The sequence below is a fragment of the Streptococcus sp. oral taxon 061 genome (assembly GCF_964211575.1).
Classification (GTDB): Bacteria; Bacillota; Bacilli; order Lactobacillales; family Streptococcaceae; genus Streptococcus.
The window spans coordinates 1-115,343 of record NZ_CAXOQQ010000004.1; the positions used below are offsets into that span (position 1 = coordinate 1).

118 protein-coding genes, 3 tRNA genes, 2 pseudogenes and 1 other annotated feature (1 of these 124 running past the window's edge) are annotated in these 115,343 nt (G+C 38.9%); of the genes and pseudogenes, 100 read left to right on the forward strand and 23 right to left on the reverse strand.

All coding sequences use genetic code 11. The features are described 5' to 3' along the window. Nucleotides 1–1,373: Cna B-type domain-containing protein (locus AB8E63_RS03830; protein WP_368910022.1), on the reverse strand; the 1,373-nt coding region annotated here is incomplete at its 3' end. Nucleotides 1,374–2,021: 648 nt separating this feature from the next. Between AB8E63_RS03830 and AB8E63_RS03835 the strand changes: the two genes are divergently transcribed. The 3 genes from AB8E63_RS03835 (at nucleotide 2,022) to AB8E63_RS03845 (ending at nucleotide 6,682) form a co-directional block, all read left to right on the forward strand. Further along, complete coding sequence (locus AB8E63_RS03835; protein WP_368910023.1) at nucleotides 2,022–4,568, forward strand: M1 family metallopeptidase; 2,547 nt, start codon at nucleotides 2,022–2,024, stop codon at nucleotides 4,566–4,568. Between the two features lie 115 nt (nucleotides 4,569–4,683). Continuing rightward, nucleotides 4,684–5,355, forward strand: coding sequence for a response regulator transcription factor (locus tag AB8E63_RS03840; protein WP_006153276.1), 672 nt, complete (start codon nucleotides 4,684–4,686; stop codon nucleotides 5,353–5,355). Continuing rightward, entirely contained in the window at nucleotides 5,348–6,682 is a 1,335-nt protein-coding gene (locus tag AB8E63_RS03845) for a cell wall metabolism sensor histidine kinase WalK (RefSeq protein ID WP_006153196.1), read from the forward strand. Before AB8E63_RS03840 ends, AB8E63_RS03845 begins: the two co-directional genes overlap by 8 nt. Before the next feature lie 27 nt (nucleotides 6,683–6,709). Here AB8E63_RS03845 and AB8E63_RS03850 read toward each other — a convergent pair whose 3' ends face one another. After that, nucleotides 6,710–6,985 (reverse strand): DUF3270 family protein, encoded by a 276-nt coding sequence (locus tag AB8E63_RS03850; protein WP_006153244.1) that lies wholly within the window; start codon nucleotides 6,983–6,985, stop codon nucleotides 6,710–6,712. A gap of 368 nt (nucleotides 6,986–7,353) precedes the next feature. On the opposite strand from AB8E63_RS03850, the gene AB8E63_RS03855 reads away from it, so the two are divergent. The 9 genes from AB8E63_RS03855 (at nucleotide 7,354) to deoD (ending at nucleotide 15,856) form a co-directional block, all read left to right on the forward strand. After that, nucleotides 7,354–8,409, forward strand: a complete 1,056-nt coding sequence (locus AB8E63_RS03855; protein ID WP_368910025.1) for an ABC transporter permease — start codon at nucleotides 7,354–7,356, stop codon at nucleotides 8,407–8,409. A gap of 13 nt (nucleotides 8,410–8,422) precedes the next feature. Continuing rightward, nucleotides 8,423–9,103, forward strand: coding sequence for an ABC transporter ATP-binding protein (locus AB8E63_RS03860; protein WP_368910026.1), 681 nt, complete (start codon nucleotides 8,423–8,425; stop codon nucleotides 9,101–9,103). Nucleotides 9,104–9,216: 113 nt separating this feature from the next. Next, nucleotides 9,217–10,146, forward strand: coding sequence for a peptidase U32 family protein (locus tag AB8E63_RS03865; protein ID WP_223332849.1), 930 nt, complete (start codon nucleotides 9,217–9,219; stop codon nucleotides 10,144–10,146). A 104-nt stretch (nucleotides 10,147–10,250) separates the two neighbouring features. Further along, entirely contained in the window at nucleotides 10,251–10,934 is a 684-nt protein-coding gene (gene rpiA / locus AB8E63_RS03870) for a ribose-5-phosphate isomerase RpiA (RefSeq protein WP_368910028.1), read from the forward strand. A 23-nt stretch (nucleotides 10,935–10,957) separates the two neighbouring features. Next, complete coding sequence (locus AB8E63_RS03875) at nucleotides 10,958–12,169, forward strand: phosphopentomutase (RefSeq protein WP_368910029.1); 1,212 nt, start codon at nucleotides 10,958–10,960, stop codon at nucleotides 12,167–12,169. Nucleotide 12,170: 1 nt separating this feature from the next. Beyond that, a complete protein-coding gene (locus tag AB8E63_RS03880) occupies nucleotides 12,171–12,728 on the forward strand; it encodes a DUF1697 domain-containing protein (RefSeq protein ID WP_368910030.1) in 558 nt (185 codons plus the stop codon). Continuing rightward, nucleotides 12,728–13,537: a purine-nucleoside phosphorylase gene (locus AB8E63_RS03885; protein ID WP_368910032.1), complete on the forward strand. Its 810-nt coding sequence runs from the start codon at nucleotides 12,728–12,730 to the stop codon at nucleotides 13,535–13,537. The genes AB8E63_RS03880 and AB8E63_RS03885 overlap by 1 nt, the downstream gene beginning before the upstream one ends. A gap of 2 nt (nucleotides 13,538–13,539) precedes the next feature. Next, nucleotides 13,540–14,820, forward strand: a complete 1,281-nt coding sequence (locus tag AB8E63_RS03890) for a chloride channel protein (protein ID WP_368910034.1) — start codon at nucleotides 13,540–13,542, stop codon at nucleotides 14,818–14,820. A 325-nt stretch (nucleotides 14,821–15,145) separates the two neighbouring features. Beyond that, nucleotides 15,146–15,856, forward strand: coding sequence for a purine-nucleoside phosphorylase (deoD, locus tag AB8E63_RS03895; RefSeq protein WP_368910036.1), 711 nt, complete (start codon nucleotides 15,146–15,148; stop codon nucleotides 15,854–15,856). 14 nt (nucleotides 15,857–15,870) lie between these two features. Here the strand turns inward: deoD and AB8E63_RS03900 are convergent, their stop codons facing one another. The 3 genes from AB8E63_RS03900 to coaA all read right to left on the reverse strand — a co-directional run bounded on the left by AB8E63_RS03900 (nucleotide 15,871) and on the right by coaA (nucleotide 17,676). Beyond that, entirely contained in the window at nucleotides 15,871–16,389 is a 519-nt protein-coding gene (locus tag AB8E63_RS03900) for a DNA topology modulation protein (protein ID WP_368910038.1), read from the reverse strand. A gap of 65 nt (nucleotides 16,390–16,454) precedes the next feature. Next, nucleotides 16,455–16,703, reverse strand: a complete 249-nt coding sequence (rpsT, locus tag AB8E63_RS03905; RefSeq protein WP_029689886.1) for a 30S ribosomal protein S20 — start codon at nucleotides 16,701–16,703, stop codon at nucleotides 16,455–16,457. A 52-nt stretch (nucleotides 16,704–16,755) separates the two neighbouring features. Beyond that, complete coding sequence (coaA, locus tag AB8E63_RS03910) at nucleotides 16,756–17,676, reverse strand: type I pantothenate kinase (protein WP_368910039.1); 921 nt, start codon at nucleotides 17,674–17,676, stop codon at nucleotides 16,756–16,758. Between the two features lie 123 nt (nucleotides 17,677–17,799). On the opposite strand from coaA, the gene AB8E63_RS03915 reads away from it, so the two are divergent. From AB8E63_RS03915 to AB8E63_RS03955, 9 genes are all read left to right on the forward strand, one after another. Beyond that, nucleotides 17,800–18,078, forward strand: a complete 279-nt coding sequence (locus AB8E63_RS03915) for a 1,4-dihydroxy-2-naphthoate prenyltransferase (RefSeq protein WP_368910040.1) — start codon at nucleotides 17,800–17,802, stop codon at nucleotides 18,076–18,078. Nucleotides 18,079–18,135: 57 nt separating this feature from the next. Continuing rightward, the gene (locus tag AB8E63_RS03920) at nucleotides 18,136–18,726 is read left to right on the forward strand and encodes a class I SAM-dependent methyltransferase (protein WP_368910041.1); all 591 of its coding nucleotides are present in this window, start codon (nucleotides 18,136–18,138) and stop codon (nucleotides 18,724–18,726) included. Then, nucleotides 18,723–20,006, forward strand: a complete 1,284-nt coding sequence (locus AB8E63_RS03925) for a pyrimidine-nucleoside phosphorylase (RefSeq protein ID WP_368910042.1) — start codon at nucleotides 18,723–18,725, stop codon at nucleotides 20,004–20,006. The genes AB8E63_RS03920 and AB8E63_RS03925 overlap by 4 nt, the downstream gene beginning before the upstream one ends. 17 nt (nucleotides 20,007–20,023) lie before the next feature. Beyond that, complete coding sequence (gene deoC, locus AB8E63_RS03930) at nucleotides 20,024–20,686, forward strand: deoxyribose-phosphate aldolase (RefSeq protein WP_368910043.1); 663 nt, start codon at nucleotides 20,024–20,026, stop codon at nucleotides 20,684–20,686. Next, nucleotides 20,673–21,062 carry a cytidine deaminase gene (locus AB8E63_RS03935; protein WP_320693384.1) on the forward strand — a complete coding sequence of 130 codons (390 nt, stop codon included), beginning with the start codon at nucleotides 20,673–20,675 and terminating at the stop codon, nucleotides 21,060–21,062. Before deoC ends, AB8E63_RS03935 begins: the two co-directional genes overlap by 14 nt. Before the next feature lie 90 nt (nucleotides 21,063–21,152). Next, entirely contained in the window at nucleotides 21,153–22,208 is a 1,056-nt protein-coding gene (locus AB8E63_RS03940) for a BMP family protein (RefSeq protein ID WP_281137327.1), read from the forward strand. A gap of 140 nt (nucleotides 22,209–22,348) precedes the next feature. After that, on the forward strand, nucleotides 22,349–23,884 hold the full coding sequence (locus AB8E63_RS03945; RefSeq protein ID WP_368910046.1) for an ABC transporter ATP-binding protein: 1,536 nt from the start codon (nucleotides 22,349–22,351) through the stop codon (nucleotides 23,882–23,884). Next, nucleotides 23,877–24,935, forward strand: a complete 1,059-nt coding sequence (locus tag AB8E63_RS03950; RefSeq protein WP_368910047.1) for an ABC transporter permease — start codon at nucleotides 23,877–23,879, stop codon at nucleotides 24,933–24,935. Before AB8E63_RS03945 ends, AB8E63_RS03950 begins: the two co-directional genes overlap by 8 nt. A 2-nt stretch (nucleotides 24,936–24,937) precedes the next feature. Continuing rightward, nucleotides 24,938–25,894 (forward strand): ABC transporter permease, encoded by a 957-nt coding sequence (locus AB8E63_RS03955; RefSeq protein WP_045615115.1) that lies wholly within the window; start codon nucleotides 24,938–24,940, stop codon nucleotides 25,892–25,894. Nucleotides 25,895–25,924: 30 nt separating this feature from the next. Here AB8E63_RS03955 and plsY read toward each other — a convergent pair whose 3' ends face one another. Then, a complete protein-coding gene (gene plsY, locus AB8E63_RS03960) occupies nucleotides 25,925–26,566 on the reverse strand; it encodes a glycerol-3-phosphate 1-O-acyltransferase PlsY (RefSeq protein WP_368910048.1) in 642 nt (213 codons plus the stop codon). 180 nt (nucleotides 26,567–26,746) lie between these two features. On the opposite strand from plsY, the gene parE reads away from it, so the two are divergent. From parE to AB8E63_RS04075, 23 genes and pseudogenes are all read left to right on the forward strand, one after another. After that, entirely contained in the window at nucleotides 26,747–28,690 is a 1,944-nt protein-coding gene (gene parE / locus AB8E63_RS03965) for a DNA topoisomerase IV subunit B (RefSeq protein ID WP_368910049.1), read from the forward strand. 264 nt (nucleotides 28,691–28,954) lie between these two features. Next, nucleotides 28,955–29,056: pseudogene (locus AB8E63_RS03970) on the forward strand (YkvA family protein); the annotation flags it as partial. Nucleotides 29,057–29,246: 190 nt separating this feature from the next. After that, on the forward strand, nucleotides 29,247–29,723 hold the full coding sequence (locus tag AB8E63_RS03975; protein WP_368910050.1) for a hypothetical protein: 477 nt from the start codon (nucleotides 29,247–29,249) through the stop codon (nucleotides 29,721–29,723). After that, nucleotides 29,713–30,528, forward strand: a complete 816-nt coding sequence (locus AB8E63_RS03980) for an aminoglycoside 6-adenylyltransferase (RefSeq protein ID WP_368910051.1) — start codon at nucleotides 29,713–29,715, stop codon at nucleotides 30,526–30,528. Before AB8E63_RS03975 ends, AB8E63_RS03980 begins: the two co-directional genes overlap by 11 nt. 35 nt (nucleotides 30,529–30,563) lie before the next feature. Continuing rightward, nucleotides 30,564–33,041 carry a DNA topoisomerase IV subunit A gene (parC, locus tag AB8E63_RS03985; RefSeq protein ID WP_368910052.1) on the forward strand — a complete coding sequence of 826 codons (2,478 nt, stop codon included), beginning with the start codon at nucleotides 30,564–30,566 and terminating at the stop codon, nucleotides 33,039–33,041. Between the two features lie 130 nt (nucleotides 33,042–33,171). Continuing rightward, complete coding sequence (locus AB8E63_RS03990; RefSeq protein ID WP_368910053.1) at nucleotides 33,172–34,194, forward strand: branched-chain amino acid aminotransferase; 1,023 nt, start codon at nucleotides 33,172–33,174, stop codon at nucleotides 34,192–34,194. A 21-nt stretch (nucleotides 34,195–34,215) separates the two neighbouring features. Next, nucleotides 34,216–36,183, forward strand: coding sequence for a peptide ABC transporter substrate-binding protein (locus AB8E63_RS03995; RefSeq protein WP_368910054.1), 1,968 nt, complete (start codon nucleotides 34,216–34,218; stop codon nucleotides 36,181–36,183). 31 nt (nucleotides 36,184–36,214) lie between these two features. Then, on the forward strand, nucleotides 36,215–36,904 hold the full coding sequence (locus tag AB8E63_RS04000) for a 5-oxoproline transporter, DUF969 family subunit (RefSeq protein WP_368910055.1): 690 nt from the start codon (nucleotides 36,215–36,217) through the stop codon (nucleotides 36,902–36,904). After that, a complete protein-coding gene (locus AB8E63_RS04005) occupies nucleotides 36,901–37,824 on the forward strand; it encodes a DUF979 domain-containing protein (protein WP_368910056.1) in 924 nt (307 codons plus the stop codon). The genes AB8E63_RS04000 and AB8E63_RS04005 overlap by 4 nt, the downstream gene beginning before the upstream one ends. A gap of 13 nt (nucleotides 37,825–37,837) precedes the next feature. After that, nucleotides 37,838–38,482 carry a pyroglutamyl-peptidase I gene (pcp, locus tag AB8E63_RS04010; RefSeq protein ID WP_368910057.1) on the forward strand — a complete coding sequence of 215 codons (645 nt, stop codon included), beginning with the start codon at nucleotides 37,838–37,840 and terminating at the stop codon, nucleotides 38,480–38,482. A 134-nt stretch (nucleotides 38,483–38,616) separates the two neighbouring features. After that, nucleotides 38,617–38,847, forward strand: a complete 231-nt coding sequence (locus AB8E63_RS04015) for a DUF2969 domain-containing protein (protein ID WP_368910059.1) — start codon at nucleotides 38,617–38,619, stop codon at nucleotides 38,845–38,847. A gap of 49 nt (nucleotides 38,848–38,896) precedes the next feature. Beyond that, nucleotides 38,897–38,977, forward strand: a tRNA-Tyr gene (locus AB8E63_RS04020). Nucleotides 38,978–38,986: 9 nt separating this feature from the next. Next, nucleotides 38,987–39,058: transfer RNA gene (locus tag AB8E63_RS04025), tRNA-Gln, on the forward strand. Between the two features lie 158 nt (nucleotides 39,059–39,216). Beyond that, entirely contained in the window at nucleotides 39,217–40,419 is a 1,203-nt protein-coding gene (gene rpsA, locus AB8E63_RS04030) for a 30S ribosomal protein S1 (protein ID WP_004253232.1), read from the forward strand. An 85-nt stretch (nucleotides 40,420–40,504) separates the two neighbouring features. Beyond that, nucleotides 40,505–41,002 carry a GAF domain-containing protein gene (locus AB8E63_RS04035; RefSeq protein WP_368910060.1) on the forward strand — a complete coding sequence of 166 codons (498 nt, stop codon included), beginning with the start codon at nucleotides 40,505–40,507 and terminating at the stop codon, nucleotides 41,000–41,002. Beyond that, entirely contained in the window at nucleotides 41,002–42,666 is a 1,665-nt protein-coding gene (gene dnaX / locus AB8E63_RS04040) for a DNA polymerase III subunit gamma/tau (protein ID WP_368910061.1), read from the forward strand. Before AB8E63_RS04035 ends, dnaX begins: the two co-directional genes overlap by 1 nt. Nucleotides 42,667–42,688: 22 nt before the next feature. Next, a complete protein-coding gene (locus AB8E63_RS04045; RefSeq protein WP_006153320.1) occupies nucleotides 42,689–42,883 on the forward strand; it encodes a DUF3272 family protein in 195 nt (64 codons plus the stop codon). Nucleotides 42,884–43,037: 154 nt separating this feature from the next. Further along, nucleotides 43,038–43,808 carry a Fe-S cluster assembly ATPase SufC gene (gene sufC / locus AB8E63_RS04050; protein ID WP_000114489.1) on the forward strand — a complete coding sequence of 257 codons (771 nt, stop codon included), beginning with the start codon at nucleotides 43,038–43,040 and terminating at the stop codon, nucleotides 43,806–43,808. A 27-nt stretch (nucleotides 43,809–43,835) separates the two neighbouring features. After that, on the forward strand, nucleotides 43,836–45,098 hold the full coding sequence (gene sufD / locus AB8E63_RS04055) for a Fe-S cluster assembly protein SufD (RefSeq protein WP_368910063.1): 1,263 nt from the start codon (nucleotides 43,836–43,838) through the stop codon (nucleotides 45,096–45,098). A gap of 10 nt (nucleotides 45,099–45,108) precedes the next feature. Beyond that, complete coding sequence (locus tag AB8E63_RS04060) at nucleotides 45,109–46,335, forward strand: cysteine desulfurase (RefSeq protein ID WP_006153247.1); 1,227 nt, start codon at nucleotides 45,109–45,111, stop codon at nucleotides 46,333–46,335. Next, entirely contained in the window at nucleotides 46,322–46,762 is a 441-nt protein-coding gene (sufU, locus tag AB8E63_RS04065) for a Fe-S cluster assembly sulfur transfer protein SufU (RefSeq protein WP_006153239.1), read from the forward strand. Before AB8E63_RS04060 ends, sufU begins: the two co-directional genes overlap by 14 nt. A 57-nt stretch (nucleotides 46,763–46,819) precedes the next feature. After that, nucleotides 46,820–48,232, forward strand: coding sequence for a Fe-S cluster assembly protein SufB (gene sufB / locus AB8E63_RS04070; RefSeq protein WP_004253255.1), 1,413 nt, complete (start codon nucleotides 46,820–46,822; stop codon nucleotides 48,230–48,232). Between the two features lie 124 nt (nucleotides 48,233–48,356). Then, nucleotides 48,357–48,554 (forward strand): annotated as a pseudogene (locus AB8E63_RS04075) (amino acid permease); the annotation flags it as partial. Between the two features lie 146 nt (nucleotides 48,555–48,700). Here AB8E63_RS04075 and pbp3 read toward each other — a convergent pair. Then, a complete protein-coding gene (gene pbp3, locus AB8E63_RS04080; protein ID WP_368910064.1) occupies nucleotides 48,701–49,942 on the reverse strand; it encodes a D-alanyl-D-alanine carboxypeptidase PBP3 in 1,242 nt (413 codons plus the stop codon). 105 nt (nucleotides 49,943–50,047) lie between these two features. Here pbp3 and AB8E63_RS04085 point away from each other — a divergent pair, with 105 nt between their 5' ends. The 12 genes from AB8E63_RS04085 to AB8E63_RS04140 all read left to right on the forward strand — a co-directional run bounded on the left by AB8E63_RS04085 (nucleotide 50,048) and on the right by AB8E63_RS04140 (nucleotide 60,632). Next, nucleotides 50,048–51,148, forward strand: a complete 1,101-nt coding sequence (locus AB8E63_RS04085) for an AI-2E family transporter (protein ID WP_060955865.1) — start codon at nucleotides 50,048–50,050, stop codon at nucleotides 51,146–51,148. 199 nt (nucleotides 51,149–51,347) lie between these two features. Continuing rightward, the gene (tuf, locus tag AB8E63_RS04090) at nucleotides 51,348–52,544 is read left to right on the forward strand and encodes an elongation factor Tu (protein ID WP_004253262.1); all 1,197 of its coding nucleotides are present in this window, start codon (nucleotides 51,348–51,350) and stop codon (nucleotides 52,542–52,544) included. Nucleotides 52,545–52,814: 270 nt separating this feature from the next. Further along, nucleotides 52,815–53,453 carry a dTMP kinase gene (gene tmk, locus AB8E63_RS04095; protein ID WP_223332876.1) on the forward strand — a complete coding sequence of 213 codons (639 nt, stop codon included), beginning with the start codon at nucleotides 52,815–52,817 and terminating at the stop codon, nucleotides 53,451–53,453. Continuing rightward, a complete protein-coding gene (locus tag AB8E63_RS04100) occupies nucleotides 53,450–54,334 on the forward strand; it encodes a DNA polymerase III subunit delta' (protein WP_368910066.1) in 885 nt (294 codons plus the stop codon). The genes tmk and AB8E63_RS04100 overlap by 4 nt, the downstream gene beginning before the upstream one ends. A 35-nt stretch (nucleotides 54,335–54,369) precedes the next feature. Beyond that, the gene (yabA, locus tag AB8E63_RS04105; RefSeq protein WP_004253267.1) at nucleotides 54,370–54,687 is read left to right on the forward strand and encodes a DNA replication initiation control protein YabA; all 318 of its coding nucleotides are present in this window, start codon (nucleotides 54,370–54,372) and stop codon (nucleotides 54,685–54,687) included. A gap of 2 nt (nucleotides 54,688–54,689) precedes the next feature. After that, nucleotides 54,690–55,568, forward strand: a complete 879-nt coding sequence (gene rsmI / locus AB8E63_RS04110) for a 16S rRNA (cytidine(1402)-2'-O)-methyltransferase (protein WP_368910067.1) — start codon at nucleotides 54,690–54,692, stop codon at nucleotides 55,566–55,568. Between the two features lie 133 nt (nucleotides 55,569–55,701). Then, complete coding sequence (gene trmFO, locus AB8E63_RS04115; protein ID WP_368910068.1) at nucleotides 55,702–57,036, forward strand: methylenetetrahydrofolate--tRNA-(uracil(54)-C(5))-methyltransferase (FADH(2)-oxidizing) TrmFO; 1,335 nt, start codon at nucleotides 55,702–55,704, stop codon at nucleotides 57,034–57,036. A gap of 83 nt (nucleotides 57,037–57,119) precedes the next feature. Then, nucleotides 57,120–57,857, forward strand: coding sequence for a UMP kinase (gene pyrH / locus AB8E63_RS04120; RefSeq protein WP_004253279.1), 738 nt, complete (start codon nucleotides 57,120–57,122; stop codon nucleotides 57,855–57,857). 7 nt (nucleotides 57,858–57,864) lie between these two features. Then, nucleotides 57,865–58,422: a ribosome recycling factor gene (frr, locus tag AB8E63_RS04125; RefSeq protein ID WP_006152642.1), complete on the forward strand. Its 558-nt coding sequence runs from the start codon at nucleotides 57,865–57,867 to the stop codon at nucleotides 58,420–58,422. Between the two features lie 60 nt (nucleotides 58,423–58,482). Next, entirely contained in the window at nucleotides 58,483–59,337 is an 855-nt protein-coding gene (cvfB, locus tag AB8E63_RS04130) for an RNA-binding virulence regulatory protein CvfB (protein ID WP_368910069.1), read from the forward strand. 8 nt (nucleotides 59,338–59,345) lie between these two features. Then, nucleotides 59,346–59,561 (forward strand): YozE family protein, encoded by a 216-nt coding sequence (locus AB8E63_RS04135; protein ID WP_001232087.1) that lies wholly within the window; start codon nucleotides 59,346–59,348, stop codon nucleotides 59,559–59,561. Between the two features lie 84 nt (nucleotides 59,562–59,645). Continuing rightward, a complete protein-coding gene (locus AB8E63_RS04140; RefSeq protein ID WP_036752940.1) occupies nucleotides 59,646–60,632 on the forward strand; it encodes a PhoH family protein in 987 nt (328 codons plus the stop codon). 47 nt (nucleotides 60,633–60,679) lie between these two features. On the opposite strand, the gene ald is transcribed toward AB8E63_RS04140, so the two are convergent. Further along, nucleotides 60,680–61,792 carry an alanine dehydrogenase gene (gene ald, locus AB8E63_RS04145; protein WP_036757336.1) on the reverse strand — a complete coding sequence of 371 codons (1,113 nt, stop codon included), beginning with the start codon at nucleotides 61,790–61,792 and terminating at the stop codon, nucleotides 60,680–60,682. A 179-nt stretch (nucleotides 61,793–61,971) separates the two neighbouring features. Between ald and AB8E63_RS04150 the strand changes: the two genes are divergently transcribed. The 14 genes from AB8E63_RS04150 to AB8E63_RS04215 all read left to right on the forward strand — a co-directional run bounded on the left by AB8E63_RS04150 (nucleotide 61,972) and on the right by AB8E63_RS04215 (nucleotide 74,593). After that, a complete protein-coding gene (locus tag AB8E63_RS04150; RefSeq protein ID WP_368910070.1) occupies nucleotides 61,972–62,586 on the forward strand; it encodes a hypothetical protein in 615 nt (204 codons plus the stop codon). Between the two features lie 86 nt (nucleotides 62,587–62,672). After that, nucleotides 62,673–63,242, forward strand: a complete 570-nt coding sequence (locus AB8E63_RS04155; protein ID WP_368910072.1) for a GNAT family N-acetyltransferase — start codon at nucleotides 62,673–62,675, stop codon at nucleotides 63,240–63,242. Between the two features lie 65 nt (nucleotides 63,243–63,307). Beyond that, nucleotides 63,308–63,949, forward strand: coding sequence for a helix-hairpin-helix domain-containing protein (locus AB8E63_RS04160; RefSeq protein WP_368910074.1), 642 nt, complete (start codon nucleotides 63,308–63,310; stop codon nucleotides 63,947–63,949). Next, complete coding sequence (locus AB8E63_RS04165) at nucleotides 63,933–66,143, forward strand: ComEC/Rec2 family competence protein (protein ID WP_368910075.1); 2,211 nt, start codon at nucleotides 63,933–63,935, stop codon at nucleotides 66,141–66,143. Before AB8E63_RS04160 ends, AB8E63_RS04165 begins: the two co-directional genes overlap by 17 nt. Before the next feature lie 122 nt (nucleotides 66,144–66,265). Then, on the forward strand, nucleotides 66,266–67,552 hold the full coding sequence (locus tag AB8E63_RS04170; protein ID WP_074324171.1) for a U32 family peptidase: 1,287 nt from the start codon (nucleotides 66,266–66,268) through the stop codon (nucleotides 67,550–67,552). 13 nt (nucleotides 67,553–67,565) lie between these two features. Continuing rightward, on the forward strand, nucleotides 67,566–67,877 hold the full coding sequence (locus AB8E63_RS04175) for a CHY zinc finger protein (RefSeq protein WP_368910078.1): 312 nt from the start codon (nucleotides 67,566–67,568) through the stop codon (nucleotides 67,875–67,877). 229 nt (nucleotides 67,878–68,106) lie between these two features. Beyond that, nucleotides 68,107–68,307, forward strand: a complete 201-nt coding sequence (locus AB8E63_RS04180; RefSeq protein ID WP_004253309.1) for a F0F1 ATP synthase subunit C — start codon at nucleotides 68,107–68,109, stop codon at nucleotides 68,305–68,307. 32 nt (nucleotides 68,308–68,339) lie between these two features. Further along, the gene (gene atpB / locus AB8E63_RS04185) at nucleotides 68,340–69,056 is read left to right on the forward strand and encodes a F0F1 ATP synthase subunit A (protein WP_368910080.1); all 717 of its coding nucleotides are present in this window, start codon (nucleotides 68,340–68,342) and stop codon (nucleotides 69,054–69,056) included. A gap of 18 nt (nucleotides 69,057–69,074) precedes the next feature. Continuing rightward, the gene (atpF, locus tag AB8E63_RS04190) at nucleotides 69,075–69,569 is read left to right on the forward strand and encodes a F0F1 ATP synthase subunit B (protein ID WP_006148662.1); all 495 of its coding nucleotides are present in this window, start codon (nucleotides 69,075–69,077) and stop codon (nucleotides 69,567–69,569) included. After that, nucleotides 69,569–70,105 (forward strand): F0F1 ATP synthase subunit delta, encoded by a 537-nt coding sequence (locus AB8E63_RS04195; protein ID WP_281137293.1) that lies wholly within the window; start codon nucleotides 69,569–69,571, stop codon nucleotides 70,103–70,105. The genes atpF and AB8E63_RS04195 overlap by 1 nt, the downstream gene beginning before the upstream one ends. A gap of 14 nt (nucleotides 70,106–70,119) precedes the next feature. Continuing rightward, nucleotides 70,120–71,625, forward strand: coding sequence for a F0F1 ATP synthase subunit alpha (atpA, locus tag AB8E63_RS04200; protein WP_006152674.1), 1,506 nt, complete (start codon nucleotides 70,120–70,122; stop codon nucleotides 71,623–71,625). 15 nt (nucleotides 71,626–71,640) lie between these two features. After that, a complete protein-coding gene (locus tag AB8E63_RS04205; protein WP_004253324.1) occupies nucleotides 71,641–72,519 on the forward strand; it encodes a F0F1 ATP synthase subunit gamma in 879 nt (292 codons plus the stop codon). A 237-nt stretch (nucleotides 72,520–72,756) separates the two neighbouring features. Continuing rightward, complete coding sequence (gene atpD / locus AB8E63_RS04210) at nucleotides 72,757–74,163, forward strand: F0F1 ATP synthase subunit beta (protein WP_036757320.1); 1,407 nt, start codon at nucleotides 72,757–72,759, stop codon at nucleotides 74,161–74,163. Between the two features lie 10 nt (nucleotides 74,164–74,173). Next, complete coding sequence (locus tag AB8E63_RS04215; protein ID WP_006148659.1) at nucleotides 74,174–74,593, forward strand: F0F1 ATP synthase subunit epsilon; 420 nt, start codon at nucleotides 74,174–74,176, stop codon at nucleotides 74,591–74,593. 43 nt (nucleotides 74,594–74,636) lie between these two features. Here the strand turns inward: AB8E63_RS04215 and AB8E63_RS04220 are convergent, their stop codons facing one another. Then, nucleotides 74,637–75,650 (reverse strand): lactonase family protein, encoded by a 1,014-nt coding sequence (locus tag AB8E63_RS04220; protein ID WP_368910083.1) that lies wholly within the window; start codon nucleotides 75,648–75,650, stop codon nucleotides 74,637–74,639. Nucleotides 75,651–75,838: 188 nt separating this feature from the next. Here AB8E63_RS04220 and AB8E63_RS04225 point away from each other — a divergent pair, with 188 nt between their 5' ends. From AB8E63_RS04225 to AB8E63_RS04240, 4 genes are all read left to right on the forward strand, one after another. After that, nucleotides 75,839–77,002 (forward strand): AI-2E family transporter, encoded by a 1,164-nt coding sequence (locus AB8E63_RS04225; RefSeq protein WP_368910085.1) that lies wholly within the window; start codon nucleotides 75,839–75,841, stop codon nucleotides 77,000–77,002. Beyond that, entirely contained in the window at nucleotides 76,992–78,224 is a 1,233-nt protein-coding gene (locus AB8E63_RS04230) for a tetratricopeptide repeat protein (protein WP_368910086.1), read from the forward strand. Before AB8E63_RS04225 ends, AB8E63_RS04230 begins: the two co-directional genes overlap by 11 nt. Nucleotides 78,225–78,394: 170 nt before the next feature. Next, the gene (locus AB8E63_RS04235) at nucleotides 78,395–79,231 is read left to right on the forward strand and encodes a DegV family protein (protein ID WP_049495720.1); all 837 of its coding nucleotides are present in this window, start codon (nucleotides 78,395–78,397) and stop codon (nucleotides 79,229–79,231) included. A 108-nt stretch (nucleotides 79,232–79,339) separates the two neighbouring features. Then, the gene (locus AB8E63_RS04240) at nucleotides 79,340–79,615 is read left to right on the forward strand and encodes an HU family DNA-binding protein (protein WP_004253345.1); all 276 of its coding nucleotides are present in this window, start codon (nucleotides 79,340–79,342) and stop codon (nucleotides 79,613–79,615) included. A gap of 765 nt (nucleotides 79,616–80,380) precedes the next feature. Here the strand turns inward: AB8E63_RS04240 and AB8E63_RS04245 are convergent. The 7 genes from AB8E63_RS04245 to AB8E63_RS04275 form a co-directional block, all read right to left on the reverse strand. Next, entirely contained in the window at nucleotides 80,381–80,839 is a 459-nt protein-coding gene (locus tag AB8E63_RS04245; RefSeq protein WP_368910088.1) for a hypothetical protein, read from the reverse strand. 164 nt (nucleotides 80,840–81,003) lie between these two features. Further along, complete coding sequence (mobV, locus tag AB8E63_RS04250) at nucleotides 81,004–82,245, reverse strand: MobV family relaxase (protein ID WP_368910089.1); 1,242 nt, start codon at nucleotides 82,243–82,245, stop codon at nucleotides 81,004–81,006. Nucleotides 82,246–82,562: 317 nt separating this feature from the next. Further along, nucleotides 82,563–82,964 carry a hypothetical protein gene (locus AB8E63_RS04255; protein WP_368910091.1) on the reverse strand — a complete coding sequence of 134 codons (402 nt, stop codon included), beginning with the start codon at nucleotides 82,962–82,964 and terminating at the stop codon, nucleotides 82,563–82,565. Nucleotides 82,965–82,999: 35 nt separating this feature from the next. Then, on the reverse strand, nucleotides 83,000–83,875 hold the full coding sequence (locus AB8E63_RS04260) for a replication initiation protein (protein WP_061409370.1): 876 nt from the start codon (nucleotides 83,873–83,875) through the stop codon (nucleotides 83,000–83,002). Nucleotides 83,876–84,167: 292 nt separating this feature from the next. Then, nucleotides 84,168–84,809 carry a hypothetical protein gene (locus AB8E63_RS04265; protein ID WP_368910093.1) on the reverse strand — a complete coding sequence of 214 codons (642 nt, stop codon included), beginning with the start codon at nucleotides 84,807–84,809 and terminating at the stop codon, nucleotides 84,168–84,170. A gap of 3 nt (nucleotides 84,810–84,812) precedes the next feature. Further along, nucleotides 84,813–85,145, reverse strand: a complete 333-nt coding sequence (locus AB8E63_RS04270; protein WP_368910240.1) for a replication initiator protein A — start codon at nucleotides 85,143–85,145, stop codon at nucleotides 84,813–84,815. Between the two features lie 8 nt (nucleotides 85,146–85,153). After that, the gene (locus AB8E63_RS04275; RefSeq protein ID WP_117644319.1) at nucleotides 85,154–85,432 is read right to left on the reverse strand and encodes a DNA-binding protein; all 279 of its coding nucleotides are present in this window, start codon (nucleotides 85,430–85,432) and stop codon (nucleotides 85,154–85,156) included. 156 nt (nucleotides 85,433–85,588) lie between these two features. On the opposite strand from AB8E63_RS04275, the gene AB8E63_RS04280 reads away from it, so the two are divergent. Both AB8E63_RS04280 and AB8E63_RS04285 read left to right on the forward strand, forming a co-directional pair. Then, the gene (locus AB8E63_RS04280) at nucleotides 85,589–86,185 is read left to right on the forward strand and encodes a helix-turn-helix domain-containing protein (RefSeq protein ID WP_368910094.1); all 597 of its coding nucleotides are present in this window, start codon (nucleotides 85,589–85,591) and stop codon (nucleotides 86,183–86,185) included. Nucleotides 86,186–86,249: 64 nt separating this feature from the next. Next, on the forward strand, nucleotides 86,250–87,407 hold the full coding sequence (locus AB8E63_RS04285) for a tyrosine-type recombinase/integrase (RefSeq protein ID WP_368910096.1): 1,158 nt from the start codon (nucleotides 86,250–86,252) through the stop codon (nucleotides 87,405–87,407). A gap of 104 nt (nucleotides 87,408–87,511) precedes the next feature. Here the strand turns inward: AB8E63_RS04285 and AB8E63_RS04290 are convergent, their stop codons facing one another. Continuing rightward, nucleotides 87,512–87,754, reverse strand: coding sequence for a type B 50S ribosomal protein L31 (locus AB8E63_RS04290; protein ID WP_004253349.1), 243 nt, complete (start codon nucleotides 87,752–87,754; stop codon nucleotides 87,512–87,514). A 92-nt stretch (nucleotides 87,755–87,846) separates the two neighbouring features. Next, nucleotides 87,847–88,785, reverse strand: a complete 939-nt coding sequence (locus tag AB8E63_RS04295; RefSeq protein WP_368910097.1) for a bifunctional oligoribonuclease/PAP phosphatase NrnA — start codon at nucleotides 88,783–88,785, stop codon at nucleotides 87,847–87,849. Between the two features lie 103 nt (nucleotides 88,786–88,888). On the opposite strand from AB8E63_RS04295, the gene AB8E63_RS04300 reads away from it, so the two are divergent. From AB8E63_RS04300 to AB8E63_RS04355, 12 genes are all read left to right on the forward strand, one after another. Further along, nucleotides 88,889–89,332 (forward strand): flavodoxin, encoded by a 444-nt coding sequence (locus AB8E63_RS04300; RefSeq protein WP_004253355.1) that lies wholly within the window; start codon nucleotides 88,889–88,891, stop codon nucleotides 89,330–89,332. Between the two features lie 114 nt (nucleotides 89,333–89,446). Next, nucleotides 89,447–89,713: a chorismate mutase gene (locus AB8E63_RS04305; protein ID WP_006148651.1), complete on the forward strand. Its 267-nt coding sequence runs from the start codon at nucleotides 89,447–89,449 to the stop codon at nucleotides 89,711–89,713. Further along, nucleotides 89,710–90,084: a fluoride efflux transporter CrcB gene (gene crcB, locus AB8E63_RS04310; RefSeq protein ID WP_368910098.1), complete on the forward strand. Its 375-nt coding sequence runs from the start codon at nucleotides 89,710–89,712 to the stop codon at nucleotides 90,082–90,084. The genes AB8E63_RS04305 and crcB (AB8E63_RS04310) overlap by 4 nt, the downstream gene beginning before the upstream one ends. Next, entirely contained in the window at nucleotides 90,078–90,407 is a 330-nt protein-coding gene (crcB, locus tag AB8E63_RS04315; protein ID WP_368910100.1) for a fluoride efflux transporter CrcB, read from the forward strand. Before crcB (AB8E63_RS04310) ends, crcB (AB8E63_RS04315) begins: the two co-directional genes overlap by 7 nt. A 118-nt stretch (nucleotides 90,408–90,525) precedes the next feature. Beyond that, complete coding sequence (rplS, locus tag AB8E63_RS04320) at nucleotides 90,526–90,873, forward strand: 50S ribosomal protein L19 (RefSeq protein ID WP_001068669.1); 348 nt, start codon at nucleotides 90,526–90,528, stop codon at nucleotides 90,871–90,873. A gap of 41 nt (nucleotides 90,874–90,914) precedes the next feature. Then, nucleotides 90,915–90,986, forward strand: a tRNA-Arg gene (locus AB8E63_RS04325). 568 nt (nucleotides 90,987–91,554) lie between these two features. Continuing rightward, nucleotides 91,555–91,689: a helix-turn-helix transcriptional regulator gene (locus tag AB8E63_RS04330; RefSeq protein ID WP_204373575.1), complete on the forward strand. Its 135-nt coding sequence runs from the start codon at nucleotides 91,555–91,557 to the stop codon at nucleotides 91,687–91,689. A 42-nt stretch (nucleotides 91,690–91,731) separates the two neighbouring features. Continuing rightward, complete coding sequence (locus tag AB8E63_RS04335) at nucleotides 91,732–94,599, forward strand: ATP-dependent DNA helicase (RefSeq protein WP_368910110.1); 2,868 nt, start codon at nucleotides 91,732–91,734, stop codon at nucleotides 94,597–94,599. Nucleotides 94,600–94,632: 33 nt separating this feature from the next. Then, complete coding sequence (locus AB8E63_RS04340) at nucleotides 94,633–96,345, forward strand: site-specific DNA-methyltransferase (protein WP_368910112.1); 1,713 nt, start codon at nucleotides 94,633–94,635, stop codon at nucleotides 96,343–96,345. A 3-nt stretch (nucleotides 96,346–96,348) separates the two neighbouring features. Continuing rightward, complete coding sequence (locus tag AB8E63_RS04345; protein ID WP_368910114.1) at nucleotides 96,349–98,982, forward strand: TnsA endonuclease N-terminal domain-containing protein; 2,634 nt, start codon at nucleotides 96,349–96,351, stop codon at nucleotides 98,980–98,982. A 304-nt stretch (nucleotides 98,983–99,286) separates the two neighbouring features. Next, a complete protein-coding gene (locus tag AB8E63_RS04350) occupies nucleotides 99,287–100,159 on the forward strand; it encodes a hypothetical protein (protein ID WP_368910116.1) in 873 nt (290 codons plus the stop codon). Nucleotides 100,160–100,220: 61 nt separating this feature from the next. Next, the gene (locus tag AB8E63_RS04355; RefSeq protein WP_223332914.1) at nucleotides 100,221–100,694 is read left to right on the forward strand and encodes a hypothetical protein; all 474 of its coding nucleotides are present in this window, start codon (nucleotides 100,221–100,223) and stop codon (nucleotides 100,692–100,694) included. Nucleotides 100,695–100,769: 75 nt separating this feature from the next. Here the strand turns inward: AB8E63_RS04355 and yidA are convergent, their stop codons facing one another. After that, on the reverse strand, nucleotides 100,770–101,576 hold the full coding sequence (gene yidA, locus AB8E63_RS04360; RefSeq protein ID WP_223332915.1) for a sugar-phosphatase: 807 nt from the start codon (nucleotides 101,574–101,576) through the stop codon (nucleotides 100,770–100,772). A 12-nt stretch (nucleotides 101,577–101,588) separates the two neighbouring features. Continuing rightward, on the reverse strand, nucleotides 101,589–102,893 hold the full coding sequence (locus AB8E63_RS04365; RefSeq protein WP_368910118.1) for an HD domain-containing protein: 1,305 nt from the start codon (nucleotides 102,891–102,893) through the stop codon (nucleotides 101,589–101,591). 72 nt (nucleotides 102,894–102,965) lie between these two features. Here AB8E63_RS04365 and AB8E63_RS04370 point away from each other — a divergent pair, with 72 nt between their 5' ends. After that, on the forward strand, nucleotides 102,966–103,343 hold the full coding sequence (locus AB8E63_RS04370) for a DUF1934 domain-containing protein (RefSeq protein ID WP_254725771.1): 378 nt from the start codon (nucleotides 102,966–102,968) through the stop codon (nucleotides 103,341–103,343). Between the two features lie 179 nt (nucleotides 103,344–103,522). Here the strand turns inward: AB8E63_RS04370 and AB8E63_RS04375 are convergent, their stop codons facing one another. Both AB8E63_RS04375 and AB8E63_RS04380 read right to left on the reverse strand, forming a co-directional pair. Continuing rightward, complete coding sequence (locus tag AB8E63_RS04375; RefSeq protein WP_368910121.1) at nucleotides 103,523–104,605, reverse strand: DEAD/DEAH box helicase; 1,083 nt, start codon at nucleotides 104,603–104,605, stop codon at nucleotides 103,523–103,525. Further along, the gene (locus AB8E63_RS04380; protein WP_368910122.1) at nucleotides 104,602–105,579 is read right to left on the reverse strand and encodes a Gfo/Idh/MocA family protein; all 978 of its coding nucleotides are present in this window, start codon (nucleotides 105,577–105,579) and stop codon (nucleotides 104,602–104,604) included. Before AB8E63_RS04380 ends, AB8E63_RS04375 begins: the two co-directional genes overlap by 4 nt. A gap of 146 nt (nucleotides 105,580–105,725) precedes the next feature. Here AB8E63_RS04380 and AB8E63_RS04385 point away from each other — a divergent pair, with 146 nt between their 5' ends. The 10 genes from AB8E63_RS04385 (at nucleotide 105,726) to sdbB (ending at nucleotide 113,176) form a co-directional block, all read left to right on the forward strand. After that, nucleotides 105,726–106,409, forward strand: coding sequence for a YoaK family protein (locus AB8E63_RS04385; protein WP_368910124.1), 684 nt, complete (start codon nucleotides 105,726–105,728; stop codon nucleotides 106,407–106,409). A gap of 65 nt (nucleotides 106,410–106,474) precedes the next feature. Continuing rightward, nucleotides 106,475–106,562, forward strand: a sequence feature (ribosomal protein L21 leader region). 35 nt (nucleotides 106,563–106,597) lie between these two features. Beyond that, complete coding sequence (rplU, locus tag AB8E63_RS04390) at nucleotides 106,598–106,912, forward strand: 50S ribosomal protein L21 (protein WP_000109141.1); 315 nt, start codon at nucleotides 106,598–106,600, stop codon at nucleotides 106,910–106,912. Nucleotides 106,913–106,927: 15 nt separating this feature from the next. Then, nucleotides 106,928–107,272 (forward strand): ribosomal-processing cysteine protease Prp, encoded by a 345-nt coding sequence (locus AB8E63_RS04395; RefSeq protein ID WP_000613696.1) that lies wholly within the window; start codon nucleotides 106,928–106,930, stop codon nucleotides 107,270–107,272. Between the two features lie 16 nt (nucleotides 107,273–107,288). Beyond that, entirely contained in the window at nucleotides 107,289–107,582 is a 294-nt protein-coding gene (rpmA, locus tag AB8E63_RS04400; RefSeq protein WP_006154204.1) for a 50S ribosomal protein L27, read from the forward strand. A 212-nt stretch (nucleotides 107,583–107,794) separates the two neighbouring features. Continuing rightward, complete coding sequence (locus tag AB8E63_RS04405; protein ID WP_368910133.1) at nucleotides 107,795–109,054, forward strand: UDP-N-acetylglucosamine 1-carboxyvinyltransferase; 1,260 nt, start codon at nucleotides 107,795–107,797, stop codon at nucleotides 109,052–109,054. 16 nt (nucleotides 109,055–109,070) lie between these two features. After that, nucleotides 109,071–109,622: a GNAT family N-acetyltransferase gene (locus AB8E63_RS04410; RefSeq protein ID WP_368910134.1), complete on the forward strand. Its 552-nt coding sequence runs from the start codon at nucleotides 109,071–109,073 to the stop codon at nucleotides 109,620–109,622. Continuing rightward, the gene (spxR, locus tag AB8E63_RS04415) at nucleotides 109,615–110,892 is read left to right on the forward strand and encodes a CBS-HotDog domain-containing transcription factor SpxR (RefSeq protein WP_368910136.1); all 1,278 of its coding nucleotides are present in this window, start codon (nucleotides 109,615–109,617) and stop codon (nucleotides 110,890–110,892) included. Before AB8E63_RS04410 ends, spxR begins: the two co-directional genes overlap by 8 nt. A 15-nt stretch (nucleotides 110,893–110,907) precedes the next feature. Further along, nucleotides 110,908–111,768 carry a methionyl aminopeptidase gene (locus AB8E63_RS04420; RefSeq protein WP_368910137.1) on the forward strand — a complete coding sequence of 287 codons (861 nt, stop codon included), beginning with the start codon at nucleotides 110,908–110,910 and terminating at the stop codon, nucleotides 111,766–111,768. A 124-nt stretch (nucleotides 111,769–111,892) separates the two neighbouring features. Then, nucleotides 111,893–112,600, forward strand: coding sequence for a thiol-disulfide oxidoreductase-associated membrane protein CcdA2 (ccdA2, locus tag AB8E63_RS04425; protein WP_004253406.1), 708 nt, complete (start codon nucleotides 111,893–111,895; stop codon nucleotides 112,598–112,600). 12 nt (nucleotides 112,601–112,612) lie between these two features. Beyond that, a complete protein-coding gene (gene sdbB / locus AB8E63_RS04430) occupies nucleotides 112,613–113,176 on the forward strand; it encodes a thiol-disulfide oxidoreductase-associated lipoprotein SdbB (protein WP_368910139.1) in 564 nt (187 codons plus the stop codon). A 55-nt stretch (nucleotides 113,177–113,231) separates the two neighbouring features. On the opposite strand, the gene AB8E63_RS04435 is transcribed toward sdbB, so the two are convergent. Continuing rightward, nucleotides 113,232–114,218, reverse strand: coding sequence for an L-lactate dehydrogenase (locus AB8E63_RS04435; RefSeq protein ID WP_004253416.1), 987 nt, complete (start codon nucleotides 114,216–114,218; stop codon nucleotides 113,232–113,234). Between the two features lie 195 nt (nucleotides 114,219–114,413). On the opposite strand from AB8E63_RS04435, the gene gyrA reads away from it, so the two are divergent. After that, nucleotides 114,414–115,343 carry the beginning of a DNA gyrase subunit A gene (gene gyrA / locus AB8E63_RS04440; RefSeq protein ID WP_368910141.1) on the forward strand. 1,539 nt of this gene lie beyond the right edge of the window, so the window shows 930 of its 2,469 coding nt (coding positions 1–930); its start codon is at nucleotides 114,414–114,416; the stop codon falls past the right edge of the window.

Here is a 115,343-nt window from a genome sequence, read left to right on the forward strand (position 1 = left end):
GTTGGGGCTTCAGTAGTTGTTGTAGTTGGTTTGTTTGATGTGTTGACGACCTTAATTACGTTTGCATCATCAATTTTTTCAACCTTAGAAGTGTAACCTTCAGGTGTATTTGTTTCCACTACTGAGTACTCAATCTTCTTACCGTCTTTGATACCTGGTAATTTAGTAAATTCTGCTTTCCAACCAGAAGCTTTTGTAAGAGCTTGTGTCATCCCTTCCAAGGCTTGGCCGTCAGCATACAATTGAACAGTAATATCTTTACGGTCAGATTCTTCGTCACCAACCCACTCTTTCTGAACTGTCACAGTTGTATCACCAGATACCCAGAATTTCAACTCATTATTGTTCCAGAAAGCTGGATCAGTTTGAGGTGTTGTGATTTCATCAGCTGTCAAGGTTGCATTGTTGTCAACACGGATGGTTGTCTTAGGAATGATTGTTTGGTATTCAACGATTAATTCTTCGTCCGTAGCTGTTTTGAAAACATCACTTACGTCTGATAAATTAACGGTAAATCCATTTCCGTCTGCATCGAATTTCACATGTTTCCAGAAATCCCAACCTGAAGCAACCACTTGTCCACCTTTTCTCAATGTGAATGATGGTTTCAAGTAAGTTCCAACGAAGAATTCACTTGCAGCGTGGTTTGCAGCAGGAGCAAAAGTGATTTTTGAGTAATCGACGGCTGGAGCTTGGATTTTATCTGATACAACAGGGTTTGTGATGGCTTGTTTTTTACCATCTCCATTGATACGGATAAACCATTTTGTTAGATAGTAGTCATCTCCAACATTCATCCAAGCATAGTTTTCAGAAACATCCAATTTGAATGTCTTAGATACATAGTCACCTGTAAGGTTGTATTTATTCAATACTGATTCAAATACGCCAGGTCCATCAGGGCGTGTAATGATGACAGATTCTGAACCGACTTTAGAAGTGGCGGTCTTGTTTCCAGGATTTCCTGGAGTGCTATCCCACACTGCTCGGTATTGGAACCCACCCTTAACATTTTGGTTCATGGATTCGATTGCTTTTTTAAAAGTAAAAGTAATCTTCTTGTTTGTCATTGACAAGGTAGCTACTTCAGCACCGTTGGCTTGAAGTGATTGAGTAGCGAGTTCTGTGATATTTAAACCTTCGGGAGCATCGATGGTAAAAGTATCTCCTTCTTTAACAGATTTACCTGTTAAGTCCCATTCAAAAGAAAATGTGACCTTTTGACCAGATGTATCTGCTTTAAGGTTTGTAATAGTGGGAGTGACAGTTGCTGCAGAAACTGGCTTGATGATTGACAAACCAAGAGCAACTACACTGAACATTGCTACAAACGCGAATAATTTTTTATAGAAAGTTTTCACTTGTTCCTCCATTCCTTTCTTCCAGAAAATCTTCTTGTTTGGTAATAACAACCAAAATGTTGATTTATATCTTTTAATAAAATTGACAGTCCTACTCTGACGAATAATCCTTTCTTTATTGCAGTTTACTCCAGCTCCAGTGAAGATAAATTAATGCAATAGTTTTGAGACTCCGTATGTTATCAACTACTTTATATTTAGAGTAACTATTAGACGTAAAAGGGATTTTATGCTAGTTTATTTCATGGACGTGAATCCAATATTTAAAAAATAACTAATGAATGTTTTAAATATTGGATTCGCTTTTGAAGAAAACTAAAAATAGAAGTGCAATACATTAAAAAAGACATAATGATTATCATAGATTAAGTATTAATATACCAAACACACTTATTTTAGCACTAACGTATGCATTAGTCAAAGAAATTGATGCGAATTTCCTATAAATTTTGGTGTTTTTTGCTCGTTTTGACAAAATACCAAAACAGGCTTAAAATATAGAAATTCTAGGCGTTCACAAAACCATTTTCTTATTATTTGAGTTCAAAAAGACAAAAATGTGTAAATGAACTTTCAAAGCTTTTTTCTGACTTAAAATATGATAAAATAGGTATGTTTGAACTAGAGCATATGCTCATGAATTTAGAATAGGAGAATATGATGCAAGCAGTAGAACATTATATCGAAACATTTGTTCCTGAACATTATGATTTGTTTTTAGACTTGAGTCGTGAGACCAAGACTTTTTCAGGAAAAGTAACTATTACCGGTCTAGCTAAAAGTGACCGTATTTCCCTTCACCAAAAGGACTTGGAAATTGCTTCAGTTGAAGTAGCAGGTCAAGCTCGTCCATTTACAGTTGATAACGAAAACGAAGCCCTTCATATCGAACTTACAGAAGCAGGTTCATTTGAATTGGTTATTGCTTTTTCAGGTAAAATCACAGACAACATGACAGGAATCTATCCATCATACTACACAGTTGATGGAGTTAAGAAGGAAGTCTTGTCGACTCAGTTTGAGAGCCACTTTGCCCGTGAAGCCTTCCCATGTGTGGATGAACCAGAAGCGAAAGCAACCTTTGATCTAGCTCTTCGTTTTGACCAAGCAGAAGGCGAACTTGCCTTGTCAAACATGCCTGAGATTGACGTTGAAAATCGCAAAGAAACTGGCATCTGGAAGTTTGAAACTACACCTCGAATGTCTTCTTACTTGCTAGCTTTCGTAGCTGGTGATTTGCAGGGGGTAACTGCTACAACTAAAAATGGTACCTTGGTAGGTGTATACTCAACCAAGGCCCATCCACTTTCAAACCTTGATTTCTCACTAGACATCGCTGTTCGTTCTATCGAATTTTACGAAGACTACTACGGAGTCAAGTATCCAATCCCTCAATCTCTTCACATCGCCCTTCCTGACTTCTCAGCAGGTGCTATGGAAAACTGGGGTCTCGTAACCTACCGTGAAGTCTACTTGGTTGTGGATGAGAACTCCACCTTTGCTAGCCGTCAACAAGTAGCCCTTGTCATTGCCCACGAGCTTGCTCACCAATGGTTCGGTAACCTTGTGACTATGAAGTGGTGGGATGACCTTTGGCTCAACGAAAGCTTCGCCAACATGATGGAATACGTCTGTGTAGATGCGATTGAGCCAAGCTGGAATATTTTTGAAGATTTCCAAACAAGTGGAGTGCCAGCTGCTCTTAAACGTGATGCAACTGATGGTGTTCAGTCTGTTCACGTCGAAGTCAAACACCCAGATGAAATCAATACACTCTTTGACTCTGCTATCGTTTATGCTAAAGGAAGTCGTCTCATGCACATGCTTCGTCGTTGGCTAGGAGATGCTGATTTTGCTAAAGGTTTGCATGCTTACTTTGAAAAACACCAATACGGAAACACTATTGGTCGTGACCTTTGGAATGCCCTTGGTCAAGCATCAGGCCGTGATGTAGCAGCCTTTATGGATTCTTGGTTGGAGCAACCTGGTTATCCAGTTTTGACTGCTACAGTTGAAAATGATGTTTTGAAGATCTCACAAAAACAATTCTTCATCGGTGAGCATGAAGACAAGAATCGTCTTTGGGTAGTACCCCTTAACAGTAACTGGAAAGGTTTGCCAGATACACTCGAAACTGAAAGCATCGAAATTCCTGGTTATGCAGCTCTTCTTGCTGAAAACAAAACAGCTCTTCGTCTCAACACTGAAAATACTGCCCACTACATTACTGACTATCAAGGTGAATTACTGGATGCTATCCTTTCAGAATTAGTTGAACTTGATAACACAAGTAAGCTTCAAATCGTCCAAGAACGTCGCTTGCTTGCTGAAGCAGGACATGTATCATATGCAGACTTGTTGCCAGTACTTGATAAACTTGCTAAGGAAGAGTCTTACCTGGTTGTTGCTGCAGTTTCTCAAGTTATTTCTGCCCTTGAGCGCTTTATCGATGAAGGAACAGAAGCTGAGAAAGCCTTTAACACTCTAGTTGCTAAATTGGCCCGTCACAACTATGAACGACTTGGTTTTGAAGCGAAAGACGGAGAATCAGATGAGGATGAGTTGGTTCGTCAATTGACCATTTCTATGATGATTCGTTCAAATGATGAAGAAGCTAGTCAGGTAGCAAGTCAAATCTTTGCAGCCCATAAAGAAAAACTTGCAGGACTTCCAGCAGCCATTCGTGCTCAAGTCCTCATCAATGAGATTAAACACAATGAGACTAAGGACTTGGTTGCAACTTACCTAGACCTATACACTCATGCAACAGATGCAGTTTTCAAACGTCAATTAGCAGCTGCGCTTGCATACAGTACAGATGCAGAAAACATCCAAACTCTTCTTGCAACTTGGAAGGACAAATTTGTCGTGAAACCACAAGACCTTTCAGCATGGTACCTCCAATTCCTTGGACACCAAGCTACCCAAGAAACTGTTTGGGTTTGGGCTCGTGAAAACTGGGATTGGATCAAGGCAGCCCTTGGTGGAGATATGAGCTTTGATAGCTTTGTTATCTTCCCATCACACATCTTTAAAACAGAACAACGTTTGGCAGAGTATAAGGCCTTCTTTGAACCACAACTTTCTGATCTTGCCCTTAGCCGTAATATCAGCATGGGTATCAAGGATATCGCGGCTCGCGTTGAATTGATTAAACGTGAAAAAGCAGCGGTTGAAGCAGTTGTTGCACAATATGGTAAGGCTTAAAAACTTCTTGACTAAATAGTATATAAAAACTCAACTTTCTCTAAGAAAAACAAGGAAAGTTGAGTTTTTTTTAAGATATTTTTGCTATAATGGATATAATAAGGAGGAATTTTTGATGATTAAAATTCTATTAGTGGAAGATGACCTAGGCCTGTCAAATTCAGTCTTTGATTTTTTGGATGATTTTGCAGATGTTATGCAGGTATTTGATGGCGAAGAAGGTCTCTACGAGGCTGAAAGTGGTGTCTATGACCTGATTCTATTGGACTTGATGTTACCAGAAAAAAATGGTTTCCAAGTCTTAAAAGAACTACGTGAAAAAGGTGTTTCGACTCCTGTTCTCATCATGACAGCCAAGGAAAGTCTTGATGACAAAGGACATGGCTTTGAGCTGGGAGCAGATGATTATCTAACCAAACCATTTTATCTAGAAGAACTCAAGATGCGTATTCAGGCCCTTCTCAAACGCTCAGGTAAATTTAACGAAAATACCTTAACGTACGGTGATTTGACAGTCAATCTATCTACGAATGAAGTTAAGGTTCAAGATGCCTCTGTTGAGCTTCTTGGTAAAGAATTTGAACTCTTGGTCTATTTCCTCCAAAACCAAAATGTCATCTTACCAAAAACCCAAATCTTTGACCGTTTATGGGGATTTGACAGTGACACAACCATTTCCGTTGTAGAAGTTTATGTATCAAAAGTTCGTAAGAAATTGAAAGGTTCAACCTTTGCTGAAAATCTCCAAACTTTGCGTAGTGTTGGGTATATTTTAAAACATGTTTAAGAAATTAAAAAAGAATTGGTACGCAGAAGATTTTAGCTACTTTATTCGTAATTTTGGTGTGTTCACCCTAATTTTCTCTGCCATGACCTTGATTATCTTGCAGGTTATGCACTCCAGTCTCTACACATCAGTGGATGAGAAACTGCTATCTCTCAGCAACAATCCTCAGGACATCATTCAATTGGCCGTCAATCGTGCAACTGAAGACGTTAAGGATTTAGGTAGTGGCAGTGTCGCTTCAGCATCTGATAAAAAACCAAATGTGAGTTCCAATACTGAAGTGATTTTGCTAGATTCAAATTTGAATCAATTAGTGACTGGTAATCGCTTTTTAGGATTAGACAGAATCACCTTCAATAAAAAGGATTTAAACCATATCCGACAACTTCATGTTGTGAATAGCTACGGCCAGGATGAGATTTATCGGGTGGTCTTAACGGAAATGAATATTGATTCTGTTTCGACTAATATTAAGTATGCTGCTATCCTGATTAACACAAGCCAACTAGAGCAAATTAGTCAAAACCACGAGCAGTTAATCGTGGTGGTAATGGCAAGTTTTTGGATTCTATCTATCTTAGCCAGTCTTTATCTTGCACGTGTCAGTGTTAAACCCTTACTTGAAAGTATGCAAAAGCAAAAAAGCTTTGTGGAAAATGCCAGTCATGAATTACGGACTCCGTTGGCAGTTCTTCAGAACCGTCTGGAAACTCTTTTTAGAAAACCAGAGGCGACTATTATGGAGTCAAGTGAGAGTATCGCTTCTAGTTTGGAAGAAGTTCGAAATATGAAGTTTCTAACAACTAACCTTCTCAATCTGGCACGTAGAGATGATGGAATCAAGCCTGAGTTTGGAGAGGTAGAGCCAGACTTCTTTAATACAACCTTTACTAACTATGAGATGATTGCGTCCGAGAATAATCGTGTTTTTCGTTTCCAAAATCGTGTTCATCGCACCATTATCACAGATAAACTCCTCCTCAAGCAATTGATGACCATTCTGTTTGACAATGCGGTCAAGTATACAGAAGAAGAAGGAGATATATATTTTGAGATTTCAACGAAAGAACGAAGCCTCTATTTAACGGTAGCTGATAATGGGATCGGTATTTCTGTAGCCGATAAAAAGAAAATCTTTGATCGTTTTTATCGTGTTGATAAGGCACGTACACGGCAAAAGGGTGGTTTCGGTTTAGGCTTGTCTTTAGCTAAGCAGATCGTCGATGCCTTAAAAGGCTCTATCAGTGTGAAAGATAACAAACCTAACGGAACAATTTTTGAAGTCAAGATAGCTATCACAACACCATCAAAACGAAAGAATAAATAAAAAAAACCTTCGATTTATCGAAGGTTTTTATTTGAATTTTTTCTTGATAAAAGTGCGCTGAAATTGTAAAGCTACAAGACTGAGGCCGATAGCCAAAGCAAATGATAAAACAGTGTTCAATTTAAGCGATAAGAACATAAAACTAAAGATAGCTAAAAAGACACAGAAGCAAGCAATGTTTACAAAAAATAGGACTTCCTTTACACTAGCAACAGAAGTATTTTCTGGGACATAATCTTGAAACTGAGCAGCTTTTATACTTTCTTGTTCTAACTCATACGGGTGTAGTTTTCTTGCGGGCATATTTCTCTCCTTAACAGTACATTACTATTTTATCATTTTTTAAAGAGAGAATTATTACAGGATTGTTACAAATTGCATAAAATCTGTTATCAAGGCCAATTTCGGAATTCTTGACATGCTAATGGGAAAATGATAGGATGAGTAAACCGTTTAAACTTTATCATTTTCTCATATTATATACAAGGAAAATTTGATGGTTGAAACGAATAAAAATCATACACAGATGCAAATAAATTCAATTTTGAAGTAAGGACAGGATTCTTTTAAATTGATTCTAGTTGTTCATGACGAGATAGTTTTCTGTCTTTAGTGCTATGGTAAATAGGAGATTTGTTTCCTCAACAACAGAATACTTAAAGGAGATTGGCATGTATCTTGCTTTCAAAGAAATTTTACAAAATAAACTGCGTTACAGTTTAATTCTAACAACCATTTTTCTCATTGCTTTTATGGTCTTTTTTATGACCAGTTTGGCTCTCGGGCTTGTTCGAAATAACAGGGCTGCTATTGATAATTGGCAAGCAACAGGTGTTGTGCTATCCGATTATGCAAATGATAATTTAACTGCATCCTTTATACCAGAAAAAGACTACAAAGATAAAGTGTCTGGGGATGCTGTTCCTCTAAGCTACATGTTTGCGGTGACAAACCTTGTTAATAGTAGTGACAAGATGAATGTCTCTATTTTTGGTCAAGAGTGGGACAGTTTTATTTCGCCAACCCTGATTGAAGGGCGTTACCCAGAAAATGACCAAGAAGTGGTAGTGGATCAGTCTTTTGAAAATTACGGCATCAAACTCGGGGACGCTATTCAACTCAACGGAAGTGAGACAAGTTTTAAGATTGTAGGTTTGACCAGAGAAAATAAATTTTTCACGGAACCTGTTGTCTTTACAAGTTTAACAACGTATTGGGATTTACAAGGAACAACAAAAGGTAATCGTTCGATCTCTGCATTGGTATTGCAAAATGATGTGGAAGTGACTGGTGATGGTTTGAAGCAGATTTCTATTCAAAAAATGATTTCGAAAATTCCTGGCTATACTCCTCAGGTCAATGTATTCTCAGGAATGATTCTAGCTATGATTGTCATTACAGGTCTGATTGTAGGGATTTTTATCTATATCATTACTATTCAAAAATTAGGTCTCTATGGAATTATGCGAGCACAAGGGATTCAGATAAAATCCATCGTATGGTCTCTTTTCTGCCAAATCTTTCTCTTATCTGGTTTGGGTATCGGATTAGCCTTATTTGCTATTGGGGCTGTCATTTTAGTCTTACCTGCAACCTTCTTTTTCTACCCTAGTTGGTTGGCATACTTTGTGTTAAGCCTGGTCATTTGCTTGATGGCACTACTAGGTGGCGTCATTTCACTTCCGCGTCTACTTAAAGTGGATCCAATTACAGCGATTGCAGAATGATAAGGAGAATGATATGACGACATTAATTGAGATGATTCAAGTGACAAAAACTTATGGCGAAGGCAATATGAAAGTTACAGCTCTCCATGAGACCAATTTTCAGCTAAACGCTGGGGAGTTTGTAGCGATTGTGGGGCCTTCTGGATCAGGTAAAACAACCTTTTTAACGACTCTAGGCCAACTTCAAGAAGCTTCAAGTGGAAAGATTCTAGTAAAGGGAAAAGAGACTGGGCATTTATCTGAAAAAGAAAAAACGGATTTACGCTTCAGTGAATTTGGTTTTATCCTCCAGGCTTCAAATCTGATTCCCTTTTTAACGGTTAAGGAGCAATTAGATTTAATTGACCGTTTGGATAAAAAGAAATCTATAAAAAGTAACCGACAAGAGTTATTCAGTTTGTTGGACTTGGAAAAGGTTCAAAATCACTATCCCAAAGCTCTCTCTGGTGGAGAACGCCAACGAGCTGCAATTGCTAGAGCCTTATACAATAACCCGAGTATCGTACTTGCAGATGAGCCGACAGCTAGCTTGGATACACAACGTGCTTATCAAGTGACGGATATGCTGGCTTCAATTGCCCATGAGCAAGGCAGGGGAGTTGTCATGATTACACATGATACTCGCTTACTAGATAAGGTTGACCGTATTTATGTGATGAATGACGGACGACTTGTTGAAAAGACACAAGCATAAATCTAAAAAGTGAACTGTTAGTGATACGGTTCACTTTTTTTTTCAAAATTTGGACTAACAAGACCCACTTTTCTATATAGCTGATTTTTTGGAAATGTGGTATAATTTTCTCTATGGAAAAGATTATCATTACAGCAACTGCTGAAAGTATTGAACAAGTAAAACAGCTACTTGAAGCTGGTGTCGACCGCATTTATGCCGGTGAGAAAGATTTTGGTCTTCGTTTGCCAACTACCTTTAGTCATGAAGAATTGCGTGAAATCGCAAAAATCGTTCATGATGCCGGTAAGGAATTAATCGTTGCGGTCAATGCTCTTATGCACCAAGACATGATGGACCGTATCAAGCCATTCTTGGACTTTTTAGAAGAAATCAAAACGGACTATATCACAGTTGGGGACGCAGGTGTCTTTTATGTAGTCAACCGTGATGGCTATTCTTTCAAAACCATCTACGATGCCTCAACCATGGTCACAAGCAGTCGTCAGATTAATTTCTGGGGACAAAAAGCAGGAGCATCAGAAGCTGTTTTGGCGCGTGAAATCCCATCTGCAGAACTTTTCAAAATGCCTGAAATTTTAGAAATTCCTGCTGAGGTCTTGGTATACGGTGCTAGTGTCATCCACCATTCGAAGCGTCCACTCTTGCAAAACTACTATAATTTCACACAGATTGATGATGAAAAATCTCGTCAACGTGACTTGTTCTTGGCTGAGCCAAGTGACCCAGAGAGCCATTATTCTATTTTTGAAGACAATCATGGGACTCATATCTTTGCTAATAATGATCTTGATTTGATGACCAAGTTGACTGAGTTGGTAGAACATGGTTTCACTCATTGGAAGCTTGAAGGTCTCTACACTCCAGGCCAAAACTTTGTAGAAATTGCAAAACTCTTTATCCAAGCGCGCAATTTAATTCAAGAAGGTAACTTTACTCATGACCAGGCCTTCTTGCTCGATGAAGAAGTTCGCAAGCTCCATCCTAAAAATCGTTTCTTGGATACTGGATTTTACGACTATGACCCTGATATGGTTAAGTAAACATCACAAAACCCGACATAAAATGTTCGGGTTTTTCTAGTGCAAGGATGAATTTGAAGCGTATTCATGATATAATAGAAGTAGCTCTATTTGGAGGTGTATAAGTGGAAAATCTGAAAAAAATGGCAGGGATTAAAGCTGCCGAGTTCGTCAAAGATGGTATGGTTGTCGGGCTTGGAACAGGCTCAACTGCCTACTATTTCGTAGAAGAAATAGGTCGTCGTATCAAGGAAGAGGGCTTACAGATTACAGCTGTAACGACTTCTAGTGTGACCAGCAAGCAGGCAGAAGGACTCAATATTCCTCTTAAGTCAATTGATCAAGTGGACTTTGTAGACCTGACAGTTGATGGTGCAGATGAAGTAGACAGTCAGTTTAACGGCATCAAAGGCGGTGGTGGGGCCCTTCTCATGGAAAAGGTTGTTGCAACTCCATCTAAAGAATATATCTGGGTAGTTGATGAAAGTAAGTTAGTAGAGAAACTCGGTACCTTTAAATTACCAGTAGAGGTTGTTCAATATGGTGCCGAACAGGTATTTCGTCGATTTGAACGAGCTGGCTATAAACCGAGCTTTCGTGAAAAAAATGGTCAACGTTTTGTGACGGACATGCAGAACTTTATCATCGACCTCGCCTTGGAAGTGATTGAAGACCCAATTGCTCTTGGACAAGAATTGGATCATGTCGTTGGTGTCGTTGAGCACGGCTTGTTTAACCAAATGGTGGATAAGGTCATCGTTGCTGGACAAGAGGGCGTTCAGATTTTAACTTCAACAAAAGCAAAATAATCAAAATAAAAAGGAGACACACTATGCCAAAATTTAATCGTATTCACTTGGTGGTACTAGATTCTGTAGGAATCGGTGCAGCACCAGATGCTCATAACTTTGTCAACGCTGGTGTTCCTGATGGTGCATCAGACACGCTTGGACACATTTCAAAATCAGTAGGTTTGAATGTTCCAAATATGGCAAAACTTGGTCTTGGGAACATTCCTCGTGAAACACCATTGAAGACAGTTCCAGCTGAGAGCAATCCAACAGGTTATGCAACTAAGCTTGAAGAGGTATCTCTAGGTAAAGATACCATGACTGGTCACTGGGAAATCATGGGTCTTAATATTACAGAACCGTTTGATACTTTCTGGAATGGATTCCCAGAGGAAATCCTTACTAAAATCGAAGAATTTTCAGGACGTAAGGTTATTCGTGAAGCCAACAAACCATACTCAGGAACAGCAGTAATCGATGACTTTGGACCACGCCAAATGGAAACTGGCGAGTTGATTATCTATACATCAGCTGACCCAGTTCTTCAAATCGCAGCTCACGAAGAGATCATTCCTTTGGATGAACTCTACCGTATCTGTGAATACGCTCGTTCAATTACCCTTGAGCGCCCAGCTCTTCTAGGACGTATCATTGCTCGTCCTTATGTTGGTGAGCCTGGAAACTTCACTCGTACGGCTAACCGTCGTGACTTGGCTGTATCTCCATTTGCCCCAACTGTTTTGGACAAATTGAATGAAGCAGGTATTGATACCTATGCAGTTGGTAAGATTAACGATATCTTCAACGGTGCTGGTATCAACCACGATATGGGCCATAACAAATCAAATAGCCACGGTATAGATACCTTGATTAAGACCATGGGACTTCCTGAATTCCAAGAAGGCTTCTCATTTACCAACTTGGTAGACTTTGATGCTCTTTACGGACACCGTCGCAATGCGCACGGCTACCGTGATTGTTTGCATGAGTTTGATGAGCGCTTGCCAGAAATCATGGCAGCAATGAGAGAAGACGATCTTCTTTTGATTACTGCTGACCACGGAAATGACCCAACCTATGCTGGTACAGATCATACTCGTGAATATATTCCACTTTTGGCATACAGTCCATCCTTCAAAGGTAGCGGCTTGATTCCAGTCGGACATTTTGCCGACATCTCAGCAACAATTGCGGATAACTTTGGCGTTGAAAAAGCCATGATCGGTGAAAGTTTCTTAGATAAATTGGTATAAGATGACGCGATATGTTTTACTTGTTCGGGGCATTAATGTCGGTGGGAAAAATAAGGTTGTCATGGCGCAACTTCGTCAAGAACTGACAGAGTTGGGACTGGAAAAGGTTGAAACCTACATCAACAGTGGCAATATTTTCTTTAATAGCATTGTGCCTAGAACTAAATTAATAGAGAATTTACAGGCTTTCTTTGAAAGACGTTATCCATTTATTCAGAGTTTTTCCTTGTTGTCTTACGAAGACTATGAAGAGGACCTTAGAAATCTTCCTGATTGGTGGAATCATGAGATGGCTCGAAAGGATGTGCTCTTTTACACTGAGAGCTTGGATGTGGATCAAGTCATCGAGAAAGTGAACAGTTTGGAACTGGTCGATGAAGTGCTTCATTTTGGGGAATTAGGGATCTTTTGGGGTAAATTGTCAGAAGCTAGCTACTCTAAAACAGCTTATCACAAGCACTTGCTTAAGATGCCTTTCTATCGTAATATTACCATTCGTAACGCTAATACCTTTGACAAAATTGGTCAATTTTTAAAACATAAAGAAGGAGATACCTAATGACATTATTAAATAAAATCAATGAAACATCAGCATTTTTGAAGGGCAAAGGAATCGAAGCTCCTGAGTTCGGTTTGATCCTTGGTTCAGGTCTTGGAGAATTGGCTGAAGAAATCGAAAATGCAGTCGTAGTAGACTACTCTGACATTCCAAACTGGGGTCAATCCACAGTAGTCGGACATGCTGGGAAATTGGTTTATGGTGATCTTGCTGGACGTAAAGTCTTGGCTCTTCAAGGTCGTTTCCACTTCTACGAAGGAAATCCTCTTGAAGTTGTGACTTTCCCTGTCCGTGTCATGAAAGTTTTGGGATGCGAAGGTGTAATTGTAACCAACGCTGCTGGCGGTATCGGCTTCGGTCCTGGTACCTTGATGGCTATTACTGACCACATCAACATGACTGGTCAAAACCCATTGATCGGTGAAAACTTGGATGACTTTGGTCCACGTTTCCCTGATATGTCGAAAGCTTACACTCCAGAATACCGTGAGACTGCTCATCAAGTAGCAGACAAATTGGGCATTAAACTGGATGATGGGGTTTATATCGGTGTGACAGGTCCAACTTATGAAACTCCAGCTGAAATCCGTGCATATAAGACATTGGGAGCAGATGCAGTTGGTATGTCAACTGTTCCTGAAGTTATTGTGGCAGCCCACTCAGGCTTGAAAGTTCTAGGAATTTCATGTATCACTAACCATGCTGCTGGTTTCCAAGAAGAACTCAACCACGAAGAAGTAGTGGAAGTGACAGAACGCGTCAAAGGCGACTTCAAAGGATTGCTGAAAGCGATTCTTACTGAATTATAATCATGATACATGAGTTGAGGAGGAGTCTTCAGAAGATCCCATATAACCTCAAATTAGTCCTAGCGGTCATCATGCTTGGGCTAGTTACAGGTATATTCGGAATTTTGCTCCATTATCTTTTAGAGCTGGTTGAAGGGATTGCTTTTGGTCAGACAGAACATAACACTGGATTCTTGACAGATGGGGTTGCCACATCACGAATAGGCTTCAGTTTAATCATCGTGGGTGTCAGTTCTGCCTTGGTCTGGTATTTCTTGCAAAGAAAAGCAAAGATTTTTTCCATCAAAGCGCAGATGAAAGATGAAACATTACAATACAAACTTCATTTTTTAAAACAGTTAGTTCATTCAATTTGGCAGATTGTTGCAGTTGGAGGAGGAGCGCCTATCGGTAAGGAAGCTGCGCCACGGGAGATTGGAGCTTTATTTGCAAGACCTATTGCCAATATTTTTTCTCTCTCCGTGAAGGACCAAATCTTTCTCATTGCCTGTGGAGCTGGTGCGGGTTTAGCAGCTGTCTATCAGGTTCCGTTAACGAGTGTGTTTTTCGTTTTTGAAACCTTGGGAATTGCTTTATCTGTCAAACGTTTTTTCTTGGTCGGTCTGACTACATATGTATCAGCCTTTACAGCAGGCTTTGTTGTTTCAGATCATGCTCTCTACCAGATTCCAGCTCTGACTTGGCCACTAGGTGATGTGTGGCTTGTTCCCTTATTAGTTCTTTTCCTGACTCCACTCGCTTGGCTTTTTAGTCGCTTCAACAAACAAGTTTCTTCAAAGAGAATAAAGGACAAGCGGATACTCTATACTCTGCCTGTAACATTCCTTTTCCTTGTTGGATTGGCTAGCCATTTGCCTCATCTACTTGGTAATGGGCGTATGATGGCTCAGGAAATTTTAAACGGCAGTAATGCCAAGACGGTAATCCTCTTATTTATCTTGAAAGCCGTGGTCGTTTTAGTCACCCTTTGGGCAGGTGCCTATGGCGGTACCTTGACCCCATCTTTTGCCTTGGGGATGGCAGGAGCTGCACTCCTGACTATGATTCTTGGAGGTGGCAACCAGCCAGCAGTCATGCTATTAGGTTCGGTTTGCTTTTTAGCAGTGACCTTGAAGGCTCCCTTGTCTGCAACTGGATTGGTAATGGGCTTCACTGGTCAATCATTAGAGGCTATACCTTTTCTTTTGGTGAATGCTTACTTGGCATTTGGTTTTGCTAAAGTGCTGGACCGAATCCCTTGGGAGAAATACTTACGACCAAAGACAAGGATAAAAGAAACTTAATAAGAATACTCTATTTTTTCTAATCCAAAATATATTTTAAATTTATAATCAATATCATTTAATAAAGAAAGGTAGAGCATGTGTTCAGATTTGAACACATGCGGAAAACTTTTCTAAACAAAAAATACACACAGAAAGGAAGGGTTAACCGTATTCGCAGAACTGAATACGAGTTACTCTCCTCTAAATCATCAAAATTAAAAAAGAAAGGAATTGAACCCACCCTAAAAGCAGTGGGAAAAAGATAGTTGGTCTAGCGAGCATCGCTCACTGCGCCCAACTCCTATTTTCCCTTCGCTTTTTGACGGGTTTGGTATCTTATATTATGTCTATCCATATTGCTGCTAAGCAGGGTGAAATTGCTGATAAAATTCTCCTTCCTGGGGACCCTCTTCGTGCGAAATTTATCGCTGATAATTTTCTTGAAGATGCTGTTTGCTTTAACGAAGTTCGTAACATGTTTGGTTACACTGGTACCTACAAGGGTCACCGTGTTTCTGTCATGGGAACTGGGATGGGAATGCCATCGATCTCTATCTATGCGCGTGAGTTGATTGTCGACTACGGAGTAAAGGAATTGATCCGTGTGGGAACGGCTGGATCTTTGAATGAGGATGTTCACGTCCGTGAATTGGTCTTGGCTCAAGCAGCTGCAACCAACTCAAACATCATCCGCAACGATTGGCCTCAATACGATTTCCCACAAATCGCAAGTTTTGACTTGCTAGACAAGGCTTACCATATTGCCAAAAACCTTGGTATGACGACACACGTCGGGAATGTCTTGTCATCAGATGTTTTCTATTCAAACTATGGTGAAAAGAACATCGAGCTTGGTAAATGGGGTGTGAAGGCTGTCGAAATGGAAGCAGCAGCTCTGTACTATCTTGCTGCCCAACACCATGTTGATGCCCTTGCCATCATGACTATTTCAGACAGTTTGGTTAATCCAGATGAGGATACAACCGCTGAAGAACGCCAAAATACCTTTACTGATATGATGAAGGTTGGTCTAGAGACTTTAATTGCAGAATAAGAAAAAAGGTTTCCTTAACAGGAAACCTCTTTTTTATGAAGAAAGCCATCTAGTTCTTTTTGATTAGTGATTATGGTTACCTTGTCAGCATAGTCTGAACAGATTTGTTTATAATGGTCTTTATGAGAAGAGTTACGTCCATCCCAAAGAATCCAGCGGATAAACTCCCAGTCAAAACGTTCAGGACAACCGTCTGCCATACTTTCTCTAACTTTTCCTCTGTATCTTAGATAGCGTTTAAAGGCTCTTGCTAAACAATTCCATGCTGAGAAGTTTAAAAAGATAATCTGATCGGCTTGCTCCATTCTTTCCTCGTAGCTACACCATGTATAGTTGCCGTCGATAACCCAATCCTCATGTTTAGAAAGGAAAGTCTTCATCTCCTTTAACATCCAATCGCGATCGCTATCTTGCCACCCAGGCTGAAATTGCAATCGGTCTATATGGAGTTTAGGAATGGAGTAGTAGCTGGAAAGTTTTTCAGCCAGAGTAGATTTACCTGAGCCAGAATATCCTATAATAGCAATTTTCATGATAACCTCCAGAAAAATGTGTACAAAAAAAGCTCCGAAGAGCTCATTTTGTATCCAGTTAAATATTAACCAAGTTTAGCTGCAAGACGTGCTTTATCACGGTTAGCTTTATTCTTGTGGATCAAACCTTTAGTTTCTGCTTTATCGATGGCTGAGCTAGCAGCACGGTAAAGTTCTTCAGATGGGTTTGCTTCAAAAGCTTTGATAGCAGTACGCATAGCTGATTTTTGAGCTGAGTTCTTTTCGTTTTGTTTAACGTTCAATTCAGCGCGTTTGATAGCTGATTTAATGTTTGCCAATGTTCTTACCTCCATATTTACTAACTATACCATTATATCTGAAAACTATTATTTTGACAAGGGGAAATCACTTTTTTAAATAAATTTCATCAATTTCATGATTTTTAGATTTGTGAAGAATAACTTCAGCCCGATTTCTGGTTGGTTCAATGTAGTTTTGTAGATTGGTCAAATTAATACTTGTCCAAACCTGATGGGCAAAATCTTTGACTTCACTGATTGGTTGCTGGGTGAAACGATAGTAATAGTTGTTTGGATCATCTTGTGCAAAGCTAAGAAGTTTCAAGAAACGGTCCAAATACCAGCTCTCGATATCCTCGACTGCAGCATCTACATAGATTGAAAAATCGAAGAAGTCTGTAATATAAAGACGGCTGTTATGTGGTGTTTGAAAGACGTTGATACCTTCTACGATGACAAAATCCGCTGCTTGGACTCTTTGTGTTTTATCAGGTACGATATCGTAGATTTCGTGAGAATAAACGGGGATATCTACATCCTGACCGTTTTTAAGTTGATCAAGGAAATCGAGCAAGCTTTCCATATCATAACTCTCAGGGAAACCTTTTCGGTTTAGGATATTTCGCTCATTTAAGATACTGTTAGGATACAGAAATCCATCAGTTGTCACTAATTCAACACTTGCTTCTGGAAAAATACGGGAAAGCAAAATTTGTAAGAGTCGGCTAGTAGTTGATTTGCCAACAGCGACACTACCTGAAATTCCGATAATAAAAGGCTGATTTTTACTCTCTCTTTGGAGAAAAATCCCTTTTGAAAAGGCTAGGTCTTCTTTGGAGCGTTTGTAGATTTGAATCAGATGAGCTAGCGGCAGGTAAATATCAGTTACGTCTTGTAAACTAATCTGGTCATTGAAACTCTTAATTGAATCTAATTCCTCCTCAGTTAAAGGTGGGGTTGTTTTACGGTGCAAAGATTGCCAGGTTCTTCGGCTGATTTTTTCATAATGCAAAAATTCGTTCGTCATAAAATATCCTCGTTTGATAACTCAGTATACCATAATTTACAGAGAAAGACATCTGGATCATTTGAGAAAAAGCGTTTTCTTTGTTAAAATATAAGTAGTATAGCCATCAAAAGAGGTGATGTTATGAGACTAGTAGTGAGTGATAAAATTCTAAAACTGACTAGCTTACTGGTTGTGATTCTGTGGTTATCTCCGACTTTGATTGAGTTTACTGTGAGTTTAGGAAGTCAAACCTATAGTTGGTCTGCCTTTGTCTTGTTATTTTTGCTACCAATTATTGGTTTTATTTACTTGATTCTCGCCATTTTAACAAGAAAATGGTGGATGATATTGATTGGTCTAGCTTGTCTATTTTCATTTTTTATTAGTATGTTCCTAGGTTATCTCTTCTTAGGGCCTTAGATGGTATAGACCGTGTAAACGATTTAAAATATCTAAATTTTATGGTAAAATGAAACTATGAGTAAAATGTATTATGCAGAAAATCCAGATGCAGCCCATGATGTTCATGAACTTAGAGTTGAGCTACTTGGGCAAAAGATGACCTTTTTGACAGATGCTGGTGTCTTTAGCAAAAAAATGATTGATTTCGGAAGTCAGCTGTTGTTAAGATGTCTGGATGTTGAGAAAGATGAAAAAATCCTTGATGTTGGTTGTGGCTACGGTCCAATAGGCTTGTCTTTGGTTAAAGCTTATGGTGCCCAAGCGACCATGGTGGATATCAATAATCGTGCCCTGGATTTAGCCCAGCAAAATGCAGTAAAAAACAAGGTTCAAGCGACTATCTTCCAGTCCAATATTTATGAGCAGGTAGAAGGTCAATTCGATCATGTCATTTCGAATCCGCCCATTCGTGCAGGCAAGCAGGTCGTTCATGAAATCATCGAGAACAGTATTGATTATCTTATGGATGGTGGAGATTTGACCATTGTCATCCAGAAAAAACAAGGAGCTCCTAGTGCCAAAAACAAGATGGAAGAAGTCTTTGGTAATTGTGAGGTCGTGAAGAAAGACAAGGGATATTATATCCTTAGAAGTGTGAAAGAATGAGAGCAGTAGATCTAATCCAGAAAAAAAGAGATGGACAAGAACTCAGTTCCAATGAAATCCAATGGTTGGTTGAAGGCTATGTGGCAGGAACTGTTCCTGATTACCAGATGTCAGCCTTTGCTATGGCTGTATATTTTAAAGGTATGACCACTAGAGAGATTTCCGATTTGACTATGAACATGGTCAAGACAGGTCAGGAATTTGATTTATCTGCTATTGAAGGTATCAAGGTTGATAAACACTCTACGGGTGGTGTTGGTGACAAGGTAACTTTAATCCTAGCACCCTTGGTAGCTAGTTTTGACGTACCAGTTGCCAAGATGAGTGGTAGAGGTCTAGGACATACTGGTGGAACAATCGATAAATTAGAATCTATCAAAGGTTTTCAAGTCGAACGCAGTCAGGATGACTTTATCAAACAAGTCCAAGATATTGGTGTTTCAGTTATTGGTCAATCTGACCAATTAGTCAAAGCGGATAAGTTGCTCTATGCACTACGTGATGTGACAGCAACAGTTGATACCATCCCCTTGATTGCTAGTTCTGTCATGAGTAAAAAGATTGCAGCTGGAGCGGATGCTATTTTGCTGGATGTTACTGTCGGTGAAGGTGCCTTTATGAAGACAGTCGACGAAGCGCGTGAACTGGCTCAAACCATGGTGAATCTCGGGAAAGCTGTTGGTCGCAAGACAGTAGCAGTCATTACGGATATGAGTCAACCTTTGGGACGTGCCATTGGGAATCGCTTGGAAATTCTAGAAGCGCTAGAAATTCTTCAGGGTAAAGGACGCGAGGATATTAGTCACTTTATCTGTGAGTTAGCCCAGATTATGCTTTCTCTGGCAAATGTTGAAAAAACAGTCGAGGAAGTAAGGCAACATCTTGAAAATGGGCAGGCCCTCAAGAAATTCGAAGCGATGGTCCTCGCTCAAGGTGGAGATTTAGAAGATCTTTATCGACCTGTAACAGTTGATCATGTGGTAGAAATTCCTGCTCAGGAAGATGGTGTTATTGAGGCACTGCCAGCCATGGAGTTCGGTCTTTTCGCTATGAAATTAGGTGCTGGTCGTGCAGTCAAAACAGATGCTCTTGATTATGAGACAGGAATTGTTTTTGAGAAGAAAGTTGGAGAATCAGTCAAAAAAGGTGAAATTGTCGCAAAAGTATATGCAAATGGCAAAATTTCTCCGGAACTAGTTACAGATTTCCAAAAATATGTTAAAATTAAAATAAGTGATGAAACGCTTAAAACGCGTGAAATCATCGAAATTATCTCCTAATTTAAGGAAAATCCGAAATGAAATTAAATAAATACATTGACCATACGCTTTTAAAGCAAGATGCAACTGAACAACAAATCGATCGTTTGCTATCTGAAGCAAGTGAGTACGATTTTGCCAGTGTTTGTGTGAATCCTTGCTGGGTTTCGCATGCAAAAGCTGGTCTAACAGATACTGATGTCAAGGTTTGTACAGTTGTAGGTTTTCCTCTTGGAGCTACAACTTCAGCTGTCAAAGCCTATGAAACCAAAGAAGCTATCCAAAATGGTGCTGACGAAATTGATATGGTTATCAACGTTGGTGCACTAAAATCAGGAAATCTTTCATTAGTTGAGACAGACATTAAAGCTGTTGTTGAAGCAAGTGGAGACAAACTTGTTAAGGTTATTATTGAAGCTTGTTTGTTAACGGATGAAGAAAAAGTTCTGGCTTGCCAACTTGCTCAAAAAGCTGGTGCAGACTTTGTCAAGACTTCTACAGGTTTCTCAACAGGTGGAGCAACTTTGCCAGATGTTCAATTAATGCGTCAGACAGTTGGTCCTGATATGGGGGTCAAAGCAGCTGGTGGAGCTCGTTCTTATGCAGATGCAGTTGCCTTTGTTGAAGCAGGAGCTACTCGAATTGGAACATCTTCTGGTGTTGCAATCTTAAAAGGAGAATTAGCTGATGGCGACTACTGAGTTGATTGAATTAGCGATTGAAACTAGTAAAAAAGCTTACGTTCCATACTCACATTTTCCGATTGGCGCTGTTTTGGTAGCCGAGGACGGAAGTATCTATACAGGGGTTAACATTGAAAATGCTAGCTACCCCTTGACCAACTGTGGCGAAAGGACTGCGATCTTTAAGGCGGTCTCTGAAGGACAACGAGACTTTTCAGAATTGATTGTCTATGGTCAAACTGAAAAACCAATTTCGCCTTGCGGTGCTTGTCGCCAAGTTATGGTCGAATTTTTTAAACCAGATCTAAAGGTGACTCTAGTTGCCAAAGATAAAACGACGGTCGAGATGACGGTCGGGGAATTACTTCCATATTCTTTTACAGACTTGCAATAGTCTGTGTCACTCTCTGAGTGGCAAGGGTCCTTGTGACCAATCAATCCATACTTGCAACTTAGTTGCGCATCTTATTTAGGAGGTTCAGAAATGAACAAGAAACAATGGCTAGGCCTTGGTCTAGTTGCAGTAGCAGCATTTGGACTTGCTGCATGTGGTAATCGCTCTTCTCGTAACGCAGCTTCATCTTCTTCTGATGTGAAGACTAAAGCAGCTATCGTTACAGATACTGGTGGTGTTGATGATAAATCATTTAACCAATCAGCTTGGGAAGGTCTTCAAGCTTGGGGTAAAGAACACAACCTTTCAAAAGACAATGGTTACACTTACTTCCAATCAACAAGTGAAGCTGACTACGCTAACAACTTGAACCAAGCAGCTGGAAGCTACAACTTGATTTTTGGTGTTGGTTTTGCCCTTCACAACGCTGTTGAAGAAGCAGCAAAAGAACATTCAGATAAAAACTATGTTTTGATTGACGATGTGATTAAAGATCAAAAGAACGTTGCTAGCGTTACTTTCGCAGACAACGAAGCAGCTTACCTTGCAGGTGTTGCAGCTGCTAAAACTACAAAAACTAAACAAGTTGGTTTTGTAGGTGGTATGGAATCTGAAGTTATTTCTCGTTTCGCAGCTGGTTTTAAAGCTGGTGTTGAGTCAGTTGACCCATCTATCAAGGTTCAAGTAGACTATGCTGGATCATTTGGTGATGCGGCTAAAGGTAAAACAATCGCTGCAGCCCAATACGCTGCAGGTGCAGACGTTATCTACCAAGCAGCTGGTGGTACTGGAGCTGGTGTCTTCTCTGAAGCTAAATCATTGAACGAAAGTAAAAATGAAGACGAAAAAGTTTGGGTTATCGGTGTAGACCGTGACCAAGTTGATGAAGGTAAATACACTTCTAAAGACGGTAAAGAAGCTAACTTCGTGCTTGCTTCTACATTGAAACAAGTTGGAACAACAGTTAAAGACATCTCAAACAAGGCTGAAAAAGGTGAATTCCCTGGTGGTCAAGTTATCGTTTACTCATTGAAGGATAAAGGTGTTGACTTGGCAGTGACAAACCTTTCTGAAGAAGGTAAAAAAGCTGTTGAAGATGCAAAAGCTAAAATCCTTGATGGTAGCATCAAAGTTCCTGAAAAATAATTGAAGGAAGTCATTTCTTAGGAAGCGGCCAGTGGCCGCTTCTTTAAGAATTGAGACAAATGGTTTTGTCTCAATAGAGCTTGCTAAGTTTCTTTAGCAGGTTTTATTGAAATAAAATATAATTCTGAAAGGAAGAGCACATGGCACACGAAAATGTCATTGAGATGCGTGAAATTACCAAAGTTTTTGGTGAATTTGTCGCTAACGACAAGATTAACCTTGAACTTCGTAAAGGTGAAATTCATGCACTTTTAGGAGAAAATGGAGCTGGTAAGTCCACTCTTATGAACATGCTAGCGGGGCTTCTAGAACCAACTAGTGGTGAAATTGTGGTCAACGGTCAAGTTGTAAAGCTAGATTCGCCATCAAAAGCGGCTAGCTTAGGAATTGGGATGGTCCACCAACACTTTATGTTGGTAGAAGCTTTCACTGTTGCTGAAAATATCATTTTGGGGAGTGAATTGACCAAAAATGGTGTGCTAGATATTGCTCGTGCAACTCGAGAAATCAATGAGTTGTCTGAACGTTATGGTCTTGCTGTGGATCCTTCTGCCAAAGTTGCAGACATCTCTGTCGGCGCTCAACAACGTGTTGAAATCCTAAAGACACTTTATCGTGGAGCTGATATTCTTATCTTTGACGAACCTACTGCTGTTTTGACGCCATCAGAAATTGATGAGTTGATGGCTATCATGAAGAACTTGGTTAAAGAAGGTAAATCAATTATCTTGATTACCCATAAGTTGGATGAGATTCGTGCTGTATCAGATCGTGTTACAGTTATCCGTCGTGGTAAATCTATTGAAACAGTTGAGATTGCTGGTGCGACTAATGCTGACTTAGCTGAGATGATGGTAGGACGTTCTGTTTCCTTTAAAACTGAGAAACAGGAAGCTCAACCTAAAGAAGTTATTCTGTCTATTAAAGACCTAGTAGTAAACGAAAACCGTGGTGTTCCTGCTGTTAAAAATCTCTCAATCGATGTTCGAGCTGGTGAGATTGTCGGAATTGCCGGTATTGATGGAAATGGTCAATCTGAATTAATCCAAGCTATCACTGGTCTTCGTAAGATTGAGTCTGGTAGCGTGGAGTTGAAAGGCCAGTCTATCGTAGGTTTACACCCTCGTCAAATTACAGAAATGAGTGTAGGCCACGTTCCAGAAGATCGCCACCGTGATGGTTTAGTTTTAGAAATGATGATTTCTGAAAATATCGCTCTTCAAACCTACTATAAGGAACCTCTTAGCAAGAAGGGAATCTTAAATTACACCAATATCATCGGGTACGCTAAACAGTTAATGCAAGAATTCGATGTGCGGGCTGCTAGTGAGATTGTTCCAGCATCAGCTCTTTCTGGAGGAAATCAACAAAAAGCAATTATCGCTCGAGAAGTCGACCGAAATCCTGATCTCCTAATCGTCAGTCAACCTACTCGTGGTTTGGACGTCGGTGCCATTGAGTATATTCACAAACGCTTGATTCAAGAACGTGATAATGGGAAAGCTGTCCTTGTAGTCAGCTTTGAACTAGATGAGATTCTAAATGTCTCTGATAGAATTGCTGTTATCCATGATGGTAAGATTCAAGGGATTGTAACACCAGAAACAACCAACAAGCAAGAGCTTGGTGTCTTGATGGCTGGTGGTGAATTGGAAAAGGAGAAGAGTGATGTCTAAAAAATTACAACAAATTTCGGTTCCTTTGATTTCTGTTATTTTAGGAATTCTACTCGGAGCCATCGTCATGTGGATTTTCGGCTACGATGCTATCTGGGGCTATGAAGAACTGTTCTACACAGCATTTGGTAGTGTTCGTGGAATCGGTGAAATCTTCCGTGCTATGGGACCTTTAATTCTGATTGCCCTTGGATTTGCAGTTGCAAGTCGTGCTGGTTTCTTTAACGTTGGTCTTCCAGGACAAGCTCTCGCAGGTTGGATTATGAGTGGCTGGTTCGCTCTCTCTTTCCCAGATTTGCCACGACCATTGATGATTCTTGCGACGATTGTAATTGCCTTAGTTGCAGGAGGGATCGTTGGTGCTATTCCTGGTATCTTAAGAGCCTACCTTGGGACATCTGAAGTTATTGTAACCATCATGATGAACTACATTGTTCTTTATGTAGGAAATGCCTTTATTCATCACTTCCCTAAAGAAATCATGCAAAGTACTGACTCATCCATTCGAGTAAGTGCAAATGCAACCTATCAGACACCATGGCTTGCTGAGTTAACTGGAAACTCTCGTATGAACATTGGAATTTTCTTTGCTATCATAGCAGTTGCAGTTATCTGGTTCTTGCTCAAGAAAACAACTCTTGGTTTTGAAATCCGTGCAGTTGGTCTCAATCCAAATGCTTCTGAATACGCAGGTATTTCAGCGAAACGCACCATTATTCTATCAATGATTATTTCTGGTGCCCTTGCAGGACTTGGTGGCGCAGTAGAAGGACTTGGTACCTTCCAAAACGTTTATGTTCAAGGTTCATCATTGGCAATCGGATTTAACGGTATGGCAGTAAGCCTACTTGCTTCAAACTCACCAGTTGGAATTCTATTTGCAGCCTTCCTTTTCAGTGTTCTTCAAGTTGGAGCCCCTGGTATGAATGCTGCACAAGTACCATCTGAGCTTGTAAGTATCGTTACAGCCTCAATTATCTTCTTTGTCAGCGTTCACTACATCATCGAACGCTTTGTCAAACCAAGAAAGCAACTTAAAGGAGGTAAATAAGGATGTCGATTACAACAATGTTAACCCTTATGGTTTCTTCGATGTTGATTTACGCAGCACCACTTATTTTCACAAGTATCGGAGGAGTTTTCTCAGAACGTGGTGGAGTTGTTAACGTTGGTCTTGAAGGAATCATGGTCATGGGTGCCTTTTCTGGAGTTGTTTTTAACCTTGAATTTGCTCAAGATTTGGGAGCATTAACTCCTTGGTTAGCTCTTCTAGTTGGTGGATTAGTAGGAGCTATCTTCTCGCTCATTCACGCAGTAGCTACAGTTCATTTCCGTGCAGACCATGTTGTCAGTGGTACTGTGCTGAACTTGATGGCGCCAGCCTTGGCGGTTTTCTTGGTGAAGGTGCTTTATAATAAGGGACAAACGGATAACTTAACGCAAACTTTTGGTCGTTTTGACTTCCCGGTATTGGCTAATATCCCTGTTATCGGAGATATCTTCTTCAAGTCAACTAGTCTACTAGGTTACCTAGCAATTGCTTTCTCATTCCTAGCTTGGTTTATCCTCTTTAAGACTCGCTTTGGACTTCGCCTTCGTTCAGTTGGTGAACACCCACAAGCAGCAGATACTTTGGGTATCAATGTCTACAAGATGAGATATCTTGGAGTAGTGATTTCAGGCTTCCTTGGAGGAATTGGTGGAGCTATTTACGCTCAGTCAATCTCCGTCAACTTCTCAGTTACAACTATCGTAGGACCTGGATTTATCGCTCTTGCAGCCATGATCTTTGGTAAATGGAATCCTGTTGGTGCTATGCTTTCAAGTCTTTTCTTTGGGCTATCACAAAGTTTGGCAGTTATCGGTTCTCAGCTTCCATTCTTGCAAGGAGTACCAGCCGTTTACTTGCAAATCGCACCATATCTCTTGACTATTGTCGTCCTAGCAGCCTTCTTTGGTAAAGCTGTTGCGCCGAAGGCAGATGGTATCAACTATATCAAGTCTAAATAACATAAAAAAACGTCAGTTGAAACTGACGTTTTATTTTTTTGGTTCTTGGTGTGTGAGGTTTAAGCCCCAGGGAACAAGATTTTCTGTTTTATTACGAATACGATTGATATTATCTTTGTGGCGGATAATAATTAAACCTGCGAGAGCTAGGATAATCGCTACGAATAATAAATCGTAACTTGGCAGTAGGAAACCGATAAGCGGAAAGAGGATCACCCCAAGTACAGCAGCGAGAGCAGCAGTAACACTAGAGAGAGAAATCATGCTTCCTAGATATAGAGTTCCAAAGAAGACAACTGCTAGATAGAGGCAAAATAGAGGAGCAAATCCGAAAATGACTCCAGCACTAGTTGCGACAGCCTTTCCTCCCTTAAATCCTGCAAAAATTGGAAAAGTATGCCCAATCACAGCTAAAAGGCCAAAGACTAGAGGTGAAACTCCCTGCACATGGAAGATTAGTGGAAGTAAAGTGGCCAAAGTACCTTTAAAGAAGTCAATTACAAAGGTTGCCATTCCAGCTTTTTTGCCTAAGATTCGGAAGGTATTGGTCGTTCCAGTATTACCAGATCCATGTTCTCTTAGATTGATGTTAAAGAATATTTGTCCAATCCACAAGCCTGAAGGAATTGAACCCAATAAATAAGCTAAAATTAATAATACTATTGTCATCATGTTTCTATTATACCATGAATTAGGAGAGAAACGTAAGGAATCTTGTCTGGAATTGTGACATCTGAAATCTTAAATCTTGTTATTGAAAGATTAGACAATAGGAATCTACAATTAGAAAAACTTTGCAAAATCCCTAGAAAACCTGTAAAATAGTAAAGATGAACAAATAGGAGGTTCCTTGTGTCAAAAAAGGAAATCAATATTAACAATTATAATGATGATGCCATTCAGGTGCTAGAAGGGTTGGATGCGGTCCGTAAACGTCCAGGGATGTATATCGGATCGACCGACGGTGCTGGTCTCCACCACCTTGTCTGGGAAATCGTCGATAATGCTGTCGATGAGGCCTTGTCTGGATTTGGTGACCGGATCGATGTGACTATTAATAAAGACGGAAGTTTAATGGTTCAAGACCACGGACGTGGAATGCCGACTGGAATGCACGCTATGGGAATTCCAACGGTTGAGGTTATCTTTACCATCCTTCACGCCGGAGGAAAATTCGGTCAGGGTGGTTATAAGACATCAGGAGGTCTCCACGGGGTTGGATCTTCTGTCGTCAATGCCCTCTCTAGTTGGTTAGAGGTAGAAATTACTCGTGATGGAGCAGTTTATAGACAACGTTTTGAAAATGGAGGCAAGCCAGTTACCACTTTAGAAAAGGTTGGAACTGCACCTAAGTCTAAGACAGGTACCAAAGTGACCTTCATGCCAGATGCCAGTATCTTTTCTACGATAGACTTTAAGTACAATACCATTTCAGAACGACTCAATGAGTCAGCCTTCCTCTTGAAAAATGTGACCTTGTCATTGACAGACAAACGAACAGATGAAGCGATAGAGTTCCATTATGAGAACGGGGTACAAGACTTTGTTTCTTACCTCAATGAAGACAAGGAAACCTTGACGCCAGTCCTATACTTTGAAGGGGAAGACAATGGTTTCCAAGTAGAAGTAGCCCTCCAGTACAATGATGGATTTTCAGATAATATCTTGTCCTTTGTCAATAACGTTCGTACTAAGGACGGTGGAACGCACGAGACAGGACTCAAGTCTGCCATTACCAAGGTCATGAATGACTACGCTCGTAAGACAGGTCTTCTCAAGGAAAAAGATAAAAACCTTGAAGGTTCAGACTATCGTGAGGGATTAGCGGCCGTTCTTTCTATCTTAGTTCCGGAAGAACACCTCCAGTTTGAGGGACAGACCAAGGACAAACTTGGAAGTCCACTAGCTCGCCCGATTGTTGATAGCATTGTTGCTGAAAAACTGACCTTCTTCCTTATGGAAAATGGGGAATTAGCTTCAAATCTGATTCGTAAAGCTATCAAGGCGCGTGATGCTCGTGAAGCAGCTCGTAAGGCACGTGATGAGAGCCGTAATGGCAAAAAGAATAAGAAAGACAAGGGATTGCTTTCAGGTAAATTAACGCCAGCCCAGTCTAAAAATCCAGCTAAGAACGAGCTCTACCTAGTCGAGGGTGATTCTGCCGGTGGATCTGCCAAACAAGGCCGTGATCGTAAGTTCCAGGCTATTTTGCCTCTTCGTGGTAAGGTCATCAATACAGCCAAGGCCAAGATGGCAGATATCCTCAAAAATGAAGAAATCAATACCATGATTTATACTATCGGTGCGGGTGTGGGAGCAGACTTCTCTATTGAAGATGCTAACTATGACAAGATCATTATCATGACCGATGCCGACACCGACGGTGCCCACATCCAGACTCTTCTCTTGACCTTCTTTTACCGTTACATGCGTCCGCTAGTCGAGGCAGGACATGTCTATATCGCCCTTCCGCCTCTTTACAAGATGTCCAAAGGAAAAGGCAAGAAAGAAGAAGTGGCCTATGCTTGGACGGACGGTGAGCTAGAAGAACTCCGCAAGCAGTTTGGCAAAGGAGCTACCCTCCAACGATATAAAGGTCTTGGTGAGATGAATGCGGACCAACTCTGGGAGACAACTATGAACCCAGAAACTCGTACCCTAATCCGTGTCACGATTGAAGACTTGGCACGTGCAGAACGTCGTGTCAATGTCTTAATGGGTGATAAGGTTGAACCACGTCGTAAGTGGATTGAAGATAATGTCAAATTTACGCTAGAAGAAGCGACTGTGTTTTAAAATTAGGATATAAATACAAATGGAGGACCAAATATGTCTGAAAATCTAAGTGAAGAGCAAGTTAAAGAAGCTCTTGAAAGTGGCTATGCGCAATCTGAGGCCTTATTAAACGATAAAGATGAATTAGATGATTTTTTGTATCATTTAGAGCAAAAAATTAAGGAAATACCAAATGTTGGTGAACAATTATCGATGGTTCCAGTTATGATTTCCTTAGTGAAGAATTATGTTCAAGGCAAATATACGACTGTTCCTTATGGAACTATTTTGGCTATTTTAAGTGCATTAATTTATCTTTTATCTCAGATAGATTTGATTCCAGATTTCTTACCAGGTATAGGCTACTTGGATGATATGGCTGTTGTAGGATTTTGTATAACAATGGTTAAAACGGATATCGAGTCTTATGATGTATGGCGTCAAGCTCAAGGGTTAATTTAATTAAATCATTCTTCTAAATAATTTTTGCTCTCTAAAAGAGGTATACATCATGATAAGTGTTTTGTTCGATACTCCTTTTCTTGTGATAGTCCTGGTTCTAGGAGCAGTTACGTATATGATTGCTAAACCAGGAAAACCTGAAAAAATTCGCTTTCTTGAATTCTTACTACTAACTATAGTAACAACAGGTGTCTTTTTATTTGATAACCCTTTAAGGTCTAATCCTTATGCAGGTTTGCTCTTCTATGTTTTTGACTTTTATATTTTTACACCAGTGAGCCTTGCTTTTGGATTCACAGCTATTTATAAGAGCAATAAACATCTCAAACATTATCCTAGTGGTTACTCAAAATTTCTTAAGATAAATGCCTGGTTTTTAGCAATATTTTCGATTATTAACTTCCTCTTTTTAATGCTGACTGAAGAAATGGGAATTCTATTTCTATTACCACTTTTTGGGATCAGTTCAATTATCCAATTTATAGTCGGAGAGTTAGAAAGAAAAAGAGTTCAAAAGCTTCTTCAGCAAAGAAAAGAAGATGCTGTTATTCAGAACATAGAGACCACTGAGGAAGAACCACATGAGAACTGACCAGGAAATGCTTGAACTGATTTTAGAAACAGCTAAAAAGTTACAAGTTGATGCTGTGGCTCTATCTGGTTCACGGACTGATTCAAAAGCCCAAAAAGATAAATTTCAAGACTATGATGTTGTCTATGTCGTAGATAATTTAGATAATCTAACGAGTGACCTTGCTTGGTTGGACCAGTTTGGTACACGTATCATTGAGCAACATAATATCCTAGGCCATCGCCGTCTCTATCTCATGCTCTTTGAAGATGGTAACCGTATAGATTTGACTTTATGTCCTAAAGAGTATATCAAGGAGTGGGTAGAAAGCGAAGCGGATTTCACGGTGCTAGAGGACACTATGGGCTTGTTTACGCCTTATTCTCCAAATCCTCAGCGCTACTGGACAAGTCTAGCTACTGAGAAGGATTTTAAAAAAGTCTGCAATGAATTTTGGTGGGTTTCCGCATATGTAGTGAAGGGCATTTGTCGTAAGCAAGTCATCTATGCGACAGACCATCTCTACGGTATTTGTCAGCAAGAACTCTTGAAAATCTTAGCTTGGCAGGTAGCAAGTGATAGGGGAGCAGTTGATATCGGAAAAAACTACAAGTATCTCTTTCACTATTTGCCTGCAAAGAAGGAGAAGGAGTTCTATGCACTCCTTGATCTATCTAGTATAGAGAAAATCAGTCAGTCTTTATTGGCTACTATGAGTCTCTTTCATAGAGAAGCGCAAGATTTAGCCAATGAGATGGGCTTTGACTATGATAAGGAAGTGGCTGAAAAGATGATTAAGTATGCTAAAGAGAGGCTTGGCTTCTAATTATTATTAAACAGAAAAATAAAAAGAGAATTATTATGTCTAACATTCAAAATATGTCCCTTGAGGACATCATGGGAGAGCGCTTTGGTCGCTACTCCAAATATATCATTCAAGACCGAGCTTTGCCAGATATTCGTGATGGCTTGAAGCCGGTTCAGCGCCGTATTCTTTATTCGATGAATAAGGATGGCAATACTTTTGATAAGAGTTATCGTAAATCAGCCAAGTCTGTCGGAAACATCATGGGTAATTTCCACCCACACGGAGATTATTCTATCTATGATGCCATGGTCCGTATGTCTCAAGACTGGAAAAACCGTGAGATTCTGGTTGAAATGCATGGTAACAATGGTTCCATGGACGGAGATCCACCTGCGGCTATGCGTTATACAGAGGCCCGTTTGTCTGAGATTGCAGGCTATCTTCTTCAGGATATCGAGAAAAAGACAGTTCCTTTTGCTTGGAACTTTGACGATACGGAGAAAGAGCCAACTGTCTTACCAGCAGCATTTCCAAACCTCTTAGTCAATGGTTCAACCGGGATTTCAGCTGGTTATGCCACAGATATTCCACCGCATAATTTGTCTGAAGTTATCGATGCGACAGTCTACATGATTGATCATCCGACTGCCAACGTAGATAAGTTGATGGAATTCTTGCCTGGGCCAGATTTCCCTACTGGTGCCATTATCCAAGGCCGTGACGAAATCAAGAAGGCCTATGAAACTGGTAAAGGGCGCGTGGTCGTTCGTTCCAAGACTGAAATTGAGAAGTTAAAAGGTGGTAAGGAACAAATCGTTATCACTGAGATTCCTTATGAAATCAATAAGGCTAACTTGGTCAAGAAAATCGATGAAGTTCGTGTCAATAACAAGGTGGCAGGTATCGCTGAGGTTCGGGATGAGTCTGACCGTGATGGTCTTCGCATCGCTATAGAACTAAAAAAAGATGCGAACACGGAACTTGTTCTCAACTACCTTTTCAAGTACACTGACTTGCAAATCAACTACAACTTCAACATGGTTGCGATTGACAATTTTACGCCTCGCCAGGTTGGAATTGTACCAATCTTGTCTAGTTATATCGCCCACCGTCGTGAAGTTATCTTGGCGCGTTCTCGCTTTGACAAGGAAAAGGCTGAAAAACGTCTCCATATCGTGGAAGGTTTGATTCGCGTTATCTCGATTTTGGATGAAGTCATTGCCCTTATTCGTGCTTCTGAGAATAAGGCTGATGCAAAGGAAAACCTCAAGGTCAGCTATGAATTTACCGAAGAACAGGCTGAAGCAATCGTTACCTTGCAACTGTATCGTTTGACCAATACAGACGTTGTTGTCTTGCAGGAAGAAGAAGCAGAACTTCGTGAAAAGATTGCTATGCTTGCGGCTATCATCGGTGACGAACGAACCATGTACAATCTCATGAAGAAAGAACTTCGTGAGGTCAAGAAGAAATTTGCGACTCCACGTTTGAGTACTTTAGAAGATACAGCAAAAGTCATCGAGATTGATACAGCTAGTCTAATCGCTGAAGAAGATACTTACGTTAGCGTGACGAAGGCAGGTTACATCAAGCGTACTAGTCCTCGTTCTTTCGCAGCTTCGACCTTAGAGGAGATTGGGAAACGAGATGACGACCGATTACTATTTGTACAATCTGTCAAAACTACTCAACATCTCTTGATATTTACAACCCTAGGAAATGTCATCTACCGCCCTATCCATGAATTAGCAGATATTCGTTGGAAGGATATCGGGGAGCACTTGAGTCAAACGATTACCAACTTTGAAACCAATGAAGAAGTGCTCTATGTTGAAGTTGTGGATCAGTTTGAGGATGCGACAACCTACTTTGCAGCGACTCACCTTGGACAAATCAAACGTGTAGAACGTAAAGAATTCTCTCCATGGAGAACCTACCGTTCTAAATCTGTTAAGTTCGCTAAGTTGAAAGACGATAGTGATCAAATTGTAGCGGTTGCACCAATCAAGCTTGATGATGTTCTATTAATCAGTAAAAATGGCTATGCTCTTCGCTTTAATATCGAAGAGGTTCCAGTTGTAGGAGCTAAGGCTGCAGGGGTCAAAGCCATGAACTTGAAAGCAGATGATGAGCTTCAATCTGCCTTTATCTGCAATACTTCATCCTTCTATCTGTTAACGCAACGTGGAAGTTTGAAACGTGTTTCAACAGAGGAAATTCCAGCAACCAGTCGTGCTAAGCGTGGTCTTCAAGTTCTTAGAGAATTGAAGAGTAAACCACATCGCGTCTTCTTGGCCGGTGCAGTTTCTGAACAAGGATTTGTTGGAGATCTCTTTAGCACCGAAGTGGAAGACGGAGAACAAACTCTGGTTATCCAATCAAATAATGGAACGATTTATGAAGCAATTCTGCAAGATTTGAATCTATCAGAGCGCACAAGTAATGGAAGCTTTATCTCAGATACTATTTCAGACGAAGAAGTTTTCGATGCCTTCCTCAAAGAAGTCTTTAAAGAAGAAAAAGATAATTAAGAAGAAAATCAGTCCTAGTGACTGATTTTTTTATAAGTAAAATTTTCAGAAAATTACAAATAATACTTGAATTTTTAGGAGAATAGTGTAGAATAGAACACAAAGCTTGATTAGAATAAAGGAGATTGTCATGACAGTTACGATCGATTGGGAAAATCTCGGTTTTTCCTATATGAAACTACCTTATCGTTATATCGCTTATTTTAAAAATGGACAATGGACTCAGGGAGAATTAACAGAAGATGCAACCTTGCATATCTCAGAATCATCTCCAAGCCTTCACTATGGACAGCAAGCATTTGAAGGATTGAAAGCCTATCGTACAAAGGATGGCAGTATTCAACTCTTCCGTTCAGATGAAAATGCTAAACGACTCCAACGTACCTGTGATCGTCTATTGATGCCCCAAGTTTCAACAGAAATGTTTGTAGAGGCTTGTAAAGCAGTTGTTCGTGCTAATGAAGAATACGTACCACCTTACGGAACTGGTGGAACTCTTTATCTTCGTCCGCTCTTGATTGGTGTTGGAGATATCATTGGGGTAAAACCAGCCGAGGAGTATATTTTTACCATCTTTGCTATGCCAGTTGGAAATTACTTTAAGGGTGGATTGGTTCCAACAAACTTCTTGATTCAAGATGAGTATGACCGTGCTGCACCAAATGGAACAGGAGCTGCCAAGGTCGGTGGTAACTATGCAGCTAGTCTACTGCCTGGAAAAGTGGCTAAATCACGTCATTTCTCAGACGTTATTTATCTAGACCCATCAACCCACACTAAGATTGAAGAAGTTGGTTCAGCAAACTTCTTTGGAATTACAGCTGATAATGAGTTTGTAACCCCATTGAGTCCGTCAATTTTGCCATCGATTACCAAGTATTCATTGCTTTACTTGGCAGAGCATCGTTTAGGCTTGAAGCCTGTCGAGGGGGATGTACCAATTGATAGTCTGGATCGATTTGTAGAAGCAGGTGCCTGTGGAACAGCAGCAGTAATCTCACCTATTGGGGGAATCCAACACGGTGATGATTTCCATGTTTTCTACAGCGAAACAGAGGTTGGTCCAGTGACTCGTAAACTATACGATGAATTGACTGGTATCCAATTTGGTGACATTGAAGCACCAGAAGGCTGGATTGTAAAAGTAGATTAAACATTATTAAAGGAGATATTTATGAAAACGAAAAAGTGGATGTTAACAGCAGGAGTTGTCCTGAGTACAGCAGTTCTTCTTGTGGCTTGTGGTAAAGCTGATAAAGAAGCAGATGCACCTACAACCTTCTCTTATGTCTATGGAGTAGACCCATCATCTTTGGATTACAGTATTGCAACTCGTACTTCAACAACGGATATTATTGGTAACGTTGTTGATGGATTGTTGGAAAACGATGAATATGGGAATTTGGTTCCTTCACTAGCAGAAGACTGGAGTGTCTCACAAGACGGTTTGACTTATACTTATAAACTTCGTAAAGGAGTTAAATGGTATACCTCAGAGGGTGAAGAATACGCTGAAGTAACAGCGCATGACTTTGTTACAGGACTAAAACACGTAGCAGATGGTAAATCAGACGGTGTCACTCTTATTCAAAACTCCATTAAGGGCTTGAATGAATATATGACTGGTGAGACTAATGACTTCTCTACAGTTGGGGTTAAGGCATTGGATGACTACACAGTCCAGTATACTCTTAATGCACCTGAAAGTTTCTGGAATTCAAAAGTGACTTCAGCAACCATGTTGCCGGTAAACGAGGAATTCCTCAAAGCTTCAGGTAAGAACTACGGAGCAGTAAGTCCATCTGGAATTCTTTATAACGGTCCGTATATCCTGAAGACATTGACTTCAAAATCTTTAATCGAATACGAAAAGAACCCAAATTATTGGGATAAAGAGAAGGTTAAAATTGAGAAAGTAAAATTGACCTACTATGATGGTTCAGACCAAGAATCATTAATCCGTAGCTTCTCTTCAGGTGTTTATACAACAGCTCGTATCTTCCCAAGTAGCTCAAACTTTGCTTCTACATTGGAACAATACGGAGATAAAATCACATACAGTCCACAGGATTCAACTAGTTACTACTTTACCTTTAATGTAAACCGTCAATCATACAATAAGACAGCAAAAACAAGTGAAGAACAGAAAACTTCTACAAAAGAAGCGATGTTGAACAAGGACTTCCGTCAAGCAATCAACTTTGCCTTCAACCGTCATTCATATGCTGCACAGCTCAACGGTGAAGATGGTGCGGATAAGATTATTCGTAACAGCCTAGTTCCAGATAACTTTGTACAATCTGGCGGTAAAAACTTTGGTGACATCGCTCAAGCAGAATTGGTTAACTACGGTGACCAATGGAAAGGCGTTGAGCTTGTTGATGGAAAAGATACCATCTACAATCCTGATAAAGCCAAAACTTCATTTGAAAAAGCTAAGAAAGAATTGGAAGCAAAAGGTGTAACCTTCCCAATTCACTTGGATGTCCCAGTTGAACAAACAGATACCATTGCTGTTCAACAAAGCAATTCCTTTAAACAATCAATCGAGTCAACTCTTGGTTCTGAAAATGTCGTGATCGATGTTCTTCAGATGACTGATAACGAGAAGGAAAGTATTACATCTCAAGCACGTGTTCCTGCTCAGAAAGACTATGACTTGAATAGCACTGGTTGGGCTCCAAGCTATCAAGACCCAGCAAGTTATCTAAATATCATGGATCCTAAAACTGGTTCTGCTATGAAACACCTTGGTATTACGAAAGGTAAAGACAAGGAAGTAGTAGCTCAACTTGGTTTGGATGAATATAAGAAACTCTTGGATGATGCAGTTTCTGAGACAAATGACTTGGACAAGAGATATGAAAAATATGCCAAAGCTCAAGCATGGCTTACTGATAGTTCTCTCTTGATGCCGACAGCTTCATCAGGAGGCTCACCAGTAGTCAGCAACGTCGTTCCATTCTCTAAACCATACTCACAAGTAGGTATCAAGGGTGATCCATATATCTTCAAGGGCATGAAATTGCAAAAAGAGATTGTAACGGCTAAAGAATATCAAGCAGCTCTTGAAAAATGGCAAAAAGAGAAATTGGAATCAAACAATAAATACCAAAAAGAACTAGAAAGTCATGTCAAATAAACCATACTAGTATTTTGGAAAAGGGGCCTATATGGAATGGATTAAACTAATAGGAATAGTTATCATTGTGATTGGTTTTATCTATAAGTTAGATACCATTGCAACGGTAGTCTTAGCTAGTTTAGTTACAGCTCTAGTTTCTGGAGTTTCTCTTGTTGAGTTCTTGGAAATTTTAGGAAGAGAATTTAGCAATCAACGAGTTCTGACGATTTTTATGGTAACCTTACCCCTGGTAGGATTATCTGAAACTTTTGGCCTCAAGCAACGGTCGATTGACTTGATTCAAAAGATTAAAGGACTGACCGTAGGAAGTTTTTATACAATTTATTTCTTTTTTCGGGAACTCGACGGGTTCTTTGCCATTCGTATCGGAGGACATCCGCAGTTTGTGAGACCCTTAGTTCAACCCATGGGACAGGCAGCAGCAGAGTTACAATTAGGTAGAAAATTAACAGAGCAGGAAAGCGAAGCGCTAAAAGCGCGTGCAGCAGCAAATGATAATTTTGCAAATTTCTTTGCTCAGAATACTTTCGTTGGTGCAGGTGGTGTCCTCTTAGTTGGGGGCACTCTGGACCAATTAGGTTACGAAAGTAATTATGCAGGCATCGCTTCGGCTTCTCTGATTGTTGCAGGAGTTGCCTTGCTTGTGGTAGGACTGTACAATTACCTATTTGATAAAAAACTGCTAGCAAAAAAGCTTAGCAAAGGAAAAGAAGAATGACCGAACTAGCAAGACAGTTATTAGAGTTAACCTATATTGTGATTGGTTGTCAATTTCTTCATACGGCCTATTGTAGCTATAATGACAAAACAAACCCAGTTCGATATGGAACAGCTGGGTTTTGGGCTTTATTGGGCATCAGTTTTATTGGTGGTTCCTATCTACCGTCTCTCTATATTGGAGTAATCGTAGTGCTCTTAGCCCTACTGACGCTCTTTAAACAGGTTCGTATCGGAACCTTGCCGTCTCTGGATGAAGTCAAGGCAAAATTTGAAGCTAAACGATTGAAGAATAAAATTTTTATTCCGGTCATGCTGATGGCTTTGATTGCTTTGGTATTAGCAAAAGTGATTCCCGAGTTTAGTAAGATTGCTATCAGTCTTGCAGCATTTTTTGCAACCCTGTCTCTTCTTTTGATCACTAAAAGTCATCCTAAAAGCTTGTTGGTAGAAAACAATCGCATGGTTCAGCAAGTCTCAACTAGTGGGATTGTTCCTCAACTTTTAGGAGCTTTAGGTGCTATTTTTACTGTAGCTGGAGTTGGAGACTTAATTTCTCACTTGATAAGCGGTATAGTTCCTTCGGGCAGTCGTTTTATGGGTGTGTTAGCTTATGTCCTTGGGATGGTTCTATTCTCCATGATAATGGGTAATGTCTTTGCTGCTTTCACTGTTATTACTGTCGGGATTGGTGTTCCCTTTGTATTTGCCTTGGGAGCTGATCCAATCGTATCTGCTGCTCTAGCAATGACAGCTGGTTGCTGTGGGACCTTACTGACTCCAATGGCTGCTAACTTTAATGCATTACCGGCAGCACTTTTGGAGATGAAAGATCCAAATGGCGTTATCAAAGCGCAAGTAGGAGTGGCTGTTATCATGATAATCCTACATGTATTTTTAATGTACTATTTGGCGTTTTAGCAAAGGAAATAAAATGAAAATATTAGTAACAGGTTTTGATCCTTTCGGTGGTGAAAAGGTCAATCCAGCTCTGGAAGCAGTTAAATCATTACCGTCTGTAATTCATGGAGCGGAGATATGCTGGGTAGAGATTCCAACAGTCTTTTATAAATCAGCAGAGGTTTTAGAAGCAGAAATTGACCGGTATCAACCAGATGTGGTACTTTGCATCGGACAAGCAGGAGGTAGAGCTAGTTTAACTCCTGAACGAGTTGCCATCAATCAAGATGATGCAAGAATTCCAGATAACCAAGGGAATCAACCGATTGACACACCCATTCGCCTAGATGGAGAAGCTGCTTATTTTAGCACACTCCCTATCAAAGCAATGGTACAAGCCATAAAAGAGGAAGGACTACCAGCTTCAGTATCCAATTCAGCAGGAACTTTTGTTTGCAACCATTTGATGTATCAGGTTCTCTATTTAGCGGATAAGAAATTTCCCAATATGAGAGCAGGTTTTATGCATATTCCCTATAAGACCGAACAAGTGGTAAATAAGCCTAATACTGCATCCATGAATTTAGCTGATATCGTCAAAGGAATCGAAGCTGCGATTGGTGCTATCGTGGACTACAAAGATAAGGACTTGAAAATAGTTGGTGGAGCAACCCATTAATGGACTAAAATTCAAGGAAAAAATTTCTCTAGATGATTCAAGGAACTCTTTACCAAGATTAGCTTGGTAGAGAGTTTTTTCTTGCTAGATTAGGGAATTTCTTGTAAAATAGAAAAAGTGAAAAGAGGTATGGTATGAGTAAAAAAGATAAAAAAATTGAGATTCAGTTGTCAGATGCTAAAGTAGTAGTTGGAAAAGATAAGTACGATGGTTATACATTAACGATTGGTAAAAAATTGATTGGCGAAATTGCCGAACTAGATAACCAATTTGCTATTATAAAGAATGGAAATGTCGATAGTTTTTACAAAAATCTTGAAAAAGCTGTGGAAATATTGATTGAAAACTATAATTTAGCAAAATAGTGCTTGTTTTTTGCAATTTTTCATGATATAATAGATTTTGTTCATTATCGGAGAGATAGCGAAGAGGCTAAACGCGGCGGACTGTAAATCCGCTCCTTCGGGTTCGGGGGTTCGAATCCCTCTCTCTCCATTTCACTTTTGGGGTATAGCCAAGCGGTAAGGCAAGGGACTTTGACTCCCTCATGCGTTGGTTCGAATCCAGCTACCCCAGTTTCTAGGTAATAAATTCAAGATAAAAAGAAAAATATCTTAGGGTATTTTATTTTTATAATTGAAGGACGTTCGAGATATTCATGTCGTTGCGGGTGCTTAGGAAAAAAATTATAAGTATGTCAAGTTAAAAAACTTGATTGTTGGAGGATTTTTTAGATGAATGAATTTGAAGATTTGCTAAATAGCGTTAGCCAAGTTGAACCTGGTGATGTTGTTAGTGCTGAAGTATTGACAGTTGATGCTAATCAAGCTAACGTTGCAATCTCAGGAACTGGTGTTGAAGGTGTCTTGACTCTTCGCGAATTGACAAACGATCGCGATGCAGATATCAATGACTTTGTAAAAGTAGGTGAAGTATTTGACGTTCTTGTACTTCGTCAAGTAGTTGGTAAAGATACTGATACAGTAACATACCTTGTATCTAAAAAACGCCTTGAAGCTCGCAAAGCATGGGACAAGCTTGTAGGACGCGAAGAAGAAGTTGTTACAGTTAAAGGAACTCGCGCTGTTAAAGGTGGACTTTCAGTAGAATTTGAAGGTTTACGTGGATTTATCCCAGCTTCAATGTTGGATACTCGTTTCGTACGTAACACTGAGCGTTTTGTAGGTCAAGAATTTGAAGCTAAAATCAAAGAAGTTGATCCTAAAGAAAACCGCTTCATCCTTTCACGTCGTGAAGTTGTAGAAGCAGCTACTGCAGCAGCTCGTGCTGAAGTGTTCGGTAAATTGGCTGCTGGTGATGTAGTAACTGGTAAAGTTGCTCGTATCACAAGCTTCGGTGCTTTCATCGATCTTGGTGGTGTTGATGGATTGGTTCACTTGACTGAATTGTCACACGAACGTAACGTTTCACCAAAATCAGTTGTAACTGTTGGTGAAGAAGTTGAAGTGAAAATCCTTGATCTTAACGAAGAAGAAGGACGTGTATCACTTTCACTTAAAGCAACAACACCTGGACCATGGGATGGCGTTGAGCAAAAATTGGCTAAAGGTGACGTTGTAGAAGGAACAGTTAAACGTTTGACTGACTTCGGTGCATTTGTTGAAGTATTGCCAGGTATCGATGGACTTGTTCACGTATCACAAATTTCACACAAACGTATTGAAAATCCAAAAGAAGCTCTTACAGTTGGTCAAGAAGTTACTGTTAAAGTTCTTGATGTTAATGCTGATGCAGAACGCGTTTCACTTTCTATCAAAGCTCTTGAAGAACGTCCAGCTCAAGAAGAAGGACAAAACGAAGAAAAACGTGCTCCACGTCCACGTCGTCCAAAACGTCAAGAAAAACGTGACTTTGAACTTCCAGAAACACAAACTGGATTCTCAATGGCTGACTTGTTCGGAGACATCGAACTTTAATCAATCAGATTTAATTACAAATCCTTTGTTGTTAAAACAAGGGATTTTTCTTTTTTCAACTAGTATTTTTTGATATAATGGTTTTATGTTATATTCCGAAAAAGAATCAATTTATCAAATGGTCAATGCTCAGCTCACTTCACTTTTAGAAGGTGAGACCAATGTGTTGGCTAATCTATCAAATGCCAGTGCTCTCTTAAAAATGAACTTTCCTCGTACTGTCTTTGCAGGTTTCTATTTATATGACGGAAATGAGCTTATTTTAGGGCCTTTTCAAGGTGGAGTTTCATGTGTTAGAATCGCACTCGGAAAAGGTGTTTGTGGAGAGTCAGCAGCTAGCCGTCAAACGGTTATTGTTGGAGATGTAAAGACCTATCCTAACTATATTTCTTGCGATAGTAAAGCACTCAGTGAAATTGTTTTGCCGATGGTAAAAAATAGTCATCTTCTGGGTGTCTTGGATTTGGATTCGTCTGTCCTTGATGATTATGATGAAATTGATCAGAAGTATTTAGAAGAGTTTGTATCTATTCTGCTAGATAAAACTGAATGGAACTTTTCAATGTTTGAGGAGAAAGTGTAATGTATCAGGCGCTTTATCGAAAATATAGAAGTCAAAATTTTTCACAGCTAGTGGGCCAGGAAGTTGTTGCTAGAACTCTTAAACAGGCTGTGGAACAGGATAAGATTAGTCACGCCTACCTTTTTTCAGGGCCTCGTGGAACTGGTAAGACTAGTGTGGCTAAGATTTTTGCTAAGGCTATGAACTGCCCTAATCAAGTAGGGGGAGAACCTTGTAATAACTGTTATATCTGCCAAGCTGTTACGGATGGAAGTTTAGAAGACGTTATCGAAATGGATGCTGCTTCTAATAATGGTGTTGATGAAATTCGTGATATTCGTGATAAATCAACCTATGCTCCAAGTATAGCTCAGTATAAGGTTTATATCATTGATGAGGTTCATATGCTTTCGACAGGTGCCTTTAATGCCCTTTTGAAAACACTTGAAGAACCAACTCCAAATGTAGTCTTTATTTTGGCAACGACTGAGCTTCATAAAATTCCTGCAACTATTTTGTCTCGTGTTCAACGATTTGAGTTCAAGTCCATTAAGACTCAGGATATTCGAGATCATATCTTCCAGATTTTAGAAAAAGAAGGGATTGATTACGAAACAGAAGCTGTTGAAATTATTGCTCGACGAGCTGAAGGTGGGATGCGGGATGCCTTGTCAATTCTAGACCAGGCATTAAGCTTAACCCAAGAAGCTACATTGACAACAGCAGTCTCAGAAGAAATCACTGGTACCATTAGTTTAAGTGCCTTGGATCATTACGTAGCTGCTTTAGCTCAAAAGGATGTACCGGGAGCCCTTCAAAATCTTGATCTGATTTTTGAGAATGGAAAGAGCATGACACGTTTTGTAGTCGATTTGCTGCAATATCTACGTGATATCTTAATTGTTCAAGCAGGCGGAGAAAATACACATCATAGTGATGCATTTGAGAGAAACTTAGCTCTTCCGCAGGATGTCTTGTTTGAGATGATTAGTCTTGCTACTAAAAGTCTAGCTGATATTAAGGCTAGCCTACAACCTAAAATTTATGCCGAAATGATGACTATTCGTTTAGCAGAAATTGATTCTCAACCAGAACTTTCAGGTGAGGTGGCTGAGGAATTGTCTTCTCTTCGAGAAGAAGTTGCACGATTGAAACAAGCTCTTGCAAATGTTGGTTCTAATCCCAAACAAACTGTTTCTACACCAAGTCGTCCGACTAACAGTAAGTCAATCTATCGTGTAGACCGAAATAAGGTTCAGTCTATTCTTCAAGAAGCAGTAGAAAATCCAGACTTAGCCCGTCAAAACTTAATCCGTCTTCAGAATGCTTGGGGAGAAGTCATTGAAAGCTTATCTGGTCCAGATAAGGCACTCTTGGCTGGTTCTAAACCAGTTGCTGCTAATGAACATCATGCGATTTTGGCTTTTGAATCGAATTTCAATGCCGGTCAAACCATGAAACGAGACAATCTAAACACTATGTTTGGCAATATTCTTAGTTGCGCTGCTGGATTTTCTCCAGAGATTCTTGCTATTTCTATGGAAGAATGGAAGGAAGTTCGAGCTGCATTTTCAAGCAGAGCTAAAGGTTCTCAAGAACAAGTCAATAAGGAAGAACCCGAAGAGTCCATACTTCCTCAAGGCTTTGAATTTTTAGCAGATAAAGTGACCATAGCTGAAGATTAAAGGGAATTGGTGGTAAAAGACTATGAACAGACAACAATTTATTATCATGGCCTTCTTTACTGCTGCTGAGACTTATTTCTTTAATGAATCCATCATGGAGCAACGGTATATCGTGGCCTTGCTTTGGGCTATTTTGATCCTGAGAAATTTTCGCGTGAGTTATATCATGGGTAAAATTGTGAGCGCTATAGATGATCATTTTCAAGGGAAGAAGTAGCTCCTAGCTTCTAGACAAAATCAAAGCCTTTTAGGCTTTTTTTTGTTATACTATTAAGGTATATTTATTGACATTTTACTGTGTTTTTCTAGGGATTTAAAAAGGTTAAATTTCAGGTAAATACAGTAAAAAGGATGAAAAGAAAGGAACAATCATGTCAGTATTAGAGATCAAAGATCTTCACGTTGAAATTGAAGGAAAAGAAATTTTAAAAGGGGTCAATCTGACTCTTAAAACAGGAGAAATTGCAGCTATCATGGGACCAAATGGTACCGGTAAGTCTACTCTTTCAGCTGCTATTATGGGGAACCCAAACTATGAAGTCACTAAAGGTGAAGTCTTGTTTGACGGTGTAAACATCCTTGAATTGGAAGTGGATGAGCGTGCGCGTATGGGACTTTTCCTTGCCATGCAATATCCATCAGAAATTCCTGGGATTACAAATGCTGAGTTTCTTCGTGCAGCTATGAATGCTGGTAAAGAAGATGATGAGAAAATTTCAGTTCGTGAATTTATCACTAAGTTAGACGAAAAAATGGAATTGCTCAACATGAAAGAAGAAATGGCAGAGCGTTACCTCAACGAAGGTTTCTCAGGTGGTGAGAAAAAACGTAACGAAATTCTTCAACTCTTGATGTTGGAACCAACTTTTGCCCTCTTAGATGAGATTGACTCTGGTCTTGATATTGATGCCCTTAAAGTTGTCTCTAAAGGTGTGAATGCTATGCGTGGTGAAGGTTTTGGTGCTATGATCATTACTCACTACCAACGTCTTTTGAACTATATCACACCAGATGTGGTACACGTTATGATGGAAGGTCGTGTTGTTCTTTCTGGTGGTCCAGAATTGGCTGCACGCTTGGAACGTGAAGGATACGCGAAACTAGCTGAAGAACTTGGCTATGACTACAAGGAAGAATTGTAATTCCATCGTATCTTTTAGGAGAAGTAAATGACTAAAGAAACTATTAAACTTTTTTCAGAAATGCACGCTGAACCAAGCTGGTTGTCAGACCTCCGTCAAAAAGCTTTTGATAAGATTGAGAGTTTGGAATTACCAGTCATTGAGCGTGTAAAATTTCATCGTTGGAACCTGGGTGATGGAACCATCAAAGAAAGTGAACCATCAGCAAATGTTGCTGATTTCACTGCTTTAGATAATCACTTGAAATTGGTGCAGGTTGGAACTCAAACTGCTTTCGAACAAATTCCAGTTGAGTTGGCTGAACAAGGAGTTGTCTTTACAGACTTCCATTCAGCTTTAGAAGAAATCCCAGAACTCGTAGAAGAATTTTTCATGTCATCAGTAAAATACGACGATGACAAATTGGCAGCCTACCACACAGCTTACTTTAATAGTGGTGCTGTTCTCTATATTCCAGACAATGTCGAAATCACAGAACCAATCGAAGGAATTTTCTACCAAGATAGTGATAGTGATGTGCCATTTAACAAGCATATTCTGATCATTGCAGGTAAAAACTCTAAAATCAGCTACCTCGAACGTTTAGAATCACGCGGTGAGGGTAGCGCTAAGGCGACTGCTAATATCACTGTTGAAGTGATTGCACGTTCTGGTGCTCAAGTGAAATTTGCTGCGATTGACCGTCTAGGTGAAAACGTCACTGCTTACATTAGCCGTCGTGGTAAATTAGGCAACGATGCAAGTATTGACTGGGCTATCGGTGTCATGAACGAAGGAAATGTCGTTGCTGACTTTGATAGTGACTTGATTGGTAATGGTAGCCATGCAGACCTGAAAGTTGTAGCACTTTCAAGCGGTCGTCAGGTACAGGGGATTGATACTCGAGTAACTAACTATGGTTGCAACTCTATCGGTAATATCCTTCAACATGGGGTTATCCTTGAAAAAGCAACTTTGACTTTCAATGGTATTGGCCACATCATCAAGGGTGCTAAGGGAGCAGATGCCCAACAAGAAAGCCGTGTTCTGATGCTTTCAGACCAAGCGCGTTCAGATGCTAACCCAATTCTGTTGATTGATGAAAATGATGTCACTGCAGGTCACGCGGCTTCTATTGGTCAAGTTGATCCGGAAGACATGTACTACCTCATGAGCCGTGGATTAGACAAGGCAACTGCAGAACGTTTGGTTGTTCGTGGTTTCCTTGGATCTGTAATCGTTGAGATTCCTGTCAAGGAAGTTCGTGATGAAATGATTGCGACGATCGAAGAAAAATTGTCAAAACGCTAAGGGGAAGCCTATGTTAGATGCAGAAGTGATTCGCAAGGATTTTCCAATTTTAGATCAGATTGTTAATGACGAACCTCTTGTTTATTTGGATAATGCTGCGACGACACAAAAACCACTAGCTGTTCTGGAAGCCATTAATCGCTACTATGAACAGGACAATGCCAATGTCCACCGAGGTGTTCATACCTTGGCTGAGAGAGCGACAGCATCATATGAAGCCGCTCGTGAAACCATTGGTAAGTTCATCAACGCTGGTTCGACAAAGGAAGTACTCTTCACTAGAGGAACTACGACCAGTCTCAACTGGGTGGCGCGTTTTGCTGAAGAAATCTTGACTGAGGGAGACCAGGTCTTGATTTCAGTCATGGAACACCATTCCAATATTATTCCATGGCAGGAAGCTTGCCGAAAGACTGGGGCAGAGCTTGTTTATGTCTATCTCAAAGATGGAGCTCTGGATATGGATGACTTGCGTTCTAAATTGACTGACAAAGTTAAATTTGTTTCACTAGCTCACACATCAAACGTTCTTGGAGTGGTTAATCCTATCAAAGAAATCACACAAATGGCTCATGAAGTTGGAGCTATTATGGTGGTGGATGGTGCTCAGTCTACACCTCATATGAAGATTGATGTACAGGATTTGGATGTGGACTTCTTTGCCTTTTCAGGTCACAAGATGGCTGGTCCGACTGGTATCGGTGTCCTTTATGGCAAAGAAAAGTATCTTGAGCAAATGTCTCCAGTAGAATTTGGCGGCGAGATGATTGATTTTGTTTACGAGCAATCTGCTAGTTGGAAGGAATTGCCTTGGAAATTCGAGGCAGGAACTCCCAATATGGCTGGTGCTATTGGACTTGCAGCTGCCGTGGATTATCTTGAAAAGATTGGTATGGATGCCATTGAAACCCATGAACAGGAATTGATTGCATACGTCTTTCCAAAATTGCAGGCAATTGAAGGTTTGACCATTTACGGTTCGCAAGATTTGGCACAACGTTCAGGTGTCGTTGCCTTTAACCTTGGCGATCTTCATCCTCATGACCTTGCAACTGCTCTGGATTATGAAGGAGTAGCAGTTCGTGCGGGTCACCATTGTGCGCAACCTTTGCTTCAATATTTGGATGTTCCAGCAACAGCTCGCGCTAGTTTTTATATCTACAACACCAAGGCTGATTGCGACAAGTTGGTAGATGCCCTACAAAAGACAAAGGAGTTTTTCAATGGCACTTTCTAAACTAGATAGCCTTTATATGGCAGTGGTAGCAGACCATTCGAAAAATCCTCATCATCAAGGAAAGTTAGAAGATGCTGAGCAAATCAGTCTCAATAATCCAACCTGCGGGGATGTTATCAACCTCTCTGTCAAGTTTGACGCAGAGGATCGTTTGGAAGATATTGCTTTTCTAAATTCAGGATGCACGATTTCCACTGCTTCTGCTAGTATGATGACGGATGCTGTTTTGGGCAAGACCAAGCAAGAAATTTTAGAACTTGCAACCATTTTTTCTGAAATGGTTCAAGGGCAAAAAGATGACAGACAAGATAGTCTCGGCGATGCAGCTTTCTTGTCAGGTGTTGCCAAATTCCCGCAACGAATCAAATGCGCAACCCTAGCTTGGAATGCCCTTAAAAAAACAATTGAAGACCAAGAAAATAAATAAGACAAGCTTTCTTTGTCTTATAAATCATTAGAAATAAAGAATGAAAGAAAGGATATTATGGCTGAAGAAAGAGTAGAACCAAAACCAATTGATCTTGGTGAATATAAATTTGGTTTCCATGACGATGTAGAGCCTGTCCTATCGACAGGAAAAGGATTGAATGAAGATGTCATTCGTGAACTATCAGCAGCTAAGGGAGAACCTGAGTGGATGTTGGAATTCCGTTTGAAATCTTATGAAACCTTCAAAAAAATGCCCATGCAAACTTGGGGAGCAGATTTGTCAGAGATTGACTTTGATGACTTGATCTACTACCAAAAACCATCTGATAAACCAGCCCGTTCTTGGGATGACGTTCCTGAAAAAATCAAAGAAACCTTTGAACGAATCGGGATTCCTGAAGCTGAGCGTGCCTATCTAGCTGGAGCTTCTGCCCAGTATGAGTCAGAAGTGGTTTACCATAACATGAAGGAAGAATTTGAGAAGTTAGGAATTATCTTTACAGATACAGATTCTGCCCTTAAGGAATACCCAGACTTGTTTAAGCAATATTTTGCGAAGTTAGTACCGCCGACAGATAACAAGTTGGCAGCCCTCAACTCAGCAGTATGGTCTGGTGGAACCTTCATCTATGTACCAAAAGGTGTCAAGGTAGATATTCCACTTCAAACCTACTTCCGTATCAATAATGAAAATACTGGACAGTTTGAACGTACTCTGATTATCGTTGATGAGGGAGCAAGTGTCCACTACGTAGAAGGATGTACAGCGCCAACTTATTCAAGCAACAGCTTGCACGCTGCTATTGTAGAAATCTTTGCTTTGGACGGAGCTTATATGCGTTATACGACTATTCAAAACTGGTCTGACAACGTTTATAACTTGGTAACCAAACGTGCTAAAGCTTTGAAAGATGCGACAGTTGAGTGGATTGATGGAAACTTGGGTGCTAAAACAACCATGAAATACCCATCTGTTTACCTAGATGGAGAAGGAGCGCGTGGTACGATGCTTTCGATTGCCTTTGCCAATGCAGGGCAACACCAAGATACGGGTGCTAAGATGATCCACAATGCTCCACATACGAGCTCCTCTATCGTCTCTAAATCAATCGCTAAAGGCGGTGGTAAGGTAGACTATCGTGGACAAGTGACTTTCAACAAGAACTCTAAGAAATCTGTTTCTCACATCGAGTGTGATACCATTATCATGGATGACTTATCAGCATCAGATACCATTCCATTTAATGAAATCCACAACTCACAAGTTGCTTTGGAGCACGAAGCCAAGGTATCTAAGATTTCAGAAGAACAACTCTATTACCTTATGAGTCGTGGCTTGTCAGAGACTGAAGCAACTGAGATGATTGTCATGGGATTTGTAGAGCCCTTCACCAAAGAACTTCCAATGGAGTATGCAGTTGAGCTGAATCGCTTGATTAGCTATGAAATGGAAGGGTCAGTTGGATAATCATTATAAATAAAAACTGAGCAAATATTACATTTGTTCAGTTTTTTAGATACAATTTTATAAATATTCACAAAATACATTATCTGTGGTAAAATAAAACAATTATTGTTAGTGGAGCTCAAGAATGAATATTTTTAGAACTAAAGACTTCAGTCTAAGTAAAACAGAAATGCATCGTCATTTGAAATTATGGGATTTAATTCTTTAAGGAATTGGGGCCATGGTGGGAACTGGTATTTTTACCATTACAGGAACAGCTGCAGCAACACTAGCAGGACCTGCTCTTGTGGTATCTATCGTGATTTCTGCGATCTGTGTGTCCTTTATGCTTCAATACACTCTTGAAACTTGGATAGCATTTGTATTAGCTTTAATAGTAGGAGTTATTACTTACTTTACTTATGGCTATAAAAACTCTACACTATCAAAAAATCAATAAAGAAAAAATCGCGATTTTTCGCGATTTTTTTATAATTTTTCATTTACAAATCGAACGAAACGATTCCACCATACTTTTAAGAAGAAGGCTTTCTCAACATTCTTTTCAGCGACCATTTCAAAGGTTGGTTTGTCAGTGGTGATATAACCTTGACCGACTAAGTCTTTGTCATCGTAAGTCAGATGTCCAACAACTGTACCTGCTTCTAGAGGAGCAACATGCTCAGTAGCATCAGGTGTGTATGTAACACTTGATTCCGCTCGACTACCAAGACGTTGAACAATTTTTATATCTTCTTTAGCGACTGCTGTAACCGTATCTTGCTTCCCGTCATAAACTGGAGATTTGCTATCTTGGTAGCTTTCTCCCTGCTTAACGATTGTTTGGAGAGCAAAATTAGATGAGATATAGTCCAGAAGAGCTGAAGTTGCTGTGAAACGAGCGTAAGGATTTGTATCTTGATTATCCGCATTAAGGACAACGGTAATGATACGCATTCCTTTTTCAACAGTCGTACCAACAAAAGAAGCACCTGCTTTATCAGTTGTTCCAGTCTTAAGACCATCAATACCACCACGGTAAGCAGGCATACCATCTAACATTGAGTTTGTAGAATGAATAGTCATTCCTGCAAAAGTGGAAGAAGGTTTCTTCGTGATTTCTAAAACCTGAGGATATTTGAGGATAAGATTACGAGCGACAACTGCAACATCATAGGCGCTCATCTTATTTTCGTCATCTTTCTTAGAACCAGGATAGATATTATTCCCAAGAGTTTCATTATTTAGACCAGTTGTATTTACGAGGGTGGCATCTTGAATTCCCCATTCAAGAAGTTTAGCCTTCATCATATCAACAAAGTCTTTTTCTGATCCAGCAACCTTTTCTGCCAACGCGATAGCTGCACTATTGGCACTAGATACCAATGTTGCTTCTAGCAACTCTTCAACAGTGTAGTTACGAGCTTCCAAGGGAACGTTACTTGCTTCGGAGTTGGTTGTAAGCTGGTAGGGGTAATCTGAAATTTCCACTGGGGTAGAAAGAGTGATTTTGCCTTGCTCTAGAGCTTCATATACTAGGTAAACGGTAAGTAGTTTACTGATAGAGGCAATTTCAACCGGTTGTGTCGCATCTTTTTCATATAAAATCTTACCACTGTTAGCCTCAACAGCGATGGCATGTTTTGCTGCGACATCAAAATCCTGAGCAAAAACAGTAGTAGCAGAACCAAATGAAATAAGCGTGATTAATGTTAAAAATAATTTCTTCATAGTAACTTTATTCTATCATAAAGACAAAAAATATTCTTGTTTTTATAATGTAGGTTATCAATCTTTTTCGAAATATGGTAAAATAGGAAAAAGAGGAGGTGGCATATGTTTCGGAGAAATAAATTATTCTTCTGGACCACTGAGATATTATTAATAACCCTTATTTTCTACTTATGGCGAGAAATGGGTGCTATTATTACACCGTTTGTAAGTGTCGTAAATACAATCATGATTCCCTTTTTACTAGGTGGATTTCTATACTACTTAACAAATCCAATCGTCATTTTTTTAGAGAAGGAATGTCGCATTAATCGAATCATTGGTATTTTGTTAACACTTTGTGTTCTCTTTGGAACCATAGTGATAGCTGTCGTCTATCTCTTGCCGATTTTAATTAATCAGTTGAGTAGCTTGATTAATTCTAGCCAAGATATCTATTCTCGAATCCAAGATTTAGTGATAGAATTATCGAAATATCCTACTTTCCAAGAGCTAGATATTCAACAAACAATCCAACAATTAAATCTTTCTTATGTCGATATTTTACAGAATATCTTGAATAGTGTGACAAATAGTGTGGGAAGTGTCCTTTCAGCTTTGGTAAGCACTGTTTTAATTATCATTATGACACCGGTTTTCTTGATTTATTTCCTTTTAGATGGTCATAAATTCTTACCGATGCTAGAAAGAACTATTTTAAAGCGAGACAAACTCAATATATCTGGTTTAATAACAAACTTGAATGAGACTATTTCCCGTTACATAAGTGGAGTATCAATCGATGCGTTCATTATCGGGTGTTTGGCTTTTATCGGTTATAGTGTGATTGGCTTAAAATATGCATTAGTTTTTGCTATTTTCTCAGGTTTAGCAAATTTGATTCCTTATGTTGGACCGAGTATTGGACTAATTCCGATGATTATTTCAAATCTGTTTACGGATCCTCAAAAGATGATTATAGCAGTTATCTATATGCTGATTATCCAACAAGTAGATGGGAATATCCTATACCCTCGTATTGTTGGTGGAGTCATGAAAGTCCATCCGATTACAATTCTCGTGCTATTATTGTTGTCAAGTAATATCTATGGTGTCGTAGGTATGATCGTTGCCGTTCCTACCTACTCAATTCTCAAAGAAATTTCCAAATTCCTAGTCCGACTTTATGAAAAACATAAAGAAGTACAAGAAGTGGGAGAAAAATAAAGATTTTAAAAAGAAACGGATTCATCTGTTTCTTTTTTTATCAATAAATCGACAACTTATAGTAAGAATAAGAATAATTAATAAAAACTTTGTAAAAGACTTGCAATTTAGCTAAAATTTGATAAAATAGTAAGGAAAGTTAGACTGTATTGCCTACTGTCTATCTATAAAATATATTTTATTGGAGGCTTTTACTCAAATGGCAAAAGAAAAATACGATCGTAGTAAACCACACGTTAACATTGGTACTATCGGACACGTTGACCACGGTAAAACTACCCTAACTGCAGCTATCACAACTGTTTTGGCACGTCGCTTGCCTTCAGCAGTTAACCAACCTAAAGACTATGCGTCTATCGATGCTGCTCCAGAAGAACGCGAACGCGGTATCACTATCAACACTGCGCACGTTGAGTACGAAACTGAAAAACGTCACTACGCTCACATCGACGCTCCAGGACACGCGGACTACGTTAAAAACATGATCACTGGTGCCGCTCAAATGGACGGAGCTATCCTTGTAGTAGCTTCAACTGACGGACCAATGCCACAAACTCGTGAGCACATCCTTCTTTCACGTCAGGTTGGTGTTAAACACCTTATCGTCTTCATGAACAAGATCGACTTGGTTGACGACGAAGAATTGCTTGAATTGGTTGAAATGGAAATCCGTGACCTTCTTTCAGAATACGACTTCCCAGGTGACGATCTTCCAGTTATCCAAGGTTCAGCTCTTAAAGCTCTTGAAGGTGACTCTAAATACGAAGACATCATCATGGAATTGATGAACACTGTTGATGAGTACATTCCAGAACCAGAACGTGACACTGACAAACCATTGCTTCTTCCAGTCGAGGACGTATTCTCAATCACTGGACGTGGTACAGTTGCTTCAGGACGTATCGACCGTGGTACTGTTCGTGTCAACGACGAAATCGAAATCGTTGGTATCAAAGAAGAAACTTCAAAAGCAGTTGTTACTGGTGTTGAAATGTTCCGTAAACAACTTGACGAAGGTCTTGCAGGAGATAACGTAGGTGTCCTTCTTCGTGGTGTTCAACGTGACGAAATCGAACGTGGACAAGTTATCGCTAAACCAGGTTCAATCAACCCACACACTAAATTCAAAGGTGAAGTTTACATCCTTACTAAAGAAGAAGGTGGACGTCACACTCCATTCTTCAACAACTACCGCCCACAATTCTACTTCCGTACTACTGACGTTACAGGTTCAATCGAACTTCCAGCAGGTACTGAAATGGTAATGCCAGGTGATAACGTGACAATCGACGTTGAGTTGATCCACCCAATCGCCGTAGAACAAGGTACTACATTCTCTATCCGTGAGGGTGGACGTACTGTTGGTTCAGGTATGGTTACAGAAATCGAAGCTTAATTCGATTTAGTTCCCAGAAGAACAATTATTTAAGTCAGACATTAAAAGAATCTTGCTATGCAAGGTTCTTTTTTTCTAGTTATACAAAGACAAAATAAGACAGTATGGTAGTTGATTACGAATATATAAACTTAATTAAATATTTATCTTATTTATTAACGAATGTATTTCCTAGTTTTTCAGAATAAATTTTTATTAGGTTAAAAAGCTTTTCACAAATGCCTGTTTTTTTGATAGAATAGAAGGAAGAAAAAAAGAAATGAGTTCGTCATGTCAAAAGGATTTTTAGTCTCTTTAGAGGGGCCAGAGGGAGCTGGTAAAACGAGTGTGCTTGAAGCTATCCTCCCTTTGTTAGAAGAAAAGAATATTGAGTTTTTAACAACACGTGAGCCAGGTGGTGTTTTGATTGGTGAGAAGATTCGAGAAGTCATTTTAGATCCTAGTCATACTCAGATGGATCCAAAGACAGAGTTGCTTCTCTATATTGCAAGTCGTAGACAGCACCTAGTAGAGAAGGTCTTGCCAGCACTTGCAGCTGGAAAATTGGTCATCATGGATCGTTTTATTGATAGTTCCGTTGCTTATCAAGGCTTTGGTCGTGGTTTGGATATTGAAGCTATTGACTGGCTCAATCAATTTGCGACAGATGGACTCAAGCCAGATTTGACACTTTATTTTGATATTGAAGTGGAGAAGGGACTTGAAAGAATCGCTGCAAACAGCGATCGCGAAGTCAACCGTTTGGACTTGGAAGGTTTAGACCTGCACAGAAAAGTGCGTCAAGGCTATCTTTCCCTTCTTGAGAAAGAAGGTGAGCGTATTGTTAAAATCGATGCGAGTTTACCACTAAATCAAGTGGTTGAAAATACTAAACAAGTTTTATTTGACAGAATGGGGCCGACAGAATGAATCAAGAGCAATTAAGAGCTTGTCAACCCCAGCAATTTGACCGTTTTGTTCACATCTTAGAACAAAGACAGCTGAATCATGCCTATCTCTTTTCAGGGTATTTCGGAAGCATGGAGATGGCCTTATTTCTGTCTAAGAGTTTGTTCTGTACAGAAAAGCAGGGTGTCTTACCTTGCGAGTCTTGCCGAAATTGTAAGTTGATTGATCAGGAAGAATTTCCTGATGTCACCATTATTCGTCCGATGAATCAAATCATTAAAACGGAACGAATCCGAGAATTAGTTGGCCAATTTTCTCAATCAGGAATCGAAAATCAACGTCAGGTTTTTATTATTGAACAAGCAGAAAAAATGCATGTTAACGCTGCTAACTCACTACTTAAGGTTATTGAGGAACCGCAAAGTGAAACCTATATTTTCTTCTTAACCAATGATCAAGAGCAGATGTTACCAACTATTCGAAGCCGGACACAAATTTTCCAATTTAAGAAACAAGTCGAAAGCCTTAGGAATCAACTTGAACAAGCAGGATTGATAAAAAATAAAGCAAGGCTTTTAGCCGAGTTTAGTCAATCGCAAGCAGAAGCCGAAAAACTGACAAATCAAACAAGTTTTTGGACTTTGGTTGAAGAAAGTGAACGATTCTATAGCTGGTTGGAGAATGGGAAAAAGGAATCCTACTTACAGGTTGCAAAATTAGCTAGTTTAGCAGATGACAAAGAAAAACAAGACCAAGTCTTTAGAATTTTAGAAGTTTTAGCAGGTCAAGAGATTCAAAAAAATGTAGCACGTACAATATTGCAAAACCTTCTCGAAGCCAGAAAAATGTGGAAAGCAAATGTGTCTTTCCAGAATTCTTTGGAATACCTAGTTTTACAATAAAATGAACATGAAAACAGAAAAAGAAAGGGCTGTTCATGAACAAGAAAGAATTATTTGATGCCTTAGATGATTTTTCTCAACAGTTGTTGGCAACCTTGGCAGATGTCGAAGCCATCAAAAAAAATCTCAAGAGTGTTGTAGAAGAGAATACAGCTCTTCGTTTAGAGAACGATAAACTGAGAGAGCGCTTGAGTGAGGAAGAAGAAACAGCTCCAACTAAGACCAAGCATGTTAGAGAAAACGTGAGCCGAATCTATGACGACGGTTTTCATGTGTGTCGCGACTTTTATGGCCAACGTCGTGAACAAGATGCAGAATGTATGTTTTGTGATGAATTGTTGTTTAGGGAGTAAGCATGCAGATTCAAAAAAGTTTTAAAGGGCAGTCACCTTATGGTAAGTTATATCTTGTCGCAACTCCGATTGGGAATCTAGAAGATATGACCTTTCGTGCTATTCAGACTTTGAAAGAAGTGGACTGGATTGCTGCCGAGGATACTCGTAATACTGGTCTATTGCTGAAGCATTTCGATATTTCAACCAAACAAATCAGTTTTCATGAGCACAATGCCAAGGAAAAGATTCCTGATTTCATTGGTTTGTTGAAAGCAGGACAAAGTATTGCTCAAGTTTCTGATGCGGGTTTGCCAAGCATTTCTGACCCCGGTCATGATTTAGTCAAGGCTGCAATTGAAGAAGATATAGCAGTTGTCACAGTTCCAGGTGCTAGCGCAGGAATTTCTGCCTTGATTGCCAGTGGTTTAGCTCCACAACCCCACATTTTTTATGGATTCTTACCTCGAAAATCGGGACAACAAAAGCAATTTTTCGAATCAAAAAAAGATTATCCTGAGACCCAGATTTTCTATGAATCTCCACATCGTGTAGCTGATACCCTAGAAAATATGCTAGAGATCTACGGTGATCGTTCAGTTGTCTTAGTTCGAGAATTGACTAAGATTTATGAAGAATACCAACGGGGGAAAATCACTGAGTTGCTTGAAAGTATCTCTGAAACACCGCTCAAGGGCGAGTGCCTTCTCATCGTAGAAGGTGCTAGTCTAGAAGTTGAAGATAAGGATGAAGAAGATTTATTCTCTGAAATCCAAGAGCGCATCCAAGAAGGTGTTAAGAAAAATCAAGCCATTAAGGAAGTCGCAAAAATATATCAGTGGAACAAAAGCCAGCTCTACGCAGCATATCACGAATGGGAAGAGAATCAATTTAATGACTAAACAGGGAAGTTTGCCTTCTTCCCTTTTTTTGTTATACTAGTAAAAGAAAAATTAGAAAGATTTGTGGGTGTCAAACAGTCCAGTAGCTTGTTTTGATATGAACTTAGTTTCCACCCAAAGAGGTATTAGTGTCATGTCTCAATCTTATATCAATGTTATCGGTGCTGGTTTAGCAGGTTCGGAAGCAGCTTACCAAATCGCAGAGCGTGGTATTCCAGTTAAACTCTATGAAATGCGTGGTGTCAAATCAACACCTCAGCATAAAACAGATAATTTTGCAGAATTAGTGTGTTCCAACTCATTACGAGGGGATGCTCTTACAAATGCTGTAGGTCTTCTAAAGGAAGAAATGCGTCGTCTTGGTTCTGTGATTTTAGAATCAGCAGAAGCAACGCGGGTTCCTGCAGGTGGAGCGCTTGCGGTTGATCGTGACGGTTTTTCTCAAATGGTCACTGAAAAAATTGCCAATCACCCTTTAATTGAAGTGGTTCGTGATGAAATTACAGAATTGCCGACAGATGTTATTACGGTTGTCGCTACTGGTCCCTTGACTAGCGATGCCCTGGCTGAGAAAATTCATGCCCTTAATGACGGCGATGGCTTCTATTTCTATGACGCGGCAGCGCCTATTATAGACGTCAATACCATCGATATGAGCAAGGTCTATCTCAAGTCTCGGTATGACAAGGGAGAAGCTGCTTACCTCAATGCTCCGATGACCAAGCAAGAGTTTATGGATTTCCATGAAGCCTTGGTCAATGCGGAAGAAGCACCCCTTAATTCTTTTGAAAAAGAAAAGTACTTTGAAGGGTGTATGCCAATTGAAGTTATGGCTAAACGTGGTATCAAAACCATGCTCTATGGCCCTATGAAACCAGTTGGTCTGGAGTATCCAGATGACTACACAGGCCCTCGTGATGGAGAGTTTAAAACCCCTTATGCAGTTGTCCAGCTTCGTCAGGACAATGCAGCTGGAAGTCTTTATAACATCGTTGGTTTCCAAACTCACCTCAAATGGGGAGAGCAGAAGCGTGTCTTCCAAATGATTCCAGGTCTTGAAAATGCTGAGTTTGTTCGCTATGGCGTCATGCATCGTAATTCCTATATGGATTCGCCAAATCTTCTTGAACAGACATACCGTTCTAAGAAACAGCCAAATCTCTTCTTTGCTGGTCAGATGACTGGTGTAGAGGGCTACGTTGAGTCAGCTGCTTCAGGATTGGTTTCTGGAATCAATGCTGCTCGTCTTTTCAAGGGAGAAAGTGAGGCTATTTTCCCAGAGACTACAGCTATCGGTAGTTTAGCTCATTATATAACTCATGCTGATAGCAAACACTTCCAACCCATGAATGTCAACTTTGGGATTATCAAGGAGTTAGAAGGTGAGCGTATTCGTGATAAAAAGGCTCGTTATGAGAAAATCGCAGAACGCGCCTTGTCTGATTTAGAGAAATTTTTATCTGTCTAATTTTTTTGAAAGAATTGTTCATGATACTATAAAAATCCTTGAAATTGTGATAAAATAGGTAGGATGAAAAAAGGAGAGAGAAAATGGTAGAACCTAAGTATAAACGTATCTTAATCAAGCTATCTGGTGAAGCCCTTGCCGGCGAACGTGGTGTCGGTATTGATATCAAAACCGTCCAAAGTATGGCCCAAGAGATCAAGGAAGTTCACGAGCTAGGAATTGAAATCGCCTTGGTTATCGGTGGTGGAAACCTTTGGCGTGGAGAACCTGCAGCAGAAGCTGGTATGGATCGTGTTCAAGCGGATTATACTGGAATGCTTGGGACAGTTATGAATGCTCTTGTGATGGCAGATTCATTGCAACAAGCTGGTGTTGATACTCGTGTACAAACAGCTATTGCCATGCAACAAGTAGCAGAGCCTTATATTCGTGGACGTGCCCTTCGCCACCTTGAAAAAGGACGTATCGTTATCTTTGGCGCGGGAATTGGTTCACCTTACTTCTCTACAGATACAACAGCGGCTCTTCGTGCAGCTGAGATTGAAGCGGACGCTATTTTGATGGCTAAGAATGGTGTAGACGGTGTCTACAATGCGGATCCTAAGAAAGATAAAACGGCTGTTAAATTTGAAGAATTGACTCACCGTGATGTTATTAATAAAGGTCTCCGTATCATGGATTCAACAGCTTCAACTCTATCTATGGATAACGATATTGACTTGGTCGTCTTTAATATGAACCAACCTGGCAATATCAAACGTGTTGTATTTGGTGAAAATATCGGAACAACTGTTTCAAACAATATCGAAGAAAAGGAATAAAAAAATTATGGCTAACGCAATTGTAGAAAAAGCTAAAGAGAGAATGACTCAATCTCACCACTCACTTGCTCGTGAATTTGGTGGTATCCGTGCAGGTCGTGCTAACGCTAGCTTGCTTGACCGTATTACTGTTGAATACTATGGTGTCGAAACACCTCTTAACCAAATCGCTTCTATCACAATACCTGAAGCGCGTGTCTTGTTGGTAACACCATTTGATAAATCTTCATTGAAGGATATCGAGCGTGCTTTGAACGCTTCAGATCTGGGTATTACACCAGCTAACGATGGTTCTGTTATTCGCTTGGTAATCCCAGCTCTTACAGAAGAAACTCGTCGTGATCTTGCTAAAGAAGTGAAAAAAGTTGGTGAAAATGCTAAAGTAGCGATCCGTAATATCCGTCGTGATGCTATGGATGAAGCTAAAAAACAAGAAAAAGCAAAAGAAATCACTGAAGATGAATTGAAGACTCTTGAAAAAGATATTCAAAAAGCGACAGACGATGCTGTTAAACACATCGACGACATGACTGCCAATAAAGAAAAAGAAATCTTGGAAGTCTAAGAAATAAACAGAAAAACTCAGTTGGCATTGCTGGCTGAGTTTTATTCGAAAGAAGGAAACATGAATACAAATCTTGCAAGTTTTATTGTTGGACTGATCATCGATGAAAATGACCGTTTTTACTTTGTTCAAAAGGATGGTCAAACATACGCTCTTGCTAAGGAAGAAGGTCAGCATACAGTTGGTGATACCGTTAAAGGTTTCGCCTACACAGACATGAAGCAAAAACTTCGCTTGACAACTCAAGAAGTGACTGCAACTCAGGATCAATTTGGTTGGGGAACTGTAACAGAAGTGCGTAAGGATTTGGGTGTTTTTGTTGATACAGGGCTTCCTGACAAGGAAATCGTTGTGTCACTTGACATCCTACCTGAACTGAAAGAGCTTTGGCCTAAGAAGGGCGATAAACTTTATGTTCGTCTAGAAGTAGACAAGAAAGACCGCATCTGGGGACTCTTAGCCTACCAAGAGGACTTCCAACGTTTGGCACGTCCAGCATACAACAACATGCAAAATCAGAATTGGCCCGCAATCGTTTATCGTCTTAAGTTATCAGGCACTTTTGTCTATCTACCAGAAAACAACATGCTTGGATTTATCCACCCAAGTGAGCGCTATGCAGAGCCACGTTTGGGGCAAGTGTTAGATGTGCGTGTCATTGGTTTCCGTGAAGTTGACCGAACTCTTAATCTATCACTAAAACCTCGCTCTTTTGAGATGTTAGAAAACGATGCACAAATGATTCTGACTTACTTGGAAAGTAATGGTGGATTTATGACCTTAAATGATAAATCTTCACCAGATGACATCAAGGCTACCTTTGGTATCTCAAAAGGTCAGTTTAAAAAAGCGCTTGGTGGTTTAATGAAAGCTGGAAAGATTAAACAAGACCAATTTGGTACAGAGTTAATTTAGGGAGGCTTATGCGAAAATCATTTTATACTTGGCTTATGACAGAGCGTAATCCTAAAAGTAATAGTCCCAAAGCAATTTTAGCGGATCTTGCCTTTGAGGAGTCAGCCTTCCCGAAACATACGGATGATTTCGATCAGGTGAGTCGATTTTTAGAAGAACATGCTAGTTTTTCCTTTAATATGGGAGACTTCGATCGCATCTGGCAGGAATATTTAGAACATTAAAAAGGGCATAGGTGTTAAGGATAGCAATTTCTAAATGCCTTTGCTATAATAAAAAGAAATTAAAGAGTTAGAGAGGTTCTTTATTTGAAGGAACATTCAATAGACATTCAGTTAAGTCATCCAGATGACCTGTTTCATCTTTTTGGTTCCAATGAACGCCATCTTCGCTTGATGGAGGATGAGTTAGATGTTATCATCCATGCTCGTACAGAGATTGTACAAGTCTTGGGAGAGGAGTCTTCTTGTGAAGAAGCACGGCAAGTAATTCAAGCCTTGATGGTCTTGGTCAATCGTGGGATGACAGTCGGAACTCCAGATGTGGTGACAGCCATCAATATGGTTAGAAACAATGAAATCGATAAGTTTGTTGCCCTCTATGAAGAAGAGATTATCAAAGACAATACTGGTAAGCCGATTCGGGTCAAGACACTGGGACAAAAACTTTATGTTGATAGTGTTAAGAATCATGATGTTACCTTCGGGATTGGGCCAGCTGGTACGGGTAAAACATTCCTAGCAGTGACCTTGGCTGTTACAGCTCTTAAACGTGGCCAAGTCAAGCGTATTATCCTGACTCGTCCAGCAGTAGAAGCTGGAGAAAGCCTAGGATTTCTACCTGGTGATTTGAAAGAAAAGGTGGATCCTTATCTTCGACCAGTCTATGATGCTTTATATCAGATCTTAGGGAAGGACCAAACAACTCGTCTCATGGAGAGAGAAATTATTGAGATTGCACCTTTGGCCTATATGCGTGGACGTACCTTGGATGATGCCTTTGTCATCTTGGATGAAGCCCAAAATACAACCATCATGCAGATGAAGATGTTCTTGACACGTCTTGGATTCAATTCTAAAATGATTGTCAATGGGGATATTAGCCAGATTGACCTGCCACGTAATGTTAAATCAGGTCTGATTGATGCCCAGGAAAAACTTAAGAATATTCACCAGATCGACTTTGTACACTTCTCAGCCAAGGATGTGGTTCGCCATCCAGTCGTTGCTCAGATTATCAGAGCCTATGAACCTCGACCTGTCAAAGCTGAAGAAAATCAAGAAGAAACAGAATAAAGAAAAGAGCAGTTGAAAAACTGCTCTTAATTTTTTTGAATTTCTTATTAGACAAGTTCACTGATAGGTGTGAAGTCACGTTCTAAACCTTCAGCAACTGGTTGGCTGGTGAGTTGACCTTGATAAGTTGTTACACCTTCAAGCAAGCCTGCGTCTTCAAGGATTGCTTTCTTAAATCCTTTTCCTGCCAAGGCTTCGATATAAGGAAGGGTCACATTTGTAAGGGCGATAGTAGAAGTACGAGCAACTGCTCCAGGAATGTTAGCAACTGCATAGTGAAGGACACCGTGTTTCTCATAGACAGGCTCATCATGGGTTGTCACACGGTCAGCTGTTGCAATAACACCACCTTGGTCTACAGCAACGTCTACGATGACAGAACCAGGACGCATTTGTTGAACCATGTCATCTGTCACTAATTTTGGAGCTTTGGCACCAGGAATCAATACTGCACCGATAACAACGTCTGCTTCACGCACACTTGCTTCGATATTAAATGGGTTAGACATGAGTGTTTGGATTTGGTGACCAAAGACATCTTCAAGTTCAGAGAGACGTTTAGCGCTGATATCAAGAATAGTTACTTGAGCTCCTAAACCAAGAGCGATACGTGCTGCGTGTGTACCAACGACCCCACCACCAATAATGGTTACTTTTCCTTTTGGTACACCCGGGACACCACCTAAAAGAACTCCAGAACCACCAGCTTGTTTCGTCAAGAAGTGAGCTCCGATTTGGACAGCCATACGACCTGCAACCTCACTCATTGGAACCAATAGAGGAAGTTGACCTTCAGTATTGCGTACAGTTTCATAAGCAACACCAGTTGTTTTCGCTGCAAGCATAGCATCCGCTAATTCTGGGGCTGCTGCCATGTGCAAGTAGGTGAAGAGAAGTAAATCGTCACGCAAGAACTGGTACTCACTAGCAAGGGGCTCCTTGACTTTAACAACTAACTCTGCAGCCCATGCTTCAGCAGCAGTTGCGACAATCTCAGCTCCTTGCTTTTCATAGTCAGCATCAGCAAAACCAGATCCAAGTCCCGCATTTGTTTCGATGAGTACTCGGTGACCACGACCGACAAGACTCTGTACACCAGCAGGTGTCAAAGCAACACGATTTTCATTATTTTTAATTTCCTTTGGAATTCCAATTAACATAGGATAACTCACTTTCTATTAAGTTGTTTCAATTTATGTATCACATCATTCATCAGAGTTTTTGTGATGACTTTATTGTATATAAAACCGTTTTAAAAGGCAAGGAAAATTATTGATTTGTATTGTATTTTTTGTTAAGCTTTTAGAAAATAAACTTAATTTAGTGAGGGACAAGCTACGTGATTATTTATGAAGATGCCAATATAGATTCTTCTCTTATTCACTTTACATCTGAATTTAATGTCTATGTGAGACGTTGGGAGATTATTGGTGACTATAGAAGAAGGGAGGAGTATTTACAGTATTTGATTTCGCAACTATATGATTATTCAACTAAAAATAAATTCAATCTATATTTAGTATTAGGAGATGATTGCTTTAATGATAATACTAGAATAATCCAATATTATAAACTTTGGAAATTGCTAAAAAAGCAAGACCTAGAAGTCAGGAATGCAAATTATTCTGATGAGATTATGATTAAGAAGAATAATAAAGTGAAATTTTTTGGTGGAATTCAAGTATTAGGTAGAGAGTCTGTTACAGACATTGTTTCAATCTTGCTAGCAAAACAAACGGCTCATTTATTATTGTTGCCAGAGGAACTTAAAGTTACAATTTTTTTACAGTCAGGTTTTTCAAAGATAATAGCTGAAAATAGTGAGTATATTGAGAATGTGGTTGGTAGTGGTGGAATAGTTTTATTTCGTGAAGGTTATTTTGACGATAGGAACACAGGTTTTATAGGTTTTGGGGGATTGTCCTTAATTACTAAAGATTTATTTGGACAATAGGTAACAAAAATTGGATGTTTATGAATGAAACTAAGAGAGTAACATTTATGTTATTCTTCTAGCAACCTATTTTAGGAGGTACAATCATGGAATCACTATTTATCAAACTAGCGAAGCATATCGTTATCGAAACAGAGCGCTTAGTACTTAGACCTGTAACACTTGATGATGCAGAAGCCATGTTTGAGTATGCTTCAGATAAAGAAACTACGCGCTACACTTTTCCAACCAATCAAAGTTTAGAGGAAACAAAGAATAATATTGCCCAGTTTTATTTAGCCAATCCATTGGGCCGATGGGGAATTGAACTAAAAAGTACTGGAGAGTTTATCGGAACTATTGACCTGCACAAGTTGGATGCTGTTCTTAAGAAGGCAACCATTGGTTATATTATCAATCAAAAATATTGGAATCAAGGTTTGACAACTGAAGCCAATCGAGCTGTAATTGAACTGGCTTTTGAAAAGATAGGAATGAATAAGTTAGATGCCTTTCATGATAAGGATAATCCCGCATCAGGAAAGGTCATGGAGAAATCAGGAATGCGTTTCTCTCACGAAGAACTATATGCTAGAATGGATAAAAATGAACCTGGAAGATTCGTAACAGATGTCCATTATGTCTTGACCAAAGAAGAATATTTTGCAAATAAGTAAGCAGTTGAAATGATTTTTCAGCTGTTTTTTCTTTCTCTTACGAATAAGCTAAGAGAGGAGAAAATATGGAAGAACTTATTGAGAAAATCAAAGAATATAAAATCATTGTTATCTGTGCTATTTTGGGTTTAGTCTTGGGTGGATTTTTCCTCCTAAAGCCAGTTGCTCAAGCACCTGCTAAGGAAAGCAATTTGCAAACAGAAGTTACAATTGTTTCAAAGAATTCGACGGATGAAAAGGAAGATAAAAATCAGAAGGAAGAAGTGGTAGAGCAAGATCTGATTACTGTTGATGTAAAAGGTGCGGTCAAATCACCTGGAATCTATGATTTGCCAGTTGGAAGTCGTATCAACGATGCTGTCCAAAAAGCGGGTGGCTTGACAGATAATGCAGACAGTAAGTCTATCAATCTTGCCCAGAGAATTAGTGACGAAGCACTTGTTTATGTTCCGACTAAGGAAGAAGCTACCAGTCAAGAGGCGCATTCAAATGCTTCCAACACCAAAGAAAACAAGAAAGTCAATCTTAATAAAGCCAGTTTAGAAGAACTTAAACAAGTCAAGGGGTTGGGAGCCAAACGTGCTCAGGATATCATCGACCATCGTGAATCCAACGGGAAGTTTAAGTCAGTAGATGAGCTCAAAAAGGTTTCTGGTATTGGTGCAAAAACGATAGAAAAGTTAAAAGAGTATGTCACAGTGGATTAGTCGATTTCCCATCCCAAAAATCTATCTCAGTTTTCTCCTGCTTTGGCTCTACTATGCTATCTTTTCAGCAAGCTTTTTAGCACTTTTGGGCTTTGTCTTTTTACTGCTCTGCCTCTTTTTTCAATTTCCATGGAAAACTGTGGTCAAGGTTCTCTTGATTTGTGGACTTTTTGGGAGTTGGTTTTTATTTCAAAAATGGCAGCAAGAAGAAGCGAGTCAACATCTTGTTGACTCAGTTAATACGGTACGAATCTTGCCCGATACTATCAAGGTCAATGGAGATAGTTTATCCTTTCGTGGGAAGGCTGATGGCAGACTCTTTCAGGTCTATTATAAATTCCAGTCAGAGGCTGAAAAGGAAAGGCTTAAAGAGTTATCTGAACTGCATGAGATAGTAGTAAAAGGAAAGCTAGCTATTCCTCAAGGAGCAAATAATTTTGCTGGATTTGATTATCAAAACTATCTCAAAACACAGGGGATTTATCAGACCTTAACTATATCGGAAATGGTCGAATTAAAGAAAACATCCAGCTGGGATATAGGAGAAAATCTATCCAGCTTGCGGAGAAAAGCAGTTGTCTGGATTAAAAGGAATTTTCCTGACCCCATGCGTAATTATATGACAGGTCTTTTATTAGGGCACTTGGACACAGATTTTGAGGAAATGAACGAACTCTATTCCAGTCTAGGGATTATTCACCTTTTTGCTTTGTCAGGAATGCAAGTCGGTTTCTTCATGAATGCTTTTAAGAAGTCACTCTTACGATTGGGTTTGACGCAAGAGAAGTTCAAATGGCTTGCCTATCCCTTTTCTTTGGTCTATGCAGGTTTGACAGGTTTCTCAGCTTCTGTCATTAGAAGCCTGTTGCAAAAACTTTTGGCTCAGCATGGCTTCAAGGGTCTGGATAACTTTGCTTTGACAGTCCTTGTCCTGTTTATCGTGATGCCGAATTTCTTCCTAACTGCTGGTGGAGTGCTCTCCTGTGCCTATGCCTTTATCCTGACCATGACTGGTGAAGAAGTAGCAGGGATAAAAGGTTTGGTAAGAGAAAGTTTCATTATTTCCCTAGGAATTCTGCCAATTTTATCATTCTATTTTTCTGAATTTCAACCTTGGTCCATACTCTTAACCTTTGTCTTTTCTTTTTTATTTGATATGGTCTTGCTACCACTTTTATCAATACTCTTCTGTCTGTCATGGATATATCCTATTACCCAGTTTAACTTTTTTTTTGAATGGCTAGAAAACATCATACGCTATGTATCTCAGCTATCTACTAGACCTTTAGTTTTTGGTCAACCGAGTCTTTGGGTTCTGGTATGTCTATTAGTCTCTTTGGCTCTGATTTATGATTATCGTAAAAATTTGAAGAAAGCACCTTTGCTTATCCTATTTATCGTTTTACTTTTCTTAGTAACCAAACAACCACTGGAAAATGAAATCACAGTTCTAGACATGGAGCAGGGACGTAGCATTTTCCTAAGAGACATGACAGGAAAGACAATATTACTGGATGTCGGTGAAAAGTTAGCAGTTGAGAAAAAAGAAGCTTGGCAGGAGAAAGTCACCTCGAGTGTTGCCAAACGGAGTTTAATTCCCTATCTGAAAAGTAGAGGAGTGGCAAAGATTGATCAGCTTGTTTTAACGGATAGTGAACCTAAGCAGCTAGACCATCTACTAGAAATTAGTAAAGCCTTCAATCTTGGAGAGATTCTAGTAACTGAAGAAACTCTATCTAAAAGAGAATTTATGGATAAATTAAATGAAAGTAACTTGAAAGTACGTCCTATTAAAACAGGAGAGCAGTTATTTATTTTTGGGAGTAGTTTAGAAGTAATCGAAAATCAAAACAGTGATAGTAAAGCCTCAATAGCAATGTATGGAAAGCTACTAAATCAAACTTTTCTAGTCACTGGAAATATAGAGGAGAAGTTCTTAAACAAGTCTTATCCAAAAATCCAAGCAGATGTAGTGCTAACTCATCAGCAAGTATCGAAGAAAAAGACAGATGTCGAAGTCTTCGAAATCTTTCAGCCTAAAATTACTGTCATTTCTGTAGACAAGAAGAAAAAATTTAAAGAAAAAAATGGGGAGAATAACCAAGAACTTGGGAATTCGATTTACAAAACGGATCAAAAGGGGGCCATTCGTTTTAAAGGTTGGGGTGCTTGGCAAATAGAAACAGTTCGCTGAGCTTAGCTTTTCAAGAAAATTAAAATTGTCTAAACAATCAATCAAAACTTGATTTTAGAACCTTTTTGCTATAAAATGGTAAAGATTAGTGTCAAACTTTTATATTGCAAATAGGAGAAAACATGACAAAAACTTTGAAACGTCCTGAGGTTCTATCACCTGCAGGAACACTTGAAAAACTAAAAGTAGCTGTTCAATATGGAGCAGATGCTGTCTTTATCGGTGGGCAGGCCTATGGTTTACGTAGCCGTGCAGGGAACTTTACTTTCGAACAAATGGAAGAAGGAGTTCAGTTCGCGGCTAAGTATGGAGCTAAGGTATATGTGGCTGCCAATATGGTTATGCACGAAGGAAACGAAGAAGGTGCCGGAGAATGGTTCCGTAAATTACGTGATATTGGGATTGCAGCGGTTATCGTGTCTGATCCAGCCTTGATCATGATTGCAGCAACAGAAGCACCAGGACTTGAAATTCACCTTTCAACTCAAGCAAGTGCTACCAACTATGAAACTCTAGAATTCTGGAAAGAACTTGGATTGACGCGTGTCGTTTTGGCGCGTGAGGTTTCTATGGAAGAATTGGCAGAGATTCGCAAACGTACCGATGTTGAGATTGAAGCCTTCGTCCATGGTGCTATGTGTATCTCATACTCTGGTCGTTGTACTCTTTCTAACCATATGAGTATGCGTGACGCCAACCGTGGTGGATGTTCACAATCTTGCCGTTGGAAATATGACCTTTACGATATGCCCTTCGGTAAGGAACGTAAGAGTCTTAAGGGAGAAATTCCTGAAGAATTCTCTATGTCTGCGGTTGATATGTCTATGATTGACCATATCCCTGATATGATTGAAAATGGTGTGGACAGTCTTAAGATTGAGGGCCGTATGAAGTCGATCCACTATGTTTCAACAGTAACAAACTGTTATAAGGCAGCTGTTGATGCCTATCTTGAGAGCCCTGAAAAGTTTGAAGCTATTAAGCAAGACTTGATTGATGAAATGTGGAAGGTTGCCCAACGTGAGTTGGCTACAGGTTTCTACTACGGAACACCATCTGAAAATGAACAACTGTTCGGTGCTCGTCGTAAGATTCCAGAATACAAGTTTGTTGCTGAAGTAGTAGCTTATGATGCTGCAACTCAAACAGCAACTATTCGTCAACGTAATGTTATCAACGAAGGCGACCAAGTTGAGTTCTACGGTCCAGGCTTCCGTCATTTTGAAACTTTTATCGAAGACCTTCACGATGCTAAAGGAAATAAAATCGATCGTGCCCCAAATCCAATGGAACTTTTGACTATCAAGGTTCCTCAACCAGTAGAAGCTGGTGACATGGTACGTGCCCTGAAAGAAGGTCTCATCAATCTCTATAAAGAAGATGGAACAAGCGTCACAGTTCGTGCCTAGATAAGGAAAAAGAATGGTTCAAGCTCAGGGATTACTAGTAGATCATGAAAGCAGATGTGTTCATTACCATGGTGATAAGGATATCGTAGCCTTACAGTGCTATGAGTGTAAGAAATACTATGCCTGTTATCAGTGTCATAATGAACTGGAGTCGCACATATTTTCTCCCTATCCTTTAAATCTGAAAGAGGATAGACCTATCTTATGTGGATCCTGTGGGAAAACACTAACGTATGAGGAGTATACAGAGACGGGCACTTGTCCATTTTGTGATGCTGCATTTAATCCAGCTTGTCAAAATCATTACTCAATTTATTTCAGATAAGAACTGACAAATCCGAGTTGTAAAACTCGGTTTTTTGTTTTCAGAAAACAAGGAAAGGCAGTGAAAGTGGTAGGAAAAGACAATAATATTTTCTATATAATTGTCTTAAAAATCGTAAAATTAGAAATAAATGATTCGAAACGCTTTCATTACTAGTAAAAAGTTGACAAAAGCAAATTTTAGGACTAAACTAGGGATGTAAATTTAATTTAAAAAAGGAGAATTCGTCATGAATTTAACATTTTTCGGACTTTGTCTTGCCTGTATGGGTGTATCTATTGCTGAAGGATTGATTATGAGTAATCTCTTCAAGTCTGCCGCTCGTCAACCTGAAATTATTGACCAATTACGCAGCCTTTTAATTCTTGGTGTTGCCTTTGTAGAAGGTACCTTCTTTGTAACCCTAGCGATGGCATTTGTCATTAAATAGACAACTCTATTTAGAAATGGAGGTGTCAAACCATGGAAGAAAGTTTGAATCCAACCGTTAATATTGGACCAATATCCTTTGATTTGACCCTGCTTGCCATGTCTCTTGTAACTGTTTTGATGGTTTTTGCCTTTGTCTATTGGGCAAGTCGAAAAATGACCATCCGTCCCAAGGGCAAACAAAATGCTCTTGAGATGATTTATGACTTTGTGGTTAGTTTTGCAAAACCAAACATTGGAGATTCATACATCAAGGACTATTCCTTGTTCCTATTTTCTCTATTCTTGTTTATCTTGGTTGCCAATAATATTGGTTTAATGGCAAAAGTACAAACAACAAACGGTTATAACTTGTGGACTTCTCCAACAGCCAACCTTGGATACGATTTATCCCTCTCATTATTGATCACTTTGATCGCTCATGTGGAAGGAGTTCGTCGTAGAGGCGTTAAAGAATATTTGAGAGCATTTGTTACACCTGGCTTTATGACTCCGATGAACATTTTAGAAGAGTTCACCAATTTTGCCTCCTTGGCGATTCGGCTTTACGGAAATATCTTTGCCGGTGAGGTTTTAGCAGGATTGCTATTGGCCTTGTCACAACATGCCTTGTATTGGTATCCTTTTGCCTTTATTGCAAACATGTTATGGACAGCATTTTCGATTTTCATTTCATGTATTCAAGCTTATGTATTTACCATGTTGTCATCTATGTACATTGGTAAAAAAATAAATGAAGGGGAAGAGTAAGTAGAGGAGGATTAGAAGATGGATTTAACTATTAGTACCATTATTGGTGACTTTATTCTGATCGCTGGTTCCTTCCTTTTATTGATCTTTTTAGTGAAGAAATATGCTTGGGGAAATATTACCAGTGTCTTAGATGAACGCGCTGAAAAGATTTCTTCAGATATTGATGGTGCCGAGGAAGCCCGTAAAAAGGCAGAGGAACTTGCTAGCAAACGTGAAGCTGAGTTAGCAGGTAGCCGTACCGAAGCTAAAACGATTATCGAGAATGCAAAGGAAACAGCTGAGAAAAGTAAAGCAGATATTTTGGCCGAAGCTAAACTTGAAGCAGGACGCTTAAAGGAAAAAGCCAACCAAGAAATTGCTCAAAATAAAGCTGAAGCTTTACAAAGTGTTAAGGGAGATGTGGCAGACTTGACAATCAGTCTAGCTGGAAAAATTATCTCTCAAAACCTTGACGGTCAGGCCCATAAAGAACTCATTGATCAGTATATCGATCAGCTAGGAGAAGCTTAATGGACAAAAAGACTCTAAAGGTAATTGAAAAATACAGCATGCCTTTTGTCCAATTGGTGATTGAAAAAGGAGAAGAAGACTCTATTTTTTCAGACTTGTCTCAAATCAAGCAAGTAGCTGAAGAAACAGGCTTACCTTCTTTTTTAGCTCAGGTGGCAGTAGATGAGTCGGATAAAGAAAAAACGGTTCGTTTTTTCCAAGACTCTGTGTCACCTTTAGTACAAAACTTTATCGAGGTTCTACTTTACAATCACAGATCAAACCTGTTTTATGATGTGATTGTAGATTGCTTGAATCGTCTTGAAAAAGAAACCAATCGTTTTGAAGTGACTATTTTGTCTGCACATCCTTTGACTGGTGAACAGAAAGAACGACTAATTCCTCTAATCGAGAAAAAGATGTCTCTAAAAGTTCGTAGCATTAAGGAAAAAATTGACGATAGTTTAATCGGTGGTTTTGTTATTTTTGCCAATCACAAGACAATTGATGTGAGTATTAAACAACAACTTAAAGTTGTTAAGGAAAATTTGAAATAGAAAGTGGTGTTCTTTTGGCAATTAACGCACAAGAAATCAGCGCTTTAATTAAGCAACAAATTGAAAATTTCAAACCCAATTTTGATGTGACTGAAACAGGTGTTGTAACCTATATTGGTGACGGGATTGCGCGTGCTCATGGGCTTGAAAATGCCATGAGTGGTGAGCTGTTGATTTTTGAAAATGGCTCTTATGGTATGGCGCAAAACTTGGAATCAACAGATGTCGGTATTATCATCCTTGGGGACTTTACAGATATCCGTGAAGGCGATACAATTCGTCGTACAGGGAAAATCATGGAAGTTCCAGTTGGTGATAGCTTGATTGGACGTGTTGTCGATCCGCTAGGTCGTCCAGTGGATGGTTTGGGTCCGATTAACACAGATAAGACTCGTCCAGTTGAAGCACCAGCTCCTGGTGTTATGCAACGTAAGTCTGTCTCAGAACCATTGCAAACAGGTTTGAAAGCTATTGACGCCCTTGTTCCAATCGGTCGTGGCCAACGTGAGTTGATCATTGGTGACCGTCAAACAGGGAAGACAACTATCGCTATTGACGCTATCTTGAACCAAAAAGGTCAAGATATGATTTGTATCTATGTAGCGATTGGACAAAAAGAATCAACAGTTCGTACACAAGTGGAAACACTTCGTCAGTACGGTGCCTTGGATTACACAATCGTTGTGACAGCTTCAGCTTCACAGCCTTCACCATTGCTCTACCTCGCACCATATGCTGGAGTTGCTATGGCAGAGGAGTTCATGTACCAAGGGAAGCATGTGTTGATTGTTTATGATGACCTTTCAAAACAAGCGGTAGCTTATCGTGAACTTTCTCTCTTGCTCCGTCGTCCACCAGGTCGTGAGGCCTTCCCAGGGGATGTCTTCTACCTTCACAGTCGTCTACTTGAGCGTTCTGCTAAAGTTTCAGATGAGCTTGGCGGTGGTTCTATCACGGCTCTTCCGTTTATTGAGACCCAAGCAGGAGATATCTCAGCCTATATCGCCACAAACGTAATCTCTATTACGGATGGACAAATCTTCTTAAGTGATAGTCTCTTTAATGCGGGTATTCGTCCAGCTATTGATGCGGGTTCTTCTGTATCTCGTGTTGGTGGTTCTGCTCAGATTAAAGCCATGAAGAAGGTTGCTGGTACTCTTCGTATCGACCTTGCTTCATACCGAGAGTTGGAAGCCTTCACTAAATTTGGTTCAGATTTGGATGCTGCTACTCAGGCTAAATTGAATCGTGGACGTCGTACTGTAGAAGTATTGAAACAACCAGTTCATAAACCACTACCTGTTGAGAAACAAGTAACCATTCTGTATGCCTTGACTCATGGATTCTTGGATACTATATCAGTTGATGATATTGTTCGTTTTGAGGAAGAATTCCATGCCTTCTTTGATGCGCAACATCCAGAGATTTTGGAAACTATTCGTGAAACAAAAGACTTGCCAGAAGAAGCAGTCTTGGATGCTGCGATTACTGAGTTTCTCAACCAATCCAGCTTCCAATAAGAATAGAGGTGTCAGATGGCAGTATCTCTAAATGATATTAAAACAAAAATCGCCTCAACGAAAAATACTAGTCAAATTACTAACGCCATGCAGATGGTTTCTGCAGCTAAGTTAGGTCGTTCTGAAGAAGCTGCACGCAACTTCCAGATTTATGCTCAAAAAGTCCGTAAACTCCTTACAGACATCCTTCACGGGGATGGTGCTGGCGGATCAACAAATCCAATGTTGATTAGTCGCCCTGTCAAGAAAACAGGCTATATCGTCATTACATCTGACCGTGGTCTTGTTGGAGGATATAACTCTTCAATCTTGAAGGCTGTCATGGAACTGCAACAAGAATACCATCCTTCAGGTGATGATTTTGAAGTCATCTGTATCGGTGGTATGGGAGCAGACTTCTTTAAAGCTCGTGGTATTCAGCCAATTTATGAATTGCGTGGTCTAGCTAGTCAACCAAGCTTCGATGAAGTTCGTAAGATTATTTCAAAAACCATTGAAATGTATCAAAATGAACTTTTCGATGAGCTCTATGTTTGCTACAACCACCACGTGAATACACTGACAAGTCAAATGCGTGTGGAGCAGATGCTTCCAATTGTCGACTTGGACCCAAATGAAGCAGATGATAACTACAGCTTGACATTTGAGCTTGAAACAAGTCGTGAAGAAATCTTGGATCAACTATTGCCACAGTTTGCAGAAAGTATGATTTACGGTGCTATTATTGATGCCAAGACAGCTGAAAATGCGGCAGGGATGACGGCTATGCAAACAGCTACAGATAATGCTAAAAAAGTTATCAATGATTTGACTATCCAGTATAACCGTGCCAGACAGGCGGCGATTACACAAGAAATTACAGAAATCGTAGCAGGAGCTAGTGCCTTAGAATAGGCTCTAGTCCAGCTCGTATGAAAATGAACTTATACTCAATGAAAATCAAAGAGCAAACTAGGAAGCTAGTCGCAGGTTGCTCAAAGCACTGCTTTGAGGTTGTAGATAGAACTGACGAAGTCAGTAACATATATACGGTAAGGCGACGCTGACGTGGTTTGAATTTGATTTTCGAAGAGTATTAGGACCTAGTTGAGCTAGGAACCGACAGTATCTTATACAGAATAGGAGAAGTAGATGAGTTCAGGTAAAATTGCTCAGGTTATCGGTCCCGTTGTAGACGTCATGTTTGCAGCAGGTGAGAAACTACCAGAGATTAATAATGCACTTGTCGTCTACAAAAATGACGAAAGAAAAACAAAAATCGTCCTTGAAGTAGCCTTGGAGTTGGGAGATGGTATGATTCGTACCATCGCTATGGAATCAACTGATGGCTTGACCCGTGGTTTGGAAGTATTGGACACAGGTCGTCCAATCTCAGTGCCAGTTGGGAAAGAAACTCTAGGACGTGTCTTCAACGTTTTGGGAGATACCATTGACTTGGAAGCTCCTTTTGGTGAAGATGCAGAGCGTCAGCCAATTCATAAAAAAGCACCAACTTTTGATGAATTGTCTACCTCTTCAGAAATTCTAGAAACTGGGATCAAGGTTATCGACCTTCTTGCCCCTTACCTTAAAGGTGGTAAGGTCGGACTCTTCGGTGGTGCCGGAGTTGGTAAGACCGTATTGATCCAAGAATTGATTCACAACATTGCCCAAGAACACGGTGGGATCTCAGTATTTACTGGTGTTGGAGAACGTACTCGTGAAGGGAACGACCTCTACTGGGAAATGAAAGAATCAGGCGTTATCGAAAAAACAGCCATGGTATTTGGTCAAATGAATGAGCCACCAGGAGCACGTATGCGTGTTGCCCTTACTGGTTTGACAATTGCTGAATACTTCCGTGATGTAGAAGGTCAAGACGTTCTTCTCTTCATTGACAACATTTTCCGTTTCACACAAGCTGGTTCAGAAGTATCTGCCCTTTTGGGTCGTATGCCATCAGCCGTTGGTTACCAACCAACCCTCGCAACAGAAATGGGTCAACTGCAAGAACGTATCACTTCAACCAAGAAGGGTTCTGTAACCTCTATCCAGGCCATTTACGTGCCAGCGGATGACTATACTGACCCAGCGCCAGCAACAGCCTTCGCTCACTTGGACTCAACAACTAACTTGGAACGTAAATTGGTTCAATTGGGGATCTACCCTGCCGTTGACCCTCTTGCTTCAAGCTCACGTGCCTTGGCACCTGAAATTGTTGGAGAAGAACACTATGCAGTAGCTGCAGAAGTTAAACGTGTTCTTCAACGTTACCATGAGTTGCAAGATATCATCGCCATCCTTGGTATGGATGAACTTTCTGACGAAGAAAAGACTTTGGTTGCTCGTGCACGCCGTATTCAGTTCTTCTTGTCACAAAACTTCAACGTTGCGGAACAATTTACAGGTCAACCAGGTTCTTATGTTCCAGTAGCTGAAACTGTTCGTGGCTTCAAGGAAATTCTTGACGGTAAATACGATCACCTTCCAGAAGATGCCTTCCGTGGAGTAGGTTCAATCGAAGACGTTATTGCTAAGGCTGAAAAAATGGGATTTTAAGAGGTGATCTATGGCACATTTAACTGTCCAGATCGTGACACCAGATGGCCTCGTCTATGATCACCATGCCAGCTTTGTATCGGTACGAACTCTGGATGGTGAGATGGGGATCTTGCCACGACATGAAAATATGATTGCGGTTCTAGCAGTTGATGAAGTAAAGGTTAAACGCATCGATGATGATACTCATGTGAACTGGATTGCGGTAAACGGAGGAATCATTGAGATTGCTAATAATGTTATTACCATTATTGCTGACTCAGCTGAACGTGCGCGCGATATTGATGTTAGTCGTGCAGAACGTGCTAAACTTCGTGCAGAACGTGAAATCGAAGAAGCACAAGACAAACACTTAATCGATCAAGAGCGCCGTGCTAAAATTGCATTGCAACGTGCTATTAACCGTATTAATGTCGGAAATAAATTATAAAATAAAAAATGAACTTGTTAAATCAAGTTCATTTTTTTATGTCCTATTTATTGAAACTGATGCAGACTGCTTCAGGAACCTGAAATTCATTAGAGAGTTCTGCCAGTCTACCAGTTTCAGGATTGCGCTTAAAGACTGTCGCGTTATCAGAATCCTGGTGAACAGCGATAAGGAATTCTTGGTCAGGTGACAAATCAAAATCACGTGGATTTTTCCCATTGGTTGGAACAATCTCTAATAATTCCAAGCTTCCATCTGCTAAAATGCTATAAACAGCGATAGAATCATGGCCTCGGTTAGAAGCGTAGAGGAATTTGCCATCTTTAGAAAGACGAATAGCCGCAGTACCATTAAAACCACTATAGTCATCTGGTAAGGTTGAAATGACCTGCATTTGTTCAAATTCTCCGACTCCATCGTAAATCAAAACTTCAATCGTACTGTTGAGTTCACAGATGAGATAAGCAATCTTGTAGTGGTGGTGGAAAACAAGGTGACGAGCACCAGCGCCGGGATTACAATTGTAAGTTGCTAGTTTCGTCAACTTTCCTTCTAGATCGACATCATAGGTAGTGACTTCGTCAGTACCTAAGTCACAGGTTACCAAATATTGGTCTGGTGTTAAATCTGTGTAGTGTACGTGGGGAGAAGCTTGGTTTTCATGTGGACCATGGCCAGTGTGTTGAACTTTGTCTGCCAATTCAAGACAGCCATCATTTTTACGTTTATAGACTAGAACTTGACCTTTATGATAGTTAGCGCCATAGACTAGCCCTCGTTTCTCATCAACTGCAACATAGCAGTGAGGAGCACCTTCTTCAACGACGTGATTCAGGAGGACACCATCAGTTTTGTATGCGGCAATTCCCCCTTTGCCATCATGGCTTCCAACCGTGTATAAATGATGGTCTTGATCAAAAGCTAAATAGGTTGGACTTGGTTCTGCTGCAAAGAGCTCTAGATTTGAGAGTTTGCCTGTTTCTGTATCAAAATCAGCCTTGTAGATCCCTTGGGAAGTCCGTCGTGTATAAGTTCCAAAATATACTATTTCTTTCATATTCATACCTCTAGAAAAAGATAATTCAATTATAACATAAAAAGGCCTGCTAGATGAAAAATCTAGGTCAGAAAAAACAGCTCTTCCCTTGTCAAGAAGACAAATTTATCCCTTGCTAAAAGACTATAAAAAACCCTTATTTTTCTTAAAACATGGTATAATATTAGGACAAAGGAAAGGAAGAAAAAATGGAACAAAAAGAGAAACACTTTACTTTATCTTGGTTTTTTAAATGGTTTTTAGACAATAAAGCGACCACTGTTTTCTTGGTGACCTTGTTATTAGGTCTCAATATTTTTATTCTCAGTAAAATTAGCTTTTTATTTTTCCCAGTTATAGACTTTTTATCAGTAGTGATGTTGCCGGTTATCTTATCGGGTCTACTTTTTTACCTCTTAAATCCACTAGTAGATCTGATGGAGAAGTACAAGATTAACCGTGTCTTAGCCATTAGTATCATCTTTATCATTATTGCCATTCTCTTGATTATTGGACTAGCCGTTGCAATTCCAAACCTTCAACGTCAAGTAGTAATTTTTGCGCAAAATGTCCCAAGTTATCTCGAGGATGCTGATAGAGTCATTAATGACCTTGTAACCAAGCATTTGCCAGATGACTTTAGACCCCAACTGGAGCAAGTTTTAGCTAATTTTTCAACACAAGCAACTGCTTGGGCAAGTAATATTTCTTCTAAGGCTGTTAACTGGGTAAGTGCTCTTATCAGTGGAACGTCACAGGTCATTGTCGCTCTGATCATCATGCCATTTATGCTCTTTTATCTCCTTCGAGATGGAAAAGGACTTAGAGACTATATTACTCAATTCTTACCAAATAAATTGAGAGAACCAGTTGGTAAGGTTCTTTCAGAAGTAAATCAACAACTTTCCAATTATGTTCGAGGGCAAATTACAGTGGCTGTAATCGTCGCCATCATGTTTATTATCTTATTCAAGATTATTGGACTTCGTTATGCTGTTACTTTAGGTATTACAGCTGGTATTCTCAATTTAGTTCCTTATCTTGGTAGTTTTCTTGCTATGATTCCAGCCCTTGTTTTGGGTTTGATTGCTGGTCCTGTTATGCTCTTAAAAGTTATTATCGTTTTCATTGTAGAGCAAACTATAGAGGGACGTTTTGTTTCTCCACTGATTTTGGGTAGCCAATTGAATATTCACCCAATTACCATTCTTTTTGTACTGTTGACTTCAGGATCCATGTTTGGTATTTGGGGTGTATTGCTAGGTATTCCAATCTACGCTTCCGCAAAAGTAGTCATCTCAGCAATTTTTGATTGGTATAAAGGAGTTAGTGGACTTTATGAGCCAGTAGAGGAGACTGATCGTGAACAATAGTCAACAAATGCTCGAAGCCTTGGAGCAACAAGATTTATCAAAAGCAGAATCTTTTTTCCAAAAAGCCCTGGATGAAGATTCAGATGAAGTTCTTCTTGAACTTGCTGCATATCTCGAAGGGATTGGTTTCTATCCACAGGCAGCACAAATCTATGAGAAATTAGCGCCGAAATTTCCAGAAGTCTACATCAATCTAGCTGCAATAGCTGGTGAGGATGGATTGATTGAGGAGGCTTTTGATTATTTAGAGAATATTGGTCTGGAAAGTGAATGGTACGTATCAGCTCTTGCCTTAAAAGCAGATTTATATCAAATGGAAGGATTGACAGATGTTGCTCGTGAGAAGCTTCTAGAAGCTCGTAGCTACTCTGATGACCCTCTCCTAATATTTGGACTAGCTGAGCTAGATAGCGAGCTAGGAAACGATTTAGAAGCCATTAAAGGCTATGCTCAATTAGATAATCGAGTTATCTACGATCAAACTGGAATTTCGACATATCAGAGAATTGGTCTTGCTTATGCACGTTTAGGTAAGTTTGAATCTGCAATAGAATTTTTAGAGAAAGCCTTAGAATTAGAATATGATGACCAAACAGCCTTTGAGCTTGCAAGTCTTTATTTTGACCAAGAAGACTACCAGAAAGCCGTACTATACTTTAAACAACTAGACACTATTTCTCCAGATTTTGAGGGTTATGAGTATGGTTATAGTCAAGCACTGCATAAGGAGCATCAGACAGAAGAGGCTCTTAAAATAGCTCAACAGGGCTTGTCAAAAAATCCTTTTGAAACTCGGCTCTTACTCCTTGCATCTCAGCTATCTTATGAGTTGCATCAACCTGAGCAAGCAGAAGCTTATCTGATTCAAGCACAAGAAAATGCTGATGACCAGGAAGAAATTTTGCTACGCTTAGCTACCATATACCAAGAACAAGAAAGATACGAAGATATTCTAGCTTTAGCAGTCTATGAACCTGAGAACCTCTTGACTAAATGGATGATTGCTCGAAGCTATCAAGAGACTGAAGAATTAGATGCAGCATATGATCTCTATAAGGAACTTGCTACTGAACTAAAGGACAATCCAGAGTTTTTGGAACAGTTTATTTATTTGTTAAGAGAACTCGGTAAGCTAGAAGAAGCAAAAGACTACATTCAATCCTATCTACAATTAGTACCCGATGATTTACAAATGCAAGATTTGTATGATTATTTATCTTAAATACAAAAGATAATCACCAACTATAGGTGATTTTCTTTTTTTATTAAAAAGAAGTATAAATTGCTTTAAATTTAGATGGATTGAGTATGAACTTTTAGCATTTTTTTGATATAATTGTTATAGTTATAAGTTGAATAATCAACAATAGTAAAAATAGAAAGATTAGCAAAATGACAAAAGTAAAAATTGTAACAGATTCTTCGGTTACTATTGAACCGGAAGTGGTTAAAGAATTTGATATTACTGTTGTTCCACTATCTGTAATGATTGATAGCGTCCTTTATTCAGATGCAGATCTTGAAGAAGGAGAATTTCTTCGCTTGATGCAAGCTAGTAAAAATCTTCCTAAGACTAGTCAACCACCAGTGGGACTCTTTGCAGAAATTTTTGATGATTTGGGTAAGGATGGTAGTCAGATTCTAGCTATTCACATGTCCCATGCTTTATCAGGAACTGTTGAAGCGGCTCGTCAAGGAGCAAGTTTGTCAACAGCAGATGTCACTGTTTTGGATAGTTCATTTACAGATCAGGCCTTGAAGTTCCAAGTTGTGGAAGCTGCTAAACTAGCTCAAGAAGGAAAAGACCTTGAAACTATTCTAACCCATGTAGAGGACGTAAAAAATCACACTGAACTCTACATCGGTGTTTCAACTTTAGAAAATCTTGTAAAAGGTGGTCGAATTGGCCGTGTTACTGGTTTGCTGAGCTCTTTACTTAATATTCGAGTAGTTATGCAAATGAAAGACCATGAGCTTCAACCGATTGTCAAAGGACGTGGTTCAAAAACCTTTAAGAAATGGTTGGATGAGTTAGTAGCCACTCTTTCAAATCGTTCAGTAGCTGAGATTGGTATTTCTTATGCAGGTACAAATGAATTTGCAAACGAGATGAAAGCTGTTCTACAACCTTACGTTGAAAAACCGATTTCAGTCCTAGAAACAGGCTCAATTATCCAAACTCACACCGGAGAAAACGCCTGGGCGATCTTAATTCGCTATAATTCCTAAAAAAATGAAGAAAAATTGAGATAAAAGGTGTTTTTGACTTGACCTAAAAGGAATTTTAGGTTATGATTATAAGTGTTAATTAGAAATAATTTTGGAGGATTCATTAACATGGCAAACAAACAAGATTTGATCGCTAAAGTAGCAGAAGCTACAGAATTGACTAAGAAAGATTCAGCAGCAGCAGTTGACGCTGTATTCGCAGCTGTAACTGAATTCCTTTCAGCTGGTGAAAAAGTTCAATTGATCGGTTTTGGTAACTTCGAAGTTCGTAAACGTGCAGCTCGTAAAGGTCGCAACCCACAAACTGGTAAAGAAATCAAAATCAAAGCTTCTAAAGTTCCAGCATTCAAAGCTGGTAAAGCTCTCAAAGAAGCAGTTAAATAATGATTTTATAAAAAGTCTGTCATATTAAGTGACAGGCTTTTTTATTTGTAGGGAGCATGAAAGTAGTAGGGGAAGTTAAAATAGTACTTCTAGTCGAACTACATTTGAAAAACTCATCGATGATGTTCATGAAAGCAATAAAAAAACAACTCCGAATCGAAGTTGTTTTCGTTTAACCGTATACAAATGATGCGGTTGATTATTTGAGACCGTATTTTACAAAGATATACTCTATAGTGTTTAAATCCTTATTAAATCAACGTTTCTAAAAGAGATATAGCTGTAAAATATTATATATATACCGTATTGTTAAACCAAGACGGTACCAAAAAGGTACCAAAAATTAAGGTTTCGGAGCTTATAAAATAAAGAAAGATGTCTCAGGTGTTTGAGATTTTTTTTTGGCAAGAAAAAACTCTTGAATATAATCCAAGAGTGAAACAAATAGGACCAGTGGTGGCACGGGTTCTTTACAGCCTAAAGCTGAAGGCAGTACCTCACCTGTACTTGAAACAAGTACCTTTGAGCAAACTGTTACCAGTCACCCGACAAACATCCTATCCTTAGTTATAGTTTAGGATAAATAAGAGAGAATGTCAATAATAATTTTTATTAACTTATATAATTTATCTTAAAAATCGTCGTAGCGCTTTAGTTGACTGTCGTACTGAGCGATCAAGAAAGCGTAATGCAGAAAATGCAAGCATCCAACCAAATAGTGTTTTTCTCATAGCGTTACCTCCTCACTAAATAGTCTACCACAGCTTATTTTTTAGCTGCGATTCCCTCGACGGTCTTCTTTTTGAAAAAATCGATTTTTTCAATCGGAGTCATATTGCGATATGTTTTGATAAAATCACGATAAACCAGGTACTTTTTTTCAGGGTCAAGTAAGTCATTAAAGAGTTTAATAACTCCAGTTTTAAAGCTATCAATATCCTCAATAACAAGAAGAATATAAGGTGATTTTTGTATTAGATGGATGTTATAGTTATCCTTGAGGCGAATTTCTAAAACATTGATAGCCAGGGCATTTGACCAAAACGATTCTCCCTGTTCATCTGAAGTAAAATAAGGCTCAATAATGCTGAGTGGATAGGCTGATGGTATATAGTTCCCAGTGATTTCCTTAAAAACTGACTGTAGGAAACCCAGTAATATTTTTCCGGAAAATGTACCGGGTTGTTTAATTTTGTGTACTAAAGGTTTGTTAATATTGTTCATCTTTTTCTCCTTGTTCATTTATTCCATGGTTCTCTTGACAACAAGTAACCTAGTCTTTTTTAGCCTTTGGCAATCGGTCGTCAGCTTTTCAGCCTGACGACTCGACTGACTTTAGTCTAAAGTCGACTAGCTTGTTATCAAGAGACTTTCACGGCATAAAGTGCTTAAAATATATTTTTTTCAATCATATTTTTAACACTTCGAGCGACTGACATAATGGTTATTCTTGGTGGACGTATTTGATTTATGACATGTAACATTCTGCTGAATTCTTTAGGGTGCATGTAATTTCTTGCTGTTTTGCGCCAAAGTGCAAGTTTTTTATTTACGGCATTTAATTGCTCACCTAATCGTTTTATACTTTCATTGAGTTTTTTATTTGCGTGTTTTAGTTTATCGACTTCTGATTTTAGCGTACGATTTTCAGACAATATATGATCACTCTTCATCAGTTCTTTAGCTAAGTTATTCTGTTTAGAAAGTGATTGCTGTAATTGATGTTCAAGTTTGCTGTTTTCGTGCCTTAGCCTATTATTATCTAGGGCATTTTGGGAGGCTGTATGAAAGAGTCTGTCATAGGTTGCTTTATCCATTTTTAGTTTACCGTCAAATGTACGTCTGACTAATTTGTCTTTTTTCATTTCTTCAATCTGTAAAGGTTGAATAGACTCTAAAACAGCTATATCATCTAGTAAAGCATCTTTCTCTTTTTCGTGTTGCTTGATTTTTTCAGTAGCTTGCTTTTCCTGTTTTTCTAGTTGCTTTAGTTTTTCGGTTTTATCAACTATCTTTTTATCAGTATCATCTAGTAAGCGTTGCTTTTCTTTAAATTCTGCTGTTTCGAGGTGTTTCTTCTTGCTATCAGACTCACCACGTTGCAAATTATATCCATGTTCGTTTAGGTATCTAGGAAATGCCTCCTGGATCTCTTTCAGTTGGTCACGACTGCCAAATAATGACTTAGAGCTTAACTTGCCATTTTGCATAGGTACAAGTCCTAAGTGCATATGTGGCGTACTCTCGTCAAGATGTACCATAGCATAAGCGATATTACTATTACCGTATCTTTCAGCAAAGAAATTTTTTGCTGTTTCAAAAAAATTCTTAATCTGATCCGGACTCATATTTTCAAAAAATGCCTTGTCTGATGTAATAATCCATTCGTTACACAAAACGGCATCTTTACGTAGAGCACGTTTGGATATTTTATTATCGTTGATGTATTGTTTTATCTGTCTATCGTATGGGATAGAGCGGTCACGGTCGGTTAATTCATAGTTTAGGTGAGTTTTTTCCGGGTCAATATCCTTGTTCGAGTGATTTTCAAAAATTCGTTCATTGTGACGATAGGCACCACCAAGATTTCCAGATTTCATTTTTTGCATCCTAGCTACTGCGTAACTCATAGCTTGTTCTCCTTTCTCGGCTCAAAGGGTCGCCGAGCTGGTGGCGGAAGATTGCCACCAGGACTAAGTGACCCATAGGGTAGATTTTTTCCTGAAGGATCGGCACGACTTCCATGTAAAGTGTAACGCACTACACTTTACTCCGTAAATGTGCGTTCTCCGAAGGGTCTTGCAGACGGCACATCGCTCCGAATACAGGAGCGACATCGAACCACCTCTCGAGCCACAAGAGGAGTTTCGACTATACTCGCCGAAGCGAGTAGGGCACTCTATCAGTGCCCCAGGGTCGGACGCTTCGCATTGTCCGACAAATGCCGTCAGAAGACGGCAAAGGCTAAAGCTGCAAGGAAAGCTATAGATACAGTAGTGAGTGCAATCATTAAGTAAAATCGATGTTGTTCCAATCGTTCAGCATAATCTGTCCAAGCTTTTAAATTTTGTTGCTCACTCTTCCTATAGCCTTTCAATAGTTGCAAATCTTGTTCTAGTTGTTTGCCTTGTTCTTTAGTCTCCTCTAATTCTTTCTCAAGTTTAATCACATCATTTTCAAAATGATAATCTTCAAGTATTCTAATGCCTATTAAATCAAGGTTTTCAACCTTTTGGTTGTCTAGGTATAAATGACCTTTCAACCTCTCTTTATATTTTGGAGATCGTATCCGTTTATAGATGGATTGACTACTAACTCCCAGGCTATCAGCGTAGTCTTTTATTCTCATTTTAGGCCTCGTAACTCCTTGTTAATACTGGATTTTCAACCAAATGGTTGAAAGCTATTTTTTGTTTCTCTTCCCCCATAATAAGCAAGCTGTTTTTCTAATATTGGTCGTTCATGTTTTAATAAATCTTTCATCAATTTCAGATAGTCAATATCAGATGTTTTATAGGTTTGTAAAAGTTTCTTGTATTTTGTACGTGTGTTTTTACTGACTTTGTTCCAGATTCCTTTATCACGAGTAAGGGCAAGTAAGTAAAGTTGAGCCTCTATGCCTAAACCTTCAAAGTTAAACGGTTTAAAGATAACAGAGTCAATGACTTCAAATATTTCTTCAACCGAGCGACTGCGGAGCTGAAATTCTAAGCGCCACCAATGCTGGAACTGCTGGGCAAATTTCTTGTCTTCATCAGAGCCATTTTCTAATTGTTCAACTTTTTTGTTATAGAGTCTGATTTGCTTTTCTGACCTGGAGGCGCCTAGATATTTAGTTTCTAGTTTTCCATTCTGGTCTCTCCATTCTTTGGTAGCAGTAGGGCGGCCTTTCTTTTCAAGAATAAACTCACTACAATCAACTTCAAATATATCAAAAGCTAAATCGACTCGAGAGATTGCAATATCTTCAAGATATGGTATAATTGTATCTAAGATATTAATATCAATCTGTCGGAGTTTATTGGGGTTAAACTCTATCCTGAAAGGGCGAGCATTAAAGGCTTGTCCTTTTAATTTGTCGTAGTCTAGGAGGAGTCTAACGTGACTTCCGTCCCGAGTGATTGCTCTAAACATATCAGTCATTGCAGTCTGGACGATAATGGCTGTATGACTTTCTATCAAACTTTTGAGATCAAGGAGTTTGATAGGTTTGATATAAGCTGTAATAGTGATGTTGTCCAAGCTAACTTTTAATTCCAAATCAACCTCCTTTCTTGTAGAGGTCGCCTGTCGGCGCCTCTTTTTTGTCTGCGCAAAGACCTCCGTAAAATGACATTCTTGGGGGAGCAACCCCAAGCCGACTTCGTCGGACCATTTTCATTTTGCTACGGTCAAACTTGCCAAAAAATGGGTGCAGTAAAATCCCACGAAATGGGAACATAGCGGGCTGTTAGAGGAGCCCGCGCTATAAATTTTGAGAAAGCTCAAAAATTTAGTCTCAAAATCTCATTTTCAAAATATTTTCATAGTTGTTTTCATAACTGTTTTAGGACTAGAAATTTTGTAGATCTGAAACAGATTTTTGAAAAAGGTCAACTCTTTCAATCAAAAATACTTCTAGGATTTTTTCGATGATATCTTCAGGTGGGATCTGCTTGTTTTTCTTGTATTTAAAGAATCGGTCTTTAGCTTTTTTGATTTCTCCTAAATCGTCAGATACATCAGCAAATAACAACTTATGCAATTCAAACCAAGGTAATTCAGATTGTTTACGTACAACCTCGAAGTTTCTCCAAAAACGTCTACCTTCATCTAGCTTTTCAAATTTCCTAAATAAATTCTCTCGTTCTACTTTACGGTATTCTTTTGGTAAAAGTGCCCCCACGTACTCCGGAGTCATGTTTGAATAGATTGCTTCTTTTGTTACAACAATGGGGAGCTTTAAGGAACTATCTACGTCTTTCAAAATCTTTCTAACAAATTGACTAAGTGTAATTTGTGTATTTAATTTATACTTCAACATCTTAGTACTTAACAGTTCAAATATATCAGTTGACCTAAAAAGCCATTCCATCAACGTTTTAGTATCGATATCTTTACTTGAGAATACTTGATAGTCAAGCTGATAGCTATCCAATCGTGACTGGATAGCCTGATTAAGTGCTGTATCTTTTCCAAAATAAATCTTTATCATTGTTTAAACCTCGTTAATATAAGTCATGTATGGTAAGTTATGATTATAATAGCTTGTATTCCATTGCCTTTCACGTTCAATTAAGTTGACAGATTCCAAGCGTTGTAAAACGGCTACCATAGTCGATCTGGCGCAGGAAAATTTTTTGGCTAGATCCTCAATTCTATATGCTAGGTAAATATTTCCTTCATCATCTACCCAACCTTTCTCTATTGCCTCTTCTTGTTTGTTTCTTAGCACAGAATAGACAATAACATCAAGAGGTATCAAATCCTTATAGAAATCGTCTTGAAATAAGACTTTAGGTATTAAGTAATAATCTTTTTCATAATCAATCATATTTCTCACCTTTCATATTGTTGTAACCATTGAGCGACTTTGTGTTTATCGTACAGGGTCACTCCATCAATGACCATGTGAGGCATGCCTTCACGTTGCCATTTGACAATGGTAGTAGTGGATACATCAAGCCAACGGCACAAGCCTGCCATACGAACCATAGGTTTATAGAGTTCCTGGTCCTCAAGGGCTTTCTCGATAGCTTTCTGAAGCATGTTATCGTAGCGAGCAAGCAACTTCTTTTCGGCTGCTTTTGGGAGATGAATGGTAAAGTTTTCTGTCATATTCTGACCCCTTTCTTAATTTTATAAGCTCCGAAACGTACAAATATGTACGTTTTAATAAATAATATCATACTTTTTTGTACGTTGTCAATTATTTTTGTACAAATTTGTATAAAAATGATAAAATAACCTTATTACAAAAAAGGAGAGATGAAGTTGAGTAAGTTAGATCCATTTGAAAAAACTCCAAATCGAATTGGAGAATTAATTAATAGCAGTGATAAGAGCCTGAAACAAATAAGTCAGGAGATAAATATTAATTATGAAACTTTATCAGCGTACAAAAGGCAACTTAGACGCCCCAAAAAAGAAAATGCTAAAATTCTAGCGGAATATTTTGGCGTATCTATCCCTTACTTGTTGGGGCTTGATGATAACCCTGTATTAGTCAATCCAGGATCAGCCAAGGAAATTTTTAAAGGCTTCGCCAAAGTGCTTCAGGGAAAAAGTACGATTGAAAATAAAATCACTCAATGGACTCCTTTTAGAGAAGATCTTGCTATTATACTTGCAGAGCTCAATCGGTCAGAGGCATTGTCTGATTACATTGATTTTCTAGCAAGTAAAAAAGACTTTAACCCTATTTTAGTTAAAGCTATTAAGGAATTTATAGCTGATGAGAAACAAGGCCTTATTCCTTTCTTGATTAACAAATCAGGAGCAGAAGACTCCCCTTATCATTATGTCTGGGAGGCATGGGTAGAGACTCCTGAATACAAGAGACGGCAAGAAGAGAAAAAGCGTAAGAAATAACTGACAATCATGATTTCTTTATTTTATAAGCTCCGAAACCTTAAAAAATAAAGGAGAAGTTAGAATGTCTATTATTAAATATAAGGCTAAAAAGTCTAAATCAGGCTATCTTTATAAGGTTAGAATCTACAGGGTGATTGATGGCAAACGTCAGGACTTCTTTAAAAGCGGTTTTAAGAGCCTTAGAGAGGCTAGACAGTATGAAGCTATGATTTACCACAAAAAAGCGTCAGGAGACCTCTCAGGGCTTCTGAGAGCCTCTGAGAGACGTTTTGATGAAGTTTTTGAGGAATGGTTCAAAACTTATCAAAACACAGTAGAGAGGACGACAAGCGTCCGTACAGATGATTTGTTTAGAATCCATATCTTGCCAGTTCTTGGAAAGATGAAAATTTCCAAAATTACTCCTTGGCACTGCCAGGACTTTATTACCGAAAAAGGTCAGACTTTTAGAAATATCAAACAGGTAAAATCTTATACTAGCCAAGTGTTTGATTTTGCTTTGAAAATGAAATTGATTACAGACAACCCAATGAAGCAAACGATACTCCCAAAAAGAGAGCGGAAGAAGTCAGATAACTTCTTTAGCGTTGAGGAGTTGCATGAGTTTTTAGCTATTATTAAGGCAGAAGAGCCTTATAAAAACTATGCCTTATTTCGTTTGTTGGCCTATAGTGGCTTAAGGAAAGGGGAGCTGTATTCTTTGAGGTGGTCTGATATTGATTTTGATAATCAATTACTTTCTATCAGCAAAAATCTAGGTAGAATCAAAGGGAAAGCAGTTGAGAAAAGCACTAAAAACAGGTTTTCCATACGGCAAATCCCTTTAGATACTGAGACAGTCTCGATTTTGAAAGAGTGGAAACAAAAGAGCAGAAGAGAAAAGGGGCAACTGTCAGTTACCCCATTGATTGATAGTGATTACATGTTTACGTTTGTTGGCCGAGATGGAAAGATAGAGCCTTTATACCAGGACTATATCAATAGTGTACTGAAGCGCATTATCAGGAAACATGGCTTGAAGAAGATAACTCCTCATGGTTTCAGACATACTCATGCTACCTTGATGATTGAAACGGGTGTAGATCCTGTTAATGCAGCCAAAAGGTTAGGTCATGCAAGTAGCCAGATGACCCTGGATACTTATAGCCATTCTACAGTAGCAGGAGAGAAGAAAGCTATCACAAAATTTGTAGATTACCTGGATAGTGCAAAAGGTTAGTTTTCCAAGACGGTACCAAAAACGGTACTAAAAATAAAAAAAGCCAATTCCAATTTCTTGGAAAAGGCTTTGTATCAACGTTTTTAAGCAATAAATGCGGTTGATTATTTGAGACCGTATTTTTTGTTGAAACGATCCACGCGTCCATCTGCTTGAGTGAACTTTTGACGTCCAGTGTAGAATGGGTGTGAGTCTGATGAAATTTCCACACGGATCAATGGGTAAGTTTCGCCTTCGAACTCAACTGTTTCGCTAGAGCGTTTTGTTGAACCGCTAAGGAATTTGTAACCAGTAGTTGTGTCCATGAAGACAACTGGGCGATATTCTGGATGGATATCTTTTTTCATTTTGCAATATTTCCTTTCTGCCATGGTCTCTTTGCGAGCCATAGATTGTTACCATACTAGTCTATCAGATTCTGAAAAGTTTGGCAAGCTTTTTATCTATTTTTCAGCAAGTTTTTTAATTTTTGGTAGATGAGCTCATTCTCTTCTAAACTATAGGAATTAGCTCCACTAGCAAGAGGATGGCCACCGCCATCATGCTCTTTTGCAACTTCATTGATTGGGACAAATTTACTGCGAAGACGTACGCGGTAGTGACCATCTGCTTGCTCCACAAAGATTCCCCAAAGGCTAACAGTATCAATACGGCCCGGAGCTCCAACGATGGCTGCTGTTTCCGCATCAGTAACTTCGTATTTCCTCAAGATTTCTTGGGTGAGAATAACACGCGCAGCACCATTTTCATCAACTTCTAAGTGATCATAGACATAACCCTGCAGTTTAGCAATCTTAAAGCTCATAGTGTCCATTTTACGCATCAATTCAGCGTAGTCAAAGTTATGTTCTCTGAGTTGACTTGCGATACGAAGCGTACGTGCAGAAGTAGAAGGGTAGAGAAAACGGCCGGTATCACCAATAATTCCAGCGCAGAGCATTTTAGCAGCGTAGTCGGATAATTCTAAGTTAGTTGCTTCAGCAAAAAGAGCAATCATCTCACTCGCACTACTTGAATTAGTATCAACCCAAACAAGATCGCCGTAGACTTCATCATTTGGATGGTGGTCAATTTTGATAATAGTCTCAGCCTTAAGATAACGTTTATCATCAATACGTGCTGTGTTTGCTGTATCACAGATAATGGTAAGTGCACCTTGATAGTCTGTGTCCTCTACCTGATCCATTTTAGCAAGCCAAGTTAAGGTTGGTTCATTAAAACCAACTACTTTTATCGTTTTTTCTGGGAAATGATGCTCAAGCAAGGCTTTTAAACCTACCTGACTCCCCAGAGCGTCAGGATCTGGTTTCATATGACGGTGGATGATAATAGTATTGTATGCTTTGATTTTTTCTAAAATTTGATGGCAAATTTCCATAAATAACCTCAATTCTTTCTCATTTCATTGTAGCACAAGAGTTTTTATTTTTAAAATGAAAAAGATGTGATATAATGGAGAAAGATTAATTGAGGAGGACCTTATGGCATTAGCAAAAATTGTATTTGCCAGTATGACCGGTAATACTGAAGAAATCGCTGATATTGTAGCAGATAAATTAAGAGAATGTGGTTTAGAAGTGGATGTTGATGAGTGTACAACCGTTGACGCTTCTGACTTTTTAGAAGCAGACATCGCCATTGTCGCAACCTATACCTACGGAGATGGAGAATTACCAGATGAGATGATGGACTTCTACGAAGATCTAGCAGACCTCAACTTGAGCGGTAAAATTTATGGTGTAGTCGGATCAGGTGATACTTTCTACGATGAATTCTGTAAAGCTGTTGATGACTTCGACCGAGTATTTATCGCCACTGGAGCTGAAAAGGGTTCAGAGTGCGTTAAAGTTGACCTTTCTGCCGAGGAAGAAGATATTGAACGCTTGGAGCAATTCGCTGAAGAATTAGCTGCTAAAGTAGGATAAGCATGAAGTGCACTGATGAAAATTGTCAGTGCAGTTTTTATTAAGCAGGATTAGGACTTTACTAGCCTATTTAGTGCTTTTTTGGTACAATAGTTCAATTAAAAAGGAGACTCTATGGATTTAGATAATATTCGACAAGAAATCGATAAAATCGATGACCAGATCGTTCAACTTTTAGAAGAGAGGATGCATTTAGTTGAAGGAGTAGTTGCCTATAAAAAAGCTTCAGGAAAACCTATTCTAGATACTAAAAGAGAAGAAGTTATCTTTGAAAAAGTCAAAAGTCGTGTAGGCAATAAAAAATACGAAGATACAATTGTTGAGACTTTTTCAGATATTCTCAAACGTTCACGTGATTATCAGGATAAAACGATCAAATGAAAAAAGAACAATTCTATCCACTAGGAATCTTTCTAGCTGCCATGTTAGGAGGATTAGTCCGATATCAGATATCTAAATGGTTACCAGCGAGTCCAGACTTCCCATGGGGGACATTGATTGTCAATTATCTAGGGATTTTCTGCTTGGTCTATCTTGTGAAAGGATATCTGGTTTCTAAAGGAAGCAGTAAAGGTGTCATTCTAGCACTTGGAACAGGATTCTGTGGCGGCTTAACGACATTTTCTAGTCTCCTATTAGATGCAGTGAAATTGCTGGACACAGGGCGCTATCTGAGCTTAGTCATCTATTTACTTTTGAGCATCGGCGGTGGACTTCTATTTGCTTATTGTCTAGGGAGGAAGAAATGGTAGTATTTTATCTAGCGCTTGCTTGTGGACTGGGTGCTCTTGTTCGTTATTTCTTTTCACGTTATAATCAGGGTTCAGTACTGCCTCTAGGAACTCTCATAGCCAATATTCTGGGCTGTTTTCTGATTGGCTTATTTTACAATCATGTGGAGTCGAAAGAAGTCTATCTTATCCTTGCGACAGGTTTTTGTGGTGGTCTGACGACATTTTCAACCTTGAATGATGAACTCCAAAGACTGCTCAATGACAAGAAGGCATTTTATAGTTATTTACTTGTGACTTACTTGGGTGGTTTGCTTGCGATTTTTTTAGGAATTTTACTTTAAATTTCTTTACTTTTTCTATGAAATTTGGTAAACTGTATCTTGTGTGTAATGGACGCACAAAAATACAGTTTATCCGCTGAGGAAGTTTCCTCAAGATTGACAAAGATAGGAGAATAAAATGAATCCATTAATCCAAAGCTTGACTGAAGGTCAACTTCGTACAGATATCCCTTCATTCCGTCCTGGTGACACTGTTCGTGTACACGCGAAAGTTGTCGAAGGAAACCGTGAACGTATCCAGATTTTTGAAGGTGTTGTTATTGCACGTAAAGGTGCTGGCATCTCAGAAAACTACACAGTTCGTAAAATCTCTAACGGTGTAGGTGTTGAACGTATCTTCCCAATCCACACTCCACGTGTTGAAAAGATCGAAGTTGTTCGTTACGGTAAAGTACGTCGTGCGAAATTGTACTACTTGCGTGCTCTTCAAGGTAAGGCAGCTCGTATCAAAGAAATCCGTCGTTAATTCGATGAAAAAACTCTGCTGCAAGGCAGGGTTTTTCTCTAGCTCCCTTAGTTCAATGGATATAACAACTCCCTCCTAAGGAGTAGTTGCAGGTTCGATTCCTGCAGGGTGCGTTCAAGAAGCGTAAAGAAGCGTATAGAATATTCAAAGTGTTTATTTAATGACTTTTCCACAATTTCATTTTTAAAATAATTTAGTATTTTTAATTTTTTTGAATAACTCTTGCCTAATTTTTGAACAAAAACTAATTCAAATCTTATCAGAATAGAATAAAGTAGATCAGGTGACTGGTCTATTTTATTGTAATTAGTTGTTTGACTCTTCATTATTCAGATTTTAAAATAGTCAAATACAATAATATTTTAAGGGTTAAGAATCTTTCGATTTAATCCAGATTAAGAAATTTTGTCAAGATTTATATTGAAAATATTCTGTCAAGTAAATTAGATGATTCATTCGTATCTGATTACCAAAATGCAGGTATTTTATGATATAATTTTATAGATAATATATTTAAACATGGTCTATTCTAAAGCTAATGATTGCGATTTCAAATTTAAGAATATTTAGCAAATTTATTACTAGATAAATGGATTTTTACCTAGTTGGAAAAGACCTTCCGGAGAAATTAAGATCAAATTATGATATAAAAAATTATTGGTAAAACTTGCTGAATTGGAAATGAAGAGAACTCAGTTTTCGTCAGCAAAACTTAGAAAAGGAGAAAACACAACAACGGATGTACTTCTAAAAATATGTGGATATTTGAATTGTGATATTGACAAAATTGTTGAAGTTGTACAGAATGAAGAATAAGGTTAAGAAAAAGTAAATCATAATAAAGAGGTATGAAAATTTATGTTTGATTTTGGAAATGCAAATGATGGACAAAGGAAAGCAATTTCTACTACAGAGGGGCCGGTTCTTATTACTGCCGGACCTGGAACTGGAAAGACTTACACTTTGGTTCAAAGAGCAATTTATTTAATTGAAGAATGTGGAATAAAACCTGAAGAAATATTTATTGCTACTTTTACAGAAAAAGCAGCTAAGGAGTTAATTACGCGTATCACAAATGAATTGGTTAGTAGAGATATCTCTGTTAATGTCAATGAGATGTATGTGGGCACGTTTCATTCTTTGTGTCTACGAATTATAAAAGACAACCTTGAATATACGAGATTAAAAAAAAATTACAGGCTTCTAGATACTGTTGATCAGCAATACCTAGTTTTTAGGAGTATCTATAACTTTAGAACAATTGCAGGGATTGAAAATGTTATGCCTAGAGGTGGAGCATGGAAATGGGCACAAGCAATTTGTGAGCTATCAAATAATTTATCGGAAGAACTTGTAGATTTCAATTTAATGTTAGAAGATCCAGATGTTGAAATTTCTACTATTGCAAAAGTAGTAAGTGTTTATCAAAAAATGCTTGATGAGGAAAACTTGGTTGATTTTTCGTCTATCCAGACTGAATGCTATAGAATGCTTACAGAAAATTCAAATATTCTTGAATCGTTAAGAAGTAGTATTAAATACATTATGGTCGATGAATACCAAGATACAAACTATATTCAAGAACAGATAGTATTCCTTCTAGGAAATCATGAGAATATTTGTGTTGTAGGAGACGATGATCAAGGTCTTTATCGTTTTAGGGGTGCAACCATCCGAAATATACTGGAATTTCCTTCAAAGTTCGATGAAGGAAAATGTGAAGTTATTCCCTTGGTAGTGAATTATAGATCAGATAGTGATATCGTTGATTTCTATAATAAGTGGATGGATACTACTTCAGGATCAAAATTTAAATTTGAGTGGGGAAAATATAGATATTCAAAAAGAATTGAGCCACATGAAAAGTCTCCTATAAATAGTACTTGTGTTGCAAAATTAGCTAGTAAAGACGATGAGGATGAATGGCATGAGAATATCCTTAACTTTATAAATTGTCTTAAAGAATCAGGAAAGATACAGGATTATAATCAACTAGCTTTCTTATTTAGTTCAGTAAAGCATGAAAGAGTTATTAGTCTAGCTAGATTTTTGGAAAATAATCATATTAATATTTATTCACCTAGGTCAGATATGTATTTTAAAAGAGATGAAATCATGCAGACTATAGGATGTCTTATGCTGATGTTTCCTAATTACGTAAATGGATTGGAAAAAGGAGAATATAAATACTTAGATACTAAACATTATTCTTACTTTAGTGACTGTATCAAAGCAGCTAATGAATTTGTGACTAAGCCTGAAAATATTGAATTGAAAAGATTTATTAGAGATCATGGTAAAGAGCATTTCTCTTTAGCTTCATCGTCTTCTGGAACGACAGATTATACGTATTCAGGATTAATTTACAGATTATTTATGTTTAAACCGTTTAGTGATATATTGGATACGGATCTAGAATTAGGAATTGTTGATATTAGACCAGCGAGAAACCTGGCCAAGCTAACTCAAATAGTCGGCAAGTTCGAGTATCTGCATAATATTGACGTCATCACTGGAAAATATATCTTAAAGAATACAGAACAATTATTCAATATGTATTTGAAACTTCTATATGATGGCGGAATCGCAGAGTATGAAGACGATGAAGAATATGCACCGAGTGGATGTGTATCATTCCTTACAATTCATCAATCAAAAGGTATGGAGTTCCCAGTAGTATTTGTTGATTCGCTTAGCAATGTTCCTAGAAAAAGCTATAAAGATATTTTAAGCCATATAGAGGAAAAGTATTATCATCGTGAGGCTTTCGAACCACATGATGTAGTGAAGATGTTTGATTTCTGGAGACTTTACTACACAGCATTTTCTAGGGCACAGAATTTATTGATTCTAACATGTAATGAAAACAAGAATTCACCAAGCAAATACTTTAAAGAGGTGTACGATGAACTTCAACCTATTGCGTCAATTGATCTAAATGAATTTGATTTTAAAAAGGTGAAGAACGTGAATTTAAAAAACACATTTTCATTCACTTCTCATATTTCAGTATATGAAACTTGTGCACTTCAATACAAATTTTATAAAGAGTTAGAATTTATGCCGATTCGTCAGGGTGACATGCTTTTTGGTACTTTAGTTCATCAAACAATAGAAGATGTTCATCGTGCAGCCTTGAAGAATGAAACAGAGAAGATTTCCACTGAGAATATTACAAATTGGTTTGCAAGTAACTATATATCACTTATTAAGAGAGAACATGGATACTTAGCTGAAGGACAACGTAATGCAGCCTTAAATCAAGTTCTTCGATATGTAGAACGTCAAAATGGTAACTGGAGTTCAATTCAACAAGTAGAGGTTGACGTTAGTTTAGTGCAGCCAGATTATATCATAGAGGGTAAAATAGATCTGGTAAAAGGAGAGAATGGGACTGTAGAGCTCGTAGATTTTAAGTCTGAGAAGAAACCAGATATGGAAAAAATGAGAGACCGACTTGAACATTATCGAAGACAGCTTCATATTTATGCTTATCTTATTGAGCAGAGAACAGGTCAGAAGGTCAGCAAAATGCATTTATACTACACTGGTGAGGAAGATGGTAATCCGATGATTAGCTTTCCTTACACCAAAAGTGCTATCGATGGTACTGTGGCTGCATTTGATGATACTGTGCACAAGATATTAAGAAAAGACTTTAAAAATTGTTCGAATGATGCAAAAATTTGTTCGAACTGCGATTTCAGGCACTACTGTCATAAATAATCTTACTGAATAATGATTTTGGAGGAAATAAAAATGGAAGAACCAATCACTTTTGATTTTGAACAGAGACCGACTATAAAGGGGTTTCCTGAACTTAGGTGGACAGGTAAAAGACCGTATCGTTCGACACAGTATTACCCAGCTCAACTTCGTGAAAGGTACGGAGAAGAGAAGGATAATTGGATTAATAAAATTTTCTGGGGAGATAATCTCCAGGTAATGAGCCATATGCTTAAGGAATACCGAGGAAAAATTGATCTTATTTATATTGATCCACCCTTTGATTCGAAAGCAGATTATAAAAAAAAGATTAAGCTAAAAGATATAGGGTGTACATCATCTGACACATCCTCTTTCGAGGAAAAACAGTATGGAGATATTTGGACCAATGATGAGTACCTTCAATTTATGTATGAAAGATTTATCCTATTGAAGGAACTATTATCTGAAAAAGGTTGTATTTATGTGCATTGCGATTGGCATAAGGTGCATCATTTACGATTAGTACTTGATGAAGTCTTTGGTCCTGATAATTTTAGAAATGAGGTTATTTGGTGGTACTTGTGGGGCGGTAGAGGTAAAACACAGTGGAATAGCAAACATGACAATATTTTATTTTATAGTAAAACTGAAAAATGGACGTTCAACTATATGGATGTGTTAGATGATCATACATTAATGTCTGAAGGATCAAAGAATCGTCTTAATTATGCCGGTGCTATGGTTACATCTAAAAGCGCTTCCTCTGAAATACCTGAAGATAAAGTTCTTCCATCAGATACGTGGTATATAGCGACCATCAATGCGATGGCAAAAGAAAAGGAAAACTATCCAACTCAGAAGCCTGAAGATTTATTAACAAAAATCATACTTGCATCATCAAATCCTGGTGATATTATTTTTGATTGTTTTATGGGTAGTGGGACAACGCAAGCTGTTGCAATGAAATTAGGTAGACGATTCATTGGAGCAGATATAAATCTTGCTGCAATTCAGACTACTACAAAAAGGTTGATTACTGTAGCTAGTGAATTGCCCAAAAACACGCATATTTCAACAGGTTTTGAAGTCCATAATGTTAATAATTATGATTTCTTCAGAAATCCAATTGAAGCTAAAAATTTAATAATTGAAGCATTAGAGATACAACCTTTTACCCAGGGAAATGTATGGGATGGCGAGTTGGACGGTCGAATGGTTAAGATTATGCCAGTAAATAGAATTGCTACTAAAGCAGATCTTGAAGAACTAAAAGCAAATCTTCCATATAAGACTTATGAAAAAAGAAAAGAGGAAAATCCTCGTCAGGCAGTGGAACATATTACTATAGTGTGTATGGGACACGAACCTGATCTAAAAGCTTCGCTTGAACAGTCCTTGACAGATTATAGGGTTGATGTGCAAATAGTAGATATTTTACGAGATAAATCAGATCTTCAACTAAAGAGAGAGGCAGAGGCTGAGATTGTGCGCGAAGGTAATCAGCTTATTGTTCGTTCATTTTACCCGATGAATCTAATGCAAAAACTCTCTTTACAAAAAGAGTATGTGGAAGATTGGAAACAGTTAGTTGAATCAATTATGATTGACTGGAATTATGACGGTGCTGTTATGCAACCAACGGTAACAGATGTTCCAGATAAAAACTCTTTTGTTTCTGGTGTTTATGAAATACCAGAAAGTGCAGGAAATATCAAGGTTAAAATAACAGATTTACTATCAGAATCATTAGAAAAGGAGGTGTAGCATATGGCTAAACAGTCTTCAATGACATTCGTAGAAGATTTTGCATTCTATGAGCAGCTATGGTGGTATTACACTTCAAATAGGGGGAAAATTCGTTCTAGATATAATGATCTTACAAAGAAATTTCTTGCATATAACGATAAGAATGAAAATGAAGATGCATTTTTGCGTAAACCACAGTTTGAAGCATTAGAGATGTATGTGTTTATAAAAGAATTCATGAATAACGCACACATGTACGAGATGTTTGATGATTGGAGAAAACGCAGGGATAAGTTTGCAGATGCTTCATATTACAGTATCCACAAACATGGACAAGGAACTTTTATTGATATTGGAGATGAACAAAATGAAATTATCTTCAAACAAATGAAAAAGTATAAAGAATCTTACCCGAACTATATTTATGCACTTACCATGGGCCTCGGTAAAACTATCCTGATGGGAGCCTGTATTTTTTACGAATTCTTGTTAGCAAACAAGTATCCTAAGGATAAAAGATTCTGTCACAATGCTCTTGTGTTTGCACCAGATAAGACAGTACTTGAATCTTTACGTGAGATCATGACTTTTGATAAGACGAAAGTTGTACCACCAGAATATGCTCGTGTGCTTGATGCAAATATAAAATTTCATTATTTAGATAATAGAGTGACTACTCTTCAAACAATTGATGATTCAAATTTCAACATAATAATTTCAAACAATCAGAAGATCATTGTAAAGAAAAAGCGTAAAGAAGATAAGCCGACAGACGTATTATTCGCTGGTGGTTCACTACTTGCTGGAATCTACGGGGACGATGGTGATAGTGACGTGTGGGATGATACCACTTTAATGGATAATCAGAGATTTAAAAAATTGTGCCGTTTACCTCAGCTTGGAGTTTATGTTGACGAGGCACATCATTTATTTGGAGCAAACTTGGAAAAAGAATTAAGATCGGGTGGCACAAATAAGACAACATTGAGAAATACTATTAACATGCTTGCAGAAGCAACATCAATTGTTGCGTGCTATAACTACACAGGTACTCCATACGTAAAAAAACAAGTATTGCCAGAAGTTGTTTATGCGTATGGTCTTAACGAATCGATTAGAAATGGTTTTTTAAAAGATGCAGATCCTATTGGTTTTGAAAATGTAAAGAACGAAGAGTTCTTGAAAAAGTCAATCACAATGTTCTGGGAAAGATATGGTGGCAAGACCTACGAGGGGCTTCCTCCTAAGATGGCAATTTTTGCGGCTAGTGTTGCAGAAGCTACGGACGTAGTTAGGCCTATAGTGGAGAAGGTATTAAGTGAACTTGATGTACCATTAGATACAATCTTAGTTAATACAGGTGATTCGACTGTGACAAAGAACGAAGACATCAGAAATTTTAACAATCTTGATGTTCTCGGAACAGAAGGAAGTAAAAAACAATTTATTATCCTTGTTGAAAAAGGACGTGAAGGATGGAATTGCCGCTCTTTATTGAGTATCGCTCTATTCCGCAGTCCTAAATCTAAGATTTTTGTATTGCAAGCAACTATGAGATGTTTGAGAAAACTTACAGATGAGCAACTTAAGGCTACAGTTTTCTTGTCAAAGGAAAATTTAGATACGCTAGATGCTGAACTTCGTAATAACTATAATATGGAGATTAGTGACCTGGGGAAAAGACCTAAAAAGAAAAAGAGCAGTTACAAAGTTCGAGTTTTACCACCACCAAGAAGCATAAAAATGAAACGTATATGGCATGAGTACTCATTGATTGAAAAGGATTATTCTGAACCAATAAACTTCGAAATACAACAGATTGATGAAACAAAGTATGAATCTAGAATGTATGAAAAAGTTAGTATTAGGTTAGATATGACTGCAAAAGAAACCATCATTGATGATATTAAAGAACAGACCAAGTTCAGTAGATTTTCTTTGGTTGGAGAAATCTCACGTTATATGAATTTATCTTGTTTGATGATTGAGCATATTTTGAAAGAATCTATTGATGGGTTTGATGAAATTGTTGATGCAGTTAACAGACATAATGAGATTTTAGATGATATCATAATACCTAAAGTATTCCATGCTTTGTATGAAGTTAAATCAGAGCAGAAGAATGAAGATATAGATGTAGTTTTACTTAAAGAACCAAAGGATGCAGGTTATTATGAATTTTCAGCGGAACCAAGTCTAGTCATTGAAAAAGAACATTATAGCTTTACTGATGCGGAGAAAGCTAAAAGCTTCCATGCGGATACATATTGCTTCGATTCTAGGCCAGAGAGAGAATGCTTCTTGCAGTATATCTCTAATGTGAAGGTAGAAGAGATTTATTTTACTGGAATGTTTACGGCAAACCAAGGTGACTTATTCGTGCAATATTATGATCCAGAATCTAAGAGGATAAGACGCTACTATCCTGATTTCTTGGCTAAGATGGCTGATGGTTCTTATCAGATTATAGAAGTAAAAGGTGACAATATGATTGATGATGAGGTTGTAAAAGCCAAGGCGGAAGCAGCTGAAGAAATGTCAGTCGCTAGTGGTATGAGATATATCATGTATACTGGTAATGATATTATGAATCGAAAGATTCTAGATAGTACAACTGATTCTGCTCAGAACAGTTTATTTGAAATTACAAATTGAACTTTTAATTTTGTCATGTCTTTTATAATTGTTGTAAAGAAGAGTGACGTTTTCCCATTAATGTACAATTGATGATTAGTAATAACTGAAAAAAATTAAGCAAAACTTTTGACCAAAAATTGACCAAGTAAGACAGAAGGCCCTTTAAAATAAGGCTTTGAGACCTGTTTTTCGATTCCTGCAGGGAGCGAAACTAGTCACAAAAACACTGGATAACCAGTGTTTTTTCTTTGACCAAATTTTGAACCATTCATAAGATATCCATGGTGTGTTATAATGGACATAGAATGTTCAGGAGAAAAAGATGAAAAAAGGTTTATTAATTGGCTGTTTATCCATAGTTATACTATTTGTAATGTTCATAATCCTTAGTCCTATTCTTGCAATGATGGATATGTGGGGTCTATTTGCCCATGCAAGTCGGAATGAACTTGAGCAAGTAGTACATCGCTCTTATGAGAACTACGGTCTTAAAGGTCAGTTTGAGTTAGAAAAATACGAAAAAAACTATACAAGTGTAGGAGGATTTGTAATCCATGGTACTTACACTGAAAATATAGATGGTAAAATCTATCAGGTTAATTCTCGTTTTAAATACTATACTCGTCCTTCGGAAAAAGAAACGTATAGAAAGACTGATGCGGAAGTAGATTATAAACAAAACAAAAAAATTTATCAAGTTTTTCCAGAATTAGCTTATTTAGGAATTGAGATTAGTCCAGGCACCAGCGAATTTTTAAAAACATTGGATACTTCAATAACAGATCCTAAAATGACTGCTTTGAAGTACGAAGGGATTGATTTTCAATTTAATAGTAAATCTGGTAATATCCACCTTTATGATGAAATCTTAGAGGAAAATAAAAAAAATGGACAAGCATTACAAGGGATGTATCCTATGGATGCTCAATATCTTTTCCAAAAAGATATTTTTATACCAGAATTTCAATTTGGATACTACACTCCAGAAGACAAGAAGGATCAGTTATATGATGCCTATCTTGAAGATCTTGAATCGCAAATGAAAGAATTTTTTAACAATCAACCCCTTCCAAGCGGTCTTTATGCTGTAAAGATTGATAAATATGAGGGGAATAAACTTGTTAATAATAGTGGTGGATATTATGTGAAGATTGAGAATCGTCAAGTTGTGGAGTTTATCAAAGATTTACAGTAGGAGTCACTGTACTAATGCTTTTTAGCTGTATAGAGTTTAGAGAAAAGAGGTAATATGTCAGATGTCCCAAGAAGAATACCTTCGACTAAAAAAAGAATATAAAATTCGACTAGTTTTAGTAATAGCTCTATTCGTATTATTTTCTATTCTAAGCATTATGCTTATCATAAATCTCAATAGATTTATCCCACTAGGAGCAACAGCAATGGCTACAGTTGTGCCATTTAACCATTTTTTACTCGTTCCACTTTGGGAAGAGAAAAAAGCGATTGAAGCAGAGCATCCTGAATGGAAGGACCTTAGTACAAGTAGAGTTAAGGTCCCATCGTCAGAAACGAGTAAACGGAATTTGGCAGCTGTTGGAAGTGTCATTGCTTTGTTCTTCTCGTTTGCCTTACTCTATAGGCCTGCTAAGGTATACCAGAAGGTCCCTACTGCCGATGAAATAAAGAACCTTCCTAAGATTGAGAATAAGGGTATTCCTAAACTTGATACTAAGAAAATTCCAAGTATAAAAAGGGAATCAGAAGAATAATCTGTAATTTAAAACACCCCAGGAGTTAGTTTTTTATCTCTAACTTCTGAGGTGCTTTTTTATATTCTAATAAATTTACAAGACCCAAGTACGAATCGCATGGGCAACGCCTGATTCATCATTTGTTTTGGTGATGTATTTGGCGATTTTTTTGAGTTCTGGATTTCCGTTTTCCATAACAACTGGATTTCCAACGACTTCAAGCATGGCACGGTCATTTTCTTCATCCCCGATAGCCATAGTTTCATCTTTTGTCAATCCTAGTTTTTCAGCCAGATGTGTAATAGCTGAGCCCTTGTCTACATCCTTTTTAAGGAGTTCTAGATAAAATGGAGCAGATTTGTTGATAGAGTAGCGCTCGTAAAATTCTGCTGGAATCTTTTCAATAGCAGCATCGAGAATCTCTGGTTCGTCGATAAACATACATTTGACGATTTCTTTATCAGCCATCTCTTCAGGTGTACGGTAAAAAATTGGCATGCTGACGAGGGTTGATTCGTGTACGGTGTATTTTCCGATATTGCGATTGGCAGTGTAAATGCCGTCCTTGGTAATTGCATGCATATGGACTCCCAGTTTACGGCTGAGAAATTCCATATCCAGATAGTCCTCGTAAGTCAAGGATTCGCTGATAATCTCATGGCCATTAGCAGTTTCTTGAACAAGGGCACCGTTGAAGGTCACAACATAGTCACCTTCATCTCTCAACTGCAAGTCGTCAAGGAGTTTAGCAACACCAGCGATGGGGCGTCCTGTTGCAATGACAACCTTGACTCCAGCTGCTTTGGCATCTTGGATAGCTGCAAAAACTTCGGGAGTAATTTCTTTTTTGCTATTAACTAGGGTACCATCTATATCGACGGCGATTAGTTTTATACTCATAAATTTCCTCTGTTATTTCTTGTCTGGAGTAAAATGATCATTCTCAATCAAATGGGAAAATTGTTGAATGATATTTGTAAAAATACTATTTTGCTTAAGCATTTCTTTAGGGAAGTAGAAACGGTTGTCACCATGACGGCTTCCTGCAAGAGATTGAACGATAGGAGATAGGCTAGAAAGTTCTGCCAGCTCGCCATTCTTTTGGACAATCTCGATTTGAGTTCTTGGATTTTCAGACTCTGGTCGATAAATATCGTAAGGAAGGTCAAAATTCTTATGAATAGCTGTGTAATAGTTGGGGTCAAAACCAATTTCTTCTACGAAATTTCGCATGATTTCAAGCTGGTCTTGATCTTTCTGAGAAAAAGTAATAGATTTAAAGACCTTACGATTGATAAAACGTTGGGAAAGGTCGGCTAGAATTTTATCTGTACTAGTCATCCAGAGTTGGAAATAGGTATTCATAACCCCGTCGTCAAGTGCAAGATAGTCAGATAAGGTTACCTTCTTCTCAAAAAATGGCAGTAGATGTGGGGATGTAAGGGCAAAGAAGTCCTTATTTTCAGGGTAGAGCTCCTTAGCACGTTTGAGAAGATTTTGCAGAAGGACTTCCATGGCTCGTGTAGCTGGGTGGAAATAAACCTGCATATACATCTGGTAACGACTGAGTACATAATCCTCTATGGCATGCATCCCATTCCGTTGAAAGGCGATACCATTTTCAACAGGACGAATAACACGAAGGATACGTGTCAGGTCAAATTGCCCATAAAAAGCACCGGTGAAGTAGGAGTCGCGTAGGAGATAGTCCATACGGTCTGCATCAATCTGACTAGAAATGAGCTGAACCACTTGTTTGTTGGGATAGATGTGGTCTATGACACTAGCAACCTTTTTAGGGAAGTCAGGCGCCACCTGTAGCAAGACCTGATGAATCTCTGTATCAGGGCTTTGGATAATTTCCTCGGTAATTGCCTCATGGTCAGTGTCAAAGAGATTTTCAAAAGTATGAGAGTAAGCACCGTGTCCGAGATCATGTAGAAGAGCAGCAGTCATGGTTAATAGTGATTCGTTAGAATCCCATTCCTCAGGATATTTCTCCTCAAAAATCTCAGTGATTTGACGGGCAATTTCATAGACACCCAAACAGTGAGAAAAACGACTATGCTCTCCACCGTGGAAAGTATAGCTAGATGTCCCAAGCTGTTTGATGCGACGGAGCCGCTGAAATTCTTTGGTATTGATCAGGTCATAAATGACTTGATTATTAACGTGGATATAGTTGTGAACTGGGTCACGAAATACTTTTTCATTCATAAGACCATTATAGCAAATTCCTTGCCTTTTTGGTAAAATAGTAGGGATAAGTGAGAAGAAAGAGGAATAGTTGTGAAGATTAGAATGAGAAATACCATCAAGTTCGATGAACAATTGGAAGTAATCGACCAACTTTATGATGTTGAATTACGGGAAAAGGGCGATTTTTCCTATCTCCTTTTTTACAATGAAGACCAAGAAAAAGTAGTTTTGAAATTTAATGGGGAGGAACTGGTCATGTCACGTTTCTCAAATCCCAAGACTATCATGCGTTTTCTCAAGGATTCTGATAGTTTAGCCTATATCCCAACACCTATGGGACTGCAGGAGTTTATCATCCAAACAAGCCACTACGAAGTTGGTGAAGAGAAGATTGAACTAGCCTACCAACTACAAAACAAAGAAGGAGTTCCATTTGCCAACTACCGTTTAGAAATTACTTGGGGATAAGAAAAAGAGGCTGGGACAAAAGTCCTAGCCTCTCAATTGTCTTTGGAGTGTCGAGCAAGACGCAGTGGTTGAGTGGGCTCTACTACGCTGATTTCATCAGCTTTTACAGCCCTACTCAACTGTGCGGAGGTGGGACGACGAAATCGAATTCTAAAGAATTACCGATTTCTGTCCCACTCTCATTTGATATAGAGTTCTTGATTTTTTAGGACGATTTCACGTACACTTGCAAATTTCTTCAGTTTTTTAAGCTCTTCTGGATGGGTGACAAGAGTGATGACATAGCCTTCTTTACCCATACGTCCTGTACGACCTGCACGGTGAGTGTAAGTTTCCTTGTCTCTAGGGACATCAAAGTTAATCACGCATTCCAAGCTATCAATGTCGATACCACGAGCGAGAAGGTCTGTGGCAAGAAGTAGTGTCAGTTGATTATCTTTGAATTTTTCTAGAATAACTTTTCTAAATTTAACGTTGACATCGCTAGCTAGCGAAACTGCTAAAACATCACGATATTGTAATTTTTCCTCGGCGCTTCCAAGGTCAGACAAGCTATTAAAGAAGACAAGACCACGGAAATCTTCAACCTGTGCCAGTTTGCGAAGCATATCTACTCTGTGACGTTGGTCTACTTGCATGTAGAAGTGTTGAATATTGTCTAACTTTTGGTCTGATAGATCAATGATGCGTGTGTTAGGTGCAATCTTATCTTGGTCAAATTTGGTAGTGGCACTCATGTAAATAAGTTGATGGTCACGAGGTGCATAGTTGGTAATTTTCTCGACAAAATGAATTTGAGAATCATCAAGGAGCTGGTCGAATTCATCAAGAATGATTGTTTCCACGTTCATCATCTTGATTTTTTTTAATTTAATCAGTTCAAAGATACGCCCAGGTGTTCCAATCAGAATTTCTGGTACTTTTTTAAGTCGTTCAATTTGGCGTTTCTGGCTCGAACCGGATAGAAATAGCTGAGCCGTTAGACCAATGGCCTCACCCCAGGTTTTAGTGACTTCAAAAATTTGTCCAGCAAGCTCAGTATTAGGTGCTAAAATCAATAATTGTTGGGCTTTTTTCTTTTGCAGTTTGAGAAGACTAGGTAGGAGATAGGCTAAAGTCTTCCCTGTACCAGTTGGACTGACTCCAAGTAGGTTTTCACCTTCTGTTATAGGTTCAAAAAGTTGAATTTGAATGGGAGTAAATTCTTGGAACCCCAGTTGATCAATCAATTCTTGCCATTCGGTAGGTAGTTTGGTTTTCATTTTTCTGCCTCAAATCTAATGCCAGCATCCTGGCGCATGGTGTAAAGTAGGTTGTGGACGTATGTAGCATCATCAATCCAAGATTGGTAGAGAGTTTGATCTGGTTGCTGGATCATGTTTGCGAAAGCAGCAACTTCCTCAGTCATGTTGTGAGGAGCCTGCTGGATAGCTAGATGTGTTTCATTACATTGATGATCTTTAAAAATAGCTGATTGGACATGCTCGATTGTATTAAGTGTCAAGGTTCCATCAGTAGTATAAATCTCACAAGGAAGATTAGAAGTGATATTCTTTCCTGCTTTGATATGCACTTGATAGTCAGGATATGAGAGAATACCATCACCATTTAAATCAATGCTATTATCTAGTTTCTGAGCTTGATAGGTTGCATGAGTCGGTTTTCCAAATAAGCGAACAGCAGCGTAGATAGGATAAATACCCAGATCCATAAGTGCACCACCTGCAAAACGGTCTGAGAAAACATTAGGAGTATTGCCGGCAAGTAGGTTAGGCATCTTAGAAGAATATTTGGCATAGTTAAAGTCTGCACCAAGAATTTGTTTATTCACAAGAAAGTTTTTGATTGTGGCAAAAGCATCTTCATGGTAGTTACGTGCTGCTTCAAAGATAAAACATTTATTATCTTTAGCCGTTTGAACTAAATCCTGCCATTCTTGTGGTTGAGTGACAGCTGGTTTTTCAAGGATAACATGTTTTCCAGCAGATAAAGCCATCTTTGCCTGACTATAATGCAATGAGTTCGGACTAGCAATGTATACCACATCGAATGAATCATTAAAGAAATCATTTAGCTGATCAAATAGCTTAACGCCTTGATACTGTTCAACAAACTTTTCTGCGGTTTCTATTTTTCTAGAATAGACTGCACTCAGTTGAAATTTCCCGCTAGTATGGGCAGCCTCTAGAAAATGATGGCTGATTGAACTAGTTCCTATGATACCAAGTTTTAGCATAGTTACTCCTTTTCCACAAGTAATCATTGATTTCATTATATCATAGAAAGAGCCAACTCGTTACCTTGAGATAATTCTTTTGCTTTGATACTTCGAAATTTCTAGAAAAAATGATACAATAGTTACAGTATATTTAGGAGATTAGTATGAGATTATTACCTATGAGAAAAATTTCTCGTCATTCAAAAAGATTGGCGCTTTTTTTGACTTTTTGTGCAGGCTATGTCGATGCCTATACATTTATTGTAAGAGGGAATACCTTAGTCGCTGGGCAAACTGGGAATGTGGTATTTCTATCAGTAGGAATCGTTCAGAGAAATTTGGCTGATGCTGAAATAAAGATATTGACACTTTTATCTTTCATGTTAGGCGTTTTTTTGCTGACGATTTACAAGGAAAAACTTCGCATTGTTAAAAAACCCATTCTATCACTTGTTCCATTAGCTATTTTATCATTGATAATCGGCTTTATTCCATTGAGTGTTGATAACATGTTTATTGTTCCTCCTCTGGCTTTTTGTATGGGTCTCGTTACAACAGCTTTTGGAGAAGTTTCTGGAATTGCCTATAACAATGCCTTTATGACGGGAAATATCAAACGTACCATGTTAGCTTTTGGTGAATACGTCCGGACCAAGCATACAGCATTTTTAATGGAGGGATTGATTTTTGTGAGCCTACTAGTTAGTTTCATTCTAGGAGTAGTATTTTCAGCTTACTTAACGATTATCTTCAACGAAAAAACGATTTTAGGCGTCCCTATCATGATGAGTATTTTTTATCTAAGTATGGTTTTATCTTCTTTGAAAAAAAGTCTGATAAAAGGCTGAATTTTGAGTGAAAATACTTGTCAAAAATTTGGAATCATGCTATACTTGTAGAGTTGACTATGCACGATCCTGTGCAACCGCACGAACATCGTTGCTTGATTCATCAAGTTTAAGTGGTTCGTCCCACGATGCTAGGCGAGTCTTCACAAAAATTCGGGGTAACCCCAAAAAATCATAGGAGGTGCATAATGAGCACATACGCAATTATCAAAACTGGCGGAAAACAAGTTAAAGTTGAAGTTGGTCAAGCAGTTTACGTTGAAAAATTGAACGTTGAAGCTGGTCAAGAAGTTACTTTTAACGAAGTTGTTCTTGTTGGTGGTGAAAACACTGTTGTCGGAACTCCACTTGTTGCTGGAGCTACTGTAGTTGGAACTGTTGAAAAACAAGGAAAACAAAAGAAAGTTGTTACTTACAAGTACAAACCTAAAAAAGGTAGCCACCGTAAACAAGGTCACCGTCAACCATACACTAAAGTTGTCATCAATGCAATCAACGCTTAATTTTAAGGAGAACACATGATACAAGCAGTCTTTGAGAGAGCCGAAGATGGCGAGCTGAGGAGTGCGGAGATTACTGGACACGCCGAGAGTGGCGAATACGGCCTAGATGTCGTGTGTGCATCGGTTTCTACGCTTGCCATTAACTTTATCAATTCCATTGAGAAATTTGCAGGCTATGAACCAATCTTAGAATTAAACGAAGATGAAGGTGGCTATCTAAAGGTTGATATACCAGCGGATCTTCCTTCACACCAGAGAGAAATGACCCAGTTATTCTTCGAATCATTTTTCTTAGGTATGGCAAACTTATCGGAGAACTCTTCTGAGTTCGTCCAAACCAGAGTTATCACAGAAAACTAACACGGAGGAAAACATTATGTTAAAAATGACTCTTAACAACTTGCAACTTTTCGCCCACAAAAAAGGTGGAGGTTCTACATCAAACGGACGTGATTCACAAGCGAAACGTCTTGGAGCTAAAGCAGCTGACGGACAAACTGTTTCAGGTGGATCAATCCTTTACCGTCAACGTGGTACGCACATCTATCCAGGTGTAAACGTTGGTCGTGGTGGAGACGATACTTTGTTCGCTAAAGTTGAAGGCGTAGTACGTTTCGAACGTAAAGGTCGCGATAAGAAACAAGTTTCTGTTTACCCAATCGCTAAATAAGAATTATAAAAGGCTTTCCAAGATTTTTGGAAAGCTTTTTTCTTGAATAAAATTAGCATTAGTTATTTTTTAAGTTTACTTGAGAAACTATTCTAAATCAATAAAATCTTAAGGGACTTATTTGATTTATTATGATAGATAATAAGAAAGAAATATGGTATAATATAGGGTGAGACCTTATGAATAAATAGTGAAAGAGTATATAAAAAATAATGAAAAAAATTGTCATTAACGGTGGGCGTCCATTAAAGGGTGAAATAACCATTAGCGGAGCAAAAAATAGTGTAGTTGCTTTGATTCCAGCTATTATTTTGTCAGATGATGTAGTTATTTTGGACTGTGTTCCAGACATCTCTGACGTTGCTAGTTTGGTTGATATCATGGAAATTATGGGTGCTAGTGTAAAGCGCTATGATGATGTTTTAGAGATTGATCCTCGTGGTGTTCAAAATAAACCAATGCCATATGGTAAAATCAACAGTCTTCGCGCATCCTATTATTTCTACGGCAGTCTCCTTGGACGTTTCGGTGAAGCAACAGTAGGTTTACCTGGTGGATGTGACTTAGGACCTCGTCCGATTGACTTGCATTTAAAAGCCTTCGAAGCCATGGGTGCTAAGACAACCTATGAGGGAGACAATATGAATCTCTCAACAAACGGCTCTAGATTACAAGGCGCACATATTTATATGGATACTGTTAGTGTTGGAGCAACGATTAACACAATGCTTGCAGCAGTAAAAGCTCAAGGACGTACAGTCATTGAAAACGCTGCTAGAGAGCCTGAAATCATTGATGTAGCTACTTTGTTAAATAATATGGGAGCTCATATTCGTGGTGCAGGTACAGATATGATTACTATCGATGGTGTTGAATCTCTACACGGCACACGCCATCAAGTAATTCCTGACCGTATTGAAGCAGGGACTTATATTGCAATGGCTGCTGCTGTGGGACAAGGAATTCGTATTAACAATGTACTTTATGAACATTTAGAAGGTTTTATCGCAAAACTTGAGGAAATGGGTGTTCATATGACGGTTTCTGAAGATAGTATCTTCGTTGAAGAGCAAACAAATCTTAAGGCTGTTAATATCAAAACAGCTCCATATCCAGGATTTGCTACAGACCTTCAACAACCGATTACTCCTCTTTTGTTGAAAGCTGAAGGACGAGGAACACTGATTGATACCATTTATGAAAAACGTGTGAACCATGTCTTCGAATTAGCCAAAATGAATGCAGATATTTCTACAACGAATGACCATATTTTCTACAAAGGTGGCAATCCTTTACAAGGTGCAAGTGTAAGAGCGACAGACTTACGTGCAGGTGCAGCTTTGGTTATTGCTGGATTAATGGCTGAAGGTAGAACAGAGATTACTAGTGTTGAGTTCATCCTACGAGGCTACTCAAATATTATTGAGAAATTACGTAATCTTGGAGCAGATATTGAGCTAATTAAAGATTAGCAATTCGAGGATAACAATGAATATCTGGACAAAATTAGCAATGTTTTCTTTCTATGAGACGGAACGTTTGTATTTCCGTCCATTCTTTTTTACAGATGTAGATGACTTTCATCAGTTAGCATCCGACCCTGAAAATCTTCAATTTATTTTTCCTACGCAAGCTAGTATTGAAGAAAGTCAATATGCTCTTGCCAACTACTTTATGAAATCACCCTTGGGAATTTGGGCCATTTGTGATCAAAAAGACCAAAAAATGATTGGAGCCATCAAGTTTGAAAAGCTTGATGAAATAAGGAAAGAAGCTGAAATTGGCTATTTTTTAAGGAAAGACTATTGGTCTCAGGGATATATGACGGAAGCAGTTACCAAATTGCGAGATTTGTCTGTGAATCAGTTTGAATTAAAACAACTGTCTATTGTGACACATCTGGAAAATAGCGCCAGTCAAAAGGTTGCGCAAAAGTCCGGCTTCGTTTTATATCGTCGGTTTAAAGGTAGTGACCGCTATACTCGTAAGATGCGGGATTATCTAGAATTTCGCTATACAAAAGGAGAGCTAAATGAGTAAACACCAAGAAATTTTAGCTTATTTAGAAGAATTACCAGTCGGAAAACGGGTTAGCGTTCGAAGTATCTCAAATCGTCTGGGAGTGAGCGATGGGACAGCCTATCGTGCGATCAAAGAAGCTGAAAATAGAGGCTTAGTTGAAACACGTCCTCGAAGTGGGACAGTCCGTGTGAAGTCAAAAAAAGTTGCCATCGAAAAGCTAACATTTGCAGAAATTGCAGAAGTTACTGGTTCAGAAGTTTTAGCCGGACAAGCTGGTTTGAATAGAGAATTTAGTAAATTTTCCATCGGGGCGATGACTGAGAAAAATATACTTTCATACCTTCATGATGGTGGATTAGTCATTGTCGGTGACCGAACACGTATCCAATTGTTGGCACTAGAAAACGAAAATGCTGTCTTGGTAACAGGTGGATTTGAAGTTCATAAAGATGTTTTGAATGCTGCTGATAAGAAGAATATCCCTGTATTACGAAGCAAGCATGATACATTTACGATTGCGACGATGATCAACCGTGCTTTGTCAAATGTTCAAATTAAGACAGATATTCTAACAGTAGAAAAAATCTATCGTACTTGTCATGAATATGGTTTTTTACAAGAAACGGATACTGTAAAAGATTATTTAGATTTAGTTCGTAAGAATAGAAGTAGTCGCTTCCCTGTTATCAATCAGCATAAGGTTGTTGTGGGTGTTGTAACCATGCGAGATGCTGGAGATAAATCACCAGGTACAACCATTGATAAGGTTATGACAAGAACTGTCTATATGACTGGATTAGCAACGAATATTGCTAACGTGAGCCAGAGAATGATTGCAGAAGATTTTGAGATGGTACCCGTTGTGAGGAGCAATCAAACCTTGCTAGGTGTCATTACTAGACGGGATGTCATGGAAAAAATGAGTCGTTCTCAGGTTTCAGCACTCCCAACATTTTCAGAACAGATTGGACAAAAGTTGTCTTATCATCACGATGAGGTTGTCATTACAGTTGAACCGTTTATGCTTGAGAAAAATGGTGTCCTTGCAAATGGTGTTCTTGCAGAAATCTTAACACACATGACTCAGGACTTGGTCGTTAATAGTGGGCGTAACCTCATCATTGAACAGATGTTGATTTACTTCTTACAGGCTGTTCAGATTGATGATGTTCTACGTATTCAAGCTAGAATTATTCACCATACGAGACGGTCGGCTATTATTGATTATGATATTTATCTCAATCATCAAATTGTATCAAAAGCAAATGTTACTGTAAAAATTAATTAGAATCTAGGAGAAAACATGATTACATTAAAATCAGCTAGAGAAATCAAAGCTATGGATAAGGCTGGTGATTTTCTTGCAAGTATCCACATTGGCTTGCGTGATATCATCAAACCAGGTGTAGATATGTGGGAAGTAGAAGAGTATGTCCGCCGTCGTTGTAAAGAAGAGAATTTCCTTCCACTACAAATCGGTGTGGATGGAGCCATCATGGACTATCCATATGCAACCTGCTGCTCACTCAATGACGAGGTAGCTCATGCTTTTCCACGCCACTATATTTTGAAGGAAGGCGATTTGCTCAAGGTTGATATGGTCCTTGGTGGGCCAATCGCTAAGTCTGACCTCAATGTTTCTAAACTCAATTTTAACAACGTTGAGCAGATAAAAAAATATACTCAAAACTTTACGGGTGGATTAGCTGATTCTTGTTGGGCATACGCAGTTGGTAAACCATCAGAAGAAGTTAAAAACTTGATGGACGTGACCAAGGAAGCTATGTATAAGGGTATCGAGCAAGCTGTTGTTGGTAACCGAATTGGTGATATTGGTGCAGCAATTCAAGAATATGCTGAAAGTCGTGGATACGGTGTTGTTCGTGATCTTGTAGGACACGGTGTTGGCCCAACCATGCATGAAGAACCAATGGTTCCTAACTATGGTGTAGCTGGTCGTGGTCTCCGTCTTCGTGAAGGTATGGTCTTGACAATCGAACCTATGATTAATACAGGTGATTGGGAAATCGATACAGACATGAAAACAGGCTGGGCTCACAAAACTATTGACGGTGGTCTATCATGTCAGTATGAACACCAGTTTGTTATTACCAAGGATGGACCTGTAATCTTGACAAGTCAAGGTGAAGAAGGAACTTATTAATAAAAAAGGGAGCTGAGCTCCTTTTTTTTCGTTTTAGTTGAAATCAAATTTGCGTAGCAGATATCTTACAAAAGTTTTCTTTTATAGTAAAATAAAAGATAACTATATGAAAGAAGGTTCTTAATTGGAAAGTATTATATTTTTTATTTCTGTCTTTTTAGCTGGTGTCTTGTCATTCTTTTCGCCCTGCATTTTTCCCTTGTTACCAGTCTATGCAGGTGTTTTATTAGATGATCAAGAACAGTCAAAAACATTTCGGTTTTTAGGTAAAGATGTTGCCTGGTCAGGATTAATTCGGACACTCTGTTTTATCACAGGTATCTCTCTGATTTTCTTTATTCTAGGGTTTGGAGCAGGATTTCTCGGGAACTTACTCTATGCTGATTGGTTCCGTTATGTTATGGGTGGCATTATTATCATACTAGGCTTGCATCAGATGGAAATCCTTCATTTACAAAAATTAGAGTTCCAAAAAACAGTAACATTTAATCAAAAACAGTCTAGTAAATATCTATCAGCCTTTCTATTAGGTATCAGTTTCAGCTTTGGTTGGACTCCATGTATTGGTCCAGTTTTAAGTTCTATTTTAGCACTGGCTGCCTCGGGAGGAAATGGAGCTCTTCAAGGGGCATTATTGACCCTTATCTATACTCTTGGAATGGCGCTTCCATTTTTAGTATTGGCCTTGGCATCAGGTCTGATTATGCCTTATTTTAGTAGAATTAAATCTCACCTGCTCTTACTGAAAAGAATTGGTGGTTTACTGATTATTCTCATGGGAATTTTATTGATGTTGGGACAGTTAAATGTCTTATCTGGAATATTAGGATAAAAGGAGTTATCTATGAAAAAAACAATCTATTTTGGACTTAGTTTCTTATCTATCTTTCTTTTGATTGCTTGTGGCAAGGAAGAGGGAAAATCAAGTCAAGAAAATCAAACGACTCAAGCACAGCAACAAGCAACGGTTAAGCAAATAGCTGTAGGAGCAGAAGCACCGGATTTTACGCTCCAATCGATGGATGGAAAAGAAGTCAAACTATCTGATTTTAAAGGTAAAAAAGTTTATCTAAAATTCTGGGCTTCTTGGTGCGGACCATGTAAAAAAAGCATGCCAGAATTAATGGAACTCGCTGCTAAGAAAGATCGTGATTTCGAAATTTTATCGGTGATTGCGCCAGGGCTTCAAGGTGAAAAAACTGTTGAGCAATTTCCAAAATGGTTTGAGGAGCAGGGCTATAAGGATATACCTGTCTTATATGACACTAAGGGAACAACCTTCCAAGCTTATCAAATTCGAAGCATTCCAACAGAATTTTTGATTGATTCACAAGGGAAAATTGGGAAAATTCAGCTTGGAGCGATTAGCAATGCAGATGCTGAAAAAGCCTTTGCTGAGATGGAATAAATAAGATAAGAAAAGCTGTCTAAACGTTTGTCTAGACAGCTTTTTTAATATTAAATTAGTTTTTAGAAGCTGCTTGGAATTCTGGATTTTTCCATGCTTCGTCAATAATTTCTTGCAATTCACGAGCAGAAAGTTGCATTTTTTGAGTTTCAGCGTCGTTCAATGGGATGTTAACTGGGCGAACGATACCGTGCGCACCAACGATAGCTGGTTGACCGATAAAGACGTTTTCAACTCCGTATTGTCCTTCTTGGAAGACTGAAAGTGGAAGAACCGCATTTTCATCATCAAGGATAGCTTTTGTGATACGAGCAAGAGCAACTGCGATACCGTAGTATGTAGCACCTTTTTTGTTGATGATTGAGTAAGCTGCATCACGAACTGAGATGAAGAGTTCAACAAGGTCAGCTTCATTCAAGTCACGGTTAGCTTGCAACCATTGTTCCAATTTAACACCGGCAACGTTGGCGTGTGACCAAACAGCAAACTCAGAGTCACCGTGTTCACCCATAATGTAGGCGTGAACTGAACGTGCATCAACACCGATAGTTTCAGCAAGTGCTTGACGGAAACGAGCTGAGTCAAGTGAAGTACCTGAACCGATAACGCGTTCTTTAGGGAAACCTGAGAATTTCCATGTTGAGTAAGTTAAGATGTCAACTGGGTTAGCAGCAACAAGGAAGATACCGTCAAATCCAGATGCAACAACTTGTTCAACAATTGATTTGTTGATAGCAAGGTTTTTACCAACAAGATCAAGACGAGTTTCACCTGGTTTTTGTGGAGCACCAGCAGTGATAACTACAAGGTCTGCATCCGCACAGTCTTCGTACTTAGCTGCATAGATTTTTTTAGGTGAAGTAAAAGCTAGCGCGTGGCTAAGGTCTTCAGCATCACCAACTGCTTTTTCAAACAATTGAGGAATTTCAATGATACCAAGTTCTTGTGCAATTCCTTGTGTTACGAGGGCAAAAGCGTAAGATGAACCTACGGCACCGTCACCGACTAGGATAACTTTTTTGTGTTGTTTAGTTGCTGTCATTTGTCTAAACATCTCCTTTATTTTATTAAGGGGGAACCCCCATTTGATTTCATTCTATCACTTTTGAAAGGCTTTGTCACGGATATACCTTCGGGATAAATATGTAAACGTTTTACACGTGTTGTTAAACTGTAAAATAGTCCAAACTATGGTATAATATATCTAGTTACTAATAGTGAAATGAGGCATTTGTTAATGCAAGATAAAAATTTAGTGAATGTCAATCTGACCAAGGAGATGAAGACTAGCTTTATCGACTACGCCATGAGTGTAATCGTATCGCGTGCTCTTCCTGACGTTCGTGATGGATTGAAACCTGTTCATCGTCGTATTTTGTACGGAATGAACGAATTAGGAGTTACGCCTGATAAACCTCATAAGAAATCTGCCCGTATTACAGGGGATGTAATGGGTAAATACCACCCACACGGAGACTTATCTATCTATGAAGCTATGGTTCGTATGGCTCAATGGTGGAGCTACCGCTACATGCTTGTAGATGGGCACGGTAACTTTGGTTCTATGGACGGTGATGGTGCTGCCGCGCAACGTTATACCGAAGCGCGTATGAGCAAGATTGCTCTTGAAATGCTTCGCGATATCAATAAAAATACTGTTGATTTTGTTGATAACTATGATGCCAATGAACGAGAACCTGTTGTTTTACCAGCTCGTTTTCCAAATCTTTTGGTCAATGGTGCCACAGGTATTGCCGTTGGTATGGCGACCAATATTCCACCTCATAATTTGGGCGAAACCATTGATGCTGTTAAACTCGTCATGGATAATCCTGAAGTTACAACCAAAGATTTGATGGAAGTTTTGCCTGGTCCAGACTTCCCAACTGGTGCCCTAGTTATGGGTAAATCAGGTATTCATAAGGCGTATGAGACTGGTAAGGGATCTATTGTTCTTCGTTCTCGTACGGTAATTGAGGAAACTAAAACGGGTCGTGAACGTATTGTTGTTACTGAATTCCCATATATGGTCAACAAAACCAAAGTACATGAACATATTGTGCGCTTAGTTCAGGAAAAACGTATCGATGGAATTACTGCTGTTCGTGATGAATCTAACCGTGAAGGTGTTCGCTTTGTTATTGAAGTTAGACGCGACGCATCAGCT

Coding starts and splice junctions, on each gene's coding strand:
- AB8E63_RS04385 (WP_368910124.1), top strand. CDS start 105,726: ATGAGATTATTACCTATGAGAAAAATTTCTCGTCATTCAAAAAGATTG.
- sufC (WP_000114489.1), top strand. CDS start 43,038: ATGTCAGTATTAGAGATCAAAGATCTTCACGTTGAAATTGAAGGAAAA.
- AB8E63_RS04255 (WP_368910091.1), bottom strand. CDS start 82,964: ATGAGAATAAAAGACTACGCTGATAGCCTGGGAGTTAGTAGTCAATCC.
- AB8E63_RS03890 (WP_368910034.1), top strand. CDS start 13,540: ATGATACATGAGTTGAGGAGGAGTCTTCAGAAGATCCCATATAACCTC.
- AB8E63_RS03835 (WP_368910023.1), top strand. CDS start 2,022: ATGCAAGCAGTAGAACATTATATCGAAACATTTGTTCCTGAACATTAT.
- AB8E63_RS04060 (WP_006153247.1), top strand. CDS start 45,109: ATGTTAGATGCAGAAGTGATTCGCAAGGATTTTCCAATTTTAGATCAG.
- sufU (WP_006153239.1), top strand. CDS start 46,322: ATGGCACTTTCTAAACTAGATAGCCTTTATATGGCAGTGGTAGCAGAC.
- AB8E63_RS03935 (WP_320693384.1), top strand. CDS start 20,673: ATGGCGACTACTGAGTTGATTGAATTAGCGATTGAAACTAGTAAAAAA.
- AB8E63_RS03940 (WP_281137327.1), top strand. CDS start 21,153: ATGAACAAGAAACAATGGCTAGGCCTTGGTCTAGTTGCAGTAGCAGCA.
- ald (WP_036757336.1), bottom strand. CDS start 61,792: ATGTTAATTGGAATTCCAAAGGAAATTAAAAATAATGAAAATCGTGTT.
- coaA (WP_368910039.1), bottom strand. CDS start 17,676: ATGACGAACGAATTTTTGCATTATGAAAAAATCAGCCGAAGAACCTGG.
- AB8E63_RS03840 (WP_006153276.1), top strand. CDS start 4,684: ATGATTAAAATTCTATTAGTGGAAGATGACCTAGGCCTGTCAAATTCA.
- AB8E63_RS04165 (WP_368910075.1), top strand. CDS start 63,933: ATGTCACAGTGGATTAGTCGATTTCCCATCCCAAAAATCTATCTCAGT.
- sufB (WP_004253255.1), top strand. CDS start 46,820: ATGGCTGAAGAAAGAGTAGAACCAAAACCAATTGATCTTGGTGAATAT.
- rplS (WP_001068669.1), top strand. CDS start 90,526: ATGAATCCATTAATCCAAAGCTTGACTGAAGGTCAACTTCGTACAGAT.
- AB8E63_RS04410 (WP_368910134.1), top strand. CDS start 109,071: ATGAATATCTGGACAAAATTAGCAATGTTTTCTTTCTATGAGACGGAA.
- AB8E63_RS04365 (WP_368910118.1), bottom strand. CDS start 102,893: ATGAATGAAAAAGTATTTCGTGACCCAGTTCACAACTATATCCACGTT.
- AB8E63_RS04085 (WP_060955865.1), top strand. CDS start 50,048: ATGTTTCGGAGAAATAAATTATTCTTCTGGACCACTGAGATATTATTA.
- pyrH (WP_004253279.1), top strand. CDS start 57,120: ATGGTAGAACCTAAGTATAAACGTATCTTAATCAAGCTATCTGGTGAA.
- AB8E63_RS04160 (WP_368910074.1), top strand. CDS start 63,308: ATGGAAGAACTTATTGAGAAAATCAAAGAATATAAAATCATTGTTATC.
- AB8E63_RS04235 (WP_049495720.1), top strand. CDS start 78,395: ATGACAAAAGTAAAAATTGTAACAGATTCTTCGGTTACTATTGAACCG.
- AB8E63_RS04405 (WP_368910133.1), top strand. CDS start 107,795: ATGAAAAAAATTGTCATTAACGGTGGGCGTCCATTAAAGGGTGAAATA.
- deoD (WP_368910036.1), top strand. CDS start 15,146: ATGTCTATCCATATTGCTGCTAAGCAGGGTGAAATTGCTGATAAAATT.
- AB8E63_RS04175 (WP_368910078.1), top strand. CDS start 67,566: ATGGTTCAAGCTCAGGGATTACTAGTAGATCATGAAAGCAGATGTGTT.
- AB8E63_RS04330 (WP_204373575.1), top strand. CDS start 91,555: ATGAAGAGAACTCAGTTTTCGTCAGCAAAACTTAGAAAAGGAGAAAAC.
- AB8E63_RS04435 (WP_004253416.1), bottom strand. CDS start 114,218: ATGACAGCAACTAAACAACACAAAAAAGTTATCCTAGTCGGTGACGGT.
- AB8E63_RS04035 (WP_368910060.1), top strand. CDS start 40,505: ATGTTATATTCCGAAAAAGAATCAATTTATCAAATGGTCAATGCTCAG.
- AB8E63_RS04215 (WP_006148659.1), top strand. CDS start 74,174: ATGGCACATTTAACTGTCCAGATCGTGACACCAGATGGCCTCGTCTAT.
- AB8E63_RS04005 (WP_368910056.1), top strand. CDS start 36,901: ATGACCGAACTAGCAAGACAGTTATTAGAGTTAACCTATATTGTGATT.
- AB8E63_RS03885 (WP_368910032.1), top strand. CDS start 12,728: ATGACATTATTAAATAAAATCAATGAAACATCAGCATTTTTGAAGGGC.
- AB8E63_RS04045 (WP_006153320.1), top strand. CDS start 42,689: ATGAACAGACAACAATTTATTATCATGGCCTTCTTTACTGCTGCTGAG.
- AB8E63_RS04220 (WP_368910083.1), bottom strand. CDS start 75,650: ATGAAAGAAATAGTATATTTTGGAACTTATACACGACGGACTTCCCAA.
- AB8E63_RS04180 (WP_004253309.1), top strand. CDS start 68,107: ATGAATTTAACATTTTTCGGACTTTGTCTTGCCTGTATGGGTGTATCT.
- pcp (WP_368910057.1), top strand. CDS start 37,838: ATGAAAATATTAGTAACAGGTTTTGATCCTTTCGGTGGTGAAAAGGTC.
- AB8E63_RS04355 (WP_223332914.1), top strand. CDS start 100,221: ATGTCCCAAGAAGAATACCTTCGACTAAAAAAAGAATATAAAATTCGA.
- tuf (WP_004253262.1), top strand. CDS start 51,348: ATGGCAAAAGAAAAATACGATCGTAGTAAACCACACGTTAACATTGGT.
- rpmA (WP_006154204.1), top strand. CDS start 107,289: ATGTTAAAAATGACTCTTAACAACTTGCAACTTTTCGCCCACAAAAAA.
- tmk (WP_223332876.1), top strand. CDS start 52,815: ATGTCAAAAGGATTTTTAGTCTCTTTAGAGGGGCCAGAGGGAGCTGGT.
- AB8E63_RS04350 (WP_368910116.1), top strand. CDS start 99,287: ATGAAAAAAGGTTTATTAATTGGCTGTTTATCCATAGTTATACTATTT.
- AB8E63_RS04345 (WP_368910114.1), top strand. CDS start 96,349: ATGGCTAAACAGTCTTCAATGACATTCGTAGAAGATTTTGCATTCTAT.
- AB8E63_RS03845 (WP_006153196.1), top strand. CDS start 5,348: ATGTTTAAGAAATTAAAAAAGAATTGGTACGCAGAAGATTTTAGCTAC.
- AB8E63_RS03995 (WP_368910054.1), top strand. CDS start 34,216: ATGAAAACGAAAAAGTGGATGTTAACAGCAGGAGTTGTCCTGAGTACA.
- AB8E63_RS03945 (WP_368910046.1), top strand. CDS start 22,349: ATGGCACACGAAAATGTCATTGAGATGCGTGAAATTACCAAAGTTTTT.
- AB8E63_RS04290 (WP_004253349.1), bottom strand. CDS start 87,754: ATGAAAAAAGATATCCATCCAGAATATCGCCCAGTTGTCTTCATGGAC.
- frr (WP_006152642.1), top strand. CDS start 57,865: ATGGCTAACGCAATTGTAGAAAAAGCTAAAGAGAGAATGACTCAATCT.
- AB8E63_RS03920 (WP_368910041.1), top strand. CDS start 18,136: ATGAGTAAAATGTATTATGCAGAAAATCCAGATGCAGCCCATGATGTT.
- AB8E63_RS04340 (WP_368910112.1), top strand. CDS start 94,633: ATGGAAGAACCAATCACTTTTGATTTTGAACAGAGACCGACTATAAAG.
- AB8E63_RS04195 (WP_281137293.1), top strand. CDS start 69,569: ATGGACAAAAAGACTCTAAAGGTAATTGAAAAATACAGCATGCCTTTT.
- atpF (WP_006148662.1), top strand. CDS start 69,075: ATGGATTTAACTATTAGTACCATTATTGGTGACTTTATTCTGATCGCT.
- AB8E63_RS04285 (WP_368910096.1), top strand. CDS start 86,250: ATGTCTATTATTAAATATAAGGCTAAAAAGTCTAAATCAGGCTATCTT.
- AB8E63_RS03900 (WP_368910038.1), bottom strand. CDS start 16,389: ATGAAAATTGCTATTATAGGATATTCTGGCTCAGGTAAATCTACTCTG.
- crcB (WP_368910098.1), top strand. CDS start 89,710: ATGAAAAAAGAACAATTCTATCCACTAGGAATCTTTCTAGCTGCCATG.
- AB8E63_RS04015 (WP_368910059.1), top strand. CDS start 38,617: ATGAGTAAAAAAGATAAAAAAATTGAGATTCAGTTGTCAGATGCTAAA.
- deoC (WP_368910043.1), top strand. CDS start 20,024: ATGAAATTAAATAAATACATTGACCATACGCTTTTAAAGCAAGATGCA.
- AB8E63_RS03855 (WP_368910025.1), top strand. CDS start 7,354: ATGTATCTTGCTTTCAAAGAAATTTTACAAAATAAACTGCGTTACAGT.
- dnaX (WP_368910061.1), top strand. CDS start 41,002: ATGTATCAGGCGCTTTATCGAAAATATAGAAGTCAAAATTTTTCACAG.
- AB8E63_RS03925 (WP_368910042.1), top strand. CDS start 18,723: ATGAGAGCAGTAGATCTAATCCAGAAAAAAAGAGATGGACAAGAACTC.
- AB8E63_RS04170 (WP_074324171.1), top strand. CDS start 66,266: ATGACAAAAACTTTGAAACGTCCTGAGGTTCTATCACCTGCAGGAACA.
- AB8E63_RS03875 (WP_368910029.1), top strand. CDS start 10,958: ATGCCAAAATTTAATCGTATTCACTTGGTGGTACTAGATTCTGTAGGA.
- AB8E63_RS03980 (WP_368910051.1), top strand. CDS start 29,713: ATGAGAACTGACCAGGAAATGCTTGAACTGATTTTAGAAACAGCTAAA.
- sufD (WP_368910063.1), top strand. CDS start 43,836: ATGACTAAAGAAACTATTAAACTTTTTTCAGAAATGCACGCTGAACCA.
- AB8E63_RS03880 (WP_368910030.1), top strand. CDS start 12,171: ATGACGCGATATGTTTTACTTGTTCGGGGCATTAATGTCGGTGGGAAA.
- atpD (WP_036757320.1), top strand. CDS start 72,757: ATGAGTTCAGGTAAAATTGCTCAGGTTATCGGTCCCGTTGTAGACGTC.
- AB8E63_RS04155 (WP_368910072.1), top strand. CDS start 62,673: ATGGAATCACTATTTATCAAACTAGCGAAGCATATCGTTATCGAAACA.
- yabA (WP_004253267.1), top strand. CDS start 54,370: ATGAACAAGAAAGAATTATTTGATGCCTTAGATGATTTTTCTCAACAG.
- atpB (WP_368910080.1), top strand. CDS start 68,340: ATGGAAGAAAGTTTGAATCCAACCGTTAATATTGGACCAATATCCTTT.
- AB8E63_RS04375 (WP_368910121.1), bottom strand. CDS start 104,605: ATGAAAACCAAACTACCTACCGAATGGCAAGAATTGATTGATCAACTG.
- AB8E63_RS04205 (WP_004253324.1), top strand. CDS start 71,641: ATGGCAGTATCTCTAAATGATATTAAAACAAAAATCGCCTCAACGAAA.
- mobV (WP_368910089.1), bottom strand. CDS start 82,245: ATGAGTTACGCAGTAGCTAGGATGCAAAAAATGAAATCTGGAAATCTT.
- rpsT (WP_029689886.1), bottom strand. CDS start 16,703: ATGGAGGTAAGAACATTGGCAAACATTAAATCAGCTATCAAACGCGCT.
- AB8E63_RS03990 (WP_368910053.1), top strand. CDS start 33,172: ATGACAGTTACGATCGATTGGGAAAATCTCGGTTTTTCCTATATGAAA.
- AB8E63_RS04420 (WP_368910137.1), top strand. CDS start 110,908: ATGATTACATTAAAATCAGCTAGAGAAATCAAAGCTATGGATAAGGCT.
- rsmI (WP_368910067.1), top strand. CDS start 54,690: ATGCAGATTCAAAAAAGTTTTAAAGGGCAGTCACCTTATGGTAAGTTA.
- sdbB (WP_368910139.1), top strand. CDS start 112,613: ATGAAAAAAACAATCTATTTTGGACTTAGTTTCTTATCTATCTTTCTT.
- AB8E63_RS04225 (WP_368910085.1), top strand. CDS start 75,839: ATGGAACAAAAAGAGAAACACTTTACTTTATCTTGGTTTTTTAAATGG.
- plsY (WP_368910048.1), bottom strand. CDS start 26,566: ATGATGACAATAGTATTATTAATTTTAGCTTATTTATTGGGTTCAATT.
- AB8E63_RS04135 (WP_001232087.1), top strand. CDS start 59,346: ATGCGAAAATCATTTTATACTTGGCTTATGACAGAGCGTAATCCTAAA.
- trmFO (WP_368910068.1), top strand. CDS start 55,702: ATGTCTCAATCTTATATCAATGTTATCGGTGCTGGTTTAGCAGGTTCG.
- AB8E63_RS03850 (WP_006153244.1), bottom strand. CDS start 6,985: ATGCCCGCAAGAAAACTACACCCGTATGAGTTAGAACAAGAAAGTATA.
- AB8E63_RS04275 (WP_117644319.1), bottom strand. CDS start 85,432: ATGACAGAAAACTTTACCATTCATCTCCCAAAAGCAGCCGAAAAGAAG.
- cvfB (WP_368910069.1), top strand. CDS start 58,483: ATGAATACAAATCTTGCAAGTTTTATTGTTGGACTGATCATCGATGAA.
- AB8E63_RS04245 (WP_368910088.1), bottom strand. CDS start 80,839: ATGAACAATATTAACAAACCTTTAGTACACAAAATTAAACAACCCGGT.
- AB8E63_RS03950 (WP_368910047.1), top strand. CDS start 23,877: ATGTCTAAAAAATTACAACAAATTTCGGTTCCTTTGATTTCTGTTATT.
- AB8E63_RS04295 (WP_368910097.1), bottom strand. CDS start 88,785: ATGGAAATTTGCCATCAAATTTTAGAAAAAATCAAAGCATACAATACT.
- AB8E63_RS04305 (WP_006148651.1), top strand. CDS start 89,447: ATGGATTTAGATAATATTCGACAAGAAATCGATAAAATCGATGACCAG.
- AB8E63_RS03975 (WP_368910050.1), top strand. CDS start 29,247: ATGATTGCTAAACCAGGAAAACCTGAAAAAATTCGCTTTCTTGAATTC.
- AB8E63_RS04265 (WP_368910093.1), bottom strand. CDS start 84,809: ATGATAAAGATTTATTTTGGAAAAGATACAGCACTTAATCAGGCTATC.
- AB8E63_RS04380 (WP_368910122.1), bottom strand. CDS start 105,579: ATGCTAAAACTTGGTATCATAGGAACTAGTTCAATCAGCCATCATTTT.
- rplU (WP_000109141.1), top strand. CDS start 106,598: ATGAGCACATACGCAATTATCAAAACTGGCGGAAAACAAGTTAAAGTT.
- AB8E63_RS03915 (WP_368910040.1), top strand. CDS start 17,800: ATGAGACTAGTAGTGAGTGATAAAATTCTAAAACTGACTAGCTTACTG.
- spxR (WP_368910136.1), top strand. CDS start 109,615: ATGAGTAAACACCAAGAAATTTTAGCTTATTTAGAAGAATTACCAGTC.
- crcB (WP_368910100.1), top strand. CDS start 90,078: ATGGTAGTATTTTATCTAGCGCTTGCTTGTGGACTGGGTGCTCTTGTT.
- yidA (WP_223332915.1), bottom strand. CDS start 101,576: ATGAGTATAAAACTAATCGCCGTCGATATAGATGGTACCCTAGTTAAT.
- AB8E63_RS03860 (WP_368910026.1), top strand. CDS start 8,423: ATGACGACATTAATTGAGATGATTCAAGTGACAAAAACTTATGGCGAA.
- AB8E63_RS04300 (WP_004253355.1), top strand. CDS start 88,889: ATGGCATTAGCAAAAATTGTATTTGCCAGTATGACCGGTAATACTGAA.
- AB8E63_RS04335 (WP_368910110.1), top strand. CDS start 91,732: ATGTTTGATTTTGGAAATGCAAATGATGGACAAAGGAAAGCAATTTCT.
- pbp3 (WP_368910064.1), bottom strand. CDS start 49,942: ATGAAGAAATTATTTTTAACATTAATCACGCTTATTTCATTTGGTTCT.
- AB8E63_RS03865 (WP_223332849.1), top strand. CDS start 9,217: ATGGAAAAGATTATCATTACAGCAACTGCTGAAAGTATTGAACAAGTA.
- AB8E63_RS04240 (WP_004253345.1), top strand. CDS start 79,340: ATGGCAAACAAACAAGATTTGATCGCTAAAGTAGCAGAAGCTACAGAA.
- AB8E63_RS04000 (WP_368910055.1), top strand. CDS start 36,215: ATGGAATGGATTAAACTAATAGGAATAGTTATCATTGTGATTGGTTTT.
- rpsA (WP_004253232.1), top strand. CDS start 39,217: ATGAATGAATTTGAAGATTTGCTAAATAGCGTTAGCCAAGTTGAACCT.
- AB8E63_RS04100 (WP_368910066.1), top strand. CDS start 53,450: ATGAATCAAGAGCAATTAAGAGCTTGTCAACCCCAGCAATTTGACCGT.
- AB8E63_RS04395 (WP_000613696.1), top strand. CDS start 106,928: ATGATACAAGCAGTCTTTGAGAGAGCCGAAGATGGCGAGCTGAGGAGT.
- parC (WP_368910052.1), top strand. CDS start 30,564: ATGTCTAACATTCAAAATATGTCCCTTGAGGACATCATGGGAGAGCGC.
- AB8E63_RS03955 (WP_045615115.1), top strand. CDS start 24,938: ATGTCGATTACAACAATGTTAACCCTTATGGTTTCTTCGATGTTGATT.